At 69.5% G+C, this 88,305-nt stretch carries 73 protein-coding genes and 1 tRNA gene; 38 read left to right on the top strand and 36 right to left on the bottom strand.

Annotated features, from left to right (window positions below; all coding sequences use genetic code 11):
* Positions 1 to 184: 184 nt before the first annotated feature.
* The 5 genes from ACFYXF_RS49790 to ACFYXF_RS49770 all read right to left on the bottom strand — a co-directional run bounded on the left by ACFYXF_RS49790 (position 185) and on the right by ACFYXF_RS49770 (position 9,685).
* On the bottom strand, positions 185 to 4,816 hold the full coding sequence (locus ACFYXF_RS49790; RefSeq protein ID WP_389360653.1) for an FtsK/SpoIIIE domain-containing protein: 4,632 nt from the start codon (positions 4,814 to 4,816) through the stop codon (positions 185 to 187).
* A gap of 80 nt (positions 4,817 to 4,896) precedes the next feature.
* The gene (locus ACFYXF_RS49785) at positions 4,897 to 6,192 is read right to left on the bottom strand and encodes a hypothetical protein (protein WP_389360651.1); all 1,296 of its coding nucleotides are present in this window, start codon (positions 6,190 to 6,192) and stop codon (positions 4,897 to 4,899) included.
* Positions 6,189 to 6,683 carry a sigma-70 family RNA polymerase sigma factor gene (locus ACFYXF_RS49780; protein WP_389360649.1) on the bottom strand — a complete coding sequence of 165 codons (495 nt, stop codon included), beginning with the start codon at positions 6,681 to 6,683 and terminating at the stop codon, positions 6,189 to 6,191. The genes ACFYXF_RS49785 and ACFYXF_RS49780 overlap by 4 nt, the downstream gene beginning before the upstream one ends.
* Positions 6,684 to 7,014: 331 nt before the next feature.
* A complete protein-coding gene (locus ACFYXF_RS49775; RefSeq protein WP_389360647.1) occupies positions 7,015 to 7,314 on the bottom strand; it encodes a hypothetical protein in 300 nt (99 codons plus the stop codon).
* A gap of 118 nt (positions 7,315 to 7,432) precedes the next feature.
* The gene (locus tag ACFYXF_RS49770) at positions 7,433 to 9,685 is read right to left on the bottom strand and encodes a hypothetical protein (protein WP_389360645.1); all 2,253 of its coding nucleotides are present in this window, start codon (positions 9,683 to 9,685) and stop codon (positions 7,433 to 7,435) included.
* A gap of 209 nt (positions 9,686 to 9,894) precedes the next feature.
* On the opposite strand from ACFYXF_RS49770, the gene ACFYXF_RS49765 reads away from it, so the two are divergent.
* From ACFYXF_RS49765 to ACFYXF_RS49750, 4 genes are all read left to right on the top strand, one after another.
* Positions 9,895 to 20,154 (top strand): hypothetical protein, encoded by a 10,260-nt coding sequence (locus tag ACFYXF_RS49765; protein ID WP_389360643.1) that lies wholly within the window; start codon positions 9,895 to 9,897, stop codon positions 20,152 to 20,154.
* Positions 20,151 to 22,826, top strand: a complete 2,676-nt coding sequence (locus tag ACFYXF_RS49760; RefSeq protein WP_389360641.1) for a right-handed parallel beta-helix repeat-containing protein — start codon at positions 20,151 to 20,153, stop codon at positions 22,824 to 22,826. The genes ACFYXF_RS49765 and ACFYXF_RS49760 overlap by 4 nt, the downstream gene beginning before the upstream one ends.
* 74 nt (positions 22,827 to 22,900) lie before the next feature.
* The gene (locus ACFYXF_RS49755) at positions 22,901 to 23,848 is read left to right on the top strand and encodes a hypothetical protein (RefSeq protein ID WP_389360639.1); all 948 of its coding nucleotides are present in this window, start codon (positions 22,901 to 22,903) and stop codon (positions 23,846 to 23,848) included.
* An 86-nt stretch (positions 23,849 to 23,934) separates the two neighbouring features.
* Positions 23,935 to 25,746: a prolyl oligopeptidase family serine peptidase gene (locus tag ACFYXF_RS49750; RefSeq protein ID WP_389360637.1), complete on the top strand. Its 1,812-nt coding sequence runs from the start codon at positions 23,935 to 23,937 to the stop codon at positions 25,744 to 25,746.
* A gap of 93 nt (positions 25,747 to 25,839) precedes the next feature.
* Here ACFYXF_RS49750 and ACFYXF_RS49745 read toward each other — a convergent pair whose 3' ends face one another.
* Positions 25,840 to 27,768 carry an NAD-binding protein gene (locus tag ACFYXF_RS49745; RefSeq protein ID WP_389360666.1) on the bottom strand — a complete coding sequence of 643 codons (1,929 nt, stop codon included), beginning with the start codon at positions 27,766 to 27,768 and terminating at the stop codon, positions 25,840 to 25,842.
* A 139-nt stretch (positions 27,769 to 27,907) separates the two neighbouring features.
* Between ACFYXF_RS49745 and ACFYXF_RS49740 the strand changes: the two genes are divergently transcribed.
* The 7 genes from ACFYXF_RS49740 to ACFYXF_RS49710 all read left to right on the top strand — a co-directional run bounded on the left by ACFYXF_RS49740 (position 27,908) and on the right by ACFYXF_RS49710 (position 35,701).
* Positions 27,908 to 29,026, top strand: a complete 1,119-nt coding sequence (locus ACFYXF_RS49740; protein ID WP_389360635.1) for a substrate-binding domain-containing protein — start codon at positions 27,908 to 27,910, stop codon at positions 29,024 to 29,026.
* Between the two features lie 137 nt (positions 29,027 to 29,163).
* Positions 29,164 to 30,417, top strand: a complete 1,254-nt coding sequence (urtA, locus tag ACFYXF_RS49735) for an urea ABC transporter substrate-binding protein (protein ID WP_389360633.1) — start codon at positions 29,164 to 29,166, stop codon at positions 30,415 to 30,417.
* Between the two features lie 304 nt (positions 30,418 to 30,721).
* Positions 30,722 to 31,609, top strand: coding sequence for an urea ABC transporter permease subunit UrtB (gene urtB, locus ACFYXF_RS49730; protein WP_389360631.1), 888 nt, complete (start codon positions 30,722 to 30,724; stop codon positions 31,607 to 31,609).
* A complete protein-coding gene (urtC, locus tag ACFYXF_RS49725) occupies positions 31,606 to 32,733 on the top strand; it encodes an urea ABC transporter permease subunit UrtC (protein WP_389360629.1) in 1,128 nt (375 codons plus the stop codon). The genes urtB and urtC overlap by 4 nt, the downstream gene beginning before the upstream one ends.
* Positions 32,730 to 33,497, top strand: coding sequence for an urea ABC transporter ATP-binding protein UrtD (gene urtD / locus ACFYXF_RS49720; RefSeq protein ID WP_389360627.1), 768 nt, complete (start codon positions 32,730 to 32,732; stop codon positions 33,495 to 33,497). The genes urtC and urtD overlap by 4 nt, the downstream gene beginning before the upstream one ends.
* 5 nt (positions 33,498 to 33,502) lie before the next feature.
* Positions 33,503 to 34,225 carry an urea ABC transporter ATP-binding subunit UrtE gene (gene urtE, locus ACFYXF_RS49715; RefSeq protein ID WP_389360625.1) on the top strand — a complete coding sequence of 241 codons (723 nt, stop codon included), beginning with the start codon at positions 33,503 to 33,505 and terminating at the stop codon, positions 34,223 to 34,225.
* Between the two features lie 171 nt (positions 34,226 to 34,396).
* On the top strand, positions 34,397 to 35,701 hold the full coding sequence (locus tag ACFYXF_RS49710) for an amidohydrolase family protein (protein WP_389360623.1): 1,305 nt from the start codon (positions 34,397 to 34,399) through the stop codon (positions 35,699 to 35,701).
* 40 nt (positions 35,702 to 35,741) lie between these two features.
* On the opposite strand, the gene ACFYXF_RS49705 is transcribed toward ACFYXF_RS49710, so the two are convergent.
* The gene (locus ACFYXF_RS49705; protein WP_389360621.1) at positions 35,742 to 36,308 is read right to left on the bottom strand and encodes a hypothetical protein; all 567 of its coding nucleotides are present in this window, start codon (positions 36,306 to 36,308) and stop codon (positions 35,742 to 35,744) included.
* 123 nt (positions 36,309 to 36,431) lie between these two features.
* On the opposite strand from ACFYXF_RS49705, the gene ACFYXF_RS49700 reads away from it, so the two are divergent.
* Positions 36,432 to 37,376, top strand: a complete 945-nt coding sequence (locus ACFYXF_RS49700) for an FkbM family methyltransferase (RefSeq protein WP_389360619.1) — start codon at positions 36,432 to 36,434, stop codon at positions 37,374 to 37,376.
* A 34-nt stretch (positions 37,377 to 37,410) separates the two neighbouring features.
* On the opposite strand, the gene ACFYXF_RS49695 is transcribed toward ACFYXF_RS49700, so the two are convergent.
* From ACFYXF_RS49695 to ACFYXF_RS49665, 7 genes are all read right to left on the bottom strand, one after another.
* A complete protein-coding gene (locus ACFYXF_RS49695; protein ID WP_389360617.1) occupies positions 37,411 to 38,775 on the bottom strand; it encodes an MFS transporter in 1,365 nt (454 codons plus the stop codon).
* Between the two features lie 267 nt (positions 38,776 to 39,042).
* Complete coding sequence (locus tag ACFYXF_RS49690; protein WP_389360615.1) at positions 39,043 to 39,222, bottom strand: hypothetical protein; 180 nt, start codon at positions 39,220 to 39,222, stop codon at positions 39,043 to 39,045.
* Positions 39,219 to 39,422 (bottom strand): toxin-antitoxin system HicB family antitoxin, encoded by a 204-nt coding sequence (locus ACFYXF_RS49685; RefSeq protein ID WP_389360613.1) that lies wholly within the window; start codon positions 39,420 to 39,422, stop codon positions 39,219 to 39,221. The genes ACFYXF_RS49690 and ACFYXF_RS49685 overlap by 4 nt, the downstream gene beginning before the upstream one ends.
* A 66-nt stretch (positions 39,423 to 39,488) precedes the next feature.
* The gene (locus ACFYXF_RS49680) at positions 39,489 to 40,436 is read right to left on the bottom strand and encodes a hypothetical protein (RefSeq protein ID WP_389360611.1); all 948 of its coding nucleotides are present in this window, start codon (positions 40,434 to 40,436) and stop codon (positions 39,489 to 39,491) included.
* A complete protein-coding gene (locus ACFYXF_RS49675) occupies positions 40,433 to 40,849 on the bottom strand; it encodes a DUF6932 family protein (protein WP_389360664.1) in 417 nt (138 codons plus the stop codon). Before ACFYXF_RS49675 ends, ACFYXF_RS49680 begins: the two co-directional genes overlap by 4 nt.
* 196 nt (positions 40,850 to 41,045) lie before the next feature.
* Positions 41,046 to 41,978, bottom strand: coding sequence for a helix-turn-helix domain-containing protein (locus tag ACFYXF_RS49670; protein ID WP_389360609.1), 933 nt, complete (start codon positions 41,976 to 41,978; stop codon positions 41,046 to 41,048).
* Between the two features lie 222 nt (positions 41,979 to 42,200).
* Positions 42,201 to 42,680, bottom strand: a complete 480-nt coding sequence (locus ACFYXF_RS49665) for an ATP-binding protein (RefSeq protein ID WP_389360607.1) — start codon at positions 42,678 to 42,680, stop codon at positions 42,201 to 42,203.
* A 126-nt stretch (positions 42,681 to 42,806) separates the two neighbouring features.
* Between ACFYXF_RS49665 and ACFYXF_RS49660 the strand changes: the two genes are divergently transcribed.
* Together ACFYXF_RS49660 and ACFYXF_RS49655 are read left to right on the top strand one after the other, a co-directional pair.
* Positions 42,807 to 43,682 carry a helix-turn-helix domain-containing protein gene (locus tag ACFYXF_RS49660; protein ID WP_389360605.1) on the top strand — a complete coding sequence of 292 codons (876 nt, stop codon included), beginning with the start codon at positions 42,807 to 42,809 and terminating at the stop codon, positions 43,680 to 43,682.
* Positions 43,679 to 43,906 carry a DUF397 domain-containing protein gene (locus ACFYXF_RS49655; protein WP_389360603.1) on the top strand — a complete coding sequence of 76 codons (228 nt, stop codon included), beginning with the start codon at positions 43,679 to 43,681 and terminating at the stop codon, positions 43,904 to 43,906. The genes ACFYXF_RS49660 and ACFYXF_RS49655 overlap by 4 nt, the downstream gene beginning before the upstream one ends.
* Here ACFYXF_RS49655 and ACFYXF_RS49650 read toward each other — a convergent pair.
* From ACFYXF_RS49650 to ACFYXF_RS49635, 4 genes are all read right to left on the bottom strand, one after another.
* On the bottom strand, positions 43,866 to 44,810 hold the full coding sequence (locus ACFYXF_RS49650) for a hypothetical protein (RefSeq protein WP_389360601.1): 945 nt from the start codon (positions 44,808 to 44,810) through the stop codon (positions 43,866 to 43,868). The genes ACFYXF_RS49655 and ACFYXF_RS49650 overlap by 41 nt on opposite strands.
* A gap of 65 nt (positions 44,811 to 44,875) precedes the next feature.
* Positions 44,876 to 45,634, bottom strand: coding sequence for a glycosyltransferase family 2 protein (locus tag ACFYXF_RS49645; RefSeq protein WP_389360599.1), 759 nt, complete (start codon positions 45,632 to 45,634; stop codon positions 44,876 to 44,878).
* Between the two features lie 8 nt (positions 45,635 to 45,642).
* Complete coding sequence (locus ACFYXF_RS49640; protein ID WP_389360597.1) at positions 45,643 to 46,431, bottom strand: GntR family transcriptional regulator; 789 nt, start codon at positions 46,429 to 46,431, stop codon at positions 45,643 to 45,645.
* A gap of 232 nt (positions 46,432 to 46,663) precedes the next feature.
* On the bottom strand, positions 46,664 to 50,674 hold the full coding sequence (locus ACFYXF_RS49635) for a hypothetical protein (RefSeq protein ID WP_389360595.1): 4,011 nt from the start codon (positions 50,672 to 50,674) through the stop codon (positions 46,664 to 46,666).
* A 532-nt stretch (positions 50,675 to 51,206) separates the two neighbouring features.
* On the opposite strand from ACFYXF_RS49635, the gene ACFYXF_RS49630 reads away from it, so the two are divergent.
* The gene (locus ACFYXF_RS49630) at positions 51,207 to 52,385 is read left to right on the top strand and encodes an FAD-dependent monooxygenase (protein WP_389360593.1); all 1,179 of its coding nucleotides are present in this window, start codon (positions 51,207 to 51,209) and stop codon (positions 52,383 to 52,385) included.
* 20 nt (positions 52,386 to 52,405) lie between these two features.
* Here ACFYXF_RS49630 and ACFYXF_RS49625 read toward each other — a convergent pair whose 3' ends face one another.
* From ACFYXF_RS49625 to ACFYXF_RS49610, 4 genes are all read right to left on the bottom strand, one after another.
* A complete protein-coding gene (locus ACFYXF_RS49625; protein ID WP_389360662.1) occupies positions 52,406 to 53,596 on the bottom strand; it encodes a sugar ABC transporter permease in 1,191 nt (396 codons plus the stop codon).
* A 20-nt stretch (positions 53,597 to 53,616) separates the two neighbouring features.
* A complete protein-coding gene (locus ACFYXF_RS49620) occupies positions 53,617 to 54,396 on the bottom strand; it encodes an ATP-binding cassette domain-containing protein (protein WP_389360591.1) in 780 nt (259 codons plus the stop codon).
* A gap of 39 nt (positions 54,397 to 54,435) precedes the next feature.
* Entirely contained in the window at positions 54,436 to 55,557 is a 1,122-nt protein-coding gene (locus tag ACFYXF_RS49615) for a sugar ABC transporter substrate-binding protein (RefSeq protein WP_389360589.1), read from the bottom strand.
* Between the two features lie 116 nt (positions 55,558 to 55,673).
* Complete coding sequence (locus ACFYXF_RS49610; RefSeq protein ID WP_389360587.1) at positions 55,674 to 56,018, bottom strand: hypothetical protein; 345 nt, start codon at positions 56,016 to 56,018, stop codon at positions 55,674 to 55,676.
* A gap of 318 nt (positions 56,019 to 56,336) precedes the next feature.
* Here ACFYXF_RS49610 and ACFYXF_RS49605 point away from each other — a divergent pair, with 318 nt between their 5' ends.
* Positions 56,337 to 57,347, top strand: coding sequence for an acyl-CoA desaturase (locus tag ACFYXF_RS49605; protein ID WP_389360585.1), 1,011 nt, complete (start codon positions 56,337 to 56,339; stop codon positions 57,345 to 57,347).
* 53 nt (positions 57,348 to 57,400) lie between these two features.
* Here the strand turns inward: ACFYXF_RS49605 and ACFYXF_RS49600 are convergent, their stop codons facing one another.
* The 6 genes from ACFYXF_RS49600 to ACFYXF_RS49575 form a co-directional block, all read right to left on the bottom strand.
* Positions 57,401 to 58,039 carry a DUF4352 domain-containing protein gene (locus tag ACFYXF_RS49600; RefSeq protein WP_389360583.1) on the bottom strand — a complete coding sequence of 213 codons (639 nt, stop codon included), beginning with the start codon at positions 58,037 to 58,039 and terminating at the stop codon, positions 57,401 to 57,403.
* Between the two features lie 108 nt (positions 58,040 to 58,147).
* Complete coding sequence (locus ACFYXF_RS49595) at positions 58,148 to 59,377, bottom strand: PP2C family protein-serine/threonine phosphatase (RefSeq protein WP_389360581.1); 1,230 nt, start codon at positions 59,375 to 59,377, stop codon at positions 58,148 to 58,150.
* A gap of 305 nt (positions 59,378 to 59,682) precedes the next feature.
* Positions 59,683 to 60,108, bottom strand: coding sequence for a PIN domain-containing protein (locus tag ACFYXF_RS49590; RefSeq protein ID WP_389360579.1), 426 nt, complete (start codon positions 60,106 to 60,108; stop codon positions 59,683 to 59,685).
* Positions 60,105 to 60,383: a CopG family transcriptional regulator gene (locus ACFYXF_RS49585; RefSeq protein WP_389360577.1), complete on the bottom strand. Its 279-nt coding sequence runs from the start codon at positions 60,381 to 60,383 to the stop codon at positions 60,105 to 60,107. The genes ACFYXF_RS49590 and ACFYXF_RS49585 overlap by 4 nt, the downstream gene beginning before the upstream one ends.
* A gap of 63 nt (positions 60,384 to 60,446) precedes the next feature.
* Positions 60,447 to 61,346, bottom strand: a complete 900-nt coding sequence (locus ACFYXF_RS49580) for a phosphorothioated DNA-binding restriction endonuclease (protein WP_389360660.1) — start codon at positions 61,344 to 61,346, stop codon at positions 60,447 to 60,449.
* 872 nt (positions 61,347 to 62,218) lie between these two features.
* On the bottom strand, positions 62,219 to 62,908 hold the full coding sequence (locus tag ACFYXF_RS49575; protein WP_389360575.1) for a DUF488 family protein: 690 nt from the start codon (positions 62,906 to 62,908) through the stop codon (positions 62,219 to 62,221).
* A 656-nt stretch (positions 62,909 to 63,564) separates the two neighbouring features.
* On the opposite strand from ACFYXF_RS49575, the gene ACFYXF_RS49570 reads away from it, so the two are divergent.
* Positions 63,565 to 64,161, top strand: coding sequence for a DUF4433 domain-containing protein (locus tag ACFYXF_RS49570; protein ID WP_389360573.1), 597 nt, complete (start codon positions 63,565 to 63,567; stop codon positions 64,159 to 64,161).
* Positions 64,162 to 64,213: 52 nt separating this feature from the next.
* Positions 64,214 to 65,266, top strand: coding sequence for a macro domain-containing protein (locus ACFYXF_RS49565; protein WP_389360571.1), 1,053 nt, complete (start codon positions 64,214 to 64,216; stop codon positions 65,264 to 65,266).
* A 75-nt stretch (positions 65,267 to 65,341) separates the two neighbouring features.
* On the opposite strand, the gene ACFYXF_RS49560 is transcribed toward ACFYXF_RS49565, so the two are convergent.
* Positions 65,342 to 66,589: an XRE family transcriptional regulator gene (locus ACFYXF_RS49560; protein WP_389360569.1), complete on the bottom strand. Its 1,248-nt coding sequence runs from the start codon at positions 66,587 to 66,589 to the stop codon at positions 65,342 to 65,344.
* Positions 66,590 to 66,747: 158 nt separating this feature from the next.
* Positions 66,748 to 67,128 (bottom strand): GntR family transcriptional regulator, encoded by a 381-nt coding sequence (locus tag ACFYXF_RS49555; protein WP_389360658.1) that lies wholly within the window; start codon positions 67,126 to 67,128, stop codon positions 66,748 to 66,750.
* A 426-nt stretch (positions 67,129 to 67,554) separates the two neighbouring features.
* Here ACFYXF_RS49555 and ACFYXF_RS49550 point away from each other — a divergent pair, with 426 nt between their 5' ends.
* The 16 genes from ACFYXF_RS49550 (at position 67,555) to xerC (ending at position 79,287) form a co-directional block, all read left to right on the top strand.
* Positions 67,555 to 68,322 (top strand): DUF4097 family beta strand repeat-containing protein, encoded by a 768-nt coding sequence (locus ACFYXF_RS49550; RefSeq protein ID WP_389360567.1) that lies wholly within the window; start codon positions 67,555 to 67,557, stop codon positions 68,320 to 68,322.
* Between the two features lie 158 nt (positions 68,323 to 68,480).
* Positions 68,481 to 68,771 (top strand): hypothetical protein, encoded by a 291-nt coding sequence (locus ACFYXF_RS49545; protein ID WP_055533317.1) that lies wholly within the window; start codon positions 68,481 to 68,483, stop codon positions 68,769 to 68,771.
* On the top strand, positions 68,768 to 68,914 hold the full coding sequence (locus ACFYXF_RS49540; protein ID WP_362075077.1) for a hypothetical protein: 147 nt from the start codon (positions 68,768 to 68,770) through the stop codon (positions 68,912 to 68,914). The genes ACFYXF_RS49545 and ACFYXF_RS49540 overlap by 4 nt, the downstream gene beginning before the upstream one ends.
* The gene (locus tag ACFYXF_RS49535) at positions 68,911 to 69,900 is read left to right on the top strand and encodes a DUF2637 domain-containing protein (protein ID WP_389360564.1); all 990 of its coding nucleotides are present in this window, start codon (positions 68,911 to 68,913) and stop codon (positions 69,898 to 69,900) included. The genes ACFYXF_RS49540 and ACFYXF_RS49535 overlap by 4 nt, the downstream gene beginning before the upstream one ends.
* The gene (locus ACFYXF_RS49530) at positions 69,900 to 70,271 is read left to right on the top strand and encodes an RRQRL motif-containing zinc-binding protein (RefSeq protein WP_362982917.1); all 372 of its coding nucleotides are present in this window, start codon (positions 69,900 to 69,902) and stop codon (positions 70,269 to 70,271) included. Before ACFYXF_RS49535 ends, ACFYXF_RS49530 begins: the two co-directional genes overlap by 1 nt.
* A gap of 148 nt (positions 70,272 to 70,419) precedes the next feature.
* Positions 70,420 to 72,648, top strand: a complete 2,229-nt coding sequence (locus tag ACFYXF_RS49525; RefSeq protein ID WP_389360562.1) for a cell division protein FtsK — start codon at positions 70,420 to 70,422, stop codon at positions 72,646 to 72,648.
* A gap of 141 nt (positions 72,649 to 72,789) precedes the next feature.
* On the top strand, positions 72,790 to 73,065 hold the full coding sequence (locus tag ACFYXF_RS49520) for a hypothetical protein (protein WP_389360560.1): 276 nt from the start codon (positions 72,790 to 72,792) through the stop codon (positions 73,063 to 73,065).
* Positions 73,062 to 73,256 (top strand): hypothetical protein, encoded by a 195-nt coding sequence (locus ACFYXF_RS49515; RefSeq protein ID WP_389360558.1) that lies wholly within the window; start codon positions 73,062 to 73,064, stop codon positions 73,254 to 73,256. The genes ACFYXF_RS49520 and ACFYXF_RS49515 overlap by 4 nt, the downstream gene beginning before the upstream one ends.
* Positions 73,257 to 73,270: 14 nt before the next feature.
* Entirely contained in the window at positions 73,271 to 73,735 is a 465-nt protein-coding gene (locus tag ACFYXF_RS49510; protein WP_389360556.1) for a hypothetical protein, read from the top strand.
* Positions 73,736 to 73,822: 87 nt separating this feature from the next.
* Positions 73,823 to 74,542, top strand: coding sequence for an SAM-dependent methyltransferase (locus ACFYXF_RS49505; protein ID WP_389360554.1), 720 nt, complete (start codon positions 73,823 to 73,825; stop codon positions 74,540 to 74,542).
* On the top strand, positions 74,539 to 75,168 hold the full coding sequence (locus tag ACFYXF_RS49500) for a class I SAM-dependent methyltransferase (protein WP_389360552.1): 630 nt from the start codon (positions 74,539 to 74,541) through the stop codon (positions 75,166 to 75,168). The genes ACFYXF_RS49505 and ACFYXF_RS49500 overlap by 4 nt, the downstream gene beginning before the upstream one ends.
* Positions 75,165 to 76,055: a bifunctional DNA primase/polymerase gene (locus ACFYXF_RS49495; protein WP_389360550.1), complete on the top strand. Its 891-nt coding sequence runs from the start codon at positions 75,165 to 75,167 to the stop codon at positions 76,053 to 76,055. Before ACFYXF_RS49500 ends, ACFYXF_RS49495 begins: the two co-directional genes overlap by 4 nt.
* Complete coding sequence (locus ACFYXF_RS49490; RefSeq protein WP_389360548.1) at positions 76,052 to 76,408, top strand: hypothetical protein; 357 nt, start codon at positions 76,052 to 76,054, stop codon at positions 76,406 to 76,408. Before ACFYXF_RS49495 ends, ACFYXF_RS49490 begins: the two co-directional genes overlap by 4 nt.
* Entirely contained in the window at positions 76,405 to 77,571 is a 1,167-nt protein-coding gene (locus ACFYXF_RS49485) for a DUF3631 domain-containing protein (RefSeq protein WP_389360547.1), read from the top strand. The genes ACFYXF_RS49490 and ACFYXF_RS49485 overlap by 4 nt, the downstream gene beginning before the upstream one ends.
* Before the next feature lie 226 nt (positions 77,572 to 77,797).
* Positions 77,798 to 78,007, top strand: coding sequence for a helix-turn-helix domain-containing protein (locus tag ACFYXF_RS49480; protein WP_086748412.1), 210 nt, complete (start codon positions 77,798 to 77,800; stop codon positions 78,005 to 78,007).
* 74 nt (positions 78,008 to 78,081) lie between these two features.
* A complete protein-coding gene (gene xerC, locus ACFYXF_RS49475; RefSeq protein WP_389360545.1) occupies positions 78,082 to 79,287 on the top strand; it encodes a tyrosine recombinase XerC in 1,206 nt (401 codons plus the stop codon).
* 83 nt (positions 79,288 to 79,370) lie between these two features.
* On the opposite strand, the gene ACFYXF_RS49470 is transcribed toward xerC, so the two are convergent.
* The 3 genes from ACFYXF_RS49470 to ACFYXF_RS49460 all read right to left on the bottom strand — a co-directional run bounded on the left by ACFYXF_RS49470 (position 79,371) and on the right by ACFYXF_RS49460 (position 81,257).
* Positions 79,371 to 79,444 (bottom strand) — tRNA-Pro (locus ACFYXF_RS49470).
* A 42-nt stretch (positions 79,445 to 79,486) separates the two neighbouring features.
* Complete coding sequence (locus tag ACFYXF_RS49465; protein ID WP_389360543.1) at positions 79,487 to 80,266, bottom strand: Pr6Pr family membrane protein; 780 nt, start codon at positions 80,264 to 80,266, stop codon at positions 79,487 to 79,489.
* 64 nt (positions 80,267 to 80,330) lie between these two features.
* Positions 80,331 to 81,257: a metallophosphoesterase gene (locus ACFYXF_RS49460; RefSeq protein WP_389360541.1), complete on the bottom strand. Its 927-nt coding sequence runs from the start codon at positions 81,255 to 81,257 to the stop codon at positions 80,331 to 80,333.
* A gap of 78 nt (positions 81,258 to 81,335) precedes the next feature.
* Between ACFYXF_RS49460 and ACFYXF_RS49455 the strand changes: the two genes are divergently transcribed.
* Complete coding sequence (locus tag ACFYXF_RS49455) at positions 81,336 to 81,800, top strand: GatB/YqeY domain-containing protein (RefSeq protein WP_389360539.1); 465 nt, start codon at positions 81,336 to 81,338, stop codon at positions 81,798 to 81,800.
* 147 nt (positions 81,801 to 81,947) lie between these two features.
* Here ACFYXF_RS49455 and ACFYXF_RS49450 read toward each other — a convergent pair whose 3' ends face one another.
* The gene (locus ACFYXF_RS49450; protein WP_389360537.1) at positions 81,948 to 84,221 is read right to left on the bottom strand and encodes a transglycosylase domain-containing protein; all 2,274 of its coding nucleotides are present in this window, start codon (positions 84,219 to 84,221) and stop codon (positions 81,948 to 81,950) included.
* A 409-nt stretch (positions 84,222 to 84,630) separates the two neighbouring features.
* Between ACFYXF_RS49450 and wblA the strand changes: the two genes are divergently transcribed.
* A complete protein-coding gene (wblA, locus tag ACFYXF_RS49445; protein ID WP_389360655.1) occupies positions 84,631 to 84,969 on the top strand; it encodes a transcriptional regulator WblA in 339 nt (112 codons plus the stop codon).
* A 10-nt stretch (positions 84,970 to 84,979) separates the two neighbouring features.
* Here the strand turns inward: wblA and ACFYXF_RS49440 are convergent, their stop codons facing one another.
* Positions 84,980 to 86,404 (bottom strand): ArsA family ATPase, encoded by a 1,425-nt coding sequence (locus ACFYXF_RS49440; protein WP_389360535.1) that lies wholly within the window; start codon positions 86,402 to 86,404, stop codon positions 84,980 to 84,982.
* Positions 86,401 to 87,378 carry an ArsA-related P-loop ATPase gene (locus ACFYXF_RS49435; protein WP_389360533.1) on the bottom strand — a complete coding sequence of 326 codons (978 nt, stop codon included), beginning with the start codon at positions 87,376 to 87,378 and terminating at the stop codon, positions 86,401 to 86,403. The genes ACFYXF_RS49440 and ACFYXF_RS49435 overlap by 4 nt, the downstream gene beginning before the upstream one ends.
* Positions 87,379 to 87,473: 95 nt before the next feature.
* On the opposite strand from ACFYXF_RS49435, the gene ACFYXF_RS49430 reads away from it, so the two are divergent.
* Together ACFYXF_RS49430 and ACFYXF_RS49425 are read left to right on the top strand one after the other, a co-directional pair.
* Complete coding sequence (locus ACFYXF_RS49430) at positions 87,474 to 87,632, top strand: DUF4177 domain-containing protein (RefSeq protein WP_086785308.1); 159 nt, start codon at positions 87,474 to 87,476, stop codon at positions 87,630 to 87,632.
* Positions 87,629 to 88,096 carry a RidA family protein gene (locus ACFYXF_RS49425; protein WP_389360531.1) on the top strand — a complete coding sequence of 156 codons (468 nt, stop codon included), beginning with the start codon at positions 87,629 to 87,631 and terminating at the stop codon, positions 88,094 to 88,096. The genes ACFYXF_RS49430 and ACFYXF_RS49425 overlap by 4 nt, the downstream gene beginning before the upstream one ends.
* Positions 88,097 to 88,305 lie beyond the last annotated feature (209 nt).

The following is an 88,305-nucleotide window of genomic DNA, read 5'->3' as shown; positions in this document are numbered from 1 at the left end:
TGGGGGCTGCGCCCCCAGACCCCCCTTTGTCCTCAAACGCCGGACGGGCTGACTATCCAGCCCCTCCGGCGTTTGAGGAGCGGGGGTTCGGGGGCAGCGCCCCCGAGGATGGGACGGGTAGGGGCGGCGGGGGCGAAGAATCCACAGGCTGGCCTGCGAAGACGCTGCCGGATCCTGGCCGGGGTCAGGCTGTCGTGTCGTCCCCTTCGAGTACGGTCTCGGGGATCTGCACGTTGATCAGTTCCCCTGAGCGTGGGTCGACCGTGAGGCCCCGGCCGGATCTGCGGCCGCGCAGGTGGGCGTGGGCCAGGCGGGCCCCGATGAAGTCGCCCTCCAGGATGCTCTGCGGTCCGATGAGGACACCCTTGCGGTGCCGCTTCAGGGCGCTGAGCCAGCCCATCGCTCCTGTCATGGTCTCCCCGGTGGCGGCGACGACGATGCCGATGCCGCGGTCCCTGCCGGACTGGGCCAGGGCACGCAGGTCCTGGTCGATGTCCGGCAGGACGAACAGGTCGGCGTCGTCCACGACGACCACCCGGGGGCCGCTCCCGGCCTCCAGGGCCTCGGTGAACTCCTCGACCGTGGGCTCCGTCGCGGTGATCAGCCGGACGCCGGGATGGTTGCCGAGGGTGCGCAGCGGCGACTCGCGGGGAGCGAGGATCACCAGTCGGGTGCCGGAGGCGAGCAACGAGACGGCCAGTGAGGCGAGGGTGGTGCTGCGGCCGGAGCCGGGCGGGCCGACGACCGAGAAGGTCGGTGCGGTGTCCGCGAAGTCCACGCCCACGGGCGAGACGTCGTCGCCGCCGAGGCCCAGCAGACCCCACATCGGCCGGCGGAACTCCTTGCCCACCTTCTCGTACGCGTCCGTGAAGGTCACCTTCACCGGCAGGGTGCCGATGCGGGCGGGCCTGCGGTCCGCGGGGAGTCCGGCGTCGCGCCGGGTCGCCTCGGCGCCGATCCGGCGCAGCGCCTCGGCCTGGTCCTGTCCGGCGGCGCCTGGTGCGAGGAGCGCCACCTGGATCTCGGTGCCGCCGTCGGAGGTCCAGCCGCGGCCGGGCTGGATGATGTCGGGGATGTCGCGGGAGCGCTTGCCGACGGCGTGGTAGTCGGTCCGGTCGTTCAGCCGCAGCAGCAGCTTGTTGTCGTTGAGCGCGGTGGCCCGTCCGGACAGCAGGGCGCGTTCGGAGGTGGCGACGACATGCAGGCCCGCGGCGGCGCCTTCTCTCAGCAGCCGGTTGAGCTGCTCCACCAGGCGGCCGCCGTTGTGGTCGGCGACGGCCTCGATCAACGCGTCCCAGCCGTCGATGAACAGCATGATGTGCGCGGGACGGGCACCGGCGGCGACGATCTCGCGCAGCTCGGTGAGGTTGCTCGCGTGGTGCCCGGTGAGGAGTTCCTGCCGCCGCTCCAGCTCCGCGTCGAGCCTGGCGAACAGCCGCTCCAACCGCTCGATGTCACCACGGGGCACCATGGCGCCGCAGTGCGGGAGGACGCCCAACGCCGTCAGTGCGCCACCGGCGAAGTCGATGCCGTAGAGGTGGACGTCGGCGCTGGAATGACCTTGGGCCAGTGCTCCGGCCATGGTGCGCAGCACCTGGGAGCGGCCGGATCGCGGGATTCCGATGACGTACAGGTGTCCGAACTCGGCGAAGTCCAGGCGGACGGGCAGCTGGGCCTGTGCCTCGGGCAGGTCCGACAGACCCCAGGACACCGGGGCCAGCCGGGCGCCGCCGGGTGCGTCGGGCTGCGGCAGGTCGTCGATCAGGACGTCGGGGCCGAGGGCCGGCAGCCAGGGGCTGGGCTGCGGGACGCAGCCGGCGAGCTCCGCCGCCTCGGACAGCGCCTCCACCAGCGCGTTCAGGTCGGTGGGGATGTCGTCGGCGCCCGGGTCCGGCGCCGGGTCCCCGCCCGGCTCCGACCCGGCCGTGCCGGGCAGGCCGACGGCGCGGCCGAGGCGCTGCCAGTGGAGTGCGGTGCCCCAGACGCGGGACTCCTCCACAGGCTGCTGTTCCCGGGGCTCCGGGGAGGGCTTCGCTCCGCGCAGGGGGGTTCCGGCGTAGGCGGTCTGGAAGGGTACGACAGTGCCGTGGCCGAGGCGGGCGAGGGCGCGGCCGGGGGTGGCCGGGGAGATGCTGACGGCGTCCTTGGTGTCGATGACGTCCTGGCTCTCCGAGGAGTCCGTGACCCGCAACGCGATCCGCAGATTGGTGTTGGCCCGGATGTCGGAGCTGACCACTCCGGCCGGGCGCTGGGTGGCCAGGATCAGATGGATGCCCAGGGAACGGCCGCGCTGGGCGATGCTCACCAGGCCGGGGATGAAGTCCGGGATCTCCCGGAAGAGGGTCGCGAACTCGTCGATGATGATCACCAGCCGGGGCACGGGCACCAGTTCGGGGGTCCGGCGGCGCATGCCCTGGTACTCGGGCAGGTCCTTGGCGCCGGCCTCGGCGAGGAGGTGCTCGCGGCGGGTCAGTTCGGCCGCCAGCGAGGTGAGCGCCCGCTGCACCAGGTGGCTGTCCAGGTCGGTGACCATGCCGAGGGTGTGCGGCAGGTCCACGCAGTCCTTGAAGGCGCTGCCGCCCTTGTAGTCGACCAGGACGAAGGTCAGCTCGTCCGGGCGGTTGACCGCGGCGAGCGCGGCCACGAAGGTCTGGAGCAGCTCGGACTTGCCGGATCCGGTGGTCCCCGCCACCAGGCCGTGCGGACCGTCCTTCACCAGATCGAAGGCGACCGGTCCGTCGTAGCCGGCGCCCAGCAGGACACCGGTGGACGCCGGCCGCTGTGCCCAGCGGGCGGCGATCTGCTCGGCGCTCGGCTGCGGCAGACCCAGCAGGTCCAGCAGTCCCACTTCGGCGGGCAGGCCCTCGGAGGCGTCCGGGGTGACGTCGCGGATCGGGGCGATGCCCCGGGCCACGCGCTCGCACCAGTCCGGCTCGACCAGGTCCGGCCGGATGTCGGGGACATCGGGCTGTCCGGTGCGGCGCAGGGTCAGCCGGTGGTTCTCGTGGCGGACCACGGCGGTGCACTCCTCAGGCAGGAGCCGTTCCTCCTGGTCCAGGCAGAGCGGGAAGATCCGGACGCCGGGGCCCTCCTTGAGGATGGAGACCACACCGGGTACGTCACGCAGGCGGCGGGCTCCGTCCATCACCACCAGGACGTCCGGTTCGCTCAGCAGCGCCTTGCTCATGGTGGACTCGGCGGCCCGCTGGCGGGTGCGCAGGGTGGAGACCAGCTCGGCCACCCGGTTGGCCACCGTCTCCGGGTCGTTGCCGATCAGGGTGACGGCACCGCCACGGGTGCCGGGCAGGCCGTCCCGGGAGTGGGGCAGCCAGCGGGCCCAGTGCCAGGAGTCCTGCGAGGCCTTGTCGGTGAGGACGACGATCCGCAGGTCGCGCGGGGTGTGCAGCACCGCGGCCTGGGCCGTCATCCACCGGGCCAGGGCCTGGACCGGGCCGGTCGCGCCGGCCAGACCCACCACACCGTTCTCGACCAGGTCGACGCTCACCGGGGCGTCCGGGATCGTCCAGTGCACGGCGGTGTGGTTGTCCTCGCGGGCGGTGTCGTCGATGCCGAGCAGGGACGGCTGCGGGGCGGTGCCGATACGCAGGGCCAGGTGGTCCGGGTCGCCGCGGCGCCGTTCCCACAGGCGGCGGCCGGGGCCGACCGCCCACAGTCCGGCCACCGCCGGGTCGGGCGCGCTGTCGGTACGCAGCCGCCGCTCGGTGGCGATCTTCTGCCGGACGTCCTCCTCCAACGAGGCGCGGCGCTGTCGGTAGACACGGGACTTCTCCTCGTAGTCCCTGCGTGCCTGGCGACGCCCGCTGAGGTAGTTCGCCGCCATCAGCACCGGCGACAGGAACATGAAGATCAGGTAGAAGTACGAGTTCAGGAACAGCATCATGCTGACGCCGAAGAGCATCGGGGCAAGGGCCACCAGCAGCGGAATCGGCCTGCGCCCGGGAGGGTCGGGCGGTCCGGGCAGCCGGAACCGCTCGGGCGCCAGATGCGGCAGGATGCGCGGCGGACGGTTGTAGTCCAGTCCGCCGCCGCCCTCGGACGGCACCACCGCGGCGTCCCTGGGAGTCGGTTCGGCCAGCCGCAGCAGGTACTCGCCAACGGAGAGCTCCGCGCCGACGGACCAGAGCACCCAGCCGTCGGCCACCTCCTCGGGCTCGGCGTCCGCCGCGTCTGCTGTGTCCTCGTCGTCCTGTTCCGCGAGCGGCAGCAGCACAATGCCGGGCCTGCCCCGGTGCTCCGGCGGCTCCGGTACGGACAGCCGCGCCGGGCCGCCCTCGGGCAGCTCCACGACGGCCGATCCGTCCGGGCGTACGGTCACCCGGATGCCCTCGCCCGGCATGCCCCGGCCTTCGAGCGGGACGGCCGCGTCCGCCAGCGGGCCGATGCCGTGGGTGCCGAGGCCGAGCGGGTACACCCGTCCGGCGTCCGGGCCGCCCACCACCTGGAGTTCGACCACGGGTGAGTGGTCCACCCGGTGCGGCTGCGGCATGGCGTCGCGCTCGGGGCCGTAGGCGGTGGCGGCGAGTGGCTGCGGGGCACCGAGGGCGACGACGCTGCCGTCCATGAGGCGGGTGGCGGCCAGCGGGGTGCCCGGGGCGAGGGGCTCGTCGCCCAGGTAGCAGGACGGGGCCGGCCCCGATCCGGGAAGTGAGGGCCCGGTCTCGTCGGTGTCGCCGGTGCGCAGCCTCGCCAGATGCGCGGCGACGTCCTCGACGGGGGTGCTGCCGGACGCGGTGAGCAGTACGTCCTGGCGGCTGGTGGAGTCGCCGTCGGCGACGGTGGTGATGAGGAGTTTCACGTCTCCCCTTCGGGATGCTTCGGGGGCGGATGGTTCGATGGTTCAGGGGGTGTGCGCGGTGCGTCCCAGGCCTACAAGGCCTAGTCCTCGCGTGTGCCGGAGGAGGCCGCGGTGGTGCGTTCCCGGGTGGTGGCGGAGGTCGGCTCGGTGAGCGGATCGGATCCGCTGGTGGTCCGGGCGGGGGCCGTGACCTGTCGGTCGGGCTCCGGGGGCACCTCCTGAAGGATCTCGGTTTCCTCCGGTGACGGGATTTCCTGGAGTTCCCGGGTACGGGGCCGCTGTGGAGCGGGTGCGCCCCGGCGCGGGGCCGACTCGCGGCGCAGCCTGCGGCGGTCCGCCCGGACGGCGGCGGCGACGGCTCTGCCCAGCGGAGCCGAGTCCGCGTCCAGCCCCAGCTCCGGTGCGGTCACCCGGCCGCGTGCGTCGACCCGGAGGGCCCAGCTGTGCCCCGCCACCCGGCCGTCGGCCAGACAGACGGCGGTACCCGAGGCGGCGAGGGCACTGAGCCGCCGCGCCTGCTCCGGGCTGGGGGCGGCGCAGACGAGAACCGTCGTGGCGGCGCGGCCGGACTCGTCGAACTCACCGGCTCCCTCGGTTTCCCCGCGCTCCTCGGCCGCCTCTTCCAGCTCTCGCAGTACGGTGTCGAGCCGCTCCCCCCGGTACTGCGGATGGACCCCGTCCGTGACGGTGACCGAGGCTCCGCTGCCGGGCCGGTCCAGCTGTGCGGCCAACGCCTGGAGCAGCCGGGCCCGGGCGGCGAGGTCGCCCTCCACGGTGATCAGCCGTGGTCCGGCGGCCAGATCGAGGTGGACACAGGCGTCGTCCGCCATACCGACGGCGACCGGCAGCGGACGGGGGTGCGCACCCGCGCGGGGTCGGCCCTGCGGCAGCGCGTCCTCCTCCGTCAGGGCAAGCTCCCAGCGCTGCGGGCCGGGCTCGTCGGAGGTCTCCCAAGGGGCGGGCGGCTCGGGCAGCGGGCGGGCGGCGATCTGCACGGCGGCGAGTCCGGGTTCCGTCCGCACGGCGTGGGGAACGGCGCCGGGCGCGTCTGTCAGGGCCGCGGCTGCCGCGTCCAGCAGCCGTCGTACGAGCAGACCGCCTCGGGGGTCGGACAGTTGACGGGCCAGGGCGCGCACGCCACGACGGTGGCGCCGGTAGGCGCGCAGGGGTTCGCCGAACGCCCGCCGGGTCAGGGCCAGTTCACGGCCGACGCCGCGCCGGAAGCGCCGCCATCCGCCGTGCTTGCGGATCACATGCCGGAGCAGCAGGAAGAGCAGCAGCAGGACGACGACGGCCACGATGACGACCGTGAGCAGCGAGTCGCCGGGCTTCCCCAGCGCGATGACGGAGCCGTGCGTCGCGGCGGCCGTGGTCATGCCGCCGCCAGTGTGTGCTCCGGGTGCCGGCGGCGCAGCTCCCGTATCGCGTGATGGGTCCGGGACTTCACCGTTCCCGGCGGAATGCCCAGGGCGTCGGCGGCGTCGGAACCGGTGCAGCCGAGGACGTAGACGTAGAAGAGCACTTCGCGGTGGGGGTGCGAGAGCCGTGAGAGGGCGTGGACCATGAAGCGGCGCTGGACGGCCTGGCTCATCGGGTCCACGGTCTCGGCATGCTGCTCCAGGGCGTGTTCATGCGTGATTTCGGTATGCGGCCGCTCGCGCCGGGACCAGTCGATCACCAGGTTGTGCGCCACTCTCATCAGCCAGGCCCGGGACGGCGACCAGCCCGGCGGCTGGTTCGCGGTGCTCAGCCAGGCGCGTACCAGGGTTTCCTGGACGAAGTCCTCGGCCCGTTGCCGGTCGCCGCGTATCAGGCCGGACACATAGCGGAGCAGCGGACCGTGGTGTTCTTCGTAGAGCGTGCGCATGGTTCCGTCGGCGGCGGGGGCACTTTCCGTCGGAACGGGAGTCGGCGTGGACGGTCTCATGGATTCCCCCAGGGGCGGCGCATGTCTTCTGAGCCGGTCCGGTCGGGCGCCGCGGCGGCGGCGTTGGCTGGGCAGGGCTGAGCACGGGTACCTGGGGTGACCTCACGATTCCGAACGGAATATGAGATTCCGTGATGGAGTCTAAGAGCGGTTCTGTAAGTTTCAAGGGGCGTTGAGGAGAACGTGAGGTTACCGACGAGAATGTTGGCCGAGCGGGGGGCGCCGCTCCCTGGGGGAGTGGGGATCGACGCCCCTGCTCGGTGGGCCGGGCTCAGGTGGGGATGCCGCCGGCGATCTGCGAGTCCAGGTTGTTGACGGCGTTGCAGACGTCGCGGAACTGCTTGGAGAACTGGGTGATGTTGTTCACCGCCTCGGTCAACGACTTGTTGAAGTTCGCGTAGGACGTCTGCATCTTCGGGCTGGTCGCCGTCAGCAACAGGCCGCCCTGGAGAAGGTTCTCGACCTCGGCCTGCAGCGAGGACAGCTGGGGGACCAGCGTGTCGCTGACGGCGGAGTCGAGCTTCTTCGCCGTGCTCTCGACTGCCTCGTCGTCAATGACGTTCTTGGGCATGGTGCACCTCGTTCTCTGTTGCGCCGGCGCACACCGGTCGTTCGGTGCGCGAGGGGCCCGGCGGCGCCGGGAAGGCGCGCGCAGGGAGTTTCGGGGGTGGGGCGTGGCCCCACGGGGGTCAGCGCCAGTTCTCGCCGAGGGTTCCGAGGGGCGGTTCGGCGCTGCTGCGTTCGTGCTGGGTGATGGACTCCCGCAGGTACCAGGTCCCGTTCTCGGCGCGCTGCCAGATCTCCTGGATCTCGTTGCTCGCGTCGGCCACGAAACGGGTGCCCGTGTTCTCGTTGGTGACGACCTTGGTGAGGGAACCGTCGGAGCCCGTGTAGTCGGTCCGGGTGACGCCCTCCTGCACCGTGGTCGTCGTCCCCGGAGCGGTGGAGCCGGACGGACGGCCGTCCCCGTCGACGAGCGGGTTCTCCACCGTGAGATACGCGGGGGGCCTGTCCAGCCGCTGCTGGACGTCCTGCTGGCCGGCCTCGGAGTTGAGGTAGGTCTCCTTGTCCATGGTCAGCTCCCAGTCGCCGTCCGGCCGCTTGGTCCAGATCTGGAGCGTGTCCTGGCCGGTCTCGTCGGTGACGTAGCGCTTCATCCAGCCGTCGGGCGATCCCTCGGGCGAGGAGTCCGTGTAGATCTTGGTGACGGAACCGTCGGAGCTGCGGATCGTCGTCACGGAGTCGCCGTCCCGCGTCAGGGGGTGGTACGTCTCGGAGTAGCTCAGCCCCGTGTTCTTGTTGGTGACGGTGGTCGTCGTCTCGACGGCGTCGCCGTTCTTGTCGACCTTGATCTCACCGTTCTCGTCGAGCTGGTACGACACCGTGGTGGTGCTGTTGGCGTCCTCGATGGTGTAGCCCTTGGGCACGAAGGCCTCGTCGGGCAGATCGTCCAGCTGACCGCGCATTCCCCTGAGCCGGCCGACGTCGGCGTCGCGATCCGGATCCCGGTCGCGCAGCTTGTCGTACTCCTCGCCGAAGCCGTCCTGGAGATCCTGTTGCCGTTGCTGGACGGGCTTCTCCTCCTCGGTCAGCGCGGTCTGCGCCTTGTCGGTGTCCGACTGGTCGTCCCACAACTCCTTCTGACGGTCCTGCAGGTCCTTCGACTCCTGGTCCAGCGGGTCCAGCCGCGTCTGGAGGTCGGCGCGATCGGCGTCCAGGCCGTCCTGCTTCCCCTCCATGGCGTCCTCGACCTCCTTCTGGGTGGACTTCTCCAGGGCCCAGAGGTCCTTCTGCCTGGTCTGGAGTCCGTCCTGCCGCTCGGAGAGGGGCTCCTGGGCGCGGCTCAGCGCGTCACGCTCGTCGTCGAGTTCCTTCTGCCGCTCATCGAGCGGGGCGAACGCCGTCTCCTGGTCGCGCTGTTCCTGCTCCAGGGCGTCCCATCGCCCGGCGAGCCCCTTGCCCTCGGACTCCCACAGGGCGTCCCGCTCCCTGTCCAGGGCGTCCTGCTTGCTCTGCCAGGCGTCGAGGTCGGCCTGGGCGGCGTTCCCCTTGCCGAGCAGGGTCTCGCGTTCCCGCCAGAGGGCGTCCTGCCGTTCCTGGAGGGCGTCCTGCTTGGCGTCGTAGGCCTTCTGCTCCTGCTCCAGGGCGGTGGCCTTCTTCTCCATGGCCGCGTCCTGCTCCGCGCGGAGGGCCTTCTCGTCCGCCCAGAGCTGCTGCTGCTCGCGCTGGAGTTCCTCCTGCCGCTTCAGCAGAGGCTCCTGGTCCTTGCGGAGTGCCTCGTACTCCCGTTGCAGCTCGTCCCGCTTCGCCTGGAGCTTCTCGTCGCGCTGCTTGAGGAGTTCCTTCTCCTCCTGCCAGAGCTGCTGCTGTCTCGCCTCGAGTTCGTCCTGCTGCTTCAGCAGGGGCTCCCGCCTCCTGGCGAGATCCTCCTGCTCCTTGTTGAGCTCTTCCTGCCGCTTCTGCTGGGCCGCGGTCTGTTCGTCGAGCTGCAGCCGCTTCTCGACCAGGGCGTCCTGTTCCTTCTTCAGGCGCGCCTGCTGGGTCTTGTAGCGGGCCTCCAGCCTTCCGGCCTCGTCCGCGCGGAGCTTGCCGTCCAGCGCCTGCTTGCGTATCTCGTTCTGCCGGGTGGCCTCGTCGCGGACCTGGGAGGTGACCTGCTGGGCCGCGCCGGCGGCTTGGGAGGCGTCCTGGTCGTAGAAGGCCTTGCCCGCCCTGTCGAGGAGGTTCCCGAGGTCGGTCATGGCCTGCCAGCCCTCACCGAACGACTTCTTCCAGGCGCCGTAGAAGTCCTCCATCGCCTCGGCCGTCTCCCGGCGGGGGCCGATGTCCCCCGGGGCGAACGTCTTGTCCGTGTGCGAGGTGACGTCGAGTTCGTCGCGGAGGTGCCACAGATGGCGGGCGAGGACGGTCATCAGGTCGTAGTCGTAGGAGATGCGCACCATGTCTGCCGTCCTTCCTCGAAGCGGGCGGGTCCCGTGTCGGTGCCGAGCCGCCCTGTAGACGAGGAGTCGGGGCCGGATGGTTCAAAGAGATTTCGTCCGCACCCCGCTGACCGGCGAAAACTGTGGCGTGCGCCACTTTCTTGAACTTTCGGCCCACCCCAGTACGTCTGCTTCCGGTACCCCAAGTCCCGGACCGCGTGGAGGACTCCTTGGCCACCTCCGACGAGTGGAGCAGAGTCGGATTCACCGGCAATCCGGTGACCGGGAATCCGGGCGTCGTCGACAACATCACCAAGGAGCTGCGCGGCCTCAGCGATCTGGCCGGCCGGGTCGACAGCGGCCTCGACGCCCTGCTGACCAAGGCCGAGGACGGGGGCTTCGAGGGGCGGACCGCGGACGCCCTGCGCACCTACGTCAAGGACGAGCTCAAGACGTTCATGGCGAACGTCAACCGCTCGTTCGACATGGCGGCCAACGCCACGGCCCGCTACGCGCGCGCCCTCGGGGACTCGCAGGACCGGGCCGAGAACGCCGCGGACACCGTCGCCGCGCTGGAACGGGTCGGCGGTCAGCCGCTGCCCGAGAACGATCCGGAGCTGACCCGCGCCCGGGGCGAGGTGGACGCCGAGACCGATGCCATCCAGGCCGAGGGGAAGATCCTGGAGGAGGCGCTGCGCGAGGCCGCCCGGCTGGTGTCGCGGCCCGTGAAGAAGCCGAAGAAGAGCTTCTGGAAGCGGTTCGTGTCGACGTTCTTCAAGGTCCTGGAGATCGTTGCGCTGGTCATCACCCTCGTCGCGGCCGTCATCGGCGGCCCGCTGGGCCTGGTGGCCTTCGGGCTCGGCGCGGTGCTCTTCGCCAAGGCCCTCGTCGACTACGCCACGGGCAACGGCAACGCCCTCAGCCTGGGCCTCGCCTTCCTCGGCATCCTGTTCCCCTCGACGAAGGGGCTCACCACCCTCGGCGGGCTGGCCCGGATGGCCTCGGCGGGCACGAAGGCCCTGAGTGGCGCCCTCTCCGCGAGCGGGCGGCTGCTGTTCCGGGGCGGCAGAATGCTGTTCTCCGCCCCCGGCCGACTCCTGTCGCTGGCCGGACAGGGCCTCGTGCGGTTCGGCGGAGGGCTCGGCAGCCGGGCCGCGGGCGGGTTCATGGCGCTGCCCCGGGTCCTGTCCAGGACGCCCGCGATGCTGGGGTCGGCCCTGCGCCTCATGGGCGGATTCGCCCGGAGCACCTTCCGGCAGGGCTGGTCCTCGCTGTCCCGCGACTTCGTCGAGTCGACCGCGTTCGTCGGCGGCAACACGGCCGGGCGGCTCGGCGTCTTCACGGTGATGAGCCTGGGCCGGCTCACGATGACGGCGCTGCTGCCCATGAGGTACTCGGAGATCGCCCGGTTCGGCTACCGGGGCGCCTTCCGAATGGGGTTCGTCGACCGGGGCCTGCACTTCACCTCGCGGCCCCTCGGCACACTCGGCAGGACGGGCTCCCTGGCCGGGGACCTCGCGGAGCTGACCGGGCGGAACCTCGACCGGGGCGGAAACCTTCGCCCGTTCGACACCACGAACACGGACCGGCTCGCCGTCCCCGGGACCCCGGAGTTCGACGACACCCTCGACGAACTGGCCGACATCCCGATCACCTCGGTCACGGCACCCCGTACGCGGGGCTTCAGTTCCCTGCCCGGTACCACGCCCGTCCGGATGCCGGGCCGTCTCGACGACGTGGGCGTCCGGTTGGACACCGTGAACACCCTCGACACGGTCGGACTGCCGGTCGGTACGGTCCCCGCCGGACAGCGGCTCGGGGACCAGCTGCGGAACCTGGACACCCTGACGGGCCTGGAGCGCACCGCGACCGGGCTGCTCAAGCCGCTCGACGATCTGACGGACCTGGCGGAACTGAGCCTCGACGGCAGGATCGGCGGTCTGACCGGGTTCCAGGTGAGCAAGATCCTGGACGGCGAGATCGACCTGGTGAACGTCGCTCCGGACGGAGTCGTCCTGCGTGTCGGGAAGACCGATCCGGTGGACGTCCGGGTGCGGTTGAAGGACGGGGTGAAGGTCGACGTCCTCGGACCGTCCGACCCCCGCGTCCCGACCTGGAACACGACGACCGGCGCCGACCGCCTGGACGAGCTCGGGATCAAGCTCGACGACCTCACGAGGTTGATCCCCGACACCACCGACGGCTCCCGCACCGCACGCGACCTGCTCGGCCTGGGACCGGCCAGGACGGACCTCACCGCTGCCCCGCTCGCCAAGAGCCCCGCCTTCACCCCGCTGACCCTGCGGGACATCGTCACCGGCGGAGCGACCGGCAAGCTCGCCACGGAACGCTTCCAGGCCTGGGTGCGCACCCAGTCGACCCAGCTCCAGCTGGACACCGCCGGGCGCAAGCTCTCCGAGATCGACGGACTGACCGACGTACCGCCGCTGGGCCGTGCCCGGGCCGAGCTGGATCTGAGCGCTGCGAAGATCGACTTCAACCAGTCCCGGATCGCGTTCGACCGGCTCGGGATGAACCTGGACACCGTCCGCCGGGACATCACGGTGATGATGACCCGCGTGGACGGACCGGCCGGCACCATGCCCACCGGTGAACTGCGGCTGCTCGACGACCTGGGGCGGCCCACCGGTCAGTGGATCACCATGGAGCCCGGGCCGACCGTCACCTGGGTGCTCAGGTCGGATGCCGGGATCGTCCCCGACGTCAAGGTGCGGATGGCCGACGGCGTCTTCACGGTCACCACCCCCGAGGGTGTCGTCACCCGATTCGGCGCCGACGGCCGTCCGACGGTCCTCGGCGATCCCGGATCGGTCACGCTTCCCCGGCTGCCCGGGACGGGCCTGGACGAGGTGGTGCTGCCCGCGCCGCGCCAACCGGACCGGCTCGCCTTCGCCGCCGACCGCTCCGTCGACATCCAGACCATCACGCCGGCTCCGGTGTGGCGCACGACCGACGAGACGCTGTGGCGCATCGGCGGCAGGCGCCCCCTCGACCAGGTCTTCAGCGAGGGGTTCACCGTCCGCGACCCCCTGGAGACCAACCTGGACGTCATGGTCAGGACCGGCCAGCCCTCGGCGTTCGTGAGCACCACCACCGACAAGAACCTCGTCTGGGACGGCATCTTCAAGTTCGAGATCGAGGCCTCCGGCGGGATCGACGTCGGCAGGAGCTTCGAACGCTCCATGGGCCCGGACGCCTGGCGGGCATCGGGCTGGGCGTCGGAGAACGAGATCGCCTTCCCCGGCGGTATCGCCTCGGAGTTCATCCGTGGCGCGTACCGGATGGACGGCCGGCACAACCTCCTCGAATGGATCCCCAACCCCAACTTCGGGGGCAACAACCCGCTCCCCGACCTGGCGGTGGATCTGAAGGGCGCCGGGGAGGGCACCTCGGGGATCGGCGCGCTGGACTTCCAGGGGCTGTCCCTCGACGACCAGCTGCGGCTGCTGGACCAGCTCGATCTGGGCGAGGCCAGGGCGTTCGACGACATCGGCTCCCTGAACGGGGCCAACTCCCTGGACGAGGTCGGCAGTCAGCTGGACGATCTCGGGTATCTCTCGGACGAGTTCCACTTCGACCGCTTCGACGCGCCCGCGCCCCGGGCCGAGACCGTGCAGTTGGACCCGCAGCAGTTCGCCGGGGTGACCGGCTTCCGGACGGAGTGGCAGCGCACCCCGCTGGACGAGGGCGGGTTCATGTTCACCGACCAGGCCGGGGACATCCGGCTGGTGTTCGATGCCGGCGAGGTCCTCCAATTCAGTGATGTGCGGCTCCCGATCGGCGACGGCTTCGTCCGCTTCGACGCCAATGCCGGGCCGGGCTCCCTGCCCCGGATCGTCGGGCAGGACGGAGTGCCGCTGCCCGGCGGTGCGACGATCGAGCCGGTCAGGGGCGCGCTGGGCGTGGTCACCGGTGTACGGGTGCAGTCCCCCGACGGCGTCTGGATCGGCCGGTTCGACCTGGACGGTACGCGGCTGTCCGAGCAGCTGACCCTGTCCGGCCCCGTCGGCGGCCCGCTGACCGGGGCCCGGCTGACCACGACGTTCACACAACTGCCGGGCGGTGCGCAGTCGGCGACGTACCGGCTGACCGCGCCGGGGCTGGGCGACGGCGCCTTCGACGTCGTACGACTGGACGGGGATCTGGCCCAACGGCTGCCCGGCGGGTTCTCGGTGACCGACACGGCGACCGGGGGGCGGTTCGTTCTCGACCGGGGCGGACGGTTCGTGGACCTTCCGGCGGAGGAGGCGACGCCGCTACGCCTGGACGTGTCCGGCTCGGCGACGCCGAACTCGACGGTGGACCTGTCCTCGACGCTCGACGACCTCGGTCGGCTCGGCGATTCGAGCAACCCCGGTGACCTGGGGCGCCTCGGCGAGTCGGGTGACCTCGGCGATACCGCCCGACTCGGTGACCTGGGTGATGTCGGCGACCTCGGCCGTCTCGGTGACCTCGGCCGCCTGGGTGAGCTCGGTGAGGTGGGCTCGCTGGACCGGCTCGCGCTCCCCGACCTGCCGCGTACGGATCTCACGCCGCAGCCCGCCGGTTTCGACGCCCGGTTCGCGTCGACGCCGACCGACGGCACCCCGACTCCGGTGAATCCGTCGCGGTTCGACGGCATCGCCCTGTCCGGGGCGGACGAGCTGACGGATCTGCGGCTGCGGTTCACGGAGTTCCCGGCGACCGATCTGGCGCCCGCGTCGTTCCGGATCGACGTGATGGACTTCGGTGCCCCCGGTGGCCCGGTGCGGCTGGAGAACGTGACGGTGACCCTCCGCGAGGGCGGTGGACTGAGCATCACGGGTCCGCAGGGCGGGGTGCGCTGGCAGTTCGACGGGCTCGGTCAGCTGGAGTACCGGGAACTGCCGCTGACCGGCACCGACTTGGCGCTGCGCTTTACCGACGACGCCGTGAACCCGATGCCGAGGGTGGTCGGCCAGGACGGTGTGCCCGTCCAGGGTGCGACGCTCACGCCGGTCAGGGACACGACCGGTGCGCTGAGCGAGCTGACCGTGCGGGTGCCCGTGCCGGACACGGACGGGCTCACGGCGGTGTGGCGGTTCGAACCCGGCGGCACCCTGCGCCAACAGGAGCTGCCGCTCACGCTGCCGGGCATCGACGGCCCGGCCGGCCTGGGCGTCAAGGTGACGATCACCCCCGGACCGGGCTCCACCATGACCAGGGTCCTCGAACTGACCGGGCCGTCGAACCTCACCGGTTCCTTCCGGCTGGGCCCGATGGACGGCTCCCTCGCCGGACGGCTGCCGAACGGCTTCACGGTCACCGACACCGTCACCGGCGCCCGCTTCCACTACGACGCGAACCGCCGCCTCGCGATATGGGACGTACCCGACCGGGACGACTCCGGCTTCCTCCGCTTCACCGAGGACGCCGCACCCGGCACCCGACCGGTCCGGCTCGACGAACTCGGCGACTTCGGCGGCGACCTGGGCGATGTGGCAAGGATCTTCGACCGTACGCTCGACGAGGCGGGCGGCGTACGCGGCCCCCTCGACGACCTCGACCGCCTGACGGGTCCGGACGCGCCGCGCACCGACGCGCTCCCGGCACTGGACGAATTCGCCCCGGGGGAACGTGAGCTCTTCGACGACCTCTGGAACAGCGTGGTCCACGACGTACGGACGCTGACCCCCGAAGAACTGAACCGCGTCCGGGCTCCCGACTCACCGCGCACCGACTCGCTCTCGGAACTCGACGACCTGTCGGACACCGAACTGGCGGACCTCCAGGCGCGCCTCGACAACATCAGGCGGATGGACAACAGACCCCTGGGCGCGGACGAACCGCTGCACGTGCCGCTGTCCGGTGTGGACGAACTGGCGGACTTCGACCTGCGGGTGACCCGCCTCCCGGCGACCGACGAGGCACCGCAGGGCTCGTACCGGCTCGAACTGGCCGACCGCACGCCCGGCGGGACCGGACCGGTGCGCGCATCGGACTTCACGGTCGAACTGCTCGACGACAGCGGCAGGTTCGCCGTCATCGACCCGACCGGTACCACCCGGTTCACGCTCGGGCCGGACGGCCGTTTCCTCGGGCGGGAGACCCTTCTCACCTTCGACGGACTACCGGAGGGCATACGGCTCACTACGACGGTCGTCACCGAAGCGGACGGCACAGGGCGGATCGCGGTCGATCTGCTGGTCCCCTCCGGTGCCGCCGGCTCCGTCCGGTTCACCCCGACGACCGGCACGCTCGCCACCCGCCTGCCCAGCGGCTCCACCCTCACCGACACCATCACCGGCTCACGCTTCCACTTCGACCACACCGGCCGCCTCGCCCTCCGCGACCTGCCCGACCCGGACGGCTCCGGGTTCCTCCGCTTCACCGAGGGCGCGGGGCCCGGCACCCCGCCCGTCCGGCTCGACGAACTCGGCGAACTCGGCGACTTCGGCGGCGATCTGGGCGAACGCTTCCCGCTCGACTCCATCGCGGAGAACGACGTCCTGGACGACGCCCTGGGCGCCATCGACCTCGCCCAGGTGTTCGACCGTACGCTCGACGAGGCCTCGGGCCTGCGTACGGTGCCCGAGGGCGCCCCGGTGGACATGTCCGGCATCGCCGGAGCCATGGACTTCCTGCACGCCGCCCCCGACACGCACGGCCTCCAGACGCTGGACCTGCCAGGGGTGCAGCAGTTCGCCGACGACGCGACCGCCTCGCTCGACAGGCTCGGTCTGCGCCCGGGGCTGCTGGGCGACCAACTGCGGGAGTTGACCGCACAGGCCCGACTGGCACTGCGGCGTCAGGCGGGCACCGCCCTCGGCGACTATCTGGACCTGCCGCTCGCGACCCGCCTCGACGACCTTCGGGCCATGCCCCCGGCAGGCCGCGACCTCGGCGACTTCACCGTCACGCCGACACCGCACGGCGGACCCGGCGGCAGCCGCTACACCGTGCACCACAACCCGTCGGACATCACGCTGGGCTTCGGCCCGAACCGCGAACTCCGCTACCAGGAGGTGTTCCTCCGCGGCGGCCCGGCGGACCTGGACGGGCTGAAGATCGGCGTCACCGGCCGTTCGGCCGACGGCGGTCCGTGGACCCCCGACTCGCTCGACTTCGTGGGCACCCGCACGGCCGACGGCTTCACCCTCGCCCCCGGCACCGAACCGCGCGGCGGTCTCACCCTCACCGACGCGGCGGGCACGACCAGTTGGCACTACGGCCCCGAAGGCGTGCACACCCTGACGGACGTGAAGCTGCCCGGCGACCGGGGCGTCCTCCGCTTCGACGCCGACGCCCCCGGCGGCGTACCGCAGGTGCTGGACTCGGCGGGCCGTCAACTTCCCGGGACGCGTGTCGAGTTGCCGGCCGACGGCCGGATCGCGCTGGTCCCCACCGGAAAGGCGGCCCAACCCATGGAGCGGGCCGTCTTCAGCCGCACCGGCACGCCGCTGGAGGAGACGATCGCCGTACGGATCAAGGGCGGCAAGGCCAACGGCGAGTACTGGAAGATCGACCACGCCACCAGCACCGCCGTACGGGTCGACTCCGCGGGCGCTCCGCTCACCGGCCGCTTCTCCACGGCCAAGGTGGACCTGTCGGGAACCGGCCGCTTCAAACTGACCGGCGACGGCAACGTGACCCTCTTCGAGCGCGAGGTGCTCGGCAACGGCAACGTCCTCCACATCGACCTGGACCGGGTCGGCCGGGCCCGCTGGACCGAGTTCGACCCGGCGGGGACCAAGGTGCGGGCCGGCGAGCGGATCTGGGACAGCGACCGGAGGACCGTCCACGACACGCTCTCGTACCGCTGGGCCCCGGTGGACGTCCTCGACGTACGGACGTACACCAAGGCCGTCGACGGCGGTCTGATCCGCGCGGAGAAGACCGCGACCGGCGACTGGAAGTGGACGCGCTTCGACTCCGGCGGCACCGAGGTGTTGTCGGGCACCCGCGAGTGGTCCTGGAACCACATCGGTTTCAAGGACACCTACCTCGACCCGGCCACCGGGCAGGTGACCGTCGCCCAGCAGCGCGGCAACATGTGGCCGCTGGACGGCTACCACGGCTCCCGCCAGTATCTGGAGCACCCCGTACTGCCCGGTGAGAGCCCCGCGGGCCTGCGGGTGAACCCCGAGCTGCACTCCGCCGTCGGCCCGGCCAACAAGCCGATCGACGTCATCGAGCACCTCGCGGACGGCGGCACCCTGCACGTCGTACGCATCTCCGACCAGCGCATGCCCGCGGGCCTCTGGCAGACGCGTACGGGCGTCGGCCGGTTCGACGGGTTCTTCGGGAACCTCGTCACCGGGGACTCCATGTTCACGGTGTCCAAGTGGACCGAGACCGCCGCCGACGGCACCCGGCTGAAAGGTGTCCGACTCGTCTCGCACGCCGGTCACAGCTGGCGCGACATCGACCGGTTCGGCCGGATCGTCCGGGAGACCCGCAAGCTGGAGAACGGCGACGTCGTCGAGGTCGGCCGCAGTCTCGACGATCCCACGCGGTGGGCCCCGGCCCCGAAGTGGAACGGCTCCGCCGACTCGTACGAACTGCCCTGGCTGGACACGAAGAGCGGGGTCTCCGGCACCCGCCATGTCGCCGGCGACGGCAGCTTCGAGGACGTGTTCACCAACGCCGCCGGCGACGAGCTGCTGTCGATGCGCTCGCAGGGCACCGGCGTGCGCGAGTACCTCGGCGAGAACCCGGCGCGCGGCATCGGACGCGACGACGTCTCCGGGGCGTGGGTGGACAAGAACACCCAGCTGCAGATCACGGGACGGCGCGACCACTGGGGCGACCTCCACATCGAGTCGCACGGCAACCCCCGCCACCGCACCTGGGAATGGAAGGCCACCGGCCCGGACGGGACGGTCACCGAGGGCATCCGCATGCAGAACCGCGGCTCGTTGTACTCCCGCACCTGGGACGACTCGTTCACCGACTTCGAGCGGCTGGAGAACGGCCGGCCGGGACAGGCGCTCCGGGAACGCGACGCCACCGACGACGGCACCGTCTGGATCGACACCACCCGGCAGCCCGACCACACCTGGACCTGGCAGAAGACCGACGCCGACGGCACGGTCCACTCCCAGGGCGTCCGCGACTACCAGGACTTCGCGAAGGGCCGCTGGACCGACCGCATCGGCGACGACGTGGTGAGGCAGCGCACCGGCGGCCGGGTCCGCGAGTACGCGTACACGGTGCGGGAGACAGCCCCTCCGGCCCTCACCGCTCTGCCGGAAACCGGCCCGACCACCCTGGCGGATCTGCTGTCGCGCTCCGCGCGCCACTTCGAGCCGACCACGACGGTCACCGTCGACCGGGAGGTCTGGCGGGAGTTCGACATGGGCAAGGTGCTCCACCGCCGTGACGCGGTGGAGGGCGTCCCGGGCCGGTACCGGGAGTCGGAGTCGCTGTGGGGGCAGTGGCGGGAGTACCAGGGCGACCGGCTGGTCGCCCAGCGCACCATCACCGGACGGGTCTGGGCCACCGACGCCTTCGGCCGCTGGTCGGCGTTCGACATCGCCAAGCTGCCGGAGATCAGCAGCCTGCCGTCGGTCGGCGGACAGGTCGGCCTGGACGGCCACCGCGCCTGGCGGCTCATCGGCCGCGAGGCCGACTTCCGCGGCTACACCAACGAGTTCCGCGGCCTGAACCGCGAGTTCCGCGACCCCTTCCACGAGATCTGGACCGGCGTCCAGGACGGCTCCTCGGCCGCCATGCCGCTGTGGCGCCACGTGGCGCGCAAGGCGGCCACCGAGTTCGCGACGGGCTTCCTGATCGAGTTCGGCACCAGCCTCGCGGTGTCGGCCATCGTCTCCGAGTTCGCCAACACCCGCTTCGACCCGATGGTCGCCTTCGAGCGGGCTCTGCTCAACGGTGCCGTCGGCGGCGGCATCCGGGCCGGCTTCAACGTGGCCCAGGACGTGACCGCCCTCGGCAAGATCAAGTACGGCCTGACCAACCTCGACCAGGGCCAGGACTGGAACCGCCACCCGCTGGCCTCCGCCGACGACTGGGCCGGCGAGTGGTCGTCGTACGAGAACCCCGTCCGCTGGCGGTCCGGTTCCTACGCCTTCTTCGAAGGCCTGACGGTCAGCGCGCTCACCGGGTTCGTCAACAACGCCCTCAACTCGGCCATATGGGGAGTGGGCGGCCAGAAGCACACCGGCCTCGAAGCCCTCGAAGCGGGCGCCTGGGGCGCGGCCGGCTCGCTCTTCACCGGCGTCACCAGCGGACTGGGCAGGTACACCTTCCACGCCACCTCAGGCTCGCGGATCTTCCATCGTGGCGGCCCCGGCGAGCTGATCTGGCAGAGCGCCGAGTCGCTGACCACGGGCATCCTCAACTACTGGATCAACACCAGGGGCGCCCACATCGACTCGACCCATCCGTTCCCGCCGTCGACCACCCGACCCACGACCCCGTCGACCACGACGCCGACGCAGGGGACCCAGCAACCGGCCGTCTCGCCCATCGAGGGATTGGAACTCACGTGACCCCCACCGCCACCGTGCACCGGGTCGCCCCCAAGGGCCGCGGCTCGCACCGCAGCATCGCCTCCGCCGTGCGCGCCGCCCGCGACGGCGACGAGATCCGGATCGCCCCGGGCGAGTACGTCGAACAACTGCTCCTCGACCGCGCGGTGAGCCTGCTGCCGGAGGACGGGCCGGAGCACGCCGTACGGGTGCTGGCCGCGTCCCCCGGGCGGCCCGTACTGGAGGTCACCGCGTCCGGCGTACGGATCGAGGGCATCGCCCTGACCGGGCAGGACCCCGGGCAGCCCGCCGTGCTGGTCGGCGCCGGCAGCCTGGAACTGGACGCCTGCGCGATATCCGGCGGCCGGGTCGAGGCGGGCGGCGACGCGTCGCTCGCCCTGACGGACTGCCGGGTCCGGGGCGCGGAACTGGCCGCCGTGCACATCAACACCACCGGCTCGGCCCGGCTGACGAGGGTCCAGGTCGAGGACGTCGAGGGAACCGGTGTCGTCATCGGCTCCCGGGCGGCCGTCGAGGCCACGGAGCTGACGGTACGGCGCGTCACCGGGTCCGGTGTCCGCGTACGGGGCGGCGCCCGTGCCGTCCTGCGCGACTGCCGGATCTCCGGTCCCGGCCGCAGCGGGCTGCTGGTGGAGGACGAGGCGGCCGTCGCCGCGCTGGACTGCCGGGTGGAGGAGACAGCCGCCGAGGGCGTACGGGTGCTGGGCAGCTCGCCCCGCCCCGAGGACCGGGAGAGCACGGACGGCGGGGTCCTGCTCGTCCGCTGCGAGGTACTGCGTACCGGCACGGACGGGGTCGCCGTCTCCGGTACCGGGGACGTGCTGCTGCTGAACTGCCGTCTGCGGGACGGCTCGGGGCCCGGGGTGAGCGCGGACGGCGACAGCCGCGCCGAGCTGGTGGACTGCCAGGTCGACCGGGCCCACGGCTCGGGTCTGGTGGCCCAGGGCACCGCCCGGCTCACCGCCGAGGGCACGTCGGTGACCGGCAGCCGGGCGAACGGTCTGCTGGCGGGGGACCGTTCCGAGGTGCGGATGGCCACGAGCGACATGACGGAGTGCTCGTTCAGTGCGGTCCACGCCTGCGAGGACTCCCGGGTGACCCTCACCTCGTGCCGTATCGGATCGACGGCGGAGCACGGGATCCGGGCCACCGACCGCGCCGGGCTCACTGTCGAGGGCGGTCGCGTCACGGACTGCGGACTGTCCGGAGTGCGGATCGACAGCGCGGCCGAGGCACGGATGCGCGGCCTCTCCGTGGTGCGCGGCCGGGCCGGCATCACCACCGAGTCGACCGGCACGGTGATCCTGGAGGAGTGCGACGTCGCGGACGCCGAGCGGGCCGGTATCTCCTGCGGCACCGGGACCACGCCGGTACTGCGGGACTGCCGGATCACCGGGACCGGCACCGCGGGCCTGGTGATCGGCGAACGCGCCGCCCCCAGCGTCGAGGGCTGCACGGTACGGGACGCGGCCGGCTCCGGTCTCGTGGTGGGCCCGCAGGCCGAACCCCGGGTCAGATCCGTCACGGTGACCCGGACCGGCAAGAACAGCCTGTTCGTCGGCGAGAAGGCCCGCGGCACCTTCGAGGACTGTGTCTTCGCCGGGGCGGGCAGCGACGGCGCGGCCTTCCCGGCACTGCATGTGGCGGCCGGGGGCGCGCCCGTGCTGCGCGGCTGCCTGGTCCGCGACACCGAGGAGGACGTGGCGCTGGAGAAGGGCGCCCGCCCGGTGTTCGACGACTGCCTGTCGCGGGACGTGAGGAACCCGTCCCTGCCGACCGGCGCGGACCAGTCCCTGGCGGCCGCCGGAAGCCCGGGCGGGGACCCGCGGTCGACCGCGCGGGAGACCGAGGCACCCCCCGAGGACACCATCGAGGACCTGCTCGCCGAACTCGACGGACTGGCCGGCCTGGACCGCGTCAAGCAGGACGTCTCCTCGCTGGTGAAGCTGATGCGGATGGTGCGCCGCCGCGAGGAGATGGGCCTGGCCCCGCCCCCGCTCAGCCGCCACCTCGTCTTCACCGGGAACCCGGGCACCGGCAAGACCACCATCGCCCGGCTCTACGGCCGCATCCTGGCCGCCGTGGGCCTCCTGGAGCGCGGCCATCTGGTCGAGGCGGACCGCTCGGCCCTGGTCGGCGAGTACGTCGGCCACACCGGCCCGAAGACCACGCGGCTGTTCCAGCAGGCCCGGGGCGGGGTGCTGTTCATCGACGAGGCGTACTCCCTCACCCAGTACGCCGGGTCCAACGACTTCGGCCAGGAGGCGATCGCCACCCTGCTGAAGCTGATGGAGGACCACCGCGACGACGTGGTGGTCATCGTCGCCGGATACCTCAAGGAGATGGAGGTGTTCGTCCGCTCCAACCCCGGTCTGGCCTCACGCTTCAACCGCACCCTGCTCTTCGAGGACTACGGCAGCGCCGAACTCGTCAGCATCGTGGAGCACCAGGCCGCACAGCACCAGTACGAACTCGGGCCGGCCACCCGCGAGTCGCTCACCGCCCGCTTCGACACGATGCCCCGGGAGCGTGGCTTCGGCAACGGCCGCACGGCACGCCAGCTGTTCCAGGCGATGACGGAACGCCAGGCGTACCGCGTCGCCGAGCTGCCGGACGCCTCGGAGTCCGACGTGATGACGCTCAGGCCCGAGGACATCCCGCAGACGCTGTGAGCCGGTAAGCCCCTCCCACGTCCCCCTCCCACGTCCCCCTGCCCCCGCAGAACGACCTCGTAAGGACCCACTCCATGCCGCACACGCCCGCTCGCCCGGACGACCGGGAGAGCGACCACAGGGAAAGCGACTACAGGGAAGGCGAGTTCGCCGACCTGTTCGCCCGCAGGACACGCACTCCGCTCCGCGGCTTCCTGCCCGGCCGCCGGGTCTGGAACGCGGTCGGCGGCTCCGCGGTCGCGGTCCTGGTGATCGCCGGTTCCGCGACGGCCGTCGCCGCCATCGACTGGAGCGGCGGCTCCTCCGAGAAGGTGACCACGGCGGCGGACAAGACCACGAAGGAGAAGTCCACTTCCGGTGACACCCGGAAGGCGACGGTCGTCCCGTCGCCGAAGGAGAAGGACAGCGGCACCGGCGGGGCCGGCGGCAAGCAGGACCCCGAGGTCGTCTACGTCCCCGTCTCCGGCGGAACCGGCGGAGACGGGGACGGGTCCGCGCCGGACTCCGACACGAACTCCGGCGCCACCGGCACCACGGGTACCGCCGAAGGAACCACTGGCGGCACCGGCAGCACCGGCACGACCGGCACCCAGGAGAAGACGACCACGACCACGACCACACAGAACACCGGGTCGCAGTCGACGGCCGGCTATCTGTGGGCCGACGGGAGCGTGGAGTCCGACTCCAACGACTACTGGGACCAGAGCACCATCACCGTCAAGTCCACCAAGCCGCTCAGCTCGCTCAAGGTCGTCGTCCGCGTCATCCAGACCGGCGGCGTGTCGAGCACCGGCGCCTGGACCTCCCTGGGCGACAAGGTGGCGATAGGCCAGAACTCCACCAGCGACCAAGTGGGGTACGTCATCACGCTGAAGTCGGGTGTCACCCTGGCCGCCGGCACCTATGTCTTCAAGGTCCAGTACAACCACGCCGAGGGCGCCCGTGACGCGGGCCGCGACCTCTACACCGTCACCACCGTCGCCTCCGACTCGGAGGACAAGTTCCTCTCCGGCCGCTTCTGAGCACCCGTCCGGCGACCGGGCCGGCGCGTCACCCGGCCCAGGGTGATCCGTGGAACGCCCCAGCGCCGATCGGGTTACATAGAGACATGAGTGACGCAGAAGCCATGCCCGACTGGGAGAAGCGGTTCCGAGCCCCGCGCGTCTCCCTCCCCGACTGGGCGGAAGACGCCCCCGACCGCTCCCTGTTCGTGTCCAACGCGACAGGCACGTACGAGCTGTACGCCTGGAACCGCGCCACAGGCGAGCAGCGCCAGGCGACGAACCGCCCCAACGGCACGACGGACGGCGTGCTGTCGCCCGACGGCGAGTGGATCTGGTGGTTCGACGACAAGGACGGCGACGAGTTCGGGGTCTGGCGCCGCCAGCCGTTCGCGGGCGGCGAGGACGAGCCCGCGACCCCCGGCCTGGAGCCCTCCTACCCGGCGGGACTGGCGCTGGCCCGCGACGGCCGTACCGCGGTAGTCGGCCGCTCGACCGACGAGGACGGCACGACGATCCACCTCACCGTGGCGGACACACCCCCCGTGGTGATCTACCGCCACCGCGAGTCCGCCGGCGTCGGCGACCTCTCCCACGACGGCACACTCATCGCCATCGAACACACCGAACACGGCGACGCGATGCACTCCGCGCTCCGCGTCCTGCGCCCGGACGGCACGACGATCGCCGACCTCGACGACACCAAGGGCGGCGCGGAGGAACTGGGCCTGGAGGTGCTGGGCTTCGCCCCCGTGGAGGGAGACACGCGGCTGCTGGTCGGGCATCAGCGCCGGGGCCGCTGGGAGCCGCTGGTGTGGGACGTGGCGAGCGGCGAGGAGACGGACCTGGCCCTGGACCTGCCGGGCGACGTGAGCGCGGAGTGGTACCCGGACGGCTCGGGCCTGCTCATCGCCCACAGCTTCGAGGCCCGCAGCGAACTCTTCCGCTACGACCTGACCGACCGCGAGCTGGTGAAGGTGGACACGCCGCCCGGCTCGGTCTCCGGGGCGACGGCCCGGCCCGACGGCAGCGTGGAGTACCTGTGGTCGTCGGCCGCGGAACCGTCGTCGGTGCGCTCGACGACGGGGTCGGTGGTCCTGGACCCGCCCGGCCTGAAGTCACCGGGTTCGGTGCCGGTGGAGGACGTGTGGGTGGAGGGCCCGGGAGGCCGTATCCACGCGTTGGTCCAGAAGCCGACGGGCGCAGAAGGCCCCTTCCCCACGGTCTTCGACATCCACGGCGGCCCCACCTGGCACGACAGCGACGCCTTCGCGGCGGGCCCGGCGGCCTGGGTCGACCACGGGTACGCGGTGGTGCGGGTCAACTACCGGGGCTCCACCGGGTACGGACGTGAGTGGACGGACGCCCTCAAGCACCGGGTCGGTCTGATCGAGCTGGAGGACATCGCGGCGGTCCGGGAATGGGCGGTGACCTCGGGCCTCGCGGACCCCGACCGGCTGATCCTGACCGGCGGTTCCTGGGGCGGCTACCTGACGCTGCTCGGGCTCGGCACGCAACCCGACGCGTGGGCACTGGGCCTCGCGGCGGTGCCGGTCGCGGACTACGTCACGGCGTACCACGACGAGATGGAGGCGCTGAAGGCGATGGACCGCACCCTGCTGGGCGGTACGCCGGAGGAGGTCCCGGAACGCTTCGATGCGTCGTCGCCCCTGACGTACGTCGACGCGGTGAAGGCACCGGTGTACATCTCGGCCGGCGTGAACGACCCCCGCTGCCCGATCCGCCAGATCGACAACTACGTGAAGCGGCTGGAGACCCGGGGCGCGACCCACGAGGTGTACCGCTACGACGCGGGCCACGGCTCACTGGTCGTGGACGAGCGCATCAAGCAGGTCCGGCTGGAACTGGAGTTCGTGGAGCGGCACTTGGGTTCTTCTTTCAGCCCGTCCGGCGTTTGAGGACAAGGCCCGTTCAGGGCCGTGGCGGGGGTCTGGGGGCGCAGCCCCCAGGAACGGGATGGGACGGGTAGGGGCGGCGGGGGCGAGAAAAACCTACGCCCCCGCCCGATCCCGCCCCCGCCGCCGACCCAACAACTCCGCCAACCCCCGCCGAGTAGCCGCCAGCACCACCCGGTCCTCCGCCCGCAGCACATACGTCTCCGGCAGATCCCACACCAGCCCCGACGCCCGCCCCTCCTCCACCGGCACCCCCACCCCCGTATCCAACGCCAGCACCCGCCAAGCCCCCGCCCGAAACGCCTCCCCCACAGTCCGCCCCTCCAACTCCACATGCCCACCCACCCGCATCGCCGCGAACAACAACACCCGCCGCTCGACGGGGATCGTGCCCAGGATCTGCGTCTGGCGGCCCATCATCGCCCCGGCGAACGCAGGCGCGGCCAGATGCGACACGCTCCGGCTCCGGGTCGTCGCGCCGGGGTGCGCCGCGCGCAGGGTGCGGTACACGGCGGTGGCGAAGTCGTCGTCGTACAGGCGCAGGACGACGCGCAGGTCGGGCCGTACGGAACGCCCGTACAGCACCGCCTCCAGGTTGGTCGTGTCGGCGCTGGTGAGGGCGAGGAGGGCCTGCGCGCGGTTGATCTTCGCGGCCTCCAGGACGCCCTCCTGGGTCACATCACCCAGCACCACCGGCACCCGCAACCGCCGTGCCGTCGCGAGGCCCCGCGCCTCGGGGTCCGCCTCGACGCACACCACCGGGATGTTGAGTTCGCGGAGACGGGTCAGCACCCGTGTGCCGATCTTGCCCAGCCCGAGCAGCACCACATGCCCGCCCAGCCCACGCGGCGGCTTGCGCACCGCCGAACCACTGCGAAACGTGCCCAACGCCTCCAGCACCGCGGCCAGCAGCACCGGCAGCAGCAGCAACCCGACCAGCCCGGACAGGAGTTGGAGGATCTGGCGGGTCATCGACGCCCCGATCGCGGGGTCGTTGATCGCGAAGAGGTCCAGCAGGGTCAAGTACGTCGCGTGGACGGGATGGTCGCCCGTCGCGACCGACAGCGCGACCGCGAGGGCGATCACGCAACCGGCCATCCCCGCCAGCGACCACCGCAGCCGCCGCGAGAACAGGGACGCGAACGGCGGCACCACGCCCCGGCCCCGCCCGCCCGACATCGACGTCCCGGAGTACGCGTACGCCACCTGCTGGAGTACGACCGTCCCGCGCCCGGTCGCCGCCGCCACCGCAGCCTCGTCGGGGAGCAGCCGGGGCCCCTGGTCGCCGTCGCTCTCCGAGCCGTCGGCGCCGTCCGGGTCGCTGCTGGTGGCGGAGAGCAGGGCGAGTGTGTACAGGCCGGGGTCGGCGACCTCGCCCGGCGCGGGCGGCTGCCGTTCCACCGCGCGCAGCAGCAGCCCGTCGGTCTGGACGACCTTGCTGGTACCGGTGATGGCGGTGGCGGCGAGGGCGGGGGCGGCGGTGTCGGCGTCGGACAGGACGGTGGTGGACGCGTCGACCCTCCTGTTCGCACTGCTGCCGTCACCCTCGGCCATCGCTGCCACCGCCGCCAACGCCGAAGCCTGGTCGAGGAGTTCCTCGATGTGCTGGCCCAACCGCCGGTTGTAGAGCCGGAGTACGAGCCGCAGGCGCGGGTTGAGGCGGCGGGCGGTGAGGGCGGCGCGGATGTTGGTCTCGTCGTCGTCGTACACGAGCGCCAGGGCCGCCGCCCGCTCCCCGCCCGCCTCGGCGAGCACGGCCTCGGTCAGCTCGACGGCCTCCAACACCCCTTCGTGCAGGGCGGGTTCAGCGACGCCAGTAGGAGTGGTTCCGTTGCCCGCCGCGCGGTTGACGACGGCTGACACCCGGTCCAGCAGCGCCGACGCCGTCCCGGCGGCCCGCACGACCACCGGCGGCCGTACGTTCCGCTCCGAGGGCGGTACGACGAGGGTGACCTGTTCGCCGTACACGTTCCGGAGTTCATGGGCGAGCCGGTGGGCGAGCCCGTCGTCGCCGCACACGATCATGTGACCGGCCGGATCAGCCGTACCCGGTCCGTTCGGCCCGCTCTGACTCGGAAGGTTCCCCAGGATCGCCACGAGGGAAAAGACTGCCGCACTGGGACAGGTGGTTCCCGACCGGGTCCGATGCCGCAATCATGACCCCATGCAGCGGCCCCACCCCCGCCACCCCCACCTCCACACCCCCGAGTGGTTCACAGCCGATGACGCGACCCTCAACGTCGCGCTGGTGTACCCGATGCAGGGGCCCGCCGGGATCTTCGGCCCGGCGTGCGAGGCGTGCGCGCGGCTGGCCGTCGAGGAGGTCAACCGGGCGGGCGGGGTGCTGGGCAAGGAGCTGCGGCTGATCGAGGTCGACGGGGGCGCCGAGCCGCGCCGGGTCGCCGGGGAGGTCGAGGCGCTGGTCGCGACCGGGGTGGTGCAGGGCGTCACCGGCTGGCACATCTCCTCCGTACGGCAGGCCCTGGCACCCCGGGTCGCCCACCGGGTGCCGTACGTGTACACGGCCCTGTACGAGGGCGGCGAGCGCACCGAGGGGGTCTTCCTGACGAGCGAGACGCCCGCCGGGCAGCTGCGGCCGGCGATGCGGCTGATCAGCGAGGCGCGGGGCGTACGGCGCTGGTTCGTCGTCGGCAACAACTATGTGTGGCCCCGTCGGACGGCCCGCGCCGCTCGCCGGTACGCGCGCGAGAGCCGGGCCCGGGTGTGCGGGGAGGCGTATCTCCCGCTGGGCACGGACGACTTCACCGACGTACTGCGCCGCATCGAACACGCGGACGCGGATGGCGTGTTGATGCTCCTTGTGGGCAGTGACGCGGTCCGCTTCAACCGGGCGTTCGGCGCCTTCGGCCTGGACCGGCGGAGTCTGCGCCTGAGCACCCTCATGGACGAGAACATGCTGATGGCCAGCGGCCCCGAGGCGACCCGCGACCTGTTCAGCACGGCCGGCTTCTTCGCCTCCCTCGCCAACCAGGACACCCTGGACTTCCACGGCAGTTACGCCGCCCGCTTCGGCATCGACGCCCCGGCCCCCGGCAGCCTCGGCGAGTCCTGCTACGAGGGCGTGCTGCTGCTCGCCGCCCTGATCGAACGCGCCCGCACGCTCGACGTGTCCGCGATCGGCGCGGCGGCGGAGGCGGTGTCGTACGAGGGGCCGCGCGGCCTCCTGCGCCTGCGCGACCGGCATGTACGCCAGCGCATCTACCTGGCGGAGGCGGACGGCCTGGACTTCACGGTCGTAGCCCAGTTGGAATCCGGCAAATAGATTCTTCCGCGCGGAAGCATTAATTGAAGAAATTTAGTTCCGTCAGAAACTGTTCTTCAATTGCGCGGAAACGCCCTCGAAACAGTCAACTCCCAGGCTGTGGACGCCACTTCTCCCCTCCTCAAGGGCGGTTCTGCATGTCTGGGCTCAGTATCAACAGGCGTGGCCTGTTGGCCGGTATATCGGCCGTCGGGGCGTCCGCCGCACTCAGCGCCTGTGGCGCCAAGACCGGTTCCGACACGTCCTCCGACGCGGGCGTCAAGGGCGACACCTCCGGCAGCACGGTCAAGGTGGGCCTGCTCAACTCGCTGTCCGGCACGATGGCGATCAGCGAGGTGACCGTCCACAACTCCCTGCTGCTCGCGGTGAAGGAGATCAACGCGGCCGGTGGTGTGCTGGGCAAGAAGCTGAACCCCATCAGTCAGGACGGTGCGTCCGACTGGCCGACGTTCGCGGAGAAGGCGGAGGCGCTGATCAAGGACGACAAGGTCGTCGCGACGTTCGGCTGCTGGACCTCGTCGAGCCGCAAGGCGGTGAAGCCCGTCTTCGAGCGGTACAAGTCGCTGCTCTTCTACCCCGTGCAGTACGAGGGACTTGAGGAGTCGCCGTACATCTTCTACACGGGCGCGACGACGAACCAGCAGATCGTGCCGGCGCTGGACTATCTGAAGAAGCAGGGCCTGACCAAGCTCTACCTGGTGGGCAGCGACTACGTCTTCCCACGCACGGCCAACAAAATCATCAAGGCGTACGCGAAGGCCAAGGGCATGACGGTGGTCGGCGAGGACTACGCGCCGCTGGGCTCGACCGAGTTCTCCACGATCGTCAACAAGGTCAAGGACTCCGGCGCGGACGCCGTGTTCAACACCCTCAACGGTGACAGCAACGTGGCGTTCTTCAAGGAGTACAAGTCCTCCGGGATGACCGCGAAGAGCATGCCGGTGCTGTCGGTCTCGATCGCGGAGGAGGAGGTGAAGAGCATCGGGACGCAGTATCTGGAGGGCCAGTTGACGGCGTGGAACTACTACCAGACGACGCCGGGTGCGGCGAACACGAAGTTCGTCGCGGCGTATCAGGCGGCGTACGGCAAGGGGAAGCCGACGAGTGACCCGATGGAGGCGGCGTACGTCTCGGTGTACCTGTGGAAGGAGATGGTCGAGAAGGCGGGCTCCTTCGACGTCGCGAAGGTGAAGGCGGCGTCGGACGGGATCACGTTCGCGGCGCCCGAGGGCGAGGTGACGGTGGACGGCGCGAGCCAGCACGTCTACAAAACAGCCCGCATAGGCAAGGTAGGCGCGGACGGCTTGATCACAGAGGTCTGGAACTCAGGCAAGCCCATAAAGCCGGACCCCTACCTGAAGGGCTACGACTGGGCCGCGTCCCTGTCCTGACCCACAGTTCCTCGCCCCCGCCGCCCCTACCCATACCCATCCCTGGGGGCTGCGCCCCCAGACCCCCTTTGTCCTCAAACGCCGGACGGGCTGAAAGACCAAGCACCGGCCGGGGTTGGTCTTTCAGCCCGTCCGGCGCTTGAGGACAAAGGGCCACCCTCCAGCCCGTCCGGCGTTTGAGGACGAGCGCGTTCAGCGCGAAAGGGGGTCTGGGGCGCAGCCCCAGAAGGATGGGACGGGTAGGGGCGGCGGGGGCGAGAAAAGGCACCCCACCCGCACCCCGCCCCCGACCAGGAGCCGCTCCATGACGGTCATCCTCAATCAATCCTTCACCGGCATCAGCATCGGCGCCGTCCTCCTCCTCATCGCCCTCGGCCTGACCCTCACCTTCGGTCAGATGGGCGTCATCAACATGGCCCACGGCGAGTTCATCATGGCCGGCGCCTACACGACCTACGTCCTCCAGAAGTCCATCAGCAGCGCCGGAATCTCCCTCCTCGTCGCCCTCCCCACCGCCTTCGTCGTCGCAGGCCTCATGGGCGCCCTCCTCGAATGGCTCCTCATCCGCCGCCTCTACACCCGCCCCCTGGACACCCTCCTCGTCACCTGGGGCGTCTCCCTGATGCTCCAGCAACTGGCCAGGGACATCTTCGGCGCCCCCAACGTCCAGACCCACGCCCCCGACCTCCTCACCGACAACGTCTCGATCGGCGGCGGAATCACCCTCGCCAACAGCCGCCTGTTCATCCTCGGCCTCGCCCTCCTCAGCGTCCTCGCCCTCACGCTGATCCTCCGCCTCACCCCCCTGGGCCGCCGCATCCGAGCCGTCGTCCAGAACCGCGACCTCGCCGAGGTGTCGGGCATAGCCACCGGCCAGGTCGACCGCATGACGTTCTTCATCGGCTCGGGACTTGCCGGAGTGGCAGGCGTCGCGCTGACCCTCGTCGGGCCGATCGGCCCGACCATGGGCACCAACTACATCGTCGACGCCTTCCTCGTGGTCGTGGTCGGCGGCATCGGCCAGCTCAAGGGCAGCGTGATCACCGCGTTCGCACTCGGCGTGCTCCAGTCGGTGCTCGAATACTCGACCACCGTCAGCGTCGCCAAGGTCATCGTCCTGGTGGCGATCGTCGCGTTCCTCCAGTGGCGACCGCAGGGCCTGTACACACTGCGCACCCGGAGCCTGGCATGACGACAACAACACCCCAGCCCACCACGGCAGTTACCCCTCCCACCCCACCCCAGACCCCCCTCCTCCACCGCCTCCGCGTCCCTGGCGGCTTCGCCCTGGGCGCCGTACTCCTCCTCGGTATAGCCCCGTTGGCCCTCTCGGACTTCCGACTCGCCCTGCTCGCCAAGTACTTGTGCTACGCGATCGTGGCCGTGGGCGTCAGCCTGGCCTGGGGCCGTGGCGGACTCCTCGTCCTCGGCCAGGGCGTCTTCTTCGGCCTCGGCGGCTACGCCATGGCCATGCACCTCAAGCTCGCCGACGCAGCCGACACCGGCGAGAAACTCCCCGACTTCATGCAGCTGTACGGCACCGGGGACGCCCTTCCCTGGTGGTGGGAGCCGTTCGCGAACCCCCTGTTCGCACTCGCCATGACCGTGATCCTCCCCATGGCGGTCGCCGCGCTGCTCGGCTTCCTCGTCTTCCGGCGCCGAGTCAAGGGCGCGTACTTCGCGATCCTCAGCCAGGCCCTCGCCGCAGCCCTCTCCATCTGGCTGATCGGCCAACAGGCCACCACCGGCGGCACCAACGGCCTCACCGACATCCAGGGCTTCTTCGGCTACTCGCTCGACGACCCGGTCAACCAGCGGATGGTCTACGTCGTCATCGCCGTCGTCCTGCTGCTCCTCATGGCCCTGGCCCGCCAGCTGTTCGTCAGCCGGTACGGCGAACTCCTGGTCGCGGTAAGGGATTCCGAGGAACGGGTCCGCTTCCTCGGCTACAACCCGGCCAACGTCAAGCTGGTCGCGTATGTCGTGGCCGCAGGAATGGCGGGGCTGGCCGGCGCGCTCTTCGTGCCCGCCGTCGGGATCATCTCCCCGGCGCTGATCGGGATCGTGCCGTCGATCGGCTTCGTCATCGGTGCGGCGGTCGGCGGACGGGCGTCGCTGGTGGGCGCGGTGCTCGGGGCGATCGCGGTCGCCTGGACACAGAGCACGCTGTCGGACGCGTACCCGGCCGGATGGACCTACTTCCAGGGCCTGTTGTTCGTGCTGGCGGTCGGCTTCCTGCCCGGCGGCCTGGCGTCCCTGTGGACGGTGGCCCGCAACCGCCTTACGCAGCAAGCGAGTTCAGGAGGCACCGCATGAGCGGCGAGGCGCTGACCATCAGCGACCTGCGGGTCACCTTCGACGGCTTCACGGCGGTCGAAGGCGTCAACCTGACTGTCCAGCCAGGTGACTTGAGGTTCCTCATCGGGCCGAACGGTGCGGGCAAGACGACCCTTGTCGACGCCGTCACCGGCCTGGTGAAGGCGACGGGCTCGGTCCGCTTCGGCGACGAGGAGCTGCTCGGCAAGCCGGTGCAGCGGATCGCGCGCATGGGCATCGGCCGTACGTTCCAGACGGCGACGGTGTTCGAGGAGCTGACCGTGCTCCAGAACCTGGACATCGCGGCGGGCGCCGGACGCGGCATGTGGACGATGCTCCGCCGCCGCAAGGGAGTTCCGGAACCGGTGACGAGGGCCCTGGAGACCACCGGCCTGACCGCACTGGCCGACCGCCCGGCGGGAGCTCTCGCCCACGGCCAGAAGCAGTGGCTGGAGATCGGCATGCTGCTCGTCCAGGACGTACGGCTGCTGCTGCTCGACGAACCGGTGGCAGGCATGAGCCACGAGGAGCGCGAGGCGACCGGCGAGCTGCTCCAGCGGGTCAGCGAGGACCACACGGTCGTCGTCATCGAGCACGACATGGACTTCATGCGTTCGTTCGCACGCAGCGTCAGCGTCCTGCACGCGGGCAAGGTGCTCAGCGAGGGCACGGTGACGGAGGTCCAGGCGGACCCGAGGGTCCAGGAGGTCTATCTGGGCCGCGCAACAGAGCCTGCGCCCGTACCTGTCGGAGAGGAGGCGTGACGCCGATGTCCGAGTCCATCTCCAAGTCCGTGTCTCTGCTGGAGATCAACGACGTACGGGCGGGTTACGACCGTACGACCGTCCTGCACGGCGTGACCGTGGCCGTGCCGAAGGACGGGGTGGCCGCTGTCCTCGGCCACAACGGCGCGGGCAAGAGCACGTTGCTGCGGGCGGCCATGGGTCTGCTGAAGCCGACGGCCGGGAAGGTCCTGCTGAACGGCGAGGACATCACCCGCCTCTCCCCGCACCAGCGGGTGGCGCGCGGCATGGCGTACGTACCGCAGGGACAGCAGTCGTTCCCGCACCTCACCACCGCCGAGAACCTCCAACTCGTCGCCGACGGACGGGCGGACGGGAAGGAGGCGGTCGCCGAGGCGCTGGACCTCTTCCCGGCGCTGCGTGAACTCTCGGGCCGCCGGGCGGGGTTGCTGTCGGGCGGCCAGCGCCAGCAACTCGCCCTGGCGCGGGCCCTGGTGACCCGCCCGAGCCTGCTCCTCCTCGACGAGCCGACGGAGGGCATCCAGCCGTCGGTGGTCGCGGAGATAGAGGAGACGATCCTGACGCTGGCGGCGAGGGGCGGCCTCTCCGTCCTCCTCGTGGAGCAGCACGTGGGGTTCGCGATGCGGGCCGCCCAGCACTACTACGTACTGGAAGCGGGGCGGGTGACCTCGTCCGGCGAGGGCGGAGCGGGGGCCGAGCAGACGGTGAGGGCGGCGCTGAGCGTCTGAACGGAAGCGAAGTGGAGGAGGGGCCCGGTCCGCGGTGTGGACCGGGCCCCTCCTGCTGCGTCCGAACGGTTGATTCTCTGATAGTGAGAAGCTAATTTACGTTGACAGAGAAGGTCAGAATCACCGTCGAGGCACAGTCGAATCACTGCGGAGTAACTGCGGAGGAACGTCATGGAACGGGACGACCTGATCCTCATCAGCGTGGACGACCACATCATCGAGCCGCCGGACATCTTCGTGAACCACCTCCCGAAGCGGTATCTGGACGACGCGCCGAAGCTGATCCACCGCGAGGACGGCAGTGACGTGTGGCAGTTCCGCGACAACACGGTCGGCAACGCCGCGCTGAACGCGGTCGCCGGGCGGCCCAAGGAGGAGTACGGCCTCGACCCCCAGGGCATGGACGAGATCAGGCCGGGCTGTTACGACGTGCACGAGCGCATCAAGGACATGAACGCCGGTGGTGTGCTGGCCCAGATGAACTTCCCGTCCTTCCCCGGCTTCGCCGCGCGGATGTTCGCCACGGAGGACCAGGACTTCTCGCTGGCGCTGGTGCGGGCGTACAACGACTGGCACATCGATGAGTGGTGCGGGGCGTACCCGGGCCGCTTCATCCCCATGGCGTTGCCCGCGATCTGGTCGGCCGAGCTGTGCGCGGCGGAGGTCCGGCGGGTGGCCGAAAAGGGCTGCCACAGCCTGACCTTCCCGGAGAACCCGGCCGCCCTCGGCTACCCGAGCTTCCACGACGAGTACTGGAACCCGCTGTGGCAGGCGCTGTCCGACACGGACACGGTCATGTCGATCCACATCGGCTCGTCCGGGCGACTGGCCATCCCGGCGGTCGACTCACCGCCGGACGTGATGATCACGCTCCAGCCGATCAACCTGGTGTCGGCGGCGGCGGACCTGCTCTGGTCCCGGGTGGTCAAGGAGTACCCGGACCTGAAGATCGCGCTGTCGGAGGGCGGCACGGGCTGGATCCCGTACTTCCTGGAGCGCGTCGACCGCACCTTCGAGATGCACGCGACCTGGACGCTCCAGGACTTCGGCGGCAAGCTGCCGTCCGAGGTGTTCCGCGACCACTTCCTGACCTGCTTCATCAGCGACGACCTGGGCGTGAAGCTGCGCCACGACATCGGCATCGACAACATCTGCTGGGAGGGCGACTACCCGCACAGCGACTCCATGTGGCCGGACGCGCCGGAACAGATCCACGGCGTCCTGGAGAAGCACTCCGTCCCGGACGAGGACATCGTCAAGATGACCCACGAGAACGCGATGCGCTGGTACTCCTTCGACCCTTTCTCGCACATCCCGAAGGGGCAGGCCACGGTCGGCGCCCTTCGTAAGACGTCCGAGGGCCACGACGTCAGCATCCGCTCCCGGAGCCGCCAACTGACGGAGCCGGTGGACAAGTTGGAGGCGTTCAGGTCGCGCGCACGGGCGGCGGTGGCGGCAGCGGCGGCGGGCAGGTAGCCGGTCAGCCGGTCAGCCGGTCAGCCGGCCGGTCGGTCGGCTAGCTGCCGTCCTGCCGGTTGTGCCGGGCGGACGGCAGCAGAAGATCCCGCTCGGGATGCCTCTCGCCCGTGACGCTGCCCTGGATGCCGAGGTCGACGCGGGCGGCCTCGTGAAAGGCGTTGATGCACCGGAAGGCGCTCCGGTGCCGCTCGCGCCACTCCTCCAGGGTCCCGGTGATCCGCCCGGTGGCCTGCCAGTCGATCTCGGAGAGCACGGTGTTGAGTTCGTGCCCGGCCTCGATGGCGTCGTCGCCCCCGAGCAGCATGACCCGCTCGAAGGCCGACCCCCACCGCCGGCTCGCGTCCGAGAGATCCTCCCGCAGCTCCGGCATGGGCCGGTGCTCGTCGCGCAGCCCTTCCCTGGCCTCGTAGACCCGGACGGCGTTGGCGATGCGCATCTTCGCCGCGTCCACGTACTCCGCGTACGTCTCGATCTTCTTGTCGTCCCACCGGGTCAGCAGCTGGTAGCGGTTACGGCCGCGCTCCATCAGGTAGTTGGTCGCGTGCGTGGTGAGCGCCCCGAGCAACACGGCTCCTACGGTGATGAGTTGCTCACCGGTTCCCATCGTGCCCCGTCCCCCGTGCCCGTATGTGAGTCTCCGTCGGATGATCTTAGGAGGAGGTGCCCGGCGGAGGCCATGACAGGGGCCGGAGTAGGTTGGTCCCGGATCGGTGGAGAGGCGGATCGCATGAGCGGTGTTCCCACGGCGGGGCTGTCGGAGATCTTGGTGACCCTTGGCCGCCAGTACGTCCGGAAGGCCCCGGGATCCGTCGGCAAGGCGCTGCTGGCGGCCCGCTTCCTGAACCCCCACCTGAGGGAGCACCCGCGCAGGAGAGTCGTGGAGACCCGGGACGGCGCCCGCTTCGCGGTCGACACCCAGGACCTGATCCAGCGCTACGTCTACCTCTTCGGCGTCTGGGAACCCCACATGTCGGCCTGGCTCAGCCGCAGGCTGCGCCCCGGGGACACGTTCGTGGACGTCGGCGCGAATGTCGGGGTGTTCAGCGTGCTGGCGTCACAACTGGTGGGTGACAAGGGCAGGGTGGTATCGATCGAGGCGTCCCAGACCTTCCACGACATCCTCCTGCGCCAGAGCGCCCTGAACGACTGCCGCAACATCAGGTCGCTGAACGCGGCGGTGTCCGACAGCCACCGCACCCTGACCTTCATCCTCTCCAGCTCGCAGAACATGGGCGCCAACAGCATCGTCCCGTGGGACGGCCCGACGGAGTCCACCTTCGACATCGAGGCCCGCCCGCTGCCGGAACTCCTCGAACCGGCGGAGATCGAGAACGCCCGCGTGATCAAGATCGACGTGGAGGGCGCGGAGGGCAGTGTCGTACGGGGCCTGGCGCCCATGCTGCCGAAACTCCGCCCCGACGCGGAGATCACGGTAGAGGTGACCCCCGAGCGCATGGCCCAACTGGGCGACTCGGCGGAGGAGTTGCTGAAGACGATGCGGGAGGCGGGCTACCACCTCTACCGCCTCCCGAACAGCTACGCCCCGGAGAGCTACGCGTACGCGCTGGCGGCGGACCCGGGCGAGATCGGCGTACCGGAGAGGTGGCGGGGCCCGGTGGTGGGGGAGAGCGACCTGATCTTCTCGCGGGTGGACGCGGAGAGGCTGCCCTGACACCGGGCCCGAACACCGGGCCTCGATACCTCGTCTACTCGTCGACGACTGCGGCGCGACGGGCGCGGGCGATCCCCCATCCCACCAGCGCCGCCGCCAGGACAGTGAGCGCGAGACCGGCCCAGGTGACCGCCTCGCGGAACTCGGAGGTCTGGTCGGCGCTCCAGTTGGAGGCGGCGATGTCGCCGGTGAAGAGCGCGGCGAGGATGGTCCCGCTGACGGCGATTCCGATGCCGGTGGTGACCTCGCCCGCGGTGTCCACCAGCGCCGCTCCGACGGTGGTGCGGTCGGCCGGGAGACCACGCATCACGTTGGTCCCGGCGACGACACCCACGACGCGCATACCGGCGGCGACGAGCACGAGTGCGAGGGCGATCCACACGTACCCGAAGCGGCCCAGCAGCCCGTAGACGGCGAGCCCGCACACGACGGCGGCGGCGCTGAGCCGGGCGGCCCGGTCGAGACCGACGCGGGTGACCAGCGGACCGATGAGAGCACCCCCGGCGATAAGGACGACGACCTGCGGCAACATCCCCAGAGCCGCCTGGGCGGGCGTCCAGCCCCGGTCGAGCTGGAGCTGGAGGGTCACGAGGTAGCCGAGGCCGGCGGTCGCGAGGGCTGCGGCGGCCTTGAACGCCAGGCCGCTCGACACGAGTGGGCGGGCGACGAGTCCGAGGTCGAGCAGCGGATGGCGGGCGGAACGCTCCCGGAGGACGAACAGCACGGCCGTCACGACGGCCGCCGCCGTGGTCAGCCACGGGAGCGGCGCTGCGGGGCCCGCGTCGACGAACAGCGTCGGCGCGACCAGCGCGAGCACGATCGTGGCCGTACCGAGGAGGGCACCCGCGCCGTCGATCGGGTCGCGGTGCAGCTCGTCCGCCCGGTCGGCAGGGATGCCGCGGCGGATGCCGAGGAACGCGAGTGCGGCGATCGGTACGTTGATCAGCAGCAGCGTCTGCCAGGGAGCGAAGGCGAGTACGAGGCCACCCGCCGTGGGTCCGATCGCGAGTCCGACCAGGCCCACGGTCGAGATCAGCGTGGTCGCGCGGACGCGGAGCCCGTCCTCGTCGAACAGGCGGAAGGCCAGGGCGAGGGAGCCCGGCGTCGTCATCGCGGCGGCGACGCCCATCGCCGCCCGGACCGCGATGAGTTGCTCGGCCGTCGTGACGAACGCGGTCGCCAGACTCGCCGCACCCAGCAGCACCAGCCCGACCAGCATGACCTTGCGGCGGCCGACCCGGTCGGCCAGTGCGCCGAGGGCGAGCATCAGCCCGCCGAACACGACGGCGTACACGCCCGTGACCCACTGAAGCACGGTCGTCGACGCGGACAGCTCGCGGCCGATGGTGGGCAGCGCGACGTTGAGGACCGAGTTGTCGAGCATCTCGAACAGAAACACCGCGGACAGCCCGGCGAGGGCGACCCAGGCTTCCCGGAGGGAGCGAGGCGAAAGAGAGGGATCAGCTCCAGGGAGATCAGGGAGATCAGAGAGATCAGGAAGATGGCGACGGACGTTCACTGCGCACTCCTTCAAGGTGAAGAAGTGGCGACCCGTCCGAGTCACGTATGCGCGCGTGTCCCCTGCCCAGCAGTGAGCACGCGTTTCTACTTCCGGTGCTCCGACAGTACACCGGGCCCTGGAGACCAGGAAGTGTCCGCTGCGCCCCTACAGGCCCATGACGGAGCGAACGGCGCGCTCGATGCGCTCCATCGTCTCGGGCGTGACCGCGCCCAGTCGCTTGGCGTTCTCGAAGCGCCGGGCCGCGTACTGGGTGATGTTCACGGGCACCGCGACCGTACGAGTGGCCTCGCAGACCGGGACTTCCCAGACCGAGCCCCGCTTCAACGGATGTCCTCCGCCGGATCGTCGTCCCCGGTGTCGACCAGCAGCGCACCTTCACTGTCCACGGCGGCCAGCGCTTCCCGCAGGGTCTGCTCCCGCAGGGTGCGGACCATGTAGGCGTTCAACGAGAGCCCCGCGTCCGCCGCGGCCTTGCGTACCTCGGCGTCGAGATCATCTGGTAGGCGGAGAGCGAATTCACCCATGACGTCACCGTAGTCGTCGCACCACGCACGGCGAAGATGCCTCGAACGACTGAAACGGCGGACTGCCTAGGGTTCGAGCAGAAGTGCCGTTTGTTCCGGGGCTGGTCCCAAGTACGTGTACTCCGTTGACCTTGCGATACCCACGGAGTCCAGCCCCTGCCGGAAACGTACCCGGAAGTGGACGTTGTCCCCGAGGCCGGGGCGCATACGCAGCAGCTCGTCGGGTTCCTCGAAGCGGACGTCATAGGCTGGCGAGTTCTTGGCGGTGCCCGTCTTCACTTTCACCCAGCCGCTCTCTCGCAGTTCGGTGATGCGGCCGGAGATGGTGATTTCCTGATCGCGATTCCTGGGTTCACGGAGCCGTTCGACGTAGCCCCTGCCCCGTTCGGTCAGCCGGGCCCGGCGCATGCTGCCGTCGGCTCCGTACCAGGTCACGCCCAGGTTGAGCCCGTACTTGCCCAGCGCGCGTGACAGTGCCTCGACTGCGTCGAAGAGCCTCGCCCATTCGCGGATGTCGGACTCCGACTCCAGAGCGGCCAGCAATTCGGTGAGCGTGCTCAGGCCTGTGCTCGCGGCGGATGCGGCCGGAGCATCCAAGGCACCCTGGGCGTTCAGGGCAGTCGGCCTGGGGGAGACGGAGGGGTGCACGGGCCGGGCATGCAACACAGTGCTGCCTGCCGAGACTCCCGTGAGTTCCAGCTGAACCGGTGTGCCTGCGGCAACGGAGACCGCGTGCTCCACGGGGTTGAGCAGGGCGTCCCCCCACTGAAAGCGAAGACCGCCGCCTTCCGCGTCCGGGCCTGTCAGGCGGAGCTGAAGCTCTTCGTCGAGCCGGGCGTCCGGCGCGTACTCGCGCGCCGCTGCGAGGCGGCTGGCACGGTGGGCCCCTTCGATCTCCTCGTCGTCCCTGTCCTCGATGCCCATCTCCTCAAGGAGACGCGCCGTATTCTCGGCCGCGTCCGGGTCCGACCTAAGGAGCGCACGCCTGCGCTCACGCCAGCTGTCGCCGGTCACAGTCGCACCTCCAGGTACCCACGTGCCGGGGCGGCACTGTCCTCCGATGGTGAGCGGTCAGTCTGGTCGGACAGCCGACAACGCTGCCACCAGTCGTCCCACACACCCCGTTCTGTGAAGTATGTCCGTTGGTCGGGGGTAAAGCGTTCCGGTTCGAAGATATGGGCAACGGGCTGGTACCCGATTCTGAGTGGCGAGACGCCAAACCTCTCCCGCATCCTGTTCCGGCTCTGGAAGGCGGTGGTCAGCCACTTTGACCCGGGTTTGCCCCGGACGGTGCGCTCGGCGCGTGTGTCGATCAGGATGCTGGCGTCGATGTTCCCGGGGTCGGGTTTCGCACTGACGAAGCTGCCCCGGGCAGAGCCGGTGGATGAGAGGGAGGCCTCGCAGGAGGTCCGTGTACACGTCCTCAAGCTCAAGAAAGCGGTCCAGATACCCGTTCAGGCCGTCCCACAACTCCGTGCGCGTCGCGGAATCGTGGAACTCGGGAGCGCTGACCAGCATGGACTCCGCTTCGTCGAAGGAGACGGAGTACCGGCCCAGGGGAAGGAATCCGTTCTCGGCGAAGGAAGGCAGCATGTAAGGGGTCCTGTCGGGTGAAGGGAGGATTCATCCTGGCGGGTTGGTGACCAAACTGCAGAGGATTCCTGGCAATCGGCCTGCCGCCGTGCAGCCGGGGCAGCGGCCCCGCTCGGGCCCCCGGAATCCTCGGTCGCAGCTCTCGCAGTTCTGGAGTGGGTGGCGGACCGGGACAGGCTCCGGCTGCTCCTGCGAGTACGGGTTTCCGAAGGCGGTCGGAGGTGGCAGCTGGGCCGTCAGACGGTGGGCCAGGAAGGCGGCCGGGCGGCGCATTCCCTCCGGTGGGAGGTCGCTGAGCAGGGCGTGCCGTACGGAGGTGGGGCTGGCGCCGTTCTCCAGCCAGGCCGCGACACCGGGCGCCAGGTGGGCCGTGTCGCAGGCCGAGAGAAGCAGGTCGGGGTCGTGGCGGCGGAGACCGGCGAGGAGGTCGGTGGCCGCCTGGAGGAGCCCCGGCCCCTTGTACGAGGGCTGCGGTACGGCGGGGAGCGGCTTGCGCGGGCCGCGCTTCTTCGGCGGAGCAGCTGGGGCAGGGCGGCTGGACCTCGCCCCGGTGTCCGCCGGGGGCTCGTTGTGGTGGCCGGGGCGGTTGCAGGAGACCGTGCGGGTGATGATGCGGCCGGTGGAGGTACGTTCGCGGGAACGGCTCAGGTAGCCGTGGGTCTCCAGTTCGCGCAGGGCGGCGGCGATACGGGCCGCCCCTTCCGGGAAACGGGCGGTGAGCGTCTTGATGTCGACGCGGGCACCGGCGGGCAGCGACTGGATGTGGACGGCGAGCCCGATGGCGAGCAGCGACAGCTCGCGGTGCTGGGCGAGGTGGTTGCCGATCACCGTGTAGCGGGTGGTGTGGCGGGCGTTGTCGTGGACGATGCCGGAAACGCCGGAATTGGGGCGCCGGTGGGGGTGATTTTTGCCCGCGGGACGGGCTTCGGCGCACGGGGGCGCGCTAGGGTTTTGCGTGTCCATTCGGGAAGGTGATGTCTTCCTAGGTGGTCAGGCCCTCGCATTGGGATGCCAGTCCCGGCGAGGGCCGTCGTCTGTCTGGGGTTGTCTGTGGTCGTGCTGCTGGGCTGAGCGTAAGGCAGGCAACCGGGCACAAATCCAGCTGAGTTGGTGATGTTCACTCGGGGGAGTGACGGGCCACGGCGGCGGGCGGGAGGGGTGGGGTTTGGTGGGGGTACTTGCCCTCTACGGTTCTTTGGAAAGAGCGCTGGTCCCGCCGGAACACGGGGAATCGGGTTCCGGTGACACATCGATTTCCGCCCACACCGTCTTGCGCGGGCGCAACCCCGGACCCCAGCCCCAGCGGTCGGCCAGCGCCTCCACCAGAGCCAGGCCTCTCCCCGACTCCGCGTCCGTGGACGGGGGTTGAGGACAGGGCCGGCGGTCACCGCACGTGTCGGTCACCTCGATGCGCAGGGTGTCGGCGATGACGTACACCGTGAGCCGGAAATCCCGGCCCGGGACGCGCCCGTGCGTGACCGCGTTCGCGGCCAGTTCGGCGACGATCTGGCGGGCCGGGTCCAACGGGAGCTCCCAGGAACGGAGTTGCTCGGCGGTCAGCAGCCGGGCCAGGCGGGCGCCACGGGGCGTGGGGGACAGGCGCACGCTGAAGTTGCGGAAGAAGTTCTCAAGTGGGGCCTCGGGGGCGGCGGTTTCTTGATTCACGTCACTCAGAGTGGCCGCCTGTGCCTACCGTGAGCAGTGACTCCGCCGATGCGTACGGTGACTGTCCGGAGCTTGTCCGGTCGTGTCCGGGCTGTCGGGACGGGGCGTACGGGTAAGGGCGGAGGCATGACTGTGAACGGCGAGGCGGGGCAGCTCAAGGGTGAGGCGGACGAGCCGGGTTGGGAGGTGGATCCCGACGACGAGTGGGGTGTGGCGGTCGTGGAGGCGGTCGGCCGCCAGCTGAAGCTGCGCAGGGAGGCGGTAGGCATGCGGGCCGCCGACTTCGGCAGGCAGCTGGGGTACGGCGAGGACATGGTCTACAAGATCGAGGGCGGGAAACGGATCCCGCGCCCCGAGTACATGGAGAAGGCGGACGAGGTTCTCGACGCGGGCGGTCTCCTCAGGGCGATGAACGAGGACCTGGAGAAGGTCCGGTACCCGAGGAAGGTTCGGGAGATCGCGAAGCTGGAGTCGAAGGCGGTACAGATCGGGGTGTACGTCGGGCTCAGCCTCCACGGCCTGTTGCAGACACCTGAGCACGCGCGAGCCCTGTTCGAGGCGCGCCAACCGCCGTACACGGAGGGGGAAGTGGAACGCCTGGTGGCCGCACGCATGGCGCGGAAGACGGTCTTCGACAAGTCACCCGTGACTGCGCTCAGCTTCGTCCAGGAAGAGGCGGCTCTGCGCCGTCGCGTCGGAGGCACAATGGTGCGACGCCGACAGCTCGAACACCTGCTGGAGGTCGCCCAGATGCGCAACGTAACGTTCCAGGTGATGCCAACGGAGAGCGATGCTCACCCTGGGGTGGATGGGAAGATCGAGTTGCTGAGGTTCGCAGACGGTACAGCTGTGGGGCGCTCCGACGGGGCGTTCAACGGCCGTCCGACAATGGAGCCGAAGGATCTACGCATCTTGGAACTGCGCTACAGCACCATCCGGGCCGAGGCCCTCACCTCCGGGGAGTCACTCGCCTTCATCGAGCAACTGCTGGGAGAGACATGATCCGCAAGCACCTCGCCGGAGCCCCCTCCGAACTGGCGTGGTTCAAGAGCAGCTACAGCGACGGTACGGAAGGCGACTCCTGCGTCGAGATAGCCCCCGCCCCCGACACCATCCACGTCCGTGACTCCAAGCACACAACAGTGGGCCCCCACCTCACCTTCACCCCCACCACCTGGGCCGACTTCATCCCTTACGCGACCGAAGGCTCTCCAGCAGGGCCCTAGACTCCTCCATGGTCGGTCTCCACTGCCGCATCGGCATTTCCAGCAGGTGCTGGGAGAGCTGCCGGAAGCGGTCGGCCAGCTCCGGCTCGTCCAGCGCCGCCGCCCAAATCCCCTGCCGTTCGAGGGTGTTCAGCAATGCCACCCCGTGAGTGCGGAAACGGGGTTCCGCGAACGGTGTCAGGCTCCACGGGATCACCAGGATCAGTTGCTCCACGACGTCCTGGAGCATCAGCAGGACCTCCATGGCGTCGCGAGGGTCGGGCGGCTCCAGAGTCAGCGACAGCTGGTAGACGATCCGCGCGAAGGTGATACGGCTGTCGCGCCTGAACACCGAGCCCAGATCGCTCCGGTACGCGGCGATGGACTCGCGGGCGGCGGCCGTCCCGAGGTCACGCTCGCCGATGTGCCACATCGCGGTCGCGTACTCGGCGAGCGCCTTCGCCGCCAGCAGTGCCCCCTGGCCGTCGGAGGCGAGGCTCTCCCGGAACGGCTCGATCGACTCGCCGTGCCGCCGCGCCCCCTCCGCGTCGCCCACCACGGCGTGCAGGAGGCTCAGTTGGACGTGCACCATGGGTATCAGCAGCGGGTACCGGCTGCTGCTCTGCGCCTCGAACAGGGCCAGCGCCCTCGTCGCGTCCCGCAGCGCCGAATGAGGGTCGGCCAGCGCCTGGTGGGTCTCGGCGCGCCACCGTAACCGGTCACCCAGGGCGTACTGGTCGGAGTCGAAGCGCGGCTGGTCGCCGTACGCCTTGGTCGTCAGTTGCACCGCGCGGTCGATCGGCGGCAGAGCGGCTTCGTAGTCGGCGTCGTAGAAGAGGAGCATCGCCTGTTCGGTCAGTCGTGCGGCCTCGGAGTCGAGCATTCCCTCGCGCCGCCGCCGCTTCGCCTCACGTCGTTTCCACATCACCCCATCTCACACCAACTACGGGCGTACGACGAGGAGTTGACGCCCGCTGAGCGCGGCCGGCGTCACCCGTGACCCGAATATCCCCACCCCAGCTCCGCCAACGCCCGAGCCCGCGCCTCCACGACCCCCATCCGGGCCGCCCGCTCACCCGAGTCCACGTGCGCCGCCTGCCCGGTCGCCTGCCCCTCCCACTTCCGGTAGAGCAGCCCCACCTCCGGCGAGAACCACCCCCGGCTCACCGCGTTCAGCGCCAGCAGCAACCCCGTGTCCTCGGAGGCGGGCAGGGCCATCCACCCGCCCAGGGCCAGCAGCAGCTCCCGGCGTACGCACAGCGTCGCCGGATGGACCTGCGCGCGGAAGTCGTTGGCCTTCCAGAAGTCGAGCACCGCCCCGCGCTCGATCACGCCGGCCTCGGGATCACCCGGGAACCCGGCCGTGGAGCCGTCGGGCAACAGATCCAGCACACGCGACGTCGCCCAGCCGAGCGACGCGTCCGCCTCCAGGGCCGCCAGGTCCCGCGCCAGCGCGCCCGGCGCCAACTGGTCGTCCGCGTCCAGGATCTTGACGTACGGGCCGTCCGCCGCCGACAACGCCATCGTGCGGGCGACCCCCGGCCCGCCCGCGCGGCCCTGCCGGAAGGTGACGCGCTCGTCGTCGGGGACGTACGGGCGTACCTCGTCCGTCCTTCCGTCCTCCTGGATCAGCCAGTGCCAGCTCCAGCCGGGCGGCAACTCCTGTTCGCACAGGGACTTGTAGGCCTCCGCGAGGAAGCGGGCCGACGGGGCGTGGACAGCGGTGACGATGATGATGCGCCGGGGCACGGCAGCACTCACCACCTTTCCAGGGGAGTGGTGAAGAGCAGTTCCGTGCGGTCGCCGGGGAGTGTCACACGGGACACGTCCACCACGCGGTCGTCGATGTCGTACGACTTCTTGCGGAGGAGGATCACCGAGGTGCCCGGGGGGAGTTCCAGCTCGCTCGCCTCCTCCGGGGTCGGCGGGCGGGCCGTGAAGCGTTCCTCGACCCGGTCCAACTCGATCCCGACCGTGTGGAGTTGGGCCGAAGTGCCGCCGGGCCACGGTTCGTTGGTGTCGTCGAGGAGGGCCGGGTTGGCGGCGATCATGTCCCGGAGGAGATAGGACGTGACCAGGTTGAAGGGGGCCGTCTCCGCCTCGTAGCGGGTGCGGTACGACCGCTCGACGAGCAGCGTGCCCTCCGGTACGCCGAACTCGGCCGCCAGTTCCTCCGGCGCTCCGATCTCGCGGTACTCGGCGTGGAAGACGAGATCCCGGAGTTCCAGCCCGGTGTCGTGCTCCGTGGCGCCCGTCACCGCCCGCTCGGACATCGGCCGGCGCGCCCGGTTCTTCTCCCACTGGTGCCGCCCGTTGTCCCGGACGGCCAGGGTGCGGGCGCGGCGGACGAAGTTGCCACGGCCGTGCTGCTTGTCCAGCAGCCCTTCCTCGGTCAGCAGCCGCAGCGCGTTCTGCACGGTCGGGACACTGCGCCGGTACGCCCTCGCCAGCTCCGTCTCCGCCGGGAGCCGGTCACCCGGCTTGCGCTCGCCCTCGCGGATCGAACGGCGGAGATCGTCGGCGATCACTTCGTACGCCTTGGGCATGACCTCAGCGTACGACTCCTCAAGAGGTCTTGACGACTTGAGGAGATGACCTCGTGGAGACATAAAAGAACCCGACCGCTGGCGACGGGGGATGCACCAGCGATCGGGCTCTGGCCAAGGGTAACAAGGCAGACTGCTCAGTGGGAGCCGACTGCTCTGGTACATCGACCAGTTGTGATCGGGATCACTCTCTTTGGCCCCTCCAGTACTACAACCATCCCCCCGTCACACCTCACGCGTCACACGGAGGCTCGTACGACAATCGGGGCAGATACTCGTGCCACCTCTCGGCCGTCAGCACGCCCCGCGTCGTCGCGCAGATGTGGTCGACGGCCTTGTCGACGTCGAGATTCCACAGCCGGACCGTGTCCACGCCGCTCGACACCCCGACGATTCCGCCGCGCGGACTGAACGCCAGGAAGTTGCCCGCCTTGGCGTTGGGGCTCATCGACTGCCCGATGGCCTTGGCATCGGCGGGGTCGGAGACGTCCCAGAGCCGGACAGCGTTGTCGTTGCCGCCACTGGCCAGGATCCGCCCGTCCGGGCTGAACGACAGCGACTCGACCGCCTCGGTGTGCCCGACGAGCGGAGAGCCCAGGCTGTGCGCCTTCGCCGGGTCGGTCACGTCCCAGAGCCGGACCGTGCCGTCGTCGCTCGTGGTGGCCAGCGTGCCGCCGTCCGGGCTGTAGGCCAGCTCGTTGACGGGACCGAGATGACCCTTGAGCGCCTTGCCGAGCGGGGTCGCCTTCGCCGGAGCGGTGACGTTCCAGAGCCGGACCGTGCCGTCCGCGCTGGCGCTGGCCAGCGTACGGCCGTCCTTGCTGAAGGCGAGGCCGTTGATGTAGCCCCGGTGACCGGTGAGCTGCTTGCCGAGCGGGCGCAGATGGGCCGGGTCGCTCAGGTCCCACAGCTGGACGGTGAAGTCCTCGTACGCCGTGGCCAGGACACGTCCGTCCGGGCTGAACGCCACCGCCGCCGCGAACCGGGTCTTCAGCTGGACGGGGTCCGCCCAGGCGACGGGATTCTTCGGATCGCTGACGTTCCACAGCTGGACCGTGCTGTCCCCGCTCGCCATCCCGAGCGTGCGGCCGTCGGGCGAGAACGCCGGCGTCCGTACCTCGCCGCCCCCGGGCGTGAACGGTGCGCTCAGCGCCACCGGGTGGTCGGGCCGCTCCACGTTCCACAGCCGCACCCGTCCGTCGCGCGAGCCCGTGGCGAGCACCTTGCCGTCCGGGCGGAACACGCCGATCCGGCCGATCATGTCCGTGGTCGGCAGCGACCAGAGCCGCACCCTGCTGTCGCCGCTGCCGGTGGCGAGCGTACGGCCGTCGGGGCTGAAGCCCAGCGCGTACATCTCGCCGCTGCTGCCCGCGAGGGGCTCGCCGACCTGCGAGGGGTACTCCGGGTCGCTGACGTTCCACAGGGTCGCCGTGCTGTCCGCGCTCGCGGCGGCCAACGTCGTCCCGTCCGGGCTGAAGGCCACCGACCAGATCGCGTCGGTGTGCCCGGTCAGCGGCGCGCCCAGCTGGGCGGCGTGCGCGGGGTCGGACACGTTCCACAGGCGGATCGTGTCGTCGGCGGCGCCGCTGGCGAGGGTACGGCCGTCGGGGCTGAAGGCCACCGAGTGCACCAGGTCCGTGTGCCCGGTCAGCTTCGTGCCGTACGGCTTCGGATCGGACGGCTTCGACACGTCGTACAGCCGGATCGTGTTGTCGTCGCCGCCCGCCGCGAGCATGTGGCCGTCGGGGCTGTACGCGATCGCGCGCACGGCGGCGCCCGCGCCGGTGAGGGTGCCGATCCTCTTGGGGGCGGCGGGGTCGGTCATGTTCCACAGGCCGACCGTGCGGTCCTCGCTGGCGGAGGCGAGCGTACGGCCGTCCGGGCTGAAGGCGATCAGATAGATCGTGCCGGCATGGCCGTTCAGGGGTGTGCCGAGCGCCTCGGGGTGTGCGGGGTCGGACACGTCCCAGCGGCGGATCGTGCCGTCGTCGCCCGCGCTGACGAGGGTCTTCCCGTCGGGGCTGAAGACCGCGCTGCTCACCCAGCTCGCGTTCGCCTCAAGGGGTTTGCCGAGCGCCTTGGGCCGCGCCCGGTTCGCCACGTCCCACAGGCGCACGGTCCCGTCGTAGCTCGCGGTGGCGAGCAGCTTGCCGTCCGGGCTGAACGTGGTGAGGTAGACGGCGCCGGTGTGGCCGATCAGCGAGGTGGCCAGCGGGGTGTTCACGATCGACACCAGTCGGCTGCGGGTGCTCGCGTCGTCCGGGCGCAGCGCGTGGGCGACCAGGCTGAGCTGCGCCGACAGCGACGGGTCCGAGGACTGCACGCGGTCCGCCTCGGCGAGCACCTGCTCGAACACCGCGTCGTCCCGCTGCTGCCGGGCGATCAGCGCCGCACCGCCCGCCAGCACGGCCAGCGCGACCAGCGCGGCGACGGCGGCACGGCTGATCAGGACCGTACGCCGGCGCAGCCGGGCCGACGCGGCCAGGAACTCCTTCGCGCCCCGGGTCAGATAGGTGTCACCGGCGGACTTCGCCCAGCTGTGCGCCTGTTCGAGGCGGGAGCCGCGGTAGAGGAGCGAGGAGTCGCGCTTCGACTCCTCCCAGGACCGGCTGTCCTCCTCCACGCGCTGGCGCAGCAGATTGCCGCCCCGGTCCTCGTCGATCCAGTCGCGCAGCCGTGGCCAGGCGTGCAGCAGCGCCTCGTGGGTGATCTCCACGCTCTCCGCGTCGAGCGTCACCAGCCGGGCGCGTACGAGCGCTTCGAGGGACTCCTCCGTCTTGCCCGGGTCGGTCGACTCGGCCGCCAACTGCCGTCGCGTACCCCGCCGTCGGGTGGCCTGCGTGTCCTCGCCCAGCCGCACGAGCCGGAGCAGCAGCAGCCGGGCGGCGGTACGGGCCGCCGGGTCCAGGCCGGTCCAGGCGTGCTCGGCGGTCGCGGCCACCGCGCCCTGGATACCGCCGGCCGCGCGATAGCCGGAGAGCGTGAGCCGCCCCGACTTGCGGCGCTGCCAGGTGGCGAGCAGGGCGTGCGAGAGCATCGGCAGTACGCCCGCGTCATGCGCCCCACGCGGCCCGTCGGCGCTCACCTCCCGCACGATCAGCTCCGCGAGCCCCGGCTCCAGCTCCAGGCCGACGGCCTTCGCGGGGCCGATCACGGCCTCCCGCAACTCGGCGGTGGTCAGCGGCCCGAGGACCATGTGCCGGTGCTGGAGCGCGTCGGCGAGTTCGGGGTGGCGCAGGCACTGGTCGTAGAAGTCGGCGCGGATACCGAGGACGACGAGCACGGGCGCCCACCCGTCGGCGGGGGGCGAGGCGGCGGCGTGCAGCGCCTGGATGAAGGTGTTGCGGACCGTCTCGTCAGGGCAGAGGGTGAAGGCTTCCTCGAACTGGTCGACGATGACGACGGGCCGGGTGGCAGCGCTCCCACCGTCACGGCGTGCCCAGGCGCCGACGGTCTCCCGTACGGCATGGGCGAACTCGGGAGTACCGGGCTCGGCGGCAGCGGTCAGGACTTCGGAGAGCCCGGGTATACGAAGGGTCAGCTCGGCGAGCGGATCGGCACCCGGAACGAGCTGGACGACCTCCCGGGCCTGCTGCCCCGGCCCGCCGCCCAGCGCGCCCTCCTGCAAGGCGGGCACGAGCCCGGCGCTGAGCAGCGAGGACTTGCCCGCCCCAGAAGCCCCCACGAGCATGACCAGCCCACCACTACCCGTGTCCGCGGTCTCGGCGGCACGAAGCTGAGCGACAAGCGCATCGGTGCTGCGCTCACGCCCGAAGAACCAGCGGGTGTCCTCCAGCCGGTACGAGGCGAGGCCACGGTAGGGGCACACCGCGCCCGGCACGGCCGTGATCTCACCGGTGGGCGGTTCCTCCTCGTCCAGGGAGCCCGGGGCCCGGTCACCGACGGGGTCGGCGACGGCCCGCTCCCACAGCCGCTGCCACTGGACCATGTCGTACAGTCCGGGAGAGACCGGTACGGGCCGGGCACGGCGGGCCTGCGGGACGAGGACACTCAGTACGGCGGCGAGTGCGGCGAACTGGGCGGGTACGTTCCTGGCCCGCCGCCAGTCGCTGATCCGCTGCACGGACACCCGCACGGGCCGCCCGCGCTCGTCGACCCGCTGCAACTGGACGACGGCTTCGGCCACACGCTTGAGCGGAGGATTGCCGGCCTCCTTGTACAACAGCGCGAGTCGCTCCGCGAAGGCCGTGCGTGCCCCTGAGTCGGAACTCAAGGTCTCCACCCCTAACTTCCCCCGCGTCGGTCATCCGGCGTCGTCCGGTCTCATCCGGACCGGAAAACCCACTCTATACGGCTGACCTGCGGTTAAGCGTTCGGGCCCACACCGGAACCTCCTCTCTCTGAGCTCCGAATGGCAGGATCATGACGCAACGAAGAACCAGCCGCGTGGCGTCCACCCGGACCACCAGCGCAGCGATCCCAGGGGCAGCTCGAAGGCCGAACGTTCTCGGCCAGCTTTGCCGGATTCGCCAGCGGGGAGAGTCGGCCGCACCACGCGAACCCGAGACCCACGGAACCGGCACAGACCGGACATCCCCGGGTCCTCGTCCATCGTTCGGCACCGGTCCCCACGTGGGGAGGGACCGGTGCCGAATGGCGTTTGCGGGGGCGGGCTGGTTTGTCAGCCCGTCCGGCGTTTGAGGACAAGGCCCGTTCAGGGCCGACAGCGGGGGTCTGGGGGCGCAGCCCCCAGGGGATGGGAATGGGTAGGGGCGGCGGGGGCGAGGAAAACCGGGGTGCCGAGAGGAGCGGGCATGAAGGCGATCGTCGTAGGGGCGGGCATCGGCGGCCTGGCCGCCACCCTGAGCCTGCGCGTGGCCGGGCACGACGTCACGCTCGTCGAGCGCACGCGCCGCTTCACCGAGATCGGCGCCGGTATCCAGCTCGCGCCCAACGCCACCCGCGTACTGCGCCGCCTGGGCCTCCTCGACACGGTCGCCGCCCGCGCCGCGCACCCGGCCCGGCTGAGCTTCCGCACCTGGTCCGACGGCACCGAGATCTGCCGATACGTCATCGGACCCGAGGCGGAGTCCGAGTTCGGGGCGCCCTACTTGCAGGTCCACCGGGCCGACCTGCACCAGGCACTGGCGGACCGTGTCCCGCCCGGGTCGGTCCGCCTGAACACCGAGGTCGTGGGCATCGACCAGGACGACCGACAGGCGTACGTCACGACTGCCGACGGCGATCGCCTGGGTGCCGACCTGGTCGTCGCCGCCGACGGGGTGCGCTCCTCGGCGCGGCAGTGGCTCTTCGGCGCCGACGAGGCAGTCTTCTCCGGCACCGCCGCCTACCGCGCACTGCTCCCGGCCGCCGAGGTTGCCGACCTGGACCTGCCGGAGTACGCGGGCTGGCTCGGCCCGGGCCGGCACGTCGTCCACTACTGGGTGCGCGGCGGCGAACTCCTCAACCTGGTCGCCGTGTTCACCGCACAGGCGGCCCCCGAGCCATGGGCGGAGTGGACGGAGTCGTGGACGACCCAGGCGGAACCGGGCGAGCAACTCCGCGAGTTCACCGGCTGGGACCCCCGAATCCTCGTGGCCCTGGAACGCGCCGGCCAGGTCTTCCGCTACGCCATCCACACCCGCACCCCGCTCACCCGCTGGCACCTCGGCCGGGTGACCCTGCTCGGCGACAGCGCCCACGCGATGGTCCCGTTCCAGGCCCAGGGCGCGGCCCAGGCGATCATGGACGCGGCGGTACTGGGCGACTGTCTCGCGGGTGCGACGCCGACGGACATCCCGGACGCGCTGACCCGGTACGTACACCGACGGCTCACCACCGCCACCAGGGTGCAGGCCGGTTCGGCGAGCGCGGGCGAGGTCTACCACCTGCCGGACGGGCCGGAGGCCGACGCACGGAACGCCCGGATGGCGGCCTACGAGAACGAGAACAGGTTCGGCCCGCACGCGGGAGCGTGGGGAGAGGAACCGTAGGCGCGCTGTTGGCCCTGCCCTCAGGCCCGTACCCGCGAGGCGGCCGTCCGTCGCGCCAGGGAGTCGAAGATGACAGCGGTGATCAGCACTCCACCAGTGATCATGAACTGAAGCGCGGTCTGCACGCCCAACAACGCCATGCCGGATGCGATCGACTGAATGATGAGCACCCCCAGCAGCGCCGACCAGGTCGAGCCGCGCCCCCCGAACAGGCTGGTACCGCCGATGACGGCGGCGGCGACCGCATTGATCAGCAGCATGCCGGACCCAGAGACCTGGCTCGCCGAGGTGAACCGCGACGCGACGAACAGACCGCCGATCGCCGCCAGCGTCCCCGCCACCATGAACACCGAGACCCGTACGCGCGTCACGTCGACGCCCGCCCGCCGCGCCGCCTCGACACCGCCGCCCAGGGCGAGCACCTGTCGTCCGTAGGGCGTACGGCGTAGGAGCAGGTCGGAGGCGACGATGAACCCGAGGAAGATCAGCAGCGCCAGCGGCAGCCCCTCGAAGTTCCCGAGGACGGCGACGGTCGTGAACGCGACGATCGCCAGCAGCACGGTACGTACCCAGACCTCGCCCACCGGCCGGCACGGCATCCCGGCAGCGGCGCGACGCCCGCGGTCGTGGAGGGAGGCGAGCAGATAGGCCACCGTACAGAGCGCCGCCAGCCCGTAGGTGAAGCCGGGGGCGCTGTAGTAGCGGCTGGTCAGGGTGGCGACCAGCCCGTCCTCGCTGAAGTGGATGGAGCTGTCGGGCCCGAGCAGATAGATCATCAGACCGCTCCAGGCCAGCAGCCCGGCAAGGGTGACGACGAACGCGGGCACCCCGAACTTGGCGAACAGGAACCCGTGGAGCGCCCCGATGGCCGTACCGCAGATGACGGCGATGAACACGGCGAGCCATTCCGTCATCCCGAGGTTGACGTTCAGCGCGGCGAACACCGCGCCCGCCAGCCCGGCGAGCGACCCGACGGACAGATCGATCTCACCGATCAGCAGCACGAACACGATGCCCACGGCGACCATGCCGGTCCCGACGATGTCGACGCTGAGGACGGAGAGATTGCGGGGCGAGAGGAACTTGTCGTTGAGACTCTGGAAGACGATCCAGGTGAGGGCGAGGGCGAGAAGCACGGGGGCGGGCCCGAGCCCCCCTTCACGAACCCTCCGCCGCACGGCACCGGCGTAGGCCGAGACCCGCTCCTTCATGTGCACGGTGATGTCGGTCTTCACGGCCACACCTCCTCCGGGTGCGGCCGGTGGGCGACGGCGTGGTCGGCCGCGCCGGTGATGGAGGAGATGATCTGCTCCTGGGAGGTCGTGTTCACGTCGAAGAGACCGTTGTTGCGGCCGAGGCGCAGCACGGCGACCCGGTCGGCGACGGCCTTGATGTCACTCATGTTGTGGCTGATCAGCAGCACCCCGAGCCCCTGGTCGCGCAGCTCCTCGATCAGATCGAGGAGCTGGTTGGTCTGCTGGATGCCCAGGGAGGCGGTGGGTTCGTCGAGCAGCAGCAGCCGGGGCGAGCCGAGGAAGGACCGGGTGATCGCGACGACCTGCCGCTGCCCGCCGGAGAGACTGGCGAGCGGCACCCGTACATCGGGGATCCGGATGGAGAGGGTGTGCAGCAGCTCGCGGGTACGCCGTTCCATCTCGACCTCGTCGAGAACGCCGAAGCGGTGGATCTCCCGCCCGAGGAAGAGATTGGCGACGACGTCGAGGTTCTCGCACATGGCGAGGTCCTGATAGACGGTGGCGATCCCGAGCAGCCGGGCGTCCTGGGGATGCTTGATCTGTACGGGACTCCCCTGCCACTCGATGACCCCTTTGTCAGGGGGCCCGACCCCGGAGATCACCTTGACCAGGGTGGACTTGCCTGCGGCGTTGTCCCCGACGAGGGCGACCACCTCCCCGGCCCTGACCTCCAGCTCGATGTCGACCAGCGCCTGTACGGCGGCGAACCGCTTGGAGACACCACGCAACGCCAGCAGGGGCTGATGACCGGGCACGAGCCACTTCCTTCCCGTGGGACGCCGTCGGGGTGTGTGTCAGGTGAGGCCGGCCCGATCACAGGCGGACCGGAGGGCGGGCGTACAGATCTGGTCGACGGTGTACATACCGTCCTTGACCAGCGTCTCCCCGATATTGCCGACAGTCACCGAGACGGACGGCAGCAGTACCGCCGGCACGTCCTTGGTCGTCGGACTGTCGACGCTGCCGGTGGCGATGGCCCCGACCTCCTCGCCGCGCCCCAGGGCGACGGCCATCTCCACGGTGGCGTCGGTCGCGCGCTTGAAGGGCTTGTAGATGGTCATGTACTGATCGCCCTTGACGATCCGCCGTACGGCCGTGAGATCGGCGTCCTGCCCGGTGATGGGCGGCAGCGGCCTGACCTTGGCGGCGTTCAGGGCCGAGACGACGGCACCGGCCATGGTGTCGTTGGCGGAGAGGACCCCGTCGATGTTCTCGCCGCCGAGCGCGGCGATGGCGCCGGTCATGTTGACGTAGGCGTTCTCGGCCCGCCATCCGACGGTGTCGTAGGACTTCCCGATGGTCACCTTGCCTTTGAGGACCTTGAGCGCGCCTTCCTTGTACCACCCGGCGTTGGGGTCGGTGGTGGCCCCGTTCATCATGACGATGCGCCGCCCGTCACCGCCGTCGGCCGCCATGGCGGTGAGCAGCGCCTCGGCCTGAAGCCGCCCGACCTCCGCCCCGTCGAAGGTGACGTACCCGGAGATCGGCCCCTGGGCGAGCCGGTCGTAGGCGACGACGGGAATCCCGGCCCGATGGGCGGACTCGACGGACGGACGCATCAGCTGGGGATCGACGGCGGCGAGGATGACCACATCCACACCCCGCGTGATCATGGCCTCGAACTGCTGCTGCTGGACCTGGGGGTCGGGGGTGGCGGCGACATTGGCGGCAGGACAGTCGGGACACACCTCTTTGAGCTTCTGCTCGATGAGGGGCTTGTCGAACTGCCCGAACCGCGAGGCGCCGCCACCGGGAAGCAGAACACCGACGGTGATCCGGTCACCACCACCGTCACCGCTGCCCCCGCCCCCGCTGCCACAGGCTCCGAGGAGTCCGAGACCAACGGCGACGGCGACGGCGACAGCAAGAGTGCGAGACCTTCGCTTTACGGCTGGCAGGCCGGCAACGGTACCCATGTCCCGTTCCTTAGAACTTTTGTGCGATATCACCACACAAGGGGAACTTAAGGGCAAGGGTAGTCAAGGAGAGGGTGTCGCGCGCAGGCGCGCTGCGCAGGCGTTCCGCGCCGGCCCTAGAGGTGGAGCAGCCGCTGGGTGATCTCCCGGTACTGCCGGAGCGAGAGCCGGAGTTCGTCGGCCTGCGTCTCGGGATCGTGACCCTGCCAGCCCTCGTGGAGGAGACGGCGCCGCTCCGCGAGGGCGTTCACGAGCTGGGCGACGGCGTCGTCGTAGGCGCCCTCGGCCTCTGCCAACGCCTCACGCGGGGTGTCGGCGAAGTGGTTGATGGCCCGCCCGAGCCGCCCCACGATCTCGTCCCGCTCGGCGGCCCCGAGCAGCGGCTCCGGGCCGCTGGTCCGGCGCTGGGAGCGGCCGGGGGGCTGGTCGGAGGACTGCTGGGCGCGTGTCTGGTCGTACATCTGTCGGTGCCGCTTCCGTTGCGCCCGAAGGCGTCCTCGGTCTTCCCGACGGCCTGTTCCAGGCTCCCGGGGACCCGGTCGGTCGTGCGGTCCTGCGTCGGCACTGCGCCGTGCTGCCAGTCAACGTCCGGCGACGATCCATGTCAACGCGGGTGGTCACGCGAACCGGACCACCCTGTTTCGGAGCGTACCGGAGTACCGTGGGAAGACCGAGGGCTCCCTCCACGTCGGCGTTCGGCCCGGCCCGCCCTCGCGTTCCCCTCTTCAGGGCAGCCCCAGACCCCGGCGATGCCATCCGCACCGAGGCCGAGGAGCCCCATGTCGCCGCCGCCCACCACCACTACTGCCACCACCCCCACGCCCACGACCGCCCAGTCGCTGCCCCAGGACTACGACGGGACGTCCCCCTTCCCGAGGGACGACGGCCCGGCGCCCCCGCGCGGCGGAGGGGAACGGCTGTTCGTCACGGTGACGGCGCTGATCGTCGTTCTGCCGTTCGTGGCGCTGGGCCTGGCCGGCTGGCTGCTCTGGGGACGTCTCATCCACCCCGCCGACATCGTGCTGGCCGCGGTGCTCTACACGGTCACGTGCCTGGGCGTCACCGTCGGCTTCCACCGCGGCCTCACCCACGGCGGCTACCGCGCCGTCCGCCCGGTGCGCATCGCGCTCGCGGTGGCCGGTTCGATGAGCTTCCAGGGAGATGTCATCGGCTGGGTCGCCACCCACCGCCGCCATCACGCCTTCACGGACCGACCGGGCGACCCGCACTCCCCGTACCGCTACGGCACGCATCTGCGCGGCCAGTTGCGCGGACTGCTGCACGCACACGTCGGCTGGCTCTTCCGCAACGACGCCACACCGGCCGAGCGTTACGCCCCCGACCTCCTGGCGGACCGGGACATCAGGGCGGTGTCCCGCGCCTTCCCCGCACTGTGCCTCCTCACCCTCGCCCTGCCGTTCGGACTGGGCTGGGCGATCGGCGGCACCTGGCTGTACGGCGTAACCGCCCTGCTGTGGGCGGGAATCGTCCGCATAGCACTGCTCCACCACGTCACGTGGAGCGTGAACTCCCTCTGCCACTTGATCGGCGACCGCCCGTTCCGCACGCGCCGCCACGACCGTGCCACCAACCTGTGGCCCCTCGCCCTGCTCTCCTTCGGCGAGAGCTGGCACAACCTCCACCACGCCGACCCCACGAGCGCCCGCCACGGAGTGGACCGCGGCCAGATAGACCTGTCGGCCGCCTTCATCCGCCTCATGGAACACCTCGGCTGGGTCTCCGAGGTCCGCTGGCCGACCCCGACCCGCATCGCGGCTCGCCGCACCTGACACCGACCACCGGCCAGGGCGGGTCAGGGCAGTTCAGTTCAATTCAGTTCAGTTCAGGAGACGTCGGCACGGATCGAGTCGCCCAGGAACCCGTCGGTGAAGGTCACGTACTTCGGGGTGAAGCCGCCCTTGCCGGTGACGCTGCCGGAGACGTTCTCACCGGGAGCCAGCTTCACAGTGGCGATCTGGTTCTCGTCGGCGGCCAACTCGGCGGTGTGCTTGGTGCCGTTGGTGTCGGTGATGGTGAAATACAGCGGATTCACGTCGACCTCCTGATCCCCGCTGTTCGCGACGGTGACGAGCACGCTGGTGTGCTCACTGCCATCGGCGAGAACGCTCTTCACGAACGCGGCCTTCTCGGCGGAGAGCTTGACGGGCACCGACGCCTCTTCCTCCGACTTGGAGTCGCCGGAGGGGCGGGAGGTGCCGCGCGTCTCCTGCGCGGCGAAGGGTTTGTCATTGCTGCTGCCGCCGCTGCCGTCACCGACGACCGAGCCGACGACCCCGATCAGGACGAAGAACCCGAGTACGCCCGCACAACCGAGCCCCGCGATCTTGCCGACGCCATGCTTCTTCGGCGGCGGGGGCGCCGGAATGGCGTACCCGTTCCCGTACCCGTACCCGGGCGGGGTCTGCGGCCCACCCCAGCCGGGCTGCTGCTGAGGGTGCTGGTTGGGCTGCTGCTGGTTCATGTCTTCCCCCGGGGAATGGATGGCGGATTGCTGCTGTACGACGTCCGGGGGAATCGTGCGGTTGTCGAGGGCGGGGATGTTCACCCGATCGGGGAGCACCGGCTTGGTTCACAGGCGCAGGACGATCAGGGCGGTGTCGTCGGTGGTGCCGGTGGGCGGCAGGAGGTCGGCCAGGAGCGCGTCGGCCAGGGCCTCGGGAGCCGCGTGCCGATGGTGGGCGAGGGAGTCGGCGAGGCGGGCCAGGCCGGTGTCGATGTCCTCGTCACGGCGTTCGACGAGACCGTCGGTGTACAGCACCAGGACGGCGCCTTCGGCGAAGGGCGTACGGGCCTGAGGACGAGGCTGACGCTCGGGCCGGGCCCCGAGCGGCGGATCGGTGGCCTGGTCGAGAAAGGCGACGGTGCCGTCGGCGTGCACGAGGGCAGGCGGAGGATGCCCGGCGCAGCTGTAACTGATGTGGTGACTGTCCCAGTCGATGAAGGTCGTCACGACGGTGGTCGACTCGGCGCCCTCGACGGAACGGGCGTACAGATCGAGGGCCTCCAGGGCCTGGGCGGGACCGTCCGCGACACGGGTGGCCCCGCTCAGGGCGCTGCGCAACTGCCCCATGGCGCAGGCGGCGGCCAGTCCGTGCCCGACGACGTCGCCGACGGCGACCGCGAGCCTCCCGCCGGGCAGTTCGACCAGGTCGTACCAGTCACCGCACACGTTCAGCGTGCCGACGGCGGGCCGGTAACGCACGGCGGCGTCGTGCGCCCCGGTCGGCCCCGGCGGGGGCAGCATCGCCGCCTGCAGGGCGAGGGCGACCTCACGCTCACGGGCATGAGCCGCGCGCAGCCGCTCATTGACCTCCTGGAGTTCGCGGGCACGGGTGTAGAGCTCGGCCTCCAGCGCACGGTCCCGGCTGTCACCACCCGGGCCGCCGAAGGCGCGGATGAGCTCGGTGACCTCCTCCACCCGGTGCGCGATCAGTTCGACCTGCCCGTCGAGGCCGAGGACCGGTGCGTTGACCGGGCTCCAGTAGTGCTCCTGCCAGTGGCCGGGCTGGTCGGGGTCCTCGATGTCGTAGCGGAGCAGCGCCATCGTGTCGCGCTCCCCGGTGGCCACCGTACGGAGCATCGACGCCTCGGTCTCCCGCATGCCGGCGGCGGCCGGATCATTGGGGTTCTCGGGAAAGACGTCGAAGATGTAACGCCCCACCAACTCCTCACGACTACGCCCCGACAACCGCACGAAGTCGTCGTTGGCGTCGGCGTACACCAGCTCAGGGGTGAGCAGAGCCACCATGCCGGGCAGGGCCCGGAAGACCGCCGCGTAGTCGATCTGCGGTTTCCTCATGTCCTGCCTGTCTGTTCCGGTACCGAGCGTTGCTGTGCGGTCCCACGATAGGAGCGAAACGGACGCGTGGCCCGGGCACTGCCTACTCCACGCCTGGCGCGTTCGGCGGCGGAGCGGACCTGTGGCCCCACAACCCCCAGTGCCCTCAAGCCGCTTCTTCAGCAACAAGCGCGACCCGAGGGTAGCCACACCATTGCCGGCGTCGGCGCCGGGTCCCGTTCCCGGTGCGGATCGGCGTATGGAGGCGGAGCCAGATCACCAGGTTGACCAGCGCGCCCCTCAGCCTTTGACGGGCGCGGGTCGGGTCACACTTTCTTGACGACGACCGTGTCCGGGACCAGCTTCTCCAGGTCGTCGACGTCCGAGGTGAAGACCGTGACCTGTCCCTTCTGCTGTCGTGCGATCACGGCGAGCACGGCGTCGATCGCGTACTTGTGGCCGTGCAACTTGGCGTCGGCCAGGAGCCGGCGTGCCTGGCGGGCCTCGTTCTTCCCGATGTCGGCGACCTGGAGCCGGGACAGCACCCAGTCCCAGCGCTGTACGGTCGTTCTGCCGTCGTACGCCTCGACAAGGGTCATCGGCGACGTCACCACTTCGGCCTCCCCTCGCGCCGCGAGGTCGAGCCAGGCGATCATCTTCCGATCACCGCGCACTGCCAGGGACAGGGCTTCACAGTCCAGGACGAAAACACGGAGCGGCCTCGGCCCGTGCTCACCGGCTCGTTTCTTCACGCAGCCTCTCCGGCGTTGTGCTGTCCGGAGGCGCGGCGCCGCTCGTGTTCGGCGTCGAGATCCTCCAACTCGTCGAGGGCTGCCACACGCTCGTCCTCAGTCACGGGGCCGTGTTCTTCCTGCAGCCAGTCGACCAGTTCCAGGAGCCGGTCCCGGTCGCGCTTGAAGCGCAGCGCCTCGGCAACGTACGCCGACAGGCCCCGCTCGGCCGCCTCCGCGCGGATCTCGTCCAGGAGATCCTCGGGGATCGTCACGGTTACCTTCTTCGTGGCCATACAAGAGACCATACTCTTGGTATCACACTCCTTACCAGTGGGGCACGGCCGACGATTCGACGGTCAGGCGGCCGTGGCGGGGCGTGGGCTGCCGTGGAAGACCTGGCTGGTGTGCCAGGAACGGTGGATCGCGGCGACGGGGTGGGCGCCGGGCTGAGGTCCGATGAGTGGTCGGTCGGCGAGCGCGATGACGTGTTCGCGGGCGGCGGGACTGTGGCCGACGAAGCGCTGGGAGACCAGGATGCGGTGGCCCTCGCCGACACCGAGGACGCCCTTGTCGAAGAGCTTGTGGTGCAGCGAGCACAGGCACAGTCCGTTTTCGACGTCGTCCGGGCCGTCGAACGCCCACCAGCGCACATGCGCGGCCTCCAGCCCGACAGGCACCGCGCCGATCCGGCCGTCGTAGCCGCAGAAGGCGCACTGGTACTCGTAGGCGGTCAGGACCAGCTCCCGCATCCGCGGATCCCGCCGCCTCCGCACGACGGCCGAGAGTTGTCCGGTCGTCTCCGCCTGCTCCAGCTCCAGGCCGACAGATTCGCACAAGTCGCCGTGGAGCGAAGGCGGAAAGTGCAGGTCGAGCAGGACCCGTGCCATCCGGCCGAGCAACGACGGCTCGCGCCGCAGTGCCGCGCGCAGCTCCGGCGCCAGCCGCCCGGCAGCGCCGACGTCCCTCAACTCCCTCACGCCACTACCGGGACTGCCCGGTCCGTGATCGGTACGCACTTCCCATACGCCGTCGCTCACCAGATGGTGGAACGGGTAGGCGGGTGTCGTCCTGTTGGGCGGACCGTACTCGGTCAGCAGACGCTGCAGATCCTCCTCCACGGCGCTGTACCGCAGTTCGCCGACGGCATCCTGCTGGAACCGACCGAGGGCGTACAACAACAGCAACGGCTTGTGCGGAGCACGGCTCCCGTTTCGACTCCACTGCCTCAGCTTCGCGGTGCGCTCCAGCCAGTCCATGACCGGCGATCGTAGTCGCGCCTCGTTGACCAGCCATCTGCGCATGTGTGCAAAGCCTGACGAGCCGTGGCGAGGTGATTGCGACGTGTCGTAACCAGGTGGCGCCATCGTTCGCGGGTCTGTTGTTCTCCGTTGATCCACCGTGCTCGCGCGGTGTGCTCGGGAAGCGGAAGGCCGGCCATGAAGTGGGCGGTGCTCGCTGCGGGCCAGTGATGCCTCGATCTTGCGGGAGAGCGTGGACTTGCCGATTCCGTCCAGCCGTTACGGCCTGCCACTGTGCCTGGCGGTTCGTGAACGCCTCGAACAGGCTCTCCTGGAAGTTCTCGACGACGTCCCGTTGTGGGTAGAACAGCCCCAGCAGCAGGAATGTTTTGGGGCGGGCCGCGACGTTCCCGACGAAGCAGTGCACGGCCTTCTCCGGAGTGACCATCCGATTGAACCAGCGCTCGCGAAGCTTCTCCTCCACGCCGTCCTGCCCATACTGGCGAACGAACTTGCGGTACGACTCGCCCGCCTCCCAGTCCCTCAGCCCCAGGTCGTGACCACCGCACTCCTGATCCGCGCATCGGAAGCTGTACCGGAACTCAAGTGGCACCCACTCCAGTTGGCGAAGGTCCTGCGCGAGTAGATCCAACTGATCTGCCAGGGCCGCCTTCGAAGCCGGCCAGGGATCGGCAGGAGCGAAGCGGAAGCCGGTGAACTCCTCTGGCCGGAAGACACCAAGCGACGTCCCTCGCAGTTCCTGGTCGCGCTTTATGGAGCACAGGGACGGCGGTCCCCATTGGTTGCCCCCTCCACAGATCTCCCGATCTGATGATTGGAGGAGAGGCATGCGCTACGGGCAAGAGCGCGTGCAGGAGCGAGGGGTGAAGTCAGGCCAGGGGAATCACCGGCACGGCGGCCCGCTTGCGAACCGTCTCCAGGACAACCTGCCGGTGGCAGCGGCTCTCGTCTTTCTCGAAGCACAGCATCGCCACTCGCGACTGCCGGGCATGCTCCGCGAGGCGGTCAAGGTCGGACTTTGCCTCATCGGACTGCAGCAGGCCACGGAAGCGTGCCCGCCCTACTTCGAGGCGGCCGTCCCAGAAGGGCTCCCGGTTGTCCTTCGGATTGCCCAGGCCACGCAGGTGCGTGTACTCGATACCGGCCTCCGCCAGGGCATCTCCGAGGCGGGTCTTGCTGAAGCCCTTTTTGCGACTGATCGGTGTGAGCCGTACATCCGCCACGACACCGATGTGGCTGTCGACCAGCGCGGCGACGAACGAGTCGATATCCCGCCCTTCGTACCCCGCAGACCACAGACCGGGCGTGACGGGCGCGACCTGGGTCGCCCGGAACAGATCATCGACAGAGACTGCAAGAGCCTCGGCAACGGCGCCAACGGTCAGGAAACCTGGCTGGATCGCTCCCTCGCTCTCCAGACGGCCCAGCGTTCCGACGGCGATGCCTGCTTCCTTCGCCAGCCGTTCCCGCGTCCACCCACGGTCTTCCCTTAACGCCCGTACCCGCTGGGCGAGCGCACGGGTCCGGTCATGAGAAGGAGCTGAGCGATGACCTGCCATATGCGGTGTTCCTAACGACCGTTGGGGCGGCCGGCACGGGTATTACTGGTCAGCTACGAGCCCTGGATTCGCGAATGCGCAGTTCATCGGGCGCGTTGGCGCCGCTGTTCCTGCCGCACTGGAGACTGCTCTTGGGAGAAGCAGACCAAGATCTTCTCCCGGATTTCTCCCAAGAGACCTCAGCAATGACTCAGGGGCCTGACCCGCAACGCGGATCAGGCCCCTGACCTGGTAATTCACTGTCGGGGTGGCGGGATTTGAACCCACGACCTCTTCGTCCCGAACGCGGTCAAGGGCCCTCGTGACGTGGCAACCAAGGTATCAGGGCTGGTCGTTCGGCTCCGGGACTGTCCACCACTGTCCGGGACGGTCTTGGTCCGGCTGCTTCGTTTGGCCCCCCGTTTGGCCCCCCGAGTGTCCGCCGCTCAGGCCGCATCTGGCCTAGCGGCTGGCTCGTCACGGGGGAGCATGCGATGAAGCGGCCGAGACGTGGTGACGCGCTATGACGCGTTCACGCAACGCTGTGGACCGCAAGCTGTGCATGTCTACGGTCGATGTCAGTGCCAACCTGCATGATGTTCTCATGGCAACCGCTGATGAGCCGCCGAGGTCCCGGCGCGGCTGGTCAGCGGCTGAGACACGGCAGGATAGGAGCGATGGTGGAGCGTGAGAGGGTTGCAGAGCTTCATTACATTACCCCCATTTCTAATCTCGCCTCCATAGGAACGCATGGTCTGTTGAGTCACCGCGCTGCGGAGGCCGTTGACCATTTGTCGGTGGCTCTGCCGGAAGTGCAGGACCGGCGTGCACGCAAAGTTGTTCCGAATGGCGGACCGCTGCACTCCTACGCGAATCTCTATTTCGATGCGCGTAATCCGATGATGTATTATTTGACGCGAAATGGACATGACGACCTACTCGTCATGAGAGTCGCACCGAATGTATTGGATATTCAAGGTGCTGTCGTAACGGATGGGAATGCGGCGGCAGATACGACCCGTTTCCTTGCCTCGCCGTCAGGCTTGTCGTTCCTGGAAGCGGAGCTTGTCTATTCCGATAACTGGAATCACAGCGACTACTGGCAGAAAATCGAGCAGAAGCGTGTGCGCTGCGCTGAAGTGCTGGTGCCTAATTCGGTATTGCCCAATTGCATCATCGGCTGTTATACTTCGAATAACGAGCATGCGGAAATTTGCAAGGCTGCACAGCCTCATTGGAAGGTGGAGGTAAATAAACATGTCTACTTCCGCTAGCAACGTGCGGATCGTTCAGGGTGACTTGCTGAAGTCTTCTATGCATGCACTCGTGAACACGGTCAACACTGTTGGCGTGATGGGCAAGGGGATTGCCCTCGCTTTCAAGAAGCGCTATCCAGATATGTTCGCGGACTATGTGCGACAGTGTGACGCGAAAGAAGTGCGCCTGGGTCATCCATACCCGTTTGAAGTTTTTGATCACGTGGTGATCAATTTCCCGACAAAGGCTCACTGGCGCAGTGTGAGTAAGCTTTCTGACATCATCGATGGACTTGAACATCTCAAGGCTAACTATCGTGCTTGGGGCCTGCGTTCCATCGCTGTGCCTCCATTGGGCTGTGGTAACGGACAGCTTGAATGGTCCGTAGTTGGGCCCATCCTGATTGATCACCTCGGGCAGCTTGACATCCCCGTGGAGCTGTATGCTCCGCATGATGTTGACGTAGTCGACGGGCAGCTCAATCTCTGGGGTGACGAGAAGCGGAATGAGCCGCAAAGAAAGATTGACCCCTCACTCATTGCGCTGATCGAAATCCTGCATCGCCTTGAAGATCAGCCGTATCGGTGGCCAGTCGGGCGAGTCATGCTTCAGAAACTCGCGTACTTTGCAACTGTGGCGGGGCTGCCGACTGGGTTCGAGTATGAGCGAGCTAGCTACGGTCCCTTCTCATCGCAATTGAAGCCAGCAATCGCGAAGCTTCAAAATAACGGTCTGCTCGAAGAGCGGCAGCGAGGGAAGATGTTTGAGGTGCGAGTGGGCGACGCATACGAGGGTGCTCGAAAAGACTTCACTAGTCAGATTGAGACGTGGGATAAAGTCATTGACTCGACGTGTGATCTAGTCGCCCGATTTGACACGACGCAAGCGGAGATCGCGGCTACTGTGCATTACACGGCCTCGTACCTATACCGCAGAAGCGGTGATTTTCCGACTGCTACGGAAGTCCTGAATGCGGTAGAGGCTTGGAAGGTTAGGCGCGTTCCTCCGTTGAAGCGTGAAGATATCCTGCGTGCTATCGCTAACCTTGCAACGCGGCAATGGATTCAGGTGATTCCTGATGAATCAATTCAGGAAGCTGCCGAAGAGCTAAGCCTGATTTAGCCATCGCGCTTGGCTGTGGTTGTGCGCTGAGCGTGACTTTTCGTGCCTATTCGAGAAGGCTACGGTCGTCATGGCTTATCGGGGCAGGAATCCGGGCTTCTGCTCGGCGAGCGCGTGGAGCCGTGCAAGGTAGTCCTGCGCCGCGGGCTCGGAGCTGTACCGGCGTCGCATCTCGGCAGCGAGTTCCCGACTGGTCATGATGAGCGACGGCACCGATTTGCGGTCGCCTTCGAGGGCGCGCTCCCCCATGATGAGCGCCTGCTCCAAGTCGCCTTCACGCGCCGCCGTGACTCCGAGCGTGACGCGGGCTTCCGCGTTGCGCATTGGTGATCGCTCGGTTCCGTCAAAGTCCGTGCCTGCCCTCAGCACCTCTTCGGCGAGCGTGCGCGCGAGCTTGTCCTCACCGACCAGGCGGTAGCAGTCCATCGCGTAGAAGTCGAACTTGGCGGGGTCCACCACGAAGTGGTTGTCCAGGTTCTCGGGGTGCGGCATCGCTTCGAGTGTCCGCCGTCCCTTGTCGAGGGCCACCTCGACTTGGCGGCGGTCCCCGAGCCGCGCCCATGCCTTGGCTTCCTGCGCGGCAAGCTGCACAGCCACGCCGTGATGCGGCGCCGCTTCAGCTCCGGCCCGCGCTGCCGAGATCACGCCGCGGTAATCGCCGGTCGTCAGCGCGAACCAGGCGCGCATCTCGTGCGCCCACCCGGCCACCTCTGCGTGGTCTGCTTCAGTCGCCAGAGAGAGGGCGGCGCGGCGCGTCGACTCGGCAGCGTGACGGTCGCCCGTGTCGTACTCGACACAGCCGACCAGCAGAGCGAGCCAACCGGACAGGGCGAGCACCTCGCGGTGTTGCGCGAGCGTGAGGCTCTTCGTGTGAAGTTCGACGACACGACGAAGCCACTGCCGCCCCTCAACGAGGAGCTGTTCGCTCGGCATGAACGGGTACTCGGACGCGAGCCGGTCTGTTGTAATCCGCAAGGCATCAAGCGTGGCGTTGTCGACGTCGGAGCGGTTCAACCGGCTCACGATCTCCAACGTCTCCATCCCGCTCGCCGCCAAGATCTCCCTGTCCCCGTCTCGCCGTGATGGCGCCGGGAAGAGCGCGTGCGTCACGGTGCCGAACAGGGCCGCGATGATCGGTTGGTAGAAGTCGTTCGGTGTCTGGCCTGACTCCCAGCGCTTCCACTGGCGGATCATGCTGTCTTCCGCCGGCAGCTCCGTCGGAGCGTGCGCCCGTAGAGCCCTGACTGCGTCACGTTGCGACCAGTCGCGCGCCGCGCGTTCAGCCGCGATGCGTCGTGCCCATGCGGGCCTGTCGTCGGTCATGCGCCCTCCTCCGAGTACCTGCTCCGAGTCTCGCGCGCGAGCCGGGGGGACAGGGAAGGTGACAGGGGGGTGTCACCGGGCATGTCCCCTCCCTTGTTGTGCCGTCCCCTGGCTGTCACTTACCTCACAACTCCCGTTCCGCTCATGCTGGTTGCAGATCACGCACCACCCGGTTCGGGGCGACCTTCGAGCGCTTCGACCCTGCCGCGAAGTTCCGAGACTTGGGAGGTGAGATGTTCGAGTCGGCGCAGCACTTCGGGAACGTCGACAACCGCGTCGGTCCCGCTGCCTTCGCCGGCCTGCTCCGGGTCGCGGGCATAGCTGCCCCGCGACGTCGTCATGATGAGCCCATCCTCACGGAGGATCGCAAGGGCCCGCTGCACTGTCATTCCCGAGATCTTGAACCGTTCGGTCAAGTCTCGCACGGAGCCCACATGCCCTCCGGGCTTGATGTCACCACGCAGGATCTCTTGCCGCAGGATGTCGGCCGCCTGCTCGGACTCTGGCCTTGGGTCGTCTTTCGAGATTTCAGCGCTCATCACGCCATCGAGCGTACCCACCCCTAGTACGACCTAGCACGAATCTGTGGCGACCTCTTGCGGCGTGGTGCGTGCTAGTACATGCTGTTACAAGTTAGTACGGCAAGCCCGGAAGGGCTCAGCCGGCTGTACCCGTAAGCGCTTGACCTGCAAGACCGCATGACCAGGAGCCCCGCATCGGACGGGGGGAGGCGACCCGGCGCCTTGGCATTCACCGGAGGGCTCAGACCGAAAGGTCACGTCTCCATACGCCTACTTCGAGGCCGGACAGCTCTACCTGACACGGGAGCGCGGTCGCGATGAAGGAGACACGCACCACCTCAACTTCCGCGCGGGACGGCCGCGTCTCACCACTTCACTGCCGCGGCCGTTCCGCCTGTTCGCGCACGTCGTGTCCCACTCCAACAAGCCTTTGGGGGCTTACCCATGACCGAGCGCATTTTCGACTCCGAGACCTCCGGCCCGATCGTGCTGGGACTGTCGCTGCCGGTCGGCAGCGTCCGTGTCCAGGTGATCGAGAACCTGATCACCGCCCGCGTGGTGCTGCGCACCGACGACAACACGGGGCCTGCGGCCGACGCGATCAACCGTGCTCGCAGTCAGCAGAACGGGCAGGCGTTCGGCATCGAGGTACCGGAGATGCCGAACGGCGTGGTTGTCCAGGGTCGCCGCGGCACCGTCATTCAGAGCGTCCGCAGCATGAACATCGTGGGCGGCACGATCCGGATCAACGGTCGCGTGGTCTCCGGCGGCATGGCTGACATGCCGACCGTCAGTCCGATCGAAGTCACGGTCTGCCTGCCTGCTCAGTCCTCCCTTGCGGTCGTCTCGCAGTCTGCGGACACCGAGGTCTACGGCTACGTCGACCGTATGGAGTTCCGCTCCATCTCCGGTGACCTCGGAGTCGATGGCGTCCGTGAGCTGCGAGCCAACACGACCTCCGGGGATATCCGCGTCGGTCGGGCCACCGAGCAGATCAACGCGCACTCGGTGTCCGGCGACATCAAGGTGCGGCTGTACGACGGTCGCAGCGCCGCCCTGAACACCACCTCTGGGGATGTCGAGGTACAGGCCACCAGCGGCGCCGCCGGGCACGTCAGCGCCCACAGCATCTCCGGCGATGTCGAGGTATCCGGCGCCCGCCACCTGAACGTGTCGGCCGACAGCGTCTCCGGCCGAGTCCGCAACCGCTGATCGCTCTACCGCCCCGATGGTCGCACGGACCGTTCGACTCGGTCCGGGGGCGCTTTCCCCTGCCGCGCTGCGGCTCGGGTTCTTCCGGAAAAGCCGCCGTCTCACCAAACGCCTGCGGCTGCTCCGGCTCTATGTCCCTCCCACTTCAGGAGCCTTCCATGCGCACGTACATCGGCCGTCAACAGGCCGTATCCGCTGAGGACTTCGCGGAACTCGCGCTCGGTACCCCGGTTGAGCTGTGGCTCGGGGTCGAGGGCGAGAGCGACGAAGAGCGCGCGGCCCGCCTGGACGCGGCGCGCGACATCCTCGCTGAGCACCCCGAGCTGCCCGACGACCTGGTCCGCATCGCGGCCGAGGTTGTCGAGGCGCACCCCGAGTTGTTCGACGTCATCCCCCTGGTTCGGTTCGCCGGCCGCCGCCGCTCCGTACGGAAGGGAGCGGCGGCATGAGTGACGACCTGAACTTCGACGACCGCATGTTCCTGGAGAGCCAGGCAGTCTACGAGCAGATCGTCGCCGGACAGGTGGCCGACGTTCAGGCAGAGCTGATGAACGCACAGCTCCGAGCCTCCCAGGGTGGTGAAGCGGCATGACCGCCACAACGACCGCCCTTGCGGCGCCCCCGTCCGGGGTGCCGCCGCTGACCAGGCCGGAGATGGGTCTCGCCGGAATCGCCGCGCTTGCCGCGGCCGGAGTCGGTGCGCTCGGTCTCATCTCCTCCTTCGACGCCGTGTCGGCTGCTGCGGCCCGCTGGGGATTCGGCGAGCCGTGGATGCTGCCGGTCGGTATCGACGTGGCCATTCCGGTGTTCACCGTGGCCAACCTGCTGTTGATCCGGATGGACATGGCGCTTGCGTGGGTCCGGTTCGTGCCTTGGGTTCTCACGCTCATTACGTGCGGGCTGAACGTTGCGGCCGGACAGGGCATGTGGGCCAAGGTCGCGCACGGCACCATGCCGCTGCTGTGGGTGGTGTTCTCCGAGATCGGTGCGCACATCTACGCCGCACGAATCGGCGCGGCCACCGGTCGGCGCATGGAAAAGATCCGGTTCTCTCGGTGGCTGCTCGCGTTCCCGTCGACGTTCGCTCTGTGGCGCCGCATGACGCTGTGGGAGGTCACCTCCTACTCGGAGGCGCTGACGCGGGAGAAGGAACGGCAGTTGGCCCGTGCGGACCTGCGCGAGCGGTACGGCCGCAAGTGGCGTTCGAAGACCCCGCGGCGCGAGCGCGTGATGCTGCGCATGGGCGAACTGGCCCCGGCCGCCGAGCAGGAGGCGCCCGCCGTGCCCCCGCCGGTACCTCCGGCCGACCCCAAGCCGCGCCCGCGCCGGCAGACGAACTCCAAGGCCAAGGCCAAGCCGCAACGCACCTTCGAGGAACTACTCACCGAAGCGCGTACGGCCACCGCAGAGTGGGCCGACTCGGAACTGACTGCGGATCGCATCCGTACTGCCGTGCACGTCTCGCAGGCCAACGCTCGCAAGCTGCGGGACCAGTTGCAGACCGAGCGTGCCAACGGCCGCCCGCTGCACTCCGTTGCCGACTCGGAGGGCGACGGCACAGCGGCTGAGGCTGCGTGATGTACGGCAAGTGCTTCGACCCGACCGGCGCGACGTACGGACTGCCCACCTACCCGTGGCGCTACGCCCCCGATGGACTTGCCACCAAACGGCAGTTACGGGCCCGCGGGTTACGGCCCGGCGGGCAGTCGATCGCGGCACAGATCATGCGCCCGCGCTACCGGCGCGGCCCGCTGGTCGCCTACCTCTACCGCGTCGACCGAGCCAAGCCCGTCCGGCCGATGACGCCGGGCAAGCGGGCCGCGCTCGCCAAGGCGATGCGCGCCCGCCGCACCTGCCCGCAGTGCCGCACGGATGCGGGATACGTCATCCCCACCTCGCTGGGCATGTGCGTGCCCTGCGCCTATCCCGAGGAACAGCGCGCCGCCTGATCCATGGCGCTCGCCCATGCGGATCTGCATATGCGGAGCCGCATGGGCTGTGCCCGATTCAACCAGCACGCTCCTTGATGCGGGTCCGGCCGCCCACCTCCTACAGCGTCGGCCGGACCCGCCTTGCCTCCCACTGGAAGGAACATCAGTGAAACACCCCGACGACGACAACGAACTCTTCAACCGACTCGAAGCAGAGATGAGCCCCGACCCCGGCGGAGAGGTAGTCGACCTCGACAAGGCGCGGTCGGCCCGCATCGGGTCGGCCGACCCGACTGCCCGACCCGGTGCCGACCCGTCGGCCGACTCGGACCCGAGTCGGTCGGATGCCGAGTCGGCCGACCCGACCGCGCGCGTGATGGTCGACCTGCCGACCGCGAAGGCGGCCGGTCCGGGCTACCTCGGTCGGCTGCTCGCCGCGCAGCGGCGGCCGGTCGTTCCCCTGTGGCTGAAGTCCGTACCGGAACTGAAGACCGCTACGGCGTGGGTGGCTCGGCACTACGCCCATTCGGTCGGCTATCACGCGTTGCGCTCCCCGGTCTACGCCGCTCGCCTGACTCTCCAAGCCCCCTCCGGTGCCGCGAAGTTCGTTGGCGGCACGATGCGGTGGGCGGCCGACCATGAGGGCGAGCCGGTCCGACTCGCCGCGGTCCGGCGCGAGGACGCGGCCGAGTACCTGAAGCTGTCGCGTCAGCGCGACGGACGGGTCCGAATGCGCGCCCTCGTGACCGTGCTCGCCATGTTCACCGGGCTCGGTTCTGCGCTCGCCATCTACGTGCTCGCCCCTGCCTGGCTTCAGGCGGTGTCGGTGGGCGCGGTCGTCATGGCGCTCGGGGTCGTCGGCCGCAAGGCGGACGCCCCGGTCATCCACCGCGCGGTGGAACTGCCCAAGGCGGTCAAGCTCACCTCAGACATCGTGCTGCGGTCGCTCGGCTCGCTCGGCATTCCCGCCATCAACCAGGCGCAGGGCAAGGGTCGCGACGGGTTCGAGTTCACCGCCCCGATCACGCGCGACGGTCCGGGATGGCGTGCGGAGGGCAATCTCCCGTACGGCGTCACGGTCACGGACATCATCGAGCGGCGCGAGCGGCTCGCTTCCGGTCTGCGCCGCCCGTTGGGCTGCGTGTGGCCGGAGGCAGTGCCCGATCAGCACACCGGGCACCTGGTGCTGTGGGTCGGGGATCAGGACATGTCCAAGGCCAAGAAGCCTGCGTGGCCGTTGCTGAAGTCGGGCAGCACGGACCTGTTCAAGCCGGTCGCGTTCGGCACTGACCAGCGCGGACGCTGGGTCGAGATCACGCTCATGTACATCGCGGCCGTCATCGGCGCGATTCCGCGCATGGGCAAGACCTTCCTGCTCCGTCTGCTGCTGCTCATCGCTGCGTTGGACCCGCGGGCGGAACTGCACACGTACGACCTTAAGGGCACCGGTGACCTGGACCCGGTTGGCGAGCGTGTCGCCCACCGCCACCGCGCCGGCGACGAAGAGGAGGACATCGAGTACGCGTTGCGGGACCTGCGCGCGCTGCGCGACGAACTGCGGCGCAGGGCCAAGGTGATCCGCTCGCTGCCGCGGGACATCTGCCCCGAGTCCAAGGTCACGTCCGAACTGGCCAACAAGAAGTCGTTGGGTCTGCACCCGATCGTGATCGGGGTGGATGAGTGCCAGGTCTGGTTCGAGCACGAGAAGTACGGCAAGGAACTCGAAGAGATCTGCACTGACCTGGTCAAGCGTGGTCCCGCTACCGGGATCGTGCTGCTGCTCGCCACGCAGCGGCCGGACGCGAAGGCGCTGCCCACGGGCATTTCCGCCAACGCGTCGGCTCGGTTCTGCCTCAAGGTCATGGGGCAGTTGGAGAACGACATGGTGCTCGGCACGTCCGCGTACAAGCGGGGCATCCGCGCCACCATGTTCAGTTGGGGCGACAAGGGCATTCACTACTTCGTCGGTGAAGGGTCGGACGCCCGGATCGTCGGCTCGGTGTACGTGGACGCACCCAACGCGGAGAGCATCGCCGCGCGGGCCCGCAAGCTGCGCGAAGCCGCTGGCACCCTGTCGGGGCACGCGCTCGGCGAAGAGCCGGAGACGGACGCGAGCACGTCGTACGACCTGCTCGCCGACATCCTCGCGGTCATCCCTGCCGATGAACCCAAGGTGTGGTCCGAGACCGTCGTGTCTCGGCTCGCCGAACTGCGGACCGACGTCTACGACGGATGGACGCCGGAGGCACTGGCCTCAGCCCTGAAGCCCCACGGTGTCTCCACTGTCCAGGTGGGCCGCCGTGTCGACGGCAAGGTCGTCAACCGGCGCGGTGTCGACCGCTCCCACATCGTGGCTTCGATTGCGGAGCGTGACGGAAACCGCGACGCGGGATGACCGTCCGGGGCCGCTAGCGCTAGCGGCACACACCGCTAACGTTAGCGGCTCCGCTAGCGCCCCAAACCTGCTCTGATCAGGTAGCTAGCGGATAGCGGCCTGCCTGCGGAAACCCCTGAAACCCGCCTGGAAGGGCCCGTGATGACCCCTGCCCTGCTCGCTATCACTCTCATGCTTGGCGTGACACTGTGTTACGTCGCTCTGTGTTCCGCCTCCCCGTTCGGTAACTGCCGCAAGTGCAGCGGATGGGGCTTCCGGATGAAGATCGACCGCAAGGGCCGCATGAAGCGAGGGAAGGACTGCCGCCGCTGCAAGGCGACCGGCAAGCGCATACGTGTCGGCCGTTGGCTCTACAACCGGTGGGCCCGCGTTTACCGCGCCGGCACCGACGGCCCCCGGGCGGGGGCCTCCCGATGATCCTCACCTTCTCGGCGGTGCTGCTGTTCGGTATCGCCGCCTTCGTCGCCGTCAAGACCAAGGCGACCGGCGCCGGCGCCGCGGTGGTCCTGTTCCTCTTCGGTTTCTTCACCGCCGGGACCGGCGCTGACGGCCCGGTCCGTGACTCGGTCCGGGCGTTCGCTCGCTTCCTTGCATCGCTCGGTACCTGACAGGAGGACCCGTCGTGAACGAACCCTTCAAGCCCCTCGTACCCGGCCACCGTGAGACGGCCGTGGAAGTCCACCGGCCCGTTCCGCTCGCCCCCGTGCCGTCCGCACCGCTCGTGCCCATGCAGCCGGGCACAATCCCGGCGGTGACGAGCATCGTTCTTCCGGACGGCCGCGTCGTCACCGGCTACTCCCTCGAACCCGTCAAGCCCGAACCCGTCGCGAGCAAGCCGCCCGTCTCTCGCGCGGCGGTGAACATCGCCCTCGGAGGTATCGGGTTCGGTGCCGTCTGCGGTGGTCTGTTCATGCTCACCGCGTTCATCACCGCGTTGACAGCGCTCATCACCCAGCTCATCACGCTCGCCGCGGTCATCTTCGGCGGCTGGGTCGCCGTGCAGGTCTTCAGCGCGAGCGGCCACAGCGGAGGCAACACGTTCCACATCCGCAAGGCCGTCTTCAAGCGCAACCACTTCCGCGGCTAGGTACGCCCGGAGCGGGCGCCGTCTCACCACAAGCCTGCGCCCGCCCCGGTTCTCCTGTCCCTCCAACAGAACAAGGAGACCTCAAGCATGACCCAACGTCGTGCATTCGGCGAGGGCCGTCCGGCCCATGCCACCCCAACGAGGCGCGGTCGACTCCGGCCGCGCCTGTTGGACGCGTTCTGCTGCCAGGGCGGCGCCGCCAAGGGCTACGCCGATGCCGGGTTCGAGGTGACCGGCGTCGACCTGGTCCCGCAGCCCCGCTATCCCTTTGCTTTCATCCAGGCCGAAGCCGTCGCGTTCATCCGCGCGCACGGAGCCGAGTTCGACTTCATCCACGCATCCCCGCCCTGCCAGCACGACAGCGAGTGCCAGCGCATCCAGGGCAACCCGCACCCCGACCTGATCGGCCCCACCCGCGCCGCGCTGGAGTCGACCGGGCGCCCGTGGGTGATGGAGAACGTACGCGGCGCCGTGCCCAAACTCCGCACCCCCGTGATGCTCTGCGGCGGCATGTTCGGGCTTCAGACCTACCGGCACCGGTACTTCGAGACCGGCGGTGGCTTCACCGTCGACCAGGTCGCGCACCCGGACCACACAGCACCGCAAGCGAAGATGGGGCGGCCCATCCCGCCCGGTCACTACGGGCAGTTCGTCGGCAACTTCTCCGGAGTCAGCCACGCACGTGAAGTGATGGGCGTGCACTGGATGAACCGCGATGGCATCCGCGAATGCGTCCCTCCGGCCTATACGCAGTGGGTCGGCACGCACGCGTTCACCGCGCTGGATGCCGGGGCGGTGGCCGCGTGAACACGCGTGTGCTGCCGCTGCGGCGGCCGAACGGACTGCGGTTGCTGGACCTGTGCTGCGGTGCCGGGGGCCTGTCCATGGGCTACTACCTCGCTGGCTTCGACGTGACCGGCGTCGACAACCGGCCTCAGCCCAACTACCCCTTCACCTTTCACCAGGCCGACGCACTCACCTTCCCCCTGGATGGCTTTGACCTGGTCCACGCGTCGTGGCCCTGCGAGCACTTCGCCAAGGTCACCGCTTGGCGCGGCAGCAGGGACAACCACCCCGATCTGCTCGCCCCTGGTCGCGCGCGGCTGGAAGCGTCTGGGATTCCGTGGGTCATCGAGAACGTGCCTGAAGCCCCGATCAGGCCCGACTACCTGCTGTGCGGCACTCAGTTCGGTCTGAACGTTCGGCGTCACCGCGCCTTCGAGACCTCTTGGAACGGGGGTGGGGACCTTGTGGCGCCGTGCTGGCACCACAAAGACCTGCTCGCCTTCGAGCACAAGGGCGAGCGCGCCTACGCCGACGCCATGGGCTGTACCTGGATGACAAACCTCGAAGCTCGCAAAGCCGTACCGCCCGCCTACACCCACTGGATCTCCACTCAGTTCCTCACCCTCGAAGGGAGGGCCGCCGCATGAACCGTCACCTCCTCTACGCCGCACTGGACGCTGCCGAGCGAGGATGGGCCGTCCTCCCTCTGCGCCCAGGTGACAAGCGCCCTGCTCTCCACGGTGAAGACGTCTGCCCCGGCATCGGGGACTGCGCCGGCGGTCACCGGAAGTGGGAAGAGCGCGCCACGATCGACCCGGACCGCATCCGCCGGGCATGGGGCGACCTCCCGTTCAACGTCGGCATTGCGACCGGCCCGTCCGGGCTGGCCGTCGTCGACCTCGACATGCCCAAGCGCAAGTGCAGTACGGACACGCCTAACGGCGTGACGACCTTCACGGCGCTCTGCGAGCGCGCCGGCCATGCCGTCCCCACCACGCGCACGGTGCGGACCGCGGGCGGTGGGGTCCACCTGTACTTCGTGGCGCCGCCCGGTGTCCGGCTCGGCAACACGGCTGGACGGCTCGGTAAGCGCATCGACACCCGGGCGTGGGGTGGCTACGTCGTAGCGCCCGGCAGCATCACCAGCGCGGGCGCGTACGCGATCGTCAACGACGTGCCGCCCGTGCCCCTGCCGGATTGGCTGTGCGCTCGCCTGACGGTCCGTCAGTCATCGCGGACACTGACGGCTGCACCGTCGGCCGTACGAGCCTCTCGCTACGCGGCAGCGGGCTTGAACGCGGAAACCGCGAGCGTTCGCACGGCACCGGAGGGCGAGCGCAACGCCACGTTGCTCCGGGCGGCGCGAGCCTTGGGCCGATTCATCGCGTCGGGCGACCTTCCCAGGGAGCAGGTGGAAGAGGCTCTTCAGTGGGCGGGGGAGCAGGCCGGTCTCTCGCCGCGGTCGTGCGAGGCGACCATTCGCAGCGGTCTGAACTGGTCGATTGCTCGAAACCAGCACCGGAGGGCGGCATGAGCGCCCCTACTCGCCCCCTCCTGAAGAGCCTTCCCGCTCCCCACTCCGGCCCGCGCGCCGCCGCACAAGCCGCGCTCGGTCCGGCCGTGGGCGAGCCGACAGGCGCCGCCCGCAAGGGCGTCCGCTCTGCTGTTCGCTCTGACTCGCAGCAGGGAGACGGACGGTACGCGGTCGCGTGGCTGCGCATCTCCGCACCGGGCCGCGCCGTACCGACCGCCACCTCGAAGTGCCAGTGCGGCAGGGACCGTAGCGCCGTCGGCCACACCAAGGTGCTCGCCCTGATCGAAGACCACACCGCCCACCGCGACGTATGCCCGCTCCGCACCAACCAGGAAGGGAGGCAGGCGGCATGAGCGCCAACTCGCCGGCACCCGTCATGGACGGCTCCGTACTGCTCGATGAAGTGGAAGCCTTCCACCGCCGCTTCAACATCTTCCCGCTCGAAGCCGCGTACGTCGCCGTGACGTTGTGGGACGCGCACGCGCACCTGCTCGACTGCTTCGACTCCACACCGCGGCTCGCGTTCCTCTCCCCGGAGCCGGGGTCGGGCAAGTCCCGCGCTCTGGAGATCGTGGAAACCCTCGTGCCGCAACCGATGGTCGCGGTCAACGCGTCCGCGTCCGCCCTGTTCCGCGCGGTGTCCGGGATGGAGGGACGGCCGACGATCCTGTTCGACGAGATCGATACGGTCTTCGGGCCCAAGGCCGGAGAGAACGAACAACTCCGGGGATTCCTGAACGCGGGCCACCGACGCTCCGGCGTCATGTGGCGCTGCGTGGGCGACGGCTCCAACCAACAGGTACAGGAGTTCCCGTCGTTCTGTGGAGTCGCGGTCGCCGGGCTCGGCTCGCTGCCCGACACGATCCTGACTCGCTCGGTCATTGTTCGGATGCGGCGCCGCGCACCGAACGAGCAGGTCGAACCCTTCCGGCAGCGCATCCATGAGAAGGAAGGTCACGAACTGCGCGACCGGCTCGCCAACTGGGCACAGTCCATCCGCCACCTGGTCGACGGAGTGTTCCCGGAGCTGCCGGACGGCATCAGCGACCGGCCGGCGGACGTGTGGGAGCCCCTGCTCGCCGTGGCCGATGCGGCGGGCGGCACGTGGCCGGAGCGGGCCCGTGCTGCGTGCATCGAGCTGGTGAACGCGGCCAAGACCAGCGACAAGGGCAGCGTCGGCATTCGCCTGTTGATCGACCTGCGCGACTACGTGTTCAACGGCATTGACCGTCTGCCCACCGTCGCCATTCTCGACAGGCTGCACAGCCTCGAAGAGGCGCCGTGGGCGGACATGAGCGGCAAGCCGCTCGATGCCCGCGGCCTGTCACGGATGCTGCGCGAGTACATGACCGCGGACAACGCACCGATCGCGGCCCGCAACATCAAGGCCGGCGGAAGCGTCATGAAGGGCTATTACGCGTCCGATCTTCACGACGCGTGGCAACGCTACTGCCCTCCCCCTGCGGAAAGTGCGCTACTTCCGCTACCTCCGCTACCGGGCAGGTCAGAGCCCTAAAACCGGTAGCGGATCGGCACTCCGTATCCGCTACCGCGCCGCCCGTCCGCTACCCGCCCCGTGGCTACGATCCCGGGGCCGGTAGCGGCTCCATCCGCTACCGCTACCCATATCCGCTACCACGATCATGCCCTTGACCAGGGCGGTAGCGGAGGTAGCGGAAGTAGCGGACCTGACAGGAAAGGGGGCCACCGCCCCCGACTCCCTGCCGAGGAGGCACCGCAGCATGAGCACCGCCGTTGCACCTGCTGAACAAATTCTCTACAGGCCCGAAGAGGCGGCCGTCGTTCTCAGGATCGGCCGCTCGATGGTCTACGAGGAGATACGGCTCGGAAGACTCCAGACCGTTCGCATCGGTCGACGTCGACTCGTGCCGCCTGACTACATCGCGGAGTACGTCGAACTTCTCAAGCGCGAGGCAAGAGCCACCGCCTGAACTCCCAACCACCCACCGCAACAGGGCCGCGTCCTTCCGGGGCGCGGCCCTGTCCTATGGAGGCACAACACAGCATGACCGAGACCCCGAAACGCGCCACCAAGGCGGGACACGGTGCGGACACGATCTATTGGGACCCCGCGAAGAAGAGCTTTGTGGGCGCCGTTTCTTTGGGGCACGCCCCGAACGGCAAGCGCCGTCGACCGAAGGTGTACGGCAAGACGAAGACCGAAGTCCGCAACAAGATCCGGGACTTGAAAAAGGAGGTACAGACCGGCGTCAAGGCGCCGGCCAACTACACCGTGGCGGACGCGGTGAACGACTGGTTGGAGCGCGGACTCAAGGGGCGAGACGAGAAAGGCACCATCGGCAAGAACCGTTCGATGGCGAACAAGCACCTGATTCCGTTCATCGGCAAGGCCAAGCTGAAGGAACTCAGCGCGGACGACGTTGACGACTGGTTGGACGACAGGGCCGAGTTCCTCGCGACGCGAAGCCTGCGCGACCTGCTCGCCATTCTGCGCCGGTCCACCGCGCACGCTCAGCGCCGGGACAAGGCAGCGCGGAATGTCGCCCTACTCGTCACCGCACCGGAGGGGCGCCCCGGACGACCGAGCAAGGCACTGAACTTGGAAGAGGCGAAAGCCGTGCTCATTGCCGCTCGCCCGTCACGGCTGTACGCGTACCTCGTGCTCTCCCTGCTCAGCGGCGTTCGTACGGAAGAGGCGCGGCCCCTCACCTGGGATCACGTATTCCTTGAGACGAAGGACGACGTTCCGCCGCACGTCGCGGTGTGGCGCTCGGTGCGCAAGCACGGGGAGACGAAGACCAGGAAGAGCCGACGAACCATCGCGCTTCCGAAGCAGGTGGTCGACGTACTCGAAGAGCACCTGAGTTGGCAGAAGAAGGAACGCGCCTCGAAAGGGAAGGAGTGGGACCCGGCCGGCCGTGTCTTCACGACCCGGACCGGCGAGCCGCTCGATGCCGCCAACGTCCGGCGCGACTTCAAGGCCATCGTGAAGAAGGCGGGGCTGAAGCCGGAGTGGACCCCGAGGGAGTTGCGGCATAGCTTCGTGTCCCTGCTCTCGGACCACGGCATCCCGTTGGAGAAGATCGCTCTCCTGGTCGGTCACAGCAGTCAGACGACCACGGAAGCGGTGTACCGCAAACAGCTCCGTCCCGTGATCACGCAGGGAGCTGAAGCCATGGATGAGATCTTCGCTGAAGATCAGAAAGAGGCGAGCGAGGCGGACCAGGCCGAGGGCGACGCGGTGGCCTGACGCAATCCCTTTGGCCCCCTGTTTGGCCCCCCGGGCATGAAAGAGGGCCAATCGCGATCATGCGATTGGCCCTCTGACCAGCGTCGGGGTGGCGGGATTTGAACCCACGACCTCTTCGTCCCGAACGAAGCGCGCTGCCAAGCTGCGCTACACCCCGATGTCGCTGCTTGTCCTGCTTGTCGCGGCGACGTCGTTTACTTTAGCCCACCGGTGGCTCCAGGCGAAATCCGGTTTTCGTGCGGTGGTGGACCGGGTTCGGGCGGATGTGGTCGAGGGCGACGAGGGCGACCGCCAGTGCGTAGAAGGCCAGGCCGAGCAGGAGCGCGTTGGCCAGGACGCTCTTGTAGCCGTGCTCGGCCACGTCCAGGAAGCCGTACGGATAGCGGCCCTGCGTGCCGGGCAGGAGCAGTTCTCCTCGTGTCAGGGAGAAGGCCAAGTACGCCAGGGGGTACAGCAGCCACGGTGCCGCATGGCGCAGGTGCAGCCGGCCCGGGGCGGTCAGCAGCAGCCAGTTGACCAGTGCCGCGATCGGGATCGCCGTATGCAGGAGCTGGTTGGTGATGGCGTGCCAGCCCGTTGGGGCGGAGGGGACCGCGAAGGGGCTCGACGCGTTGGCCACCAAGCCGTGGTGGACCAGGGCCGCGATCACCACGTACAGGAGTGTGGCGCCCGTGAGGCCGGCCGGCAGTGGGCGGCGGGCCGTCCAGGCTCGGCGGGCCGAGACCGTCATGACCAGGGTCAGCAGGATGCTGCTCTGGATCGTGAAGCGGCTCAGGACCTCCGAAGGGCTGCCCAGGAGGAGTTCCGCCCCCACGGCTGCTGCCGCCGTCGCGGCTGTGAGGAGGCGGAAGACCGCCGTCGCCGGGCGGCGTACCGGGGTCACCACCGCCGTGGCGGGGACGGGGGAGGGGAGCAGGGCCGCGGGTACGCCGGGGAGTGCGGGGAGGTCCGGTATGTCGTTGGGTATCGGGGCGGTCATGCCCTCACGCTAGGGTGACCCCGCAAAAGGGGCCATTCCGGGCGGGCTGTGTGGGTTACGACGGTTACGGGCCCTCCGTCAGCGTCAACAGCGTCGCCTCCGGGGGGCACGCGAACCTCGCCGGCGTGTAGCGGTTCGCGCCGCAGCCCGCCGAGACGTGGAGGTACGACGTCCTGCCCTCCGCCGAGTGCGTCGACAGGCCCTTGACGCGGTCCGTGTCCAGGTCGCAGTTGGTGACCAGGGCGCCGTAGAAGGGGATGCACAGCTGGCCGCCGTGCGTGTGGCCCGCCAGGGTCAGCGGGTACGCGTCCGCCGTGAACGCGTCCAGGACCCGGAGGTAGGGGGCGTGGACGACGGCCAGTGAGATGTCCGCCGACAGCGACGGGCCGCCGGCCACCTCCTCGTAGCGGTCGCGCTTGATGTGCGGGTCGTCCAGGCCCGTCAGCTCCACCGACATGCCGTCGATCTTCAGCGTGCCGCGCGTGTTCGTCAGGTTGAGCCAGCCCGCCGTGTCGAAGCCGTCGCGCAGCTGCTCCCACGGGTTGTGGATCACGTTGACTGCGGGCGCGTTGCCGTTGAGGCCGTGCTTGCCCTGGACCTTCTCGACCAGGTACCGGGCGGGGTTACGGGGGGTCGGGCCGTAGTAGTCGTTCGAGCCGAAGACGTACGCGCCCGGGAACTCCATCAGCGGGCCCAGCGCGTCCAACACCTCGGGCACGCCCTCCGGGTCGGACAGGTTGTCGCCCGTGTTGATCACGAAGTCGGGGCGCAGACCGGCCAGGGAGCGGAGCCAGCGCTGCTTCTTGTACTGGCCGCCGACCATGTGGATGTCGGAGACCTGGAGGACGCGCAGCGGGCGCATCCCGGCGGGCAGTACCGGCACGGTGACCCGGCGGAGGCGGAAGAAGCGGGCCTCGAATCCGACCGAGTAGGCGAGGCCGGCGGCGGCAACCGCCGTGATTCCCAGGGGTACTCCGTATCGCGCGCGCATGCTCCCATCGTGTCAGGCGGGCGGTAGTGGTGGAAATCCGCGGGCGGTTCGCTTGCCGCACCTGCGACAATCGTTCGCATGACCACGCTCAAGTCGAAGCTCAGGGAAGACCTCAACGCCGCCATCAAGGAGCGCGACGAGCTCCGCTCCTCGACGCTCCGGCTCACCCTCACCGCGATCACCCAGGAAGAGGTGTCCGGCAAGGAGAAGCGCGAGCTCTCCGACGACGAGGTCACCAAGGTGATCACGCGCGAGGCGAAGAAGCGCCGCGAGGCCGCCGAGGCGTTCGCGCAGGGCGGTCGGACCGAGTCGGCCGAGCGCGAGAAGGCGGAGGGCGAGATCCTCGCCACCTACCTGCCCAAGCAGCTCAGCGACGACGAGTTGAACCAGCTCGTCGCCCAGGCCGTCGAGGAGGCGAAGGCGGCCGGCGCCGAGGGGCCGCGGGCCATGGGCCAGGTCATGAAGATCGTGAACCCGAAGGTCGCGGGCCTCGCGGAGGGCGGCCGGGTCGCCGCCGCCGTCAAGAAGCTCCTCGCCGGCTGATCAGCACCAGCCGCCACAGCACGGACACCCAACGCGCCTGTACGTCGATGGGGGCGCCCTTCCTCAGGAAGGGCGCCCCCATTCACGTACTACGACCGATTCACGTACTACGACCGATTCACGTACTGCGACCGGCCTCTACGGGGTTTACGGGAACCCTCCGGTTCCGCTGTTGCTGTTCCCGTTGTTGCCGCCGTTGTCGTTGCCCTGGATGAAGCCCTCGGGGAGGGAGAAGGTCGGGGTCGGGACCGTCGTGTTGCCGCCGTCCGTGTTGCCGCCGTTGTCGTTGCCCTGGTCGTCGCCGTTGTCGTCATCGTCGCCGTCACCGTTGTCGTCCGGCTTCTGGACGGGCGGTTCGATGATCGGGACGATGTTGAACTGCCCGGAGTCCTTGCCCTCCAGGGCGCCGGTCATGGCGTCCTTCCAGATGGGGCCCGGGACCTGGCCGCCGTAGACCAGCTCGTGCCACTCGCCGCCGATCCTGATGTTGGTCATCTTCACGTTCTGCATGGCGCTGCCGACCCAGACGGCGCCGGACAGGGTCGGCGTGTAGCCGACGAACCAGGCGTTCTTGCGCTCGTCCGTCGTACCCGTCTTACCGGCGTTGTCGCGGTCGGTGAGGCCCGCCGACTGGCCGGTGCCGGAGTCGACCACGCCCTGGAGCAGGGTGTTGATCGTGTCGGCGGTGGTCTCCGACATCGCGCGCGAGCACGTCGACTTCGGGACTTCGAGGGCCTTCTGCTTGCCGTTGGCCTTCTGGGTGATCGACTCGATGGCGATCGGCGTGCAGTACATGCCCCGCGAGGCGAAGGCCGCGTACGCGCTCGCCATCGTCAGCGGGGAGATGCCCTTGGAACCGAGGGCGATGGCGGGCACCTCGGGCAGCTTGTCGCCGTTGCCCTGGGTGACGTGCAGCGCGTCGGTCATCTTGACCACCGGGCACAGGCCGATGTCGGAGATCATCTGCACGAAGTAGGTGTTGACCGACAGCTCCATCGCCTTGCGCAGGCGGTACGGGCCCTTCTCCGACTCGCTCTCGTTCTCGACCTTCGCCTTCTCCTGGTTGGTCCACGGACTGCCGCTGCACGTCTGGACCGGGCTCGGGTACTCCATCTCGTACGGCGCCGAGTACTCCTGGATCGCCGGGCGGCCCTCCTCCAGGGCGGCCGCCGCCACGAACGGCTTGAACGTCGAACCGGTCGGGAAGCCGAAGTTGGAGCCGCCCCGGTCGCTGCCGACCGAGTAGTTGATCTCGGTCTCGTTCTTGCCGTAGCCGTACGGCTTCGACTGGCCCATGCCGAGGATCTTGCCGGTGCCCGGCTCGACCAGCGTGACCGCCGTCGCCACCTTGTCCGACTTGTACACGTGCTCCTTGATCGACGCCTGCACGGACGCCTGCGACTGCGGGTCCAGCGTCGTACGGATGGTCAGTCCGCCCTGGTTCCAGACCTTCGCCCGGGCCTCGCGGGTCTTGCCGAAGACCGGGTTGCCGAGGAACTCCTGCTCGACGTACTTGCAGAAGAAGCCCGCGCCCTTGACCGCCGCGATGCAGCCGTTCTTGGGCTGGCTGACCTTCAGGCCGAGCGGCTTCTCCTTGGCCTCGGCGGCCTCCTGCGGGGTGATGTCACCGACCTCCGCCATCCGCTGGAGCACGGTGTTGCGGCGCTTGGTGGCCTCCGCCGGGTCGTTCACCGGGTCGTACCGGCTCGGCGACTGCACGATGCCGGCCAGGAGGGCCGCCTGGGGGAGGGTGAGGTTCTTGGCGGACCTGGAGAAGTAGCGCTGGGCGCCGGCCTCGACACCGTAGGCCTGCTGGCCGAAGAACGTGATGTTCAGGTAGTTCTCGAGGATCTTCTTCTTGCCCAGCTCCTCCTCGACCTGGATCGCGAACTTCAGCTCCTTGATCTTGCGGCCGATGGTCTGCTGCGTGGCCTGCGCGACCTTCGTCGGGTCGTCGCCCGCCTCCTCGACGAACACGTTCTTGACGTACTGCTGCGTGAGCGTGGAGGCGCCTTCCGAGACACCGCCGCTCTGCGCGTTCTTGTTGAGGGCGCGCAGGACGCCCTTGAGGTCGATCGCGCCGTGCTCGTAGAACCGGGAGTCCTCGATCGCGACGATCGCCTTCTGCATGTACGGCGAGATGTCCTTCAGCTCGACCACCGTGCGGTCACGCGAGTACACCGTGGCGAGCTGGCCGCCCTTGGCGTCCAGGATCGTGGTGCGCTGGCTCAGCGGCGGGCGCTTGAGGTTGGCCGGGATCTCGTCGAACCCCTCGACCGACCCTTTGGCCGCGAGACCGAGCGCGCCGGCGGCGGGCAGCGCGATGCCCGCCATGACGGCTCCCGCGAGCACGCTGACGCCGAGGAACTTGGCGGCTTGCTGCGCTGCCGACAGGCCACCACCCGATCGCTTGTTTGGCATGAGGGCAGCCTACGTTCTCATTCGCCGGACACGCGTACAGGCCTTGGCCTAAGCTACTCACAACTGTCACAGCAGTGAGGTCACGTATCAATACGTCCGTGAGACCCGAATCGTTTCGGATGTAGTCCAACTTTTTTTGGTGAGTACGTGTCCGTATCCGCCTTGTGTGTCACGAGGTGTCCGTTGTGACTCAGCTGAACTGTCCCGCTTTGCCGGGAAGGTCACGTATGTCGGTCGCTCACTCCCCCGGGTGATCTGCCGCTTACCCATAGTCCGTTCGGGCCATTCAAGATTGGGCCCGAAGGGGGTGTTGCGCTGCGCCCGCCTTCCGTAACGTCCTCAACTGGCGGCGGTGAATATGCCGCTGCCGCCGTGGGGGAGCCTCGATTCGGGAGAGGACGGCGCCGGTATGGGCTGGGTAACCGACTGGAGTGCGCAGGCGGCCTGCCGCACTACTGATCCGGATGAACTGTTCGTTCAAGGAGCAGCGCAGAACAGGGTCAAGGCGGTGTGCACCGGATGTCCGGTACGCACGGAATGCCTGGCCGACGCGCTCGACAACCGCGTCGAGTTCGGCGTGTGGGGAGGAATGACGGAGCGGGAGCGCCGCGCACTGCTGCGCAGGCGTCCCACCGTCACCTCGTGGCGCCGGCTGCTCGAAACCGCGCGAACGGAGTACGAGCGGGGGGTGGGAATCCTGCCCCTCGACGAGGAAGAGGTGTACGAGAGCTACTTGGCGGTGGGCTGAGCCGTCCCGCTCACTCACTCGCCTCCGGCAGCTCCGGTCGGTCGGTCGCGAGCCGGTTGCCGATGTCCCGCAGTCCCGCGAGGTCATGGACGTCGCCGGGCAGTGCGGCGACCTCGGTCACAGCCACCTCCGGGTGGAGCGCGGTGAAGCGGTCACGTGTGCGCTGCTCGCGGGAGAGCAGTTGCATACGGTCGGCGTGCAACCGGAGCAGGCCTGCGGTGAGTTGTTCGACGGTGGGGTCGTTCGCTTCGGCCGTCGGGGCACTGTCGGTGGCGATGGGGGAGCCTTCGACGTGTTCTTCGACGTCTGCCTCAGGAACTGCGGGAACTTCGGGAGCTGGTGTCTCGGAAAGCGCGGGAGCTGGTGTCTCGGAAACCTGGGGTTCTGAACTGCCGTACGTGTCGGGAGAGTTACGAAGACCAGCTTTCCCGTCCTCCTGATCCACAATGCGGGGCTCTTCAAGATTTTCCGCGGCGGCGAGTGCGCGCTCGGCCGACAGCTGGGCGGCGCCGCTGCCGTGGACCCGGTTGAGCACCAGTCCGGCGAGCGGCATGTCCTCCGCGGCCAGCCGCTCCACGAAGTACGCGGCCTCGCGCAGCGCGTCCCGCTCCGGGGCCGCCACCACGAGGAACGCCGTGCCGGGCGCCTGCAGCAGCTGGTACGTGGCATCGGCGCGGGTACGGAAACCACCGAAGGTGGTGTCCATCGCGGCCACGAACGTCTGGACGTCCTTCAGGAGTTGACCGCCCAGCAGCTTCCCCAGGGTGCCGGTCATCATCGACATCCCGACGTTCAGGAACTTCATCCCCGCGCGCCCGCCCAGCTTCGCCGGCGCGGTCAGCAGCCGGATCAGCCGGCCGTCGAGGAACGACCCGAGCCGCTTCGGGGCGTCCAGAAAGTCCAGCGCGGACCGCGACGGCGGAGTGTCGACGACGATGAGATCCCACTGGTCGCGCGACCGCAGCTGCCCCAGCTTCTCCATCGCCATGTACTCCTGCGTGCCCGCGAAGCCCGCCGAGAGCGACTGGTAGAAGGGGTTGTTGAGAATCGCGGCGGCCCGCTCACGGTCGGCGTGCGCCTCGACGATCTCGTCGAACGTCCGCTTCATGTCGAGCATCATGGCGTGCAGTTCGCCGCCGCCCTCGACGCCCTTGACCCGCCGCGGCACGTTGTCGAGCGAGTCGATGCCCATGGACTGGGCGAGCCTGCGGGCCGGGTCGATGGTGAGCACGACCACCTTCCGGCCCCGCTCGGCGGCCCGCAGCCCGAGCGCCGCCGCGGTGGTCGTCTTGCCGACGCCACCGGCTCCGCAGCACACCACGATCCGGGTCTCCGGATCGTCGATCAGCGGATCGACTTCGAGCACGCGCGCGGGGGAGAGGCGATGACGGGCGCCGCCGTCCTGCGGGTACGAGGACGTGGGGTCCGGACTCATGACATCCCCTGCTTCCGCAGCTCGTTGGCCAGTTCGTACAGACCCGCCAGGTCCATGCCCTCGGTGAACAGCGGCAGTTCGTGTGTCGGCAGCCGCAACTCGGCGAGCACGGACCGCTGTTCGTGCTCCAGCGCATACCGCTCGGCGTACTCCTCGGCCTGCGTCAGCAGCGGGTTCACCAGCTTCTCGGCGTTCCCGCCGCGCCGCGCCCCGCCGAGCCCGGCGGCCGACAGGGACTTCGCGAGCGCGGTACGAGGAGCCGCCCGTACGAGTTCCAGCTCGTCCTCGTCCAAAACCTCGGGTCGCACCATGTTGACGATGATCCGCCCCACCGGCAGCTTCGCCGCCCGCAACTCGGCGATACCGTCCGCGGTCTCCTGGACGGGCATCTCCTCCAGCAGCGTCACGAGGTGCACCGCGGTCTCCGGCGACTTGAGCACGCGCATCACGGCCTGTGCCTGATTGTGTATCGGGCCGATCTTCGCGAGCCCGGCCACCTCGTCGTTGACGTTGAGGAAACGGGTGATGCGTCCCGTCGGCGGAGCGTCCATGACGACGTAGTCGTAGGCGAACCGCCCGCTCTTGTCCTTCCTCCGCACCGCCTCGCACGCCTTGCCGGTCAGGAGTACGTCCCTGATGCCCGGGGCCACGGTGGTGGCGAAGTCGATCGCGCCGAGTTTCTTCAGGGCGCGGCCCGCGCTGCCGAGTTTGTAGAACATCTGGAGGTAGTCCAGCAGCGCCTGCTCGGGGTCGATGGCAAGGGCGAACACCTCCCCGCCACCGGGAGCGACGGCGATCTTCCGCTCCTCATAAGGCAGCACTTCGGTCTCGAAGAGCTGCGCGATGCCCTGCCTGCCCTCGACCTCGACGAGAAGCGCGCGCTTCCCCTCGGTGGCGAGGGCAAGCGCGAGCGCTGCGGCGACCGTGGTCTTTCCGGTCCCGCCCTTACCGCTGACGACCTGGAACCTGCTCACGTATTCGAGGTTAACCAGTCCGGCTCCGAGCTACGCCGGAGGCTGTGGACAACGTGCGTGCGAGGCGGCTGGTGACAGCGGCTAAAGTCGGCCGCATGACCAAGTGGGAATACGCGACCGTGCCTCTGCTCGTCCACGCCACGAAGCAGATTCTGGACACCTGGGGCGAGGACGGCTGGGAGCTCGTCCAGGTCGTGCCCGGGCCGAACAACCCCGAGCAGCTCGTGGCCTACCTGAAGCGGCCGAAGCCGTGAGCGCGGTGGAGTCCCGGCTCGCCGAACTGGGCCTGACGCTACCGGCGGTGGTGCCGCCGCTGGCCGCGTACCAGCCGGCTGTGCAGTCCGGGGTGTACGTGTACACATCCGGCCAGCTGCCGATGGTGGACGGAAAGCTTTCGCTCACGGGGAAGGTGGGCGCGGAGGTCACGCCCGAGGAGGCGAAGGACCTGGCTCGCACGTGTGCGCTGAACGCGCTCGCGGCGGTCAAGTCGGTCGTCGGCGACCTCGACCGCGTCGCGCGTGTCGTGAAGGTCGTCGGCTTCGTGGCTTCGGCACCGGATTTCACGGGCCAGCCCGGGGTGATCAACGGCGCGAGCGAACTCCTCGGCGAGGTACTGGGCGACAAGGGCGTCCACGCCCGCAGCGCGGTGGGGGTAGCGGTCCTCCCCCTGGACGCCCCGGTCGAGGTCGAGGTCCAGGTGGAACTGACGGAGGCGTAGGCAGCTTTTTCTTCGCCCCCGCCGCCCCTACCCATTCCCATCCCTCGGGGGCTGCCGCCCCCGAACCCCCGCTGTCGGCCCTGAAAGGGGCCTTGTCCTCAAACGCCGGACGGGCTGACTATCCAGCCCGTCCGGCGTTTGAGGACAAAGGGGGGTCTGGGGGCGCAGCCCCCAGAAGGATGGGAACGGGTAGGGGCGGCGGGGGCGAA

The sequence above is a fragment of the Streptomyces sp. NPDC002680 genome, from assembly GCF_042889145.1.
Taxonomy (GTDB): Bacteria; Actinomycetota; Actinomycetes; order Streptomycetales; family Streptomycetaceae; genus Streptomyces; species Streptomyces adonidis.
The sequence above is the reverse complement of the archived record's forward strand: the minus strand, read 5'-3'. Positions and strand labels throughout refer to the sequence as shown.

Excerpts from the sequence above, each read along its gene's own strand:
- ACFYXF_RS49785 (WP_389360651.1), bottom strand. The coding sequence starts at position 6,192 with ATGACCACGGCCGCCGCGACGCACGGCTCCGTCATCGCGCTGGGGAAG.
- ACFYXF_RS49780 (WP_389360649.1), bottom strand. The coding sequence starts at position 6,683 with ATGCGCACGCTCTACGAAGAACACCACGGTCCGCTGCTCCGCTATGTG.
- ACFYXF_RS49775 (WP_389360647.1), bottom strand. The coding sequence starts at position 7,314 with ATGCCCAAGAACGTCATTGACGACGAGGCAGTCGAGAGCACGGCGAAG.
- ACFYXF_RS49770 (WP_389360645.1), bottom strand. The coding sequence starts at position 9,685 with ATGGTGCGCATCTCCTACGACTACGACCTGATGACCGTCCTCGCCCGC.
- ACFYXF_RS49755 (WP_389360639.1), top strand. The coding sequence starts at position 22,901 with ATGCCGCACACGCCCGCTCGCCCGGACGACCGGGAGAGCGACCACAGG.
- ACFYXF_RS49750 (WP_389360637.1), top strand. The coding sequence starts at position 23,935 with ATGAGTGACGCAGAAGCCATGCCCGACTGGGAGAAGCGGTTCCGAGCC.
- ACFYXF_RS49745 (WP_389360666.1), bottom strand. The coding sequence starts at position 27,768 with ATGATCGTGTGCGGCGACGACGGGCTCGCCCACCGGCTCGCCCATGAA.
- ACFYXF_RS49740 (WP_389360635.1), top strand. The coding sequence starts at position 27,908 with ATGCAGCGGCCCCACCCCCGCCACCCCCACCTCCACACCCCCGAGTGG.
- urtA (WP_389360633.1), top strand. The coding sequence starts at position 29,164 with ATGTCTGGGCTCAGTATCAACAGGCGTGGCCTGTTGGCCGGTATATCG.
- urtB (WP_389360631.1), top strand. The coding sequence starts at position 30,722 with ATGACGGTCATCCTCAATCAATCCTTCACCGGCATCAGCATCGGCGCC.
- urtC (WP_389360629.1), top strand. The coding sequence starts at position 31,606 with ATGACGACAACAACACCCCAGCCCACCACGGCAGTTACCCCTCCCACC.
- urtD (WP_389360627.1), top strand. The coding sequence starts at position 32,730 with ATGAGCGGCGAGGCGCTGACCATCAGCGACCTGCGGGTCACCTTCGAC.
- urtE (WP_389360625.1), top strand. The coding sequence starts at position 33,503 with ATGTCCGAGTCCATCTCCAAGTCCGTGTCTCTGCTGGAGATCAACGAC.
- ACFYXF_RS49710 (WP_389360623.1), top strand. The coding sequence starts at position 34,397 with ATGGAACGGGACGACCTGATCCTCATCAGCGTGGACGACCACATCATC.
- ACFYXF_RS49705 (WP_389360621.1), bottom strand. The coding sequence starts at position 36,308 with ATGGGAACCGGTGAGCAACTCATCACCGTAGGAGCCGTGTTGCTCGGG.
- ACFYXF_RS49700 (WP_389360619.1), top strand. The coding sequence starts at position 36,432 with ATGAGCGGTGTTCCCACGGCGGGGCTGTCGGAGATCTTGGTGACCCTT.
- ACFYXF_RS49685 (WP_389360613.1), bottom strand. The coding sequence starts at position 39,422 with ATGGGTGAATTCGCTCTCCGCCTACCAGATGATCTCGACGCCGAGGTA.
- ACFYXF_RS49670 (WP_389360609.1), bottom strand. The coding sequence starts at position 41,978 with ATGGACACGCAAAACCCTAGCGCGCCCCCGTGCGCCGAAGCCCGTCCC.
- ACFYXF_RS49660 (WP_389360605.1), top strand. The coding sequence starts at position 42,807 with ATGACTGTGAACGGCGAGGCGGGGCAGCTCAAGGGTGAGGCGGACGAG.
- ACFYXF_RS49655 (WP_389360603.1), top strand. The coding sequence starts at position 43,679 with ATGATCCGCAAGCACCTCGCCGGAGCCCCCTCCGAACTGGCGTGGTTC.
- ACFYXF_RS49650 (WP_389360601.1), bottom strand. The coding sequence starts at position 44,810 with ATGTGGAAACGACGTGAGGCGAAGCGGCGGCGGCGCGAGGGAATGCTC.
- ACFYXF_RS49640 (WP_389360597.1), bottom strand. The coding sequence starts at position 46,431 with ATGCCCAAGGCGTACGAAGTGATCGCCGACGATCTCCGCCGTTCGATC.
- ACFYXF_RS49630 (WP_389360593.1), top strand. The coding sequence starts at position 51,207 with ATGAAGGCGATCGTCGTAGGGGCGGGCATCGGCGGCCTGGCCGCCACC.
- ACFYXF_RS49625 (WP_389360662.1), bottom strand. The coding sequence starts at position 53,596 with ATGAAGGAGCGGGTCTCGGCCTACGCCGGTGCCGTGCGGCGGAGGGTT.
- ACFYXF_RS49615 (WP_389360589.1), bottom strand. The coding sequence starts at position 55,557 with ATGGGTACCGTTGCCGGCCTGCCAGCCGTAAAGCGAAGGTCTCGCACT.
- ACFYXF_RS49610 (WP_389360587.1), bottom strand. The coding sequence starts at position 56,018 with ATGTACGACCAGACACGCGCCCAGCAGTCCTCCGACCAGCCCCCCGGC.
- ACFYXF_RS49605 (WP_389360585.1), top strand. The coding sequence starts at position 56,337 with ATGTCGCCGCCGCCCACCACCACTACTGCCACCACCCCCACGCCCACG.
- ACFYXF_RS49600 (WP_389360583.1), bottom strand. The coding sequence starts at position 58,039 with ATGAACCAGCAGCAGCCCAACCAGCACCCTCAGCAGCAGCCCGGCTGG.
- ACFYXF_RS49595 (WP_389360581.1), bottom strand. The coding sequence starts at position 59,377 with ATGAGGAAACCGCAGATCGACTACGCGGCGGTCTTCCGGGCCCTGCCC.
- ACFYXF_RS49585 (WP_389360577.1), bottom strand. The coding sequence starts at position 60,383 with ATGGCCACGAAGAAGGTAACCGTGACGATCCCCGAGGATCTCCTGGAC.
- ACFYXF_RS49580 (WP_389360660.1), bottom strand. The coding sequence starts at position 61,346 with ATGGACTGGCTGGAGCGCACCGCGAAGCTGAGGCAGTGGAGTCGAAAC.
- ACFYXF_RS49575 (WP_389360575.1), bottom strand. The coding sequence starts at position 62,908 with ATGGCAGGTCATCGCTCAGCTCCTTCTCATGACCGGACCCGTGCGCTC.
- ACFYXF_RS49570 (WP_389360573.1), top strand. The coding sequence starts at position 63,565 with ATGGTGGAGCGTGAGAGGGTTGCAGAGCTTCATTACATTACCCCCATT.
- ACFYXF_RS49560 (WP_389360569.1), bottom strand. The coding sequence starts at position 66,589 with ATGACCGACGACAGGCCCGCATGGGCACGACGCATCGCGGCTGAACGC.
- ACFYXF_RS49555 (WP_389360658.1), bottom strand. The coding sequence starts at position 67,128 with ATGAGCGCTGAAATCTCGAAAGACGACCCAAGGCCAGAGTCCGAGCAG.
- ACFYXF_RS49550 (WP_389360567.1), top strand. The coding sequence starts at position 67,555 with ATGACCGAGCGCATTTTCGACTCCGAGACCTCCGGCCCGATCGTGCTG.
- ACFYXF_RS49545 (WP_055533317.1), top strand. The coding sequence starts at position 68,481 with ATGCGCACGTACATCGGCCGTCAACAGGCCGTATCCGCTGAGGACTTC.
- ACFYXF_RS49540 (WP_362075077.1), top strand. The coding sequence starts at position 68,768 with ATGAGTGACGACCTGAACTTCGACGACCGCATGTTCCTGGAGAGCCAG.
- ACFYXF_RS49535 (WP_389360564.1), top strand. The coding sequence starts at position 68,911 with ATGACCGCCACAACGACCGCCCTTGCGGCGCCCCCGTCCGGGGTGCCG.
- ACFYXF_RS49530 (WP_362982917.1), top strand. The coding sequence starts at position 69,900 with ATGTACGGCAAGTGCTTCGACCCGACCGGCGCGACGTACGGACTGCCC.
- ACFYXF_RS49520 (WP_389360560.1), top strand. The coding sequence starts at position 72,790 with ATGACCCCTGCCCTGCTCGCTATCACTCTCATGCTTGGCGTGACACTG.
- ACFYXF_RS49515 (WP_389360558.1), top strand. The coding sequence starts at position 73,062 with ATGATCCTCACCTTCTCGGCGGTGCTGCTGTTCGGTATCGCCGCCTTC.
- ACFYXF_RS49505 (WP_389360554.1), top strand. The coding sequence starts at position 73,823 with ATGACCCAACGTCGTGCATTCGGCGAGGGCCGTCCGGCCCATGCCACC.
- ACFYXF_RS49495 (WP_389360550.1), top strand. The coding sequence starts at position 75,165 with ATGAACCGTCACCTCCTCTACGCCGCACTGGACGCTGCCGAGCGAGGA.
- ACFYXF_RS49490 (WP_389360548.1), top strand. The coding sequence starts at position 76,052 with ATGAGCGCCCCTACTCGCCCCCTCCTGAAGAGCCTTCCCGCTCCCCAC.
- ACFYXF_RS49485 (WP_389360547.1), top strand. The coding sequence starts at position 76,405 with ATGAGCGCCAACTCGCCGGCACCCGTCATGGACGGCTCCGTACTGCTC.
- ACFYXF_RS49480 (WP_086748412.1), top strand. The coding sequence starts at position 77,798 with ATGAGCACCGCCGTTGCACCTGCTGAACAAATTCTCTACAGGCCCGAA.
- xerC (WP_389360545.1), top strand. The coding sequence starts at position 78,082 with ATGACCGAGACCCCGAAACGCGCCACCAAGGCGGGACACGGTGCGGAC.
- ACFYXF_RS49465 (WP_389360543.1), bottom strand. The coding sequence starts at position 80,266 with ATGACCGCCCCGATACCCAACGACATACCGGACCTCCCCGCACTCCCC.
- ACFYXF_RS49460 (WP_389360541.1), bottom strand. The coding sequence starts at position 81,257 with ATGCGCGCGCGATACGGAGTACCCCTGGGAATCACGGCGGTTGCCGCC.
- ACFYXF_RS49455 (WP_389360539.1), top strand. The coding sequence starts at position 81,336 with ATGACCACGCTCAAGTCGAAGCTCAGGGAAGACCTCAACGCCGCCATC.
- ACFYXF_RS49450 (WP_389360537.1), bottom strand. The coding sequence starts at position 84,221 with ATGCCAAACAAGCGATCGGGTGGTGGCCTGTCGGCAGCGCAGCAAGCC.
- wblA (WP_389360655.1), top strand. The coding sequence starts at position 84,631 with ATGGGCTGGGTAACCGACTGGAGTGCGCAGGCGGCCTGCCGCACTACT.
- ACFYXF_RS49440 (WP_389360535.1), bottom strand. The coding sequence starts at position 86,404 with ATGAGTCCGGACCCCACGTCCTCGTACCCGCAGGACGGCGGCGCCCGT.
- ACFYXF_RS49430 (WP_086785308.1), top strand. The coding sequence starts at position 87,474 with ATGACCAAGTGGGAATACGCGACCGTGCCTCTGCTCGTCCACGCCACG.